Origin of the sequence: Paraburkholderia ginsengiterrae, assembly GCF_001645125.1 — a bacterium.
Classification (GTDB): domain Bacteria; phylum Pseudomonadota; class Gammaproteobacteria; order Burkholderiales; family Burkholderiaceae; genus Paraburkholderia; species Paraburkholderia ginsengiterrae.
This window is the reverse complement of sequence record NZ_LXKA01000338.1, coordinates 1-112414: the sequence shown is the minus strand read 5'-3', so window position 1 is coordinate 112414 and position 112414 is coordinate 1. Positions and strand designations below refer to the sequence as shown.

At 63.3% G+C, this 112414-nt stretch carries 107 protein-coding genes and 2 pseudogenes; 58 read left to right on the top strand and 51 right to left on the bottom strand.

Annotation, left to right across the window (positions count from 1 at the left end; all coding sequences use genetic code 11):
• Window positions 1-118 precede the first annotated feature (118 nt).
• From A6V37_RS27290 to A6V37_RS39520, 4 genes and pseudogenes are all read left to right on the top strand, one after another.
• The gene (locus tag A6V37_RS27290; RefSeq protein ID WP_064271541.1) at window positions 119-364 is read left to right on the top strand and encodes a DUF6723 family protein; all 246 of its coding nucleotides are present in this window, start codon (window positions 119-121) and stop codon (window positions 362-364) included.
• 129 nt (window positions 365-493) lie between these two features.
• Window positions 494-1066, top strand: coding sequence for a ferritin-like domain-containing protein (locus A6V37_RS27285; protein ID WP_064271540.1), 573 nt, complete (start codon window positions 494-496; stop codon window positions 1064-1066).
• Between the two features lie 68 nt (window positions 1067-1134).
• Window positions 1135-2031, top strand: a pseudogene (ligD, locus tag A6V37_RS27280) (non-homologous end-joining DNA ligase); the annotation flags it as partial.
• 167 nt (window positions 2032-2198) lie between these two features.
• The gene (locus tag A6V37_RS39520) at window positions 2199-2345 is read left to right on the top strand and encodes a DUF3096 domain-containing protein (RefSeq protein WP_075643569.1); all 147 of its coding nucleotides are present in this window, start codon (window positions 2199-2201) and stop codon (window positions 2343-2345) included.
• A 269-nt stretch (window positions 2346-2614) separates the two neighbouring features.
• Here the strand turns inward: A6V37_RS39520 and A6V37_RS27275 are convergent, their stop codons facing one another.
• The 4 genes from A6V37_RS27275 to A6V37_RS42900 form a co-directional block, all read right to left on the bottom strand.
• Window positions 2615-3232 (bottom strand): DUF2459 domain-containing protein, encoded by a 618-nt coding sequence (locus A6V37_RS27275; RefSeq protein WP_082904874.1) that lies wholly within the window; start codon window positions 3230-3232, stop codon window positions 2615-2617.
• 112 nt (window positions 3233-3344) lie between these two features.
• Window positions 3345-3506: a DUF1328 domain-containing protein gene (locus A6V37_RS38590; RefSeq protein WP_064506453.1), complete on the bottom strand. Its 162-nt coding sequence runs from the start codon at window positions 3504-3506 to the stop codon at window positions 3345-3347.
• Between the two features lie 209 nt (window positions 3507-3715).
• On the bottom strand, window positions 3716-5035 hold the full coding sequence (locus A6V37_RS27270) for a cation:proton antiporter (protein ID WP_064271538.1): 1320 nt from the start codon (window positions 5033-5035) through the stop codon (window positions 3716-3718).
• Window positions 5036-5133: 98 nt separating this feature from the next.
• Window positions 5134-5268, bottom strand: a complete 135-nt coding sequence (locus A6V37_RS42900; protein WP_278185303.1) for a hypothetical protein — start codon at window positions 5266-5268, stop codon at window positions 5134-5136.
• A gap of 214 nt (window positions 5269-5482) precedes the next feature.
• Here A6V37_RS42900 and A6V37_RS27265 point away from each other — a divergent pair, with 214 nt between their 5' ends.
• From A6V37_RS27265 to A6V37_RS41900, 4 genes are all read left to right on the top strand, one after another.
• Window positions 5483-6046: a DUF4142 domain-containing protein gene (locus tag A6V37_RS27265; RefSeq protein WP_064271537.1), complete on the top strand. Its 564-nt coding sequence runs from the start codon at window positions 5483-5485 to the stop codon at window positions 6044-6046.
• A gap of 37 nt (window positions 6047-6083) precedes the next feature.
• Complete coding sequence (locus A6V37_RS27260; RefSeq protein WP_064271536.1) at window positions 6084-6386, top strand: DUF1488 family protein; 303 nt, start codon at window positions 6084-6086, stop codon at window positions 6384-6386.
• 54 nt (window positions 6387-6440) lie between these two features.
• Complete coding sequence (locus A6V37_RS27255; RefSeq protein ID WP_064271535.1) at window positions 6441-6929, top strand: SRPBCC family protein; 489 nt, start codon at window positions 6441-6443, stop codon at window positions 6927-6929.
• 841 nt (window positions 6930-7770) lie between these two features.
• On the top strand, window positions 7771-7941 hold the full coding sequence (locus A6V37_RS41900) for a hypothetical protein (protein WP_207547687.1): 171 nt from the start codon (window positions 7771-7773) through the stop codon (window positions 7939-7941).
• Between the two features lie 160 nt (window positions 7942-8101).
• Here the strand turns inward: A6V37_RS41900 and A6V37_RS27245 are convergent, their stop codons facing one another.
• Both A6V37_RS27245 and A6V37_RS27240 read right to left on the bottom strand, forming a co-directional pair.
• The gene (locus A6V37_RS27245) at window positions 8102-8311 is read right to left on the bottom strand and encodes a DUF1059 domain-containing protein (protein WP_064271533.1); all 210 of its coding nucleotides are present in this window, start codon (window positions 8309-8311) and stop codon (window positions 8102-8104) included.
• Window positions 8312-8424: 113 nt separating this feature from the next.
• A complete protein-coding gene (locus tag A6V37_RS27240) occupies window positions 8425-8559 on the bottom strand; it encodes an entericidin A/B family lipoprotein (protein ID WP_064271532.1) in 135 nt (44 codons plus the stop codon).
• 216 nt (window positions 8560-8775) lie between these two features.
• Here A6V37_RS27240 and A6V37_RS27235 point away from each other — a divergent pair, with 216 nt between their 5' ends.
• Window positions 8776-9012 (top strand): DUF3331 domain-containing protein, encoded by a 237-nt coding sequence (locus A6V37_RS27235; protein ID WP_207547686.1) that lies wholly within the window; start codon window positions 8776-8778, stop codon window positions 9010-9012.
• 133 nt (window positions 9013-9145) lie between these two features.
• On the opposite strand, the gene A6V37_RS27230 is transcribed toward A6V37_RS27235, so the two are convergent.
• The 4 genes from A6V37_RS27230 to A6V37_RS27215 form a co-directional block, all read right to left on the bottom strand.
• On the bottom strand, window positions 9146-10168 hold the full coding sequence (locus tag A6V37_RS27230) for an Ldh family oxidoreductase (protein ID WP_064271530.1): 1023 nt from the start codon (window positions 10166-10168) through the stop codon (window positions 9146-9148).
• Window positions 10165-11502 (bottom strand): C4-dicarboxylate transporter DctA, encoded by a 1338-nt coding sequence (gene dctA, locus A6V37_RS27225; RefSeq protein ID WP_064271529.1) that lies wholly within the window; start codon window positions 11500-11502, stop codon window positions 10165-10167. The genes A6V37_RS27230 and dctA overlap by 4 nt, the downstream gene beginning before the upstream one ends.
• A gap of 190 nt (window positions 11503-11692) precedes the next feature.
• Window positions 11693-12868, bottom strand: a complete 1176-nt coding sequence (locus A6V37_RS27220) for a UxaA family hydrolase (RefSeq protein WP_064271528.1) — start codon at window positions 12866-12868, stop codon at window positions 11693-11695.
• Between the two features lie 55 nt (window positions 12869-12923).
• Window positions 12924-13193, bottom strand: coding sequence for a UxaA family hydrolase (locus tag A6V37_RS27215; RefSeq protein WP_064271743.1), 270 nt, complete (start codon window positions 13191-13193; stop codon window positions 12924-12926).
• A gap of 275 nt (window positions 13194-13468) precedes the next feature.
• On the opposite strand from A6V37_RS27215, the gene A6V37_RS27210 reads away from it, so the two are divergent.
• The 4 genes from A6V37_RS27210 (at window position 13469) to A6V37_RS27195 (ending at window position 18737) form a co-directional block, all read left to right on the top strand.
• Window positions 13469-14227 (top strand): GntR family transcriptional regulator, encoded by a 759-nt coding sequence (locus A6V37_RS27210; protein WP_064271527.1) that lies wholly within the window; start codon window positions 13469-13471, stop codon window positions 14225-14227.
• 177 nt (window positions 14228-14404) lie between these two features.
• Complete coding sequence (locus A6V37_RS27205; protein ID WP_064271526.1) at window positions 14405-16846, top strand: DUF3772 domain-containing protein; 2442 nt, start codon at window positions 14405-14407, stop codon at window positions 16844-16846.
• 93 nt (window positions 16847-16939) lie between these two features.
• Complete coding sequence (locus tag A6V37_RS27200) at window positions 16940-18082, top strand: patatin-like phospholipase family protein (protein ID WP_064271525.1); 1143 nt, start codon at window positions 16940-16942, stop codon at window positions 18080-18082.
• Between the two features lie 211 nt (window positions 18083-18293).
• Window positions 18294-18737, top strand: coding sequence for a hypothetical protein (locus A6V37_RS27195; protein ID WP_064271524.1), 444 nt, complete (start codon window positions 18294-18296; stop codon window positions 18735-18737).
• A 114-nt stretch (window positions 18738-18851) separates the two neighbouring features.
• Here A6V37_RS27195 and A6V37_RS27190 read toward each other — a convergent pair whose 3' ends face one another.
• From A6V37_RS27190 to A6V37_RS27155, 8 genes and pseudogenes are all read right to left on the bottom strand, one after another.
• Window positions 18852-20195, bottom strand: coding sequence for a TAXI family TRAP transporter solute-binding subunit (locus A6V37_RS27190; protein WP_075643567.1), 1344 nt, complete (start codon window positions 20193-20195; stop codon window positions 18852-18854).
• A gap of 179 nt (window positions 20196-20374) precedes the next feature.
• A complete protein-coding gene (locus A6V37_RS27185; protein ID WP_064271522.1) occupies window positions 20375-20998 on the bottom strand; it encodes a hypothetical protein in 624 nt (207 codons plus the stop codon).
• 146 nt (window positions 20999-21144) lie between these two features.
• Window positions 21145-21594, bottom strand: a pseudogene (locus A6V37_RS40205) (DUF2950 family protein); the annotation flags it as partial.
• 292 nt (window positions 21595-21886) lie between these two features.
• Window positions 21887-22837: an ABC transporter substrate-binding protein gene (locus A6V37_RS27175; protein WP_064271520.1), complete on the bottom strand. Its 951-nt coding sequence runs from the start codon at window positions 22835-22837 to the stop codon at window positions 21887-21889.
• A gap of 106 nt (window positions 22838-22943) precedes the next feature.
• Window positions 22944-23981, bottom strand: coding sequence for an ABC transporter permease subunit (locus A6V37_RS27170; protein WP_064286487.1), 1038 nt, complete (start codon window positions 23979-23981; stop codon window positions 22944-22946).
• 40 nt (window positions 23982-24021) lie between these two features.
• Complete coding sequence (locus A6V37_RS27165) at window positions 24022-25575, bottom strand: sugar ABC transporter ATP-binding protein (RefSeq protein ID WP_064271518.1); 1554 nt, start codon at window positions 25573-25575, stop codon at window positions 24022-24024.
• On the bottom strand, window positions 25562-26812 hold the full coding sequence (locus tag A6V37_RS27160) for an ROK family protein (RefSeq protein WP_064286486.1): 1251 nt from the start codon (window positions 26810-26812) through the stop codon (window positions 25562-25564). The genes A6V37_RS27165 and A6V37_RS27160 overlap by 14 nt, the downstream gene beginning before the upstream one ends.
• A gap of 213 nt (window positions 26813-27025) precedes the next feature.
• Window positions 27026-28171: a porin gene (locus tag A6V37_RS27155; RefSeq protein ID WP_064271516.1), complete on the bottom strand. Its 1146-nt coding sequence runs from the start codon at window positions 28169-28171 to the stop codon at window positions 27026-27028.
• 298 nt (window positions 28172-28469) lie between these two features.
• Between A6V37_RS27155 and A6V37_RS27150 the strand changes: the two genes are divergently transcribed.
• Window positions 28470-29288 carry a MetQ/NlpA family ABC transporter substrate-binding protein gene (locus A6V37_RS27150; RefSeq protein WP_064271515.1) on the top strand — a complete coding sequence of 273 codons (819 nt, stop codon included), beginning with the start codon at window positions 28470-28472 and terminating at the stop codon, window positions 29286-29288.
• Between the two features lie 42 nt (window positions 29289-29330).
• On the opposite strand, the gene A6V37_RS27145 is transcribed toward A6V37_RS27150, so the two are convergent.
• Window positions 29331-30446 carry a succinylglutamate desuccinylase/aspartoacylase family protein gene (locus A6V37_RS27145; protein WP_064271742.1) on the bottom strand — a complete coding sequence of 372 codons (1116 nt, stop codon included), beginning with the start codon at window positions 30444-30446 and terminating at the stop codon, window positions 29331-29333.
• A 269-nt stretch (window positions 30447-30715) separates the two neighbouring features.
• The gene (locus A6V37_RS27140; protein ID WP_064271514.1) at window positions 30716-31498 is read right to left on the bottom strand and encodes an ABC transporter substrate-binding protein; all 783 of its coding nucleotides are present in this window, start codon (window positions 31496-31498) and stop codon (window positions 30716-30718) included.
• Window positions 31499-32149: 651 nt separating this feature from the next.
• On the opposite strand from A6V37_RS27140, the gene A6V37_RS27135 reads away from it, so the two are divergent.
• Together A6V37_RS27135 and A6V37_RS27130 are read left to right on the top strand one after the other, a co-directional pair.
• Window positions 32150-33298: an extracellular solute-binding protein gene (locus A6V37_RS27135; protein ID WP_064286513.1), complete on the top strand. Its 1149-nt coding sequence runs from the start codon at window positions 32150-32152 to the stop codon at window positions 33296-33298.
• Window positions 33298-35115: a diguanylate cyclase domain-containing protein gene (locus tag A6V37_RS27130; protein WP_064286485.1), complete on the top strand. Its 1818-nt coding sequence runs from the start codon at window positions 33298-33300 to the stop codon at window positions 35113-35115. The genes A6V37_RS27135 and A6V37_RS27130 overlap by 1 nt, the downstream gene beginning before the upstream one ends.
• Before the next feature lie 71 nt (window positions 35116-35186).
• Here the strand turns inward: A6V37_RS27130 and A6V37_RS42895 are convergent, their stop codons facing one another.
• Window positions 35187-35312 (bottom strand): hypothetical protein, encoded by a 126-nt coding sequence (locus A6V37_RS42895; RefSeq protein ID WP_278185301.1) that lies wholly within the window; start codon window positions 35310-35312, stop codon window positions 35187-35189.
• 121 nt (window positions 35313-35433) lie between these two features.
• Here A6V37_RS42895 and A6V37_RS27125 point away from each other — a divergent pair, with 121 nt between their 5' ends.
• Genes A6V37_RS27125 through A6V37_RS27115 form a run of 3 tightly spaced genes read left to right on the top strand, consistent with a single transcriptional unit; the run spans window position 35434 to window position 36599 of the window.
• On the top strand, window positions 35434-35742 hold the full coding sequence (locus A6V37_RS27125; protein ID WP_242665958.1) for a hypothetical protein: 309 nt from the start codon (window positions 35434-35436) through the stop codon (window positions 35740-35742).
• Between the two features lie 17 nt (window positions 35743-35759).
• The gene (locus A6V37_RS27120; protein WP_064271740.1) at window positions 35760-36095 is read left to right on the top strand and encodes a hypothetical protein; all 336 of its coding nucleotides are present in this window, start codon (window positions 35760-35762) and stop codon (window positions 36093-36095) included.
• Between the two features lie 57 nt (window positions 36096-36152).
• A complete protein-coding gene (locus A6V37_RS27115; RefSeq protein WP_064271511.1) occupies window positions 36153-36599 on the top strand; it encodes a lytic transglycosylase domain-containing protein in 447 nt (148 codons plus the stop codon).
• A gap of 70 nt (window positions 36600-36669) precedes the next feature.
• On the opposite strand, the gene A6V37_RS27110 is transcribed toward A6V37_RS27115, so the two are convergent.
• From A6V37_RS27110 to phnG, 7 genes are all read right to left on the bottom strand, one after another.
• On the bottom strand, window positions 36670-37803 hold the full coding sequence (locus A6V37_RS27110; protein ID WP_064286484.1) for an alpha-D-ribose 1-methylphosphonate 5-triphosphate diphosphatase: 1134 nt from the start codon (window positions 37801-37803) through the stop codon (window positions 36670-36672).
• Window positions 37804-37892: 89 nt separating this feature from the next.
• Entirely contained in the window at window positions 37893-38657 is a 765-nt protein-coding gene (gene phnL / locus A6V37_RS27105; RefSeq protein ID WP_064271509.1) for a phosphonate C-P lyase system protein PhnL, read from the bottom strand.
• A gap of 8 nt (window positions 38658-38665) precedes the next feature.
• Entirely contained in the window at window positions 38666-39436 is a 771-nt protein-coding gene (phnK, locus tag A6V37_RS27100) for a phosphonate C-P lyase system protein PhnK (RefSeq protein WP_064271508.1), read from the bottom strand.
• Window positions 39433-40368 (bottom strand): alpha-D-ribose 1-methylphosphonate 5-phosphate C-P-lyase PhnJ, encoded by a 936-nt coding sequence (locus A6V37_RS27095; RefSeq protein WP_064271507.1) that lies wholly within the window; start codon window positions 40366-40368, stop codon window positions 39433-39435. Before A6V37_RS27095 ends, phnK begins: the two co-directional genes overlap by 4 nt.
• Window positions 40365-41522, bottom strand: a complete 1158-nt coding sequence (locus tag A6V37_RS27090) for a carbon-phosphorus lyase complex subunit (RefSeq protein ID WP_064286483.1) — start codon at window positions 41520-41522, stop codon at window positions 40365-40367. The genes A6V37_RS27095 and A6V37_RS27090 overlap by 4 nt, the downstream gene beginning before the upstream one ends.
• Entirely contained in the window at window positions 41522-42133 is a 612-nt protein-coding gene (phnH, locus tag A6V37_RS27085) for a phosphonate C-P lyase system protein PhnH (RefSeq protein WP_064271505.1), read from the bottom strand. The genes A6V37_RS27090 and phnH overlap by 1 nt, the downstream gene beginning before the upstream one ends.
• A complete protein-coding gene (phnG, locus tag A6V37_RS27080) occupies window positions 42133-42630 on the bottom strand; it encodes a phosphonate C-P lyase system protein PhnG (RefSeq protein ID WP_064286482.1) in 498 nt (165 codons plus the stop codon). Before phnG ends, phnH begins: the two co-directional genes overlap by 1 nt.
• Before the next feature lie 180 nt (window positions 42631-42810).
• Between phnG and phnF the strand changes: the two genes are divergently transcribed.
• From phnF to phnN, 3 genes are read left to right on the top strand one after another with little or no spacing between them, the layout of a single operon-like run.
• The gene (gene phnF / locus A6V37_RS27075; protein ID WP_064271503.1) at window positions 42811-43569 is read left to right on the top strand and encodes a phosphonate metabolism transcriptional regulator PhnF; all 759 of its coding nucleotides are present in this window, start codon (window positions 42811-42813) and stop codon (window positions 43567-43569) included.
• Complete coding sequence (locus A6V37_RS27070; protein WP_064271502.1) at window positions 43566-44288, top strand: DUF1045 domain-containing protein; 723 nt, start codon at window positions 43566-43568, stop codon at window positions 44286-44288. The genes phnF and A6V37_RS27070 overlap by 4 nt, the downstream gene beginning before the upstream one ends.
• Window positions 44289-44290: 2 nt before the next feature.
• Entirely contained in the window at window positions 44291-44845 is a 555-nt protein-coding gene (gene phnN / locus A6V37_RS27065) for a phosphonate metabolism protein/1,5-bisphosphokinase (PRPP-forming) PhnN (RefSeq protein WP_064271501.1), read from the top strand.
• A 118-nt stretch (window positions 44846-44963) separates the two neighbouring features.
• Here phnN and A6V37_RS27060 read toward each other — a convergent pair whose 3' ends face one another.
• The gene (locus A6V37_RS27060; RefSeq protein ID WP_064271500.1) at window positions 44964-45248 is read right to left on the bottom strand and encodes a hypothetical protein; all 285 of its coding nucleotides are present in this window, start codon (window positions 45246-45248) and stop codon (window positions 44964-44966) included.
• Between the two features lie 225 nt (window positions 45249-45473).
• The gene (locus tag A6V37_RS27055; protein WP_064271499.1) at window positions 45474-46028 is read right to left on the bottom strand and encodes a fasciclin domain-containing protein; all 555 of its coding nucleotides are present in this window, start codon (window positions 46026-46028) and stop codon (window positions 45474-45476) included.
• Window positions 46029-46207: 179 nt separating this feature from the next.
• Here A6V37_RS27055 and A6V37_RS27050 point away from each other — a divergent pair, with 179 nt between their 5' ends.
• The 3 genes from A6V37_RS27050 (at window position 46208) to A6V37_RS27040 (ending at window position 51087) form a co-directional block, all read left to right on the top strand.
• Window positions 46208-46492 (top strand): hypothetical protein, encoded by a 285-nt coding sequence (locus A6V37_RS27050; protein ID WP_064271498.1) that lies wholly within the window; start codon window positions 46208-46210, stop codon window positions 46490-46492.
• Between the two features lie 139 nt (window positions 46493-46631).
• Window positions 46632-49784: a sensor domain-containing protein gene (locus A6V37_RS27045; RefSeq protein ID WP_165614489.1), complete on the top strand. Its 3153-nt coding sequence runs from the start codon at window positions 46632-46634 to the stop codon at window positions 49782-49784.
• Between the two features lie 112 nt (window positions 49785-49896).
• Window positions 49897-51087 carry a M20 aminoacylase family protein gene (locus tag A6V37_RS27040; RefSeq protein WP_064271497.1) on the top strand — a complete coding sequence of 397 codons (1191 nt, stop codon included), beginning with the start codon at window positions 49897-49899 and terminating at the stop codon, window positions 51085-51087.
• Between the two features lie 67 nt (window positions 51088-51154).
• Here the strand turns inward: A6V37_RS27040 and A6V37_RS27035 are convergent, their stop codons facing one another.
• A complete protein-coding gene (locus tag A6V37_RS27035; RefSeq protein ID WP_064271496.1) occupies window positions 51155-51979 on the bottom strand; it encodes an IclR family transcriptional regulator in 825 nt (274 codons plus the stop codon).
• Window positions 51980-52248: 269 nt separating this feature from the next.
• Between A6V37_RS27035 and otnI the strand changes: the two genes are divergently transcribed.
• The 3 genes from otnI to A6V37_RS27020 all read left to right on the top strand — a co-directional run bounded on the left by otnI (window position 52249) and on the right by A6V37_RS27020 (window position 55723).
• Entirely contained in the window at window positions 52249-53037 is a 789-nt protein-coding gene (otnI, locus tag A6V37_RS27030; protein ID WP_064271495.1) for a 2-oxo-tetronate isomerase, read from the top strand.
• A 373-nt stretch (window positions 53038-53410) separates the two neighbouring features.
• On the top strand, window positions 53411-54613 hold the full coding sequence (gene pcaF, locus A6V37_RS27025; protein ID WP_064271738.1) for a 3-oxoadipyl-CoA thiolase: 1203 nt from the start codon (window positions 53411-53413) through the stop codon (window positions 54611-54613).
• Window positions 54614-55138: 525 nt separating this feature from the next.
• Window positions 55139-55723, top strand: coding sequence for a hypothetical protein (locus A6V37_RS27020; RefSeq protein WP_064271494.1), 585 nt, complete (start codon window positions 55139-55141; stop codon window positions 55721-55723).
• A gap of 180 nt (window positions 55724-55903) precedes the next feature.
• Here the strand turns inward: A6V37_RS27020 and A6V37_RS27015 are convergent, their stop codons facing one another.
• Together A6V37_RS27015 and A6V37_RS27010 are read right to left on the bottom strand one after the other, a co-directional pair.
• Window positions 55904-56284, bottom strand: a complete 381-nt coding sequence (locus A6V37_RS27015; protein ID WP_064271493.1) for a DUF2917 domain-containing protein — start codon at window positions 56282-56284, stop codon at window positions 55904-55906.
• A 283-nt stretch (window positions 56285-56567) separates the two neighbouring features.
• On the bottom strand, window positions 56568-57545 hold the full coding sequence (locus A6V37_RS27010; protein WP_064286481.1) for a DUF535 family protein: 978 nt from the start codon (window positions 57543-57545) through the stop codon (window positions 56568-56570).
• 228 nt (window positions 57546-57773) lie between these two features.
• On the opposite strand from A6V37_RS27010, the gene A6V37_RS27005 reads away from it, so the two are divergent.
• The 3 genes from A6V37_RS27005 to A6V37_RS26995 all read left to right on the top strand — a co-directional run bounded on the left by A6V37_RS27005 (window position 57774) and on the right by A6V37_RS26995 (window position 60567).
• Window positions 57774-58478 (top strand): response regulator, encoded by a 705-nt coding sequence (locus tag A6V37_RS27005; RefSeq protein WP_064271491.1) that lies wholly within the window; start codon window positions 57774-57776, stop codon window positions 58476-58478.
• Between the two features lie 147 nt (window positions 58479-58625).
• Complete coding sequence (locus A6V37_RS27000) at window positions 58626-59426, top strand: alpha/beta hydrolase (RefSeq protein ID WP_064271490.1); 801 nt, start codon at window positions 58626-58628, stop codon at window positions 59424-59426.
• Window positions 59427-59439: 13 nt separating this feature from the next.
• Window positions 59440-60567 carry an ATP-binding protein gene (locus A6V37_RS26995; RefSeq protein WP_064271489.1) on the top strand — a complete coding sequence of 376 codons (1128 nt, stop codon included), beginning with the start codon at window positions 59440-59442 and terminating at the stop codon, window positions 60565-60567.
• Window positions 60568-60589: 22 nt separating this feature from the next.
• Here the strand turns inward: A6V37_RS26995 and A6V37_RS26990 are convergent, their stop codons facing one another.
• Window positions 60590-62923 carry a patatin-like phospholipase family protein gene (locus A6V37_RS26990; RefSeq protein ID WP_082902889.1) on the bottom strand — a complete coding sequence of 778 codons (2334 nt, stop codon included), beginning with the start codon at window positions 62921-62923 and terminating at the stop codon, window positions 60590-60592.
• A gap of 174 nt (window positions 62924-63097) precedes the next feature.
• Window positions 63098-65086 carry a sigma-54-dependent Fis family transcriptional regulator gene (locus A6V37_RS26985; RefSeq protein WP_064271488.1) on the bottom strand — a complete coding sequence of 663 codons (1989 nt, stop codon included), beginning with the start codon at window positions 65084-65086 and terminating at the stop codon, window positions 63098-63100.
• 575 nt (window positions 65087-65661) lie between these two features.
• Here A6V37_RS26985 and A6V37_RS26980 point away from each other — a divergent pair.
• The 6 genes from A6V37_RS26980 (at window position 65662) to A6V37_RS26955 (ending at window position 72272) form a co-directional block, all read left to right on the top strand.
• A complete protein-coding gene (locus tag A6V37_RS26980; protein WP_064271487.1) occupies window positions 65662-66744 on the top strand; it encodes an ATP-NAD kinase family protein in 1083 nt (360 codons plus the stop codon).
• Between the two features lie 43 nt (window positions 66745-66787).
• Window positions 66788-67771: a thiamine pyrophosphate-dependent dehydrogenase E1 component subunit alpha gene (locus A6V37_RS26975; protein WP_064271486.1), complete on the top strand. Its 984-nt coding sequence runs from the start codon at window positions 66788-66790 to the stop codon at window positions 67769-67771.
• A gap of 59 nt (window positions 67772-67830) precedes the next feature.
• A complete protein-coding gene (locus A6V37_RS26970) occupies window positions 67831-68835 on the top strand; it encodes an alpha-ketoacid dehydrogenase subunit beta (RefSeq protein WP_064271485.1) in 1005 nt (334 codons plus the stop codon).
• 3 nt (window positions 68836-68838) lie between these two features.
• The gene (locus A6V37_RS26965; RefSeq protein ID WP_064286480.1) at window positions 68839-69951 is read left to right on the top strand and encodes an acetoin dehydrogenase dihydrolipoyllysine-residue acetyltransferase subunit; all 1113 of its coding nucleotides are present in this window, start codon (window positions 68839-68841) and stop codon (window positions 69949-69951) included.
• Between the two features lies 1 nt (window position 69952).
• Window positions 69953-70942 (top strand): lipoyl synthase, encoded by a 990-nt coding sequence (gene lipA, locus A6V37_RS26960; protein WP_064271483.1) that lies wholly within the window; start codon window positions 69953-69955, stop codon window positions 70940-70942.
• 214 nt (window positions 70943-71156) lie between these two features.
• Window positions 71157-72272 carry a hypothetical protein gene (locus A6V37_RS26955; protein ID WP_064286479.1) on the top strand — a complete coding sequence of 372 codons (1116 nt, stop codon included), beginning with the start codon at window positions 71157-71159 and terminating at the stop codon, window positions 72270-72272.
• A gap of 442 nt (window positions 72273-72714) precedes the next feature.
• On the opposite strand, the gene A6V37_RS26950 is transcribed toward A6V37_RS26955, so the two are convergent.
• From A6V37_RS26950 to A6V37_RS26935, 4 genes are all read right to left on the bottom strand, one after another.
• Window positions 72715-73107 carry a 2-oxoglutarate dehydrogenase gene (locus tag A6V37_RS26950; RefSeq protein WP_242665944.1) on the bottom strand — a complete coding sequence of 131 codons (393 nt, stop codon included), beginning with the start codon at window positions 73105-73107 and terminating at the stop codon, window positions 72715-72717.
• 61 nt (window positions 73108-73168) lie between these two features.
• Window positions 73169-75004 carry a S10 family serine carboxypeptidase-like protein gene (locus tag A6V37_RS26945; protein ID WP_064271481.1) on the bottom strand — a complete coding sequence of 612 codons (1836 nt, stop codon included), beginning with the start codon at window positions 75002-75004 and terminating at the stop codon, window positions 73169-73171.
• A 469-nt stretch (window positions 75005-75473) separates the two neighbouring features.
• On the bottom strand, window positions 75474-76691 hold the full coding sequence (locus A6V37_RS26940; RefSeq protein ID WP_064271480.1) for a sensor histidine kinase: 1218 nt from the start codon (window positions 76689-76691) through the stop codon (window positions 75474-75476).
• A gap of 119 nt (window positions 76692-76810) precedes the next feature.
• Entirely contained in the window at window positions 76811-77713 is a 903-nt protein-coding gene (locus tag A6V37_RS26935; RefSeq protein ID WP_064271479.1) for a LysR family transcriptional regulator, read from the bottom strand.
• Between the two features lie 104 nt (window positions 77714-77817).
• On the opposite strand from A6V37_RS26935, the gene A6V37_RS26930 reads away from it, so the two are divergent.
• Window positions 77818-78705, top strand: a complete 888-nt coding sequence (locus tag A6V37_RS26930; RefSeq protein WP_064271478.1) for an aldo/keto reductase family oxidoreductase — start codon at window positions 77818-77820, stop codon at window positions 78703-78705.
• On the opposite strand, the gene A6V37_RS26925 is transcribed toward A6V37_RS26930, so the two are convergent.
• A complete protein-coding gene (locus A6V37_RS26925) occupies window positions 78706-79599 on the bottom strand; it encodes a LysR family transcriptional regulator (protein WP_064271477.1) in 894 nt (297 codons plus the stop codon). It abuts the gene before it with no gap.
• Between the two features lie 154 nt (window positions 79600-79753).
• Here A6V37_RS26925 and A6V37_RS26920 point away from each other — a divergent pair, with 154 nt between their 5' ends.
• Both A6V37_RS26920 and A6V37_RS26915 read left to right on the top strand, forming a co-directional pair.
• Window positions 79754-80092 carry a carboxymuconolactone decarboxylase family protein gene (locus tag A6V37_RS26920; protein ID WP_064271476.1) on the top strand — a complete coding sequence of 113 codons (339 nt, stop codon included), beginning with the start codon at window positions 79754-79756 and terminating at the stop codon, window positions 80090-80092.
• 62 nt (window positions 80093-80154) lie between these two features.
• Window positions 80155-81159, top strand: a complete 1005-nt coding sequence (locus A6V37_RS26915; RefSeq protein ID WP_064271475.1) for an aldo/keto reductase — start codon at window positions 80155-80157, stop codon at window positions 81157-81159.
• A gap of 57 nt (window positions 81160-81216) precedes the next feature.
• Here the strand turns inward: A6V37_RS26915 and A6V37_RS26910 are convergent, their stop codons facing one another.
• Window positions 81217-82125, bottom strand: coding sequence for a LysR family transcriptional regulator (locus A6V37_RS26910; RefSeq protein WP_064271474.1), 909 nt, complete (start codon window positions 82123-82125; stop codon window positions 81217-81219).
• Window positions 82126-82203: 78 nt separating this feature from the next.
• Between A6V37_RS26910 and A6V37_RS26905 the strand changes: the two genes are divergently transcribed.
• Entirely contained in the window at window positions 82204-82980 is a 777-nt protein-coding gene (locus tag A6V37_RS26905; protein WP_064271473.1) for an NAD(P)H-dependent oxidoreductase, read from the top strand.
• 166 nt (window positions 82981-83146) lie between these two features.
• Window positions 83147-84001 carry an alpha/beta hydrolase gene (locus A6V37_RS26900; protein WP_064271472.1) on the top strand — a complete coding sequence of 285 codons (855 nt, stop codon included), beginning with the start codon at window positions 83147-83149 and terminating at the stop codon, window positions 83999-84001.
• 98 nt (window positions 84002-84099) lie between these two features.
• Here A6V37_RS26900 and A6V37_RS26895 read toward each other — a convergent pair whose 3' ends face one another.
• Window positions 84100-85392: an aspartate carbamoyltransferase gene (locus A6V37_RS26895; protein ID WP_064271471.1), complete on the bottom strand. Its 1293-nt coding sequence runs from the start codon at window positions 85390-85392 to the stop codon at window positions 84100-84102.
• Window positions 85393-85778: 386 nt separating this feature from the next.
• Here A6V37_RS26895 and dapA point away from each other — a divergent pair, with 386 nt between their 5' ends.
• The 4 genes from dapA to A6V37_RS26875 all read left to right on the top strand — a co-directional run bounded on the left by dapA (window position 85779) and on the right by A6V37_RS26875 (window position 88990).
• Entirely contained in the window at window positions 85779-86699 is a 921-nt protein-coding gene (gene dapA, locus A6V37_RS26890; RefSeq protein WP_064271470.1) for a 4-hydroxy-tetrahydrodipicolinate synthase, read from the top strand.
• Window positions 86700-87089: 390 nt separating this feature from the next.
• A complete protein-coding gene (locus A6V37_RS26885) occupies window positions 87090-88064 on the top strand; it encodes a M23 family metallopeptidase (protein ID WP_064286478.1) in 975 nt (324 codons plus the stop codon).
• Entirely contained in the window at window positions 88057-88455 is a 399-nt protein-coding gene (locus A6V37_RS26880) for a hypothetical protein (RefSeq protein WP_064286477.1), read from the top strand. The genes A6V37_RS26885 and A6V37_RS26880 overlap by 8 nt, the downstream gene beginning before the upstream one ends.
• 100 nt (window positions 88456-88555) lie before the next feature.
• On the top strand, window positions 88556-88990 hold the full coding sequence (locus A6V37_RS26875) for a bactofilin family protein (protein ID WP_064271468.1): 435 nt from the start codon (window positions 88556-88558) through the stop codon (window positions 88988-88990).
• A 24-nt stretch (window positions 88991-89014) separates the two neighbouring features.
• Here the strand turns inward: A6V37_RS26875 and A6V37_RS26870 are convergent, their stop codons facing one another.
• From A6V37_RS26870 to A6V37_RS26840, 7 genes are all read right to left on the bottom strand, one after another.
• Window positions 89015-89821, bottom strand: a complete 807-nt coding sequence (locus A6V37_RS26870) for a hypothetical protein (RefSeq protein WP_064271467.1) — start codon at window positions 89819-89821, stop codon at window positions 89015-89017.
• Between the two features lie 115 nt (window positions 89822-89936).
• Window positions 89937-92024 (bottom strand): putative bifunctional diguanylate cyclase/phosphodiesterase, encoded by a 2088-nt coding sequence (locus A6V37_RS26865; protein ID WP_479724544.1) that lies wholly within the window; start codon window positions 92022-92024, stop codon window positions 89937-89939.
• 88 nt (window positions 92025-92112) lie between these two features.
• Window positions 92113-92415 (bottom strand): DUF971 domain-containing protein, encoded by a 303-nt coding sequence (locus A6V37_RS26860; protein WP_242665943.1) that lies wholly within the window; start codon window positions 92413-92415, stop codon window positions 92113-92115.
• A 20-nt stretch (window positions 92416-92435) separates the two neighbouring features.
• Window positions 92436-93431, bottom strand: coding sequence for a HEAT repeat domain-containing protein (locus A6V37_RS26855; RefSeq protein WP_064271734.1), 996 nt, complete (start codon window positions 93429-93431; stop codon window positions 92436-92438).
• 85 nt (window positions 93432-93516) lie between these two features.
• Window positions 93517-93762 (bottom strand): 4Fe-4S dicluster domain-containing protein, encoded by a 246-nt coding sequence (locus A6V37_RS26850; RefSeq protein ID WP_064271464.1) that lies wholly within the window; start codon window positions 93760-93762, stop codon window positions 93517-93519.
• Window positions 93763-93776: 14 nt separating this feature from the next.
• Window positions 93777-95525 carry a fumarate reductase/succinate dehydrogenase flavoprotein subunit gene (locus A6V37_RS26845; RefSeq protein WP_064286476.1) on the bottom strand — a complete coding sequence of 583 codons (1749 nt, stop codon included), beginning with the start codon at window positions 95523-95525 and terminating at the stop codon, window positions 93777-93779.
• The gene (locus A6V37_RS26840) at window positions 95522-96313 is read right to left on the bottom strand and encodes a GntR family transcriptional regulator (RefSeq protein ID WP_064271462.1); all 792 of its coding nucleotides are present in this window, start codon (window positions 96311-96313) and stop codon (window positions 95522-95524) included. Before A6V37_RS26840 ends, A6V37_RS26845 begins: the two co-directional genes overlap by 4 nt.
• 127 nt (window positions 96314-96440) lie before the next feature.
• On the opposite strand from A6V37_RS26840, the gene A6V37_RS26835 reads away from it, so the two are divergent.
• The 8 genes from A6V37_RS26835 (at window position 96441) to A6V37_RS26800 (ending at window position 106848) form a co-directional block, all read left to right on the top strand.
• Window positions 96441-97388 carry a hypothetical protein gene (locus A6V37_RS26835; RefSeq protein WP_064271461.1) on the top strand — a complete coding sequence of 316 codons (948 nt, stop codon included), beginning with the start codon at window positions 96441-96443 and terminating at the stop codon, window positions 97386-97388.
• 195 nt (window positions 97389-97583) lie between these two features.
• Entirely contained in the window at window positions 97584-99002 is a 1419-nt protein-coding gene (locus A6V37_RS26830) for a GH1 family beta-glucosidase (protein ID WP_242665942.1), read from the top strand.
• A gap of 115 nt (window positions 99003-99117) precedes the next feature.
• A complete protein-coding gene (locus A6V37_RS26825; protein ID WP_064286475.1) occupies window positions 99118-100356 on the top strand; it encodes an ABC transporter substrate-binding protein in 1239 nt (412 codons plus the stop codon).
• 9 nt (window positions 100357-100365) lie between these two features.
• Window positions 100366-101307, top strand: coding sequence for a carbohydrate ABC transporter permease (locus A6V37_RS26820; protein WP_064271458.1), 942 nt, complete (start codon window positions 100366-100368; stop codon window positions 101305-101307).
• Complete coding sequence (locus A6V37_RS26815; RefSeq protein WP_064271457.1) at window positions 101307-102224, top strand: carbohydrate ABC transporter permease; 918 nt, start codon at window positions 101307-101309, stop codon at window positions 102222-102224. Before A6V37_RS26820 ends, A6V37_RS26815 begins: the two co-directional genes overlap by 1 nt.
• Before the next feature lie 11 nt (window positions 102225-102235).
• On the top strand, window positions 102236-103525 hold the full coding sequence (locus tag A6V37_RS26810; RefSeq protein ID WP_208607896.1) for an ABC transporter ATP-binding protein: 1290 nt from the start codon (window positions 102236-102238) through the stop codon (window positions 103523-103525).
• A gap of 13 nt (window positions 103526-103538) precedes the next feature.
• Window positions 103539-104588, top strand: a complete 1050-nt coding sequence (locus A6V37_RS26805) for a LacI family DNA-binding transcriptional regulator (RefSeq protein ID WP_207547682.1) — start codon at window positions 103539-103541, stop codon at window positions 104586-104588.
• Window positions 104589-105135: 547 nt separating this feature from the next.
• Window positions 105136-106848 carry a SulP family inorganic anion transporter gene (locus tag A6V37_RS26800; RefSeq protein WP_064271455.1) on the top strand — a complete coding sequence of 571 codons (1713 nt, stop codon included), beginning with the start codon at window positions 105136-105138 and terminating at the stop codon, window positions 106846-106848.
• 115 nt (window positions 106849-106963) lie between these two features.
• On the opposite strand, the gene A6V37_RS26795 is transcribed toward A6V37_RS26800, so the two are convergent.
• Window positions 106964-107626 carry a dihydrofolate reductase family protein gene (locus A6V37_RS26795; RefSeq protein WP_064271454.1) on the bottom strand — a complete coding sequence of 221 codons (663 nt, stop codon included), beginning with the start codon at window positions 107624-107626 and terminating at the stop codon, window positions 106964-106966.
• 129 nt (window positions 107627-107755) lie between these two features.
• Complete coding sequence (locus A6V37_RS26790) at window positions 107756-108364, bottom strand: GNAT family N-acetyltransferase (protein WP_064271453.1); 609 nt, start codon at window positions 108362-108364, stop codon at window positions 107756-107758.
• A gap of 252 nt (window positions 108365-108616) precedes the next feature.
• Between A6V37_RS26790 and A6V37_RS26785 the strand changes: the two genes are divergently transcribed.
• From A6V37_RS26785 to A6V37_RS26770, 4 genes are all read left to right on the top strand, one after another.
• Window positions 108617-109060 (top strand): thioesterase family protein, encoded by a 444-nt coding sequence (locus tag A6V37_RS26785; RefSeq protein ID WP_064271452.1) that lies wholly within the window; start codon window positions 108617-108619, stop codon window positions 109058-109060.
• Window positions 109061-109417: 357 nt separating this feature from the next.
• Window positions 109418-110500 carry a sensor histidine kinase gene (locus tag A6V37_RS26780; RefSeq protein ID WP_082902888.1) on the top strand — a complete coding sequence of 361 codons (1083 nt, stop codon included), beginning with the start codon at window positions 109418-109420 and terminating at the stop codon, window positions 110498-110500.
• Complete coding sequence (locus A6V37_RS26775; protein ID WP_064271451.1) at window positions 110488-111192, top strand: LytR/AlgR family response regulator transcription factor; 705 nt, start codon at window positions 110488-110490, stop codon at window positions 111190-111192. The genes A6V37_RS26780 and A6V37_RS26775 overlap by 13 nt, the downstream gene beginning before the upstream one ends.
• A 109-nt stretch (window positions 111193-111301) precedes the next feature.
• Complete coding sequence (locus A6V37_RS26770) at window positions 111302-112213, top strand: sterol desaturase family protein (RefSeq protein WP_064271731.1); 912 nt, start codon at window positions 111302-111304, stop codon at window positions 112211-112213.
• Window positions 112214-112414: the final 201 nt, after the last annotated feature.

Genomic DNA, 112414 nt, shown 5'->3' with positions numbered 1-112414 from the left:
CAAGGGAGGGGCAAACTGGCGGAGCCCTGAATGTCGCCACGCGTGCTGCCGTCAAGGCAAGTTCGCGCCGATGCGGCGTTGATCTTACGCACCGAAGGCGCTGAACGAGAGACTGCAAATGGCGCGACATAAGGCCGACATTGACGATGGCGAATACGAAATTCACGGTAGCTACCACGGGACCAGTGACGGCCGTTTCGTGGGCAGGCTGAAAGTTCTCAGAAAAGCTGACCGGAAGGTTCTCTTCCCATTTGACGGCGCGCCTCAGATCGGGCCTTGCGCGACCTTCGAGGAGGCGCGCCGGGCCGCCATCGAATATGGCCGGAAAATTGTGGCCGCGGATCGCGCCACCCCGGAGAAGTGACATGCATTCCCGGGCATTCGGGTTGCTGCCATGGTTGACGCAGAGCACCGCATGCCACCCGCTTGCCACCCGTATGTCACCGCGCGAAAGCGAGCTACAGATTGCCACACCTGATCAAGGAGAGGATCGATGACGAAGTCACCCGCAGCGACCGATACAGTATCCGAATCCAAGGATTCTTTCGTGATGGATCTCCGGAGAATACGCGAAGAGGCGCGCAAGCACATGTCGGACGGACCGGTCACGCAATCGTACGGCGCGGACCGGGCAATCGTGCTGAAACTGCTCAATGACGCGTTGGCTACCGAGATCGTCTGCACGTTGCGTTACAAGCGGCATCACTTCATGGCCAAGGGCATCAATTCCGAAGGCGTGGCGAAAGAGTTCGCCCAGCATGATGCTGAGGAGCAGGAACACGCCGACCGGATTGCCGAGCGCATCGTACAACTTGGCGGCGAGCCGGATTTTGCGCCGGATAGCCTGAAAACACGTGCTCACTCCGAGTACAGGGAAGGCACGAACCTGACCAGCATGATTGGCGAAAACATGGTGGCCGAACGGATTGCGATCGATACGTATCGAGAGATCGTTCGCTACCTCGGCGAGAAGGATGTCACCACGCGCCGGCTATTCGAGGAAATCCTCGCGGTAGAGGAAGAACATGCCGACGATATGGCCGATCTGCTTCATGGCCGCGAATAGGACTTAGGGGGCATGCGATTGCGTCGAGGAAACTCATGGCGAGAATGAGCGTCAAGGTAACGTCAGCCGACGTCGCCGGCGTCCGCGTATCGCATCCTGACCGCATTATCGAGAAGCGCGCCGGCATCCGCAAGATCGATCTCGTGCACTACTACGCATCGGTCGCTGACCGGATGCTGCCGCATCTGCAGGACCGGCCGGTGTCGCTGGTGCGCGCGCCAGAGGACATCGGCGGCGAGCTGTTCTTTCAGAAGCACAGCCAGAAACTGTCGATTCCGAACGTCAAGCAGCATCCCGGACTCGATCCTGGCCATCCGCCGCTGATTACTGTCGATACGCTCAAGGCGCTGATTGGTGCCGCGCAAATGGGCACCGTTGAATTTCATACATGGAATGCCTTGGTGTCGAACATTGAGAAACCGGATCGCATGGTGTTCGACCTCGACCCCGGAGCGTCGCTTGGTTGGGAGCGGATGATCGAGGCCGCGCAACTCACACGTTCGCTGCTGGAAGAACTGGGCCTGATCTCGTTCTGCAAGACGAGCGGCGGCAAAGGGCTGCACGTGGTGGTGCCGCTCACGAAACACGCCGGCTGGGACGAAGTCAAAGCGTTTTCGCAAGCGGTGGCGCAGCACATGGCGACGACGCTGCCCAAGTACTTCAGCGCGAAGATGGGCCCGCAGAATCGCAGGCAGAAGATCTTTGTCGATTACCTGCGCAACAACCGCGGATCGAGCACGGTGGCCGCGCTTTCAGCGCGCGCCCGGCCCGGTCTGGGCGTGTCAGTGCCGCTTTCGTGGGATGAAATCGCGACCACCACGCGTGGCGATCAGTGGACCATCGAGAATGTGCTCGAGCGCCTCCATGATCTTAAGCGCGACCCGTGGCAGGGCTATGCGAAGACGCGTCAGCGCATCACAGCGGCAATGATGAAACGTCTGGATGAAGGTGGCGGGTGCGGCTAGCACTGACGGTGCGCTGAGCGCGGTCAGCTGGCCGCGCTTGCCGGCAACGCCAGACCTTTGCACGAGTGGCACGACGGTTGCTGACTTGCTCATGTACAGGCACTGCTGGTTGGCGGACGGCGATCCGTCAGTGGCGGTGCTGAAATTTTCAATCTATGGGAGGCGGCATGCATATTGTCACGAGCGTGGGCCCGCTGGTTTCGCTGATCGCTGGCATCCTGATTCTCGTGGTGCCTCGCCTGTTGAACTTCATCGTGGCGATCTACCTGATTATCATCGGGCTGCTGGGGTTGTTCGGGGGACATCTCCACTGACTCGAAATCATCCGGAGAAAGACACGTCGCGCATTGCCGCGGCGGCGCCGATGTTCGCCTTCACGCACATCCTGGGAGGATTTCATGAAACGGCCATGGTTAATTGCGCTTCTTCTGCCGCTGACACTGGGCGGCTGTCTCTCGTTCAGCAGCAGCGACCCAAGTCCGCCGCAGCACACGACAGTCGTGGTGCCGCCGCAGTCGAGCGTTGTCACCACGCCTGGTCCTGTTTGCAGTCCGACACCTTGCCAGGCTCCATCGGAGTGAGTTCACGGAGAGCCGGCCGCCGCGTCCGGCGTTCCGGTCACCCCGGCTAATTGCCGGGCCTGACGCATCACAGCGCCGGCGAACAGCACTGTATCGTCGACGGGCAGACGTGCGGAACGCAACGCGCGCGCCGTCCACGTATTGCAAGTGTGAAAGGCATCGTAAGTGCCTACCGCGGCATAGAACACGCTACCCGGGTAAGGACCTGCGCCCAGAATTACTGGTTGACCGTTCGGATCGGTCTCCAGCGACTCTCGCAGGTAGGTTTGCAAGCCGTCCCTGCCGGCGGCATTGATCGCAAGGCGGACTACGTTTGCTGCGCCAAACGCCTCCGCGGGCGGCGCGCGCAGCGCCGCCATCAGCAATGCGGCTTTGCTCGGAAGCAAGGCCGCGATCATCGTGAGCGGGTCGTGTCGACGCCCCACGACGTACTGGCGTTCGCCGAAACCGAAACAGAAAAACCGGGCGCCTGCAAAATCTCGAGCCACTCTGGCGAGTGACGTGTCCATATCTTCACTGCGAATGCAGATATCGGTGTGCCAGTCGCGCTCGACGACTTCGATGGTGGTAGCCGTCGGCGCGGTCAACCCCGTCGCGTCACCTGGTACTGAAGAGGGCATGGGCGGCGCGCTTGCGCAGGCTGCAAGCGAAGCCGCTATAGCAGCGCGTGCAACAACCGCACGAGTACGGCTGCAATGCAAAGATCGACGTTTCTGCAAACTCAGAACCCGCTCATCTTCTTGCAAGACCGACCATCAATGTAACCAGGAAGATCACAATAAAGATGTAGAACAGGATCTTGGCGATAGCCGCAGCACCGACAGCAATACCGCCAAAGCCAAAGAGCGCTGCGACGATCGCGATGACGAAGAAAATAAGTGCGTATTGAAGCATGACGATTCCCTCCTGATGGCCCGCCCAATCGGCGGAACTAGATGTTGCGGACGGCTTTGCGCCGCCGCTTTATGACCTCCTCCCTGTCAGCACGAGCCGTGCATCCAGGGGCGGTTCAATGCCGGTTTTCCGTAGTGGATCCGCAATCGATGTACCCGCTCAATTAGCGTTCTGCGTATCGCCGCAAATCGATGAGGATTCCGATGCCGTTATGAGGCGCGGCCGCGCAGCCGGTGATACCAGTTCATCAACGGCGTCGCGGAGATGCCGTGAATCACGACCGACGCCGCAACCACGGCCAACGTGAGTGGCACGAGAGGCGTGAGGTCGCGTGTGGTGCCCTGTTCGAGCGCATACGTCAGGTAGTAAAACGACCCGGCGCCGCGAATGCCGAACCAGCTCATGAGCCGCCGCTGGGTCTGCGTCGCGGCCGAGTTCAACAGCGACAATTCCACGGATACCGGCCGCGCGAGTGCGAACAGCACCAGGGTAAGCGCGACGGTTTGCCCTGTGAACAACCGCATCTGCAGATTGGCGAGCACGTTGCCGATCATCGCCATCACCACCAGTTCGGCGATGCGTTCCAGTTCGATCGTGAAGCCGAGCACCGACTCTGTCATGTACGCGTGCGCCTTGCTCGGATTGGCCGCCGTTGCGTCGACATCTTCGGAGTCGACCGTGCCTATCGCCTTGCGCGGCGAAACGCCGCCGCTTGCGCGATGTTCGACGCGGCGCATCGCGACGCCTGCTGCGAACACCGCCAGAAAACCATACGTTTGTGCGAATTGCGCGGCGCCATACGCGAGTTCGATCAGGCCCAGCGCAAAGAAGCCTTCGAGACCTAACGCCTGCGCGTGGCGCGTGCGCAGCCAGGCAACCGCGTGTGTCGTCGCCCAGCCGAGCGCGCCTCCAATCGCCAGCGCGCCTGCCACGCCCCACGCGGCGCGGGGCGCGATTTGCCAGTTCAACGCACCGCCGCTCTGGGCGGCGGCGGGCATGCATACCGCGAGCGCGAGCGTGACGAAGGGCAGCGCGATACCGTCGTTCAGTCCGCCTTCGCCGGACAGTGCGAAGCGCACCAGATCATGGTCGCCGGGACTGTGCACCTGAACGTCGTGTGCCAGGACCGGGTCGGTCGGCGCCAGGATCGCCGCCAGCAGCAGCGACGGCCCCCAGCCGAGTTGCAACCCGTACACACAGAAGAGAGTCAGCAACAAAACGGTTGCCAGCATGGCGAGGAAGCCGAGGCGCAGCGGCACGGTCCAGAGTTTGTCCAGAATGCGCAGACGCAGGCGCAGCCCAATTGCAAATAGCGACACCAGTAGGGCAATTTCGGTGATAACACGGAGCAGATGCGCATCGGCCGTGATATCGATGTGCAACAGACCGACGCCCGGAGGCCCGAGTGCGTAGCCGATCGCCAGATAGAACATGGCGGCGCTGCAGGGCAATTGTCGCAACGCAGTCGCAGCAATGCCCATAAAGACGAGCACCGCCCCGACGATGAGGAACCACAGTGTTTCGTGCATAGGCGCCGATTAAATCCGCCTGCGGTTGGGTTGCGCGGCGTTGCGTTGGGCATTGCAACGCTGGAGGCCGGACTCCAGCTCGCGCTGCACGTCGTGGTTTAACCGGCTTCGCCTACTTCGGAGGGATCGGGCAGTTCAGGCAGATCACGGGTGTCGTCCGGCGGTGCGGGTTGGGCATGGTCGCTTTCGGATGTCGATATAGCGTCGTCGTCGTGTGTCCGGGTGGCTTGCATCGTTCTCTCCTTCGGTCTGGTTGATATGGCGGGCGCACGCGGCATGCCTGGGTGGCGTTTTACCTTTCGGGTGAGCAAAGTCACTTCGGCGGCCTAGTCAGGGTTTTTGTCGTACGTCTGGATCGGCATGACTTGTGCTGATCAATACCTTAGGCAGTCAGGGAAACCGTGTTTCGCCGATAAGTCCGATGGCGAGTCGATAAGGAGAAAGCGCATGAAATCCAGGCACTTCCTGAAAGTAATGAGCGTAGCGACAGTGTTCGCGGCGGCGCCGGTCGGCATGATGTACGCCCAGGCCAGCAACGCGACAGCGAGTGGCACACCGGCTAGCGGGACACAGCTTTCGCCGGTGGACCAGCAGTTCGTTCAGGACGCCTCCCAGGCGGACGCCACTGAAATCGCCGCGAGCAAGGTCGCACTCACTAACTCCAACGACGCCCAGGTGAAAAAATTCGCGCGGCAGATGATCGCCGACCACACAAAACTTTCGCTCGGCATGGCGGTGCTGGTTGAGAAGAAGGGTTTTGGCACAACGCCGTCGGCGGATTCCGCGCTGGTCGGCAAGCTGCAGACGCTCAAGGGCAGGGAGTTCGATCAGGCCTACGTTGAGCAGATCGGCGTAGAAGCGCATCAGCGGGCCGTGGACCTGTTCCAGCAGGAGAGCCAGAGCGGCACCGATGCCAAACTCAAGGCGGCAGCCATGCACGCGTTGCCGACCATCAAACATCATCTCGCGATGGCGCAGCAGCTTGCCGGTGCAATGAAGGGTTCGTCATGACGCGATTTTGCCGGCGCCGGGCTATGGGGGTATCTTTATGCGCGTTACTTTTCCGGATGACAAACCCGTATTCGACGGGTCCAACCTGACCGTGGGTTTCATCGCGCACGCCGATGGCCAGCCGGTCGAATGCGCCATTACGGCAGAGGCGCTGGAAGATCATTTCGGCGCCGATTCCGCGCTGGAAGCCTCATTGCTGGTAGCCTTCGAGAAGGGCCTCACCCGCATCCACTCCGTCTGTGCGCAAGTGCTCGGTGAAAACGGCGGAAAAGACATCGTGCTGCATAGCGGGCTGTTCAGGATGGAAGGCAAGCGACCCGATCGAGGCCCCGCGGCATAGCGCCATGGCGAACCGCTGTTTGAGCACAGAAAAAAGACTAACAACGGAGGCATCGTGCGGGCGGCCGAATATCGCTTTTCCACTATCTGGCGCATCGATGCGCCCGTGCAGGAGGTTTGGGCGGCAATTCAGGACTCGGCGCGCTGGCCGGAATGGTGGAATAACGTCGAGCACGTGGATCAGCTGGAGACGGGTTCCGATCAGGGAGTCGGCGCCCTGCAACGCTATACGTGGAAAGGCTGGTTGCCTTATCACCTCGTTTTCGACATACGCGTCACACGCGTCGACCCGCTGGTCGCGCTGGAGGGGCAAGCCAGCGGCGACGTCGAAGGCGCCGGCAGGTGGAGCTTCTCGACCGACGCAGGCAACCTTACGGTCGTTCGTTACGACTGGTGCATTTGTACCAATCGCGCGTGGATGAATGTATTGGCGCCGCTGTTGCGGCCGTTTTTTCAATGGAATCACGACGCCGTGATGCGCGAAGGCGGCAGGGCTTTGGCGCGGCGGCTGGACGCCCGGCTGCTAGGCATCGAGCATGGATGACAGGTAATGGTCCGCTACGCCCGATATATCGTGAAGTGGGCATGGTTGTTGCACATATTGGCTGAGCGAAAAGCGCTTCATGCACGATCGCTCACGGTCAGGTGTCGTGATTCAGGCATATACGAAGCGTGATGTCTGCCAATCCTAGGAATATTCGATTCTACGAGTCCTTGTAATTGTTACTACGGCTATGAGTCACATTCCAACCTCGCCGCGTCATGCGGCGCTGATCGTTGTACCCGGCATCCCTCGCGGTCCGAATGGCCTTGCAGCCGGACTATGGGCCCTGTCGGTCCGCTGCCCGACAGGGCAACTTCGGGTCGCCGCGATGTGGCAGTTAATACGACCGTACGCTTCCTGCCTGATACGGACCCGTGCGCGTTCTGACCGCAAAGTGGGCTATGAAGAACTCAGTTTCATCTTTGCCGGCATACCGGACGAAACGCTACCGGCGATGGTCGACTATCTTGCTGCTCAGCCATGGGTGCTCGATGCGTGGCTTGCACCGTGAATGTCTTGATTGAAGAGTCTTTGACGGGATGGATTCTCAATATGCGGAATTGAAGGGCGTGTAGAACAGACCGGCAGACCGGGATGAAGTCCTTTACGTTTTTCACGCACGGGAGTAGGTGCGTTATGTAATCAGGAAATCTAAATATTAAGGTGTGACTCGTCCGTGCCTTGCCGATTTTGAAGCGAAAAGTCTTGCGTACAGGAGGTGATCATGAAGTGCGGGTACCGTGGATGGATCATAGATGCGGCCCCGGATTCATCGTGTGGGAAGTTTTTCGCCCATGTGCGTCTGGTCCGCGCATCGACAGACGAGGAGACTGAGGGCGAGATGCATATCGAACGTCATCTCGCCTGGTTCGACACCGAGGAGGAGGCGATCGAAGTTGCCCAACAGTGGGCGTTCGCGTGGATCAACACGCGCGATGGTGAGTTCGCCGGCAAGCAGGACGAGTCGCAGATATCGCGGATCGAAACGCCGATCGACAGCGTTGCCAGATAGAAAAGCGATAGCGCCGGCTTCCAGGGAAGCCCAGGGGTAGCGCGGCTGCAAGCATGACCACTGGCATGCCGGCCGTAGCGGCGTCATTCCGCAACCACCTGCACAGTTCGATGCCGTCGACGCGCGGCATCGAACAGGTTCACGGCGCATCGGCAAATGGTCAAACTTCAGGCGCCGCGTCCCATTTGGGCTTGGTTTCCCTGCCCCATTTGTGCGGATCCTGTTTGTGAAGTTCTTCCATTTTCTTCGCGACATCGGGATGCTTGTCCATGACGTGTTTCGTCATGACTTTAACCATCTCGTCCCATGATTCAGCCGACAATTTTTGATCGCATTTGCCACCGAGCTCGTTGCACGTCATGGTTTTCATCTGGAATCTCCCTTCAACTTCCAACGATGCCATGTTGAATCGACGAGCAATTACCGGACCGCGATCTTCGGGCCCGGCGCAAGCGAGCTTTGGCGAAAGATCGCCGCAGGCGGCTATTTGGCTTCCTCCGCCGAGTTGTGGATCGCCTGGCCACCCTTCGAAATATCTTCGCCCGCACCCGCAATGGTGTTGCAGGCCGCAAGCAGCGTGCTGCCGGCGATCAGAATGAGAGCAATGAATCGAGCCATGTTGATCTCCTTTCAGGGATTCCTGGCAATGGCAGGCGGCAGTTAGCCGGAACACACGGGGTCGCCGTATGACTCTTATAGTAGTCGAGATATCGGCCCACGGCGACGTCGAATCCAGGACCCTCGGCAACCGCGCCGCCACTCCCAAAAGTGATAGGTAATCCAGGAGATGGATTCGATCCTGTCCTCAGCCAAACTACAGACGTGCAAGCAAGCTTGAGACAGCAGAGCGATCACGCGATGCTGATCTCCTGGAGCGACCCCACGCGAGGCCATTTCGGCGATCAACGCTGGACCAGCGCGAGGTCGCGTTGCAGCGGACTCTGCATTCTGACCGGAAGCATCATTCGCCGGGGCGATCCGGTTTATAAGCGGCAACGCCGGGACGCAAGCCGCAAGATAACCGGCATCGAAATGATCCTCGCTGTTGCACTCGAACGCGTGGCGGTGTAGGAAGTGAGGGTTTGAATGGTTCAGGGCGATGAAGCAGCGGCGGGCATACGATAAGGCATACGAATGGTTTTTGCACCCGTGGCAGGCGAGGGCGGGCTGTGCGGAGCATGGGCCGACCAGGTGGCCTCGCCCGCTATTCGACGTGACAGCCGCGTTCCAGCTGCACGAGCAGCGCCTCCGGTATCCCGATGCCGTCACGCGCGGCAGCCTCGGCCACCTCATCTCGCCGATAACCCGGCAGGCGGACGCCGTCGTCAACGAGCATCAGGTCGATCAGCGTCTCGATCCGCGCCTCGTATATGGCGGTACCCGCCAGCGCAGCCGGGTCGATGATCCAGAAGAGATGCCCGACGCGCGAACGCGCGCCCTCGGCGGTGAGAAACGATCCTGCTTCCGCGCCGAATTGCGCGCCCGACAATGCGGCAGCCAGCAGTTCGACCATCAGCGCGAGCATCGCACCCTTGGCGCCGCCGAACGGCATCATCATGCCGTCGAGCGCGGCCTGTGCGTTTGTGGTCGGCTGACCGTCGGCAGTCGTCGCCCAACCCTGCGGGATGGGCTTTCCATCTCGCGCTGCGATCATGATCTTGCCGCGTGCCACTTGCGATAGCGACAGGTCGATGGCGAGTGGCCGGCCCTTCGAGCGAGGAAACACCGCGGCGATCGGGTTTGTGCCGAACAGCGCTCGTTTGCCGCCCCAGGCCGGCATCGACGCAGGCGCATTGCTGAAGGCGAGCCCGACCAAGCCGGCCGCGCCGATTGCCTCGAGGTGATACGCCCCCGCGCCAAAATGATGGCTGCGCACGATGCTCGCCGCTGCCGTGCCGAACTGCCGCGCACGCTCGATGCCCGTCGCAACCGCCAGCTCGCAGGCCGCGAATGCCAGGCCGTCGGCGGCATCGACCAGAAATGCCGCGCCCTTGTCGCGCACGATTCCCGGCACGGCGGCAGGATCGACTCGCCCGTTGCGCAGCTGCGCAACGTACATCGGCAGGCGCGCAACGCCGTGTGACGCGAGCCCGCGCGCGTCCGCGTAGACGAGCGCGCGCGCCGTGGCGTCGGCGGTCGCGGGTGTCGCTCCCGCTCCGAGCAAGGCCTCACGAGCCAGTTTGGTCAGTTCACCAGCCGTGACGTAGCGCAGATCTGGATCGCTCATTCGCGCCCCTCGCGCATCGCCGGGCGCGGCGACAGCGGCAACATGCCGTCGTCCACCTGATCGGTCATTTCCTGTGTGGCTTCGCTGCGCGGCGAGGCCAGCACCGAACGGGCCGTCTCGATGTCGAACACGCCTTCCCAGCGCGCGACGACCAACGTCGCAACCGCATTGCCAATCATGTTCACGAGCGCGCGCACTTCATTCAGCACGCGGTCGATACCGATGATGAGCGTGATGCCCGCCACCGGAATGATCTGGTGCGACGAGAGCGTTGCCGTTAGCGCGACGAGCGCCGCCCCCGCGACGCCGGCACCGCCCTTCGAGGTCAGCATCAGGATCGCGAGCAAGCCGAGCTGCTGCATCAGCGTGAGGTGTGTGTTGGTCGCTTGCGCGATGAAGAGCGAAGTCATCGTGAGGTAGATGGCCGCGCCGTCGAGGTTGAATGAGTAACCGGTCGGCAGCACCAGACCGACCACCGACTTCGGGCAGCCGAGCCGCTCGAGTTTCTCCATCAGGCGGGGCAGCACGGATTCGGTGGTCGACGTGCCGAGCACGATCAGCAATTCCTCGCGCAGGTATTTGAGGAGCGGCCAGAGACCCACGCCCGCCCAGCGGCATGCCGAACCCAGCACAATCCCGACGAACAGGAAGCTCGTGATGTAGAAGCACAGAATCAGCAGGCCGAGCTGCTGGAGACTCGCGATGCCGTACTTGCCGACGGTGAACGCGATCGCGCCGAAGGCGCCCAGCGGCGCGAGCCGCATGATCATCTCGACGATCCGCATCAGCACGTCGCCGAACTGCTCGATGCCGCGCTGCAGAATCCGGCTTCGTCCCGACATGATCGACAGCGCTATCCCGAACAGCACCGAAAACAGCAGTACCTGCAACAGATCGCCGCGCGCGAACGCGCCGACAACCGAATTGGGCACGATCTCCTCGAGGAAACTCGCCTGCGACTGCGTATGCGCCTCGCTCACGAAACGCGAAACGCCGCTTGCATCGAGCGTGGCGGGATCGACGTTCAGCCCCGCGCCCGGATGCACGACGTTCGCAATCACGAGACCGATAAGGAGCGCGATCGTCGTCACGATTTCAAAATAAAGGATCGTCTTGAATCCCACGCGCCCGACCTGCTTCAGGTTTTCCATGCGCGCGATGCCTACCGATACCGTGCAGAAGATCAGGAGCGTGATCAACATCTTGATCAGGCGGATAAACGTGTCGCCGAGCGGTTTGAACTGAACGCCGAGCGACGGCGCGAAGTGGCCGACGAGAATGCCGGCCGCAAGTCCGATCAGGACCTGCACATAGAGATGCTTGAGCACGCGCAAGATGGTGTCTCCTCCACTCGCTGCTGCCAGAAGATAGACGGGCGCGCCGCACGGCACACGGCCGCTTAGTTGAGCGGTGTCGTGCCGGCGCGCACCGGACGGGGACTTCGTATTGCCCTGCTGCTTCTATCGGTGATGCGGTGTTGAAGTGATGCGGTGTTGCGGTAAAGCATGCCGTGCATGCGGCAAATCAGGCGCTTTCGAACAGCCTCGTCAGCACGAACTCACGATGGCCGAGCGTTTCCGCCGAAGTCCAGCGACCGTTCGCCGTGGCGAGCATGCATTCGAGCAGGCGGTCTCCGGACTGGTCGAGGTTCTGCTCGCGTTGCAGGATGCCGGAGACGTCTACGTCGATATGCTCGCTCATCGTGCGCACCGTGCGCGGGTTCGCGCAGATCTTGATGACCGGCACGATCGCGTTGCCGATCACGTTGCCTTGCCCCGTCGGGAAGAAGTGCACCGCGAAACCCGAGGCCGCGCACAGCGTGACCATCTCGGCCGCGGCGGAGGACGAATCCATAAACCAGAGGCCCGGATGTGTCGGCATTTCCGCCTTGTCGAGCACGCCGTCGACCATGCACTTCTTGCCGATTTTCTGGATGTTGCCGAGCGCCTTTTCCTCGATGGTCGTGAGCCCGCCCGCAATGTTGCCCTTGGTGGGCTGCGACTCGGAGAGGTCGTCGGTCTTCCAGCGATTGATCATGTCCTGGTAGCGATCGAACATGAACTGGAAGCGCTCGCGCACGCCGTCGTTCGCGCAGCGCGCGGCCACAATCTGCTCGCCGCCCGTGAGCTCCGACGTCTCGCCGAACACGAGCGTGGTACCGAGACCGTACAGCTTGTCGAACGCGTTGCCGACGGTGGGGTTCGCGCCGCAACCGGAGGTGGTGTCCGACTCGCCGCATTTGGTCGATACCCACAGGTCGCTGATCGGACATTCCTCGCGCTCCAGCGAGGTCGCATATTGCACCATCTCCTTCGCCGCTTTCGACGCGCGCATGATCGTGTCATGGTCGCCGTGAAGTTCGATGCCGAAGCCCATGACCGGCTTGCCCGACGCCGCGATGCCGTCGACCACGCGCTTGGTCCAGCCTTCCTCGATGCCGATCACGACGACCGCCGCGACGTTCGGGTTGCTGCCCGCGCCGATCAGCGTGCGAAAGTGCAGGTCGAGGTCGGCGCCGAACTGCAGACGGCCATACGGATGCGGCAGCGCCATCGTGCCTTTGATGTTGTTCTCGACCGCCTGCGCCGCCGCGTTCGACAGATCGTCGACCGGCAGGATGATCACGTGATTGCGCACGCCCACGCGGCCGTTGCTGCGGCGATAGCCGCGGAAAGTCGTATCCAGGTCAATTACGCTCATGGTGTCTCTCTCGATATGGGGAAGCGAAATGCTCGCTGCTGACAGGGGGGGCGGCTTACCAGCGCTTCGTCTTGATGTTGTGCACATGGGCGTGCTCGCCCGCGCTGATCGGTGCGACCACCTTGCCGATATCGACGCCATACTTGAACACGGTGTCGCCAACGGCCATGTCCTTGAGCGCCACCTTGTGGCCAATTGGAATGTCCTGTTTCGCGGCCACGGTCACGATCTCGTCTTCATCCATGATCCACGCGTTCAGTTGCATGCCTGCCTGAATCCCTTCGACGACTGCCACGCCCACCGTATCTCTGGCCTCGTGCAGCACGATGTGGATCGTCTTGCGTTCACCCGTTTCGGCCGCCGTGCTCGCGGCGCCATGTTGTTCTGCTGCTGCATGACTCATCTGCGTCTCCTGGTTGAGTTCGATAAGTGGCCGGTGCGCGCCGCGCGGCGAATCACGTGTCGCCGCCGCGTCGTCGTGTTGAAGTCAATGCTAGGCGTCAAACTCCTGCATGTCAACTAGATCATCTATATGTGTTACATGACTCGGTTATGCCGTAAAATCGGCTCAACGCGTTTCACAAGAATGCAGGGAGAATCATGAGCACCATGACGGAAACGCTGGCTGCCGTTGGCGGTACGCGGTACAAGGAAGTGAAGAACGCGCTGCTGGCGGCGCTCGCCGCGCAAGAATGGAAGGGGGGCGAAGCGATCCCCGCGGAGAAGCGCCTCGCGGAACGCTTTGGCGTTTCGATCGGCACGTTGCGCAAGGCCATCGACGAACTGTGCGCCGAGAACATACTCATCCGGCATCAGGGGCTCGGCACGTTCGTCGCGATGCATCAGCGCGATCGCCATTTCTTCCGCTTCTTTCGCATCGTGCGTAACGATGGGGACAAGACCTATCCCACCGTGAGCCTCGTCAACTTCCGCAAAGCGAAGGCGACACGGGAAGTCGCGGCCCGGCTGCAAACCGGCGAGGGGGCGCCGGTCTTTCAGTTCACGAATCAGCTCGCGCTGCACGGCGTGGTCGTGATCGTCGAGAGCATCGTGGTGCCGCAGGCGCGCTTTCCCGACCTCACGGAAACCGCGCTGCGCAATCGTCCCAGCACGCTGTACAACTTCTATCAGGATTCGTTCGGCATCAACGTGGTGAGCACGGACGAGCGCGTGCGCGTTGGACAGGCGAGCGAGCTCGAGGGCGGTTTGCTCGGACTCGCCTCGGGGGCGCCTGTCCTTGAAGTGGAGCGGGTCGCGTATTCGTACAACGAGCAGCCGGTCGAGTACCGGCTCTCGCATGTGAACACGCAGGAATACGATTACGTGTCGAGCTATGCGCGCCCTTCGAGCGGCGGATAAAGGTTGAGAAAGCGGGGCTTTCCACCTATAAACTTCATCGCATAACTTATCTTCAACACGGCGCTCTCCGGCTGCCCGCAAAGGCAGCCAAAGCTTGCCGTGCAACGCCACGACCATCTCATCGAGATGCCACGTGCATCCGGGTATTCACCCGGCATACGCAAATCAATTACGACTATGCAGCAAATTTCTAACGCGGTGCGTCAGATCGCGCTCATCGCTCTTTTGTGCCTTGTCGGAGGCGCACCTGCATGGGCATTGCCGGGCGCAATAGCCGCCGTCGGCGCAAGCGGTGTGGGCGCTGCGCCTGCCGTGCTTTCGTTGAACGACGCGGTCGCGCAACTGAAGCAGATGCAGGTTGCCCAGGACAAGATCAAACAGCAAGCCGCAACCGCCAGCACGGGCAAAGAGCTGGATGATCTTGCCGCCGCGACCCAGGACCTCAGTGCCGATGTCGATAAGCTGCGCAGCCAGCTCCTGCCTGAGCGCGCGCAGACCCAGGCTCAGCTCGACGTGCTCGGCCCCGCGCCTGCGTCCGGCACCGCGCCTGGCTCGCAGGCGGTCGCGCGGCAGCGGGACACCCTGACTGCGCGCAAGACGCAAATCGATACCATTCTGAAGATGGCGGAGGACCAGCGGGATCACCTCGCCAACCTGACCGACCAGTTCGCGAAGCTGCATCGCAACTTGCTGAAGAACGAACTCGCGCTGCGCTCGGACGGCATTTTTAGCGCGGTGTTCTGGATACCGGTCTTCCGGCGCTCGCCGGAAGACATTCAGCGGCTGGGCACGTTCGCGGGGCAAGTCGACGCCATGCTGGAAGCAGCGTGGCAGCCTGGCCAGCGCGGCACCACGGTGCTGCTGATCGGCGCTGCGCTATTGATCTGGATTGGCGGCCGGTTGCTGCTGGAGCGCGCGTTTGCGTGGGTGTGCCTGCATCGCCTGCCCGCGACGCGTCTGCGCCGCAGCGCCCTGGCGTTTTCGAACGCAATCGCCACGCTGTTTGCCACAGGCATCGCTGTCCAGATCCTGTTTCTGGCGCTGGCACGCCACTACGAACTCAACCCGGCGCTGGACGGCCTGTGGGACGATCTGGTGAAGCTGACGCTGACCTGTGCGCTGATCGCGGGGCTCGGCCGCGCGCTGCTGTGCTGCCGTCATCCTACGTGGCGATTGCCCGCGCTGGCCGACCCGCTCGCGCTCGCCTTGCGGCCGTTTCCAGGCATCCTCGCCGCGCTGCTGTTCGTGTCGGGCGCGCTGGAGTCCATCAACCGCATGGTCGACACCAGCGTCTCCGTGACGCTGCTCGGCCGCGGCATCGTCTCCCTCGTGATCGCGCTGACGGTCGGCGCGGCGCTGCTGCGCGCGAACCACGTACGCGGCGAGCTTGCGGCGTCAGGCGAGGCGCCGGAGTCGCATTCGACAATCGCCGGGCTGATCCACGCCGGCGTGGCGCTCGCGGTCATCGCGTCGTTGATCGCGCTGGCCATCGGCTACATCACCGTGGCGCGCTTCATCACTTACGAGCTCGTGTGGTTCGAGATCGTACTGTGCAGCATCTACGTGCTGACGCGGCTCACCCGTGACGTCAGCGAGGCGCTGTTCTCCGCCAATCTGTCCACCGGCAAGCAGCTCAAGACTCTGCTAGGGCTCGACGACAGGCATCTCGAGCAGGCGAGGACCGTCACGTCCGGTCTCGGCACCAGCCTGCTGATGCTGGTCGCGGTCGTGGCCCTGCTGACTGGCGGATTCGGCACGACTCCCGGCGATCTGTTCAACAGCCTGGTGGCAATAGCCGGCGGCCAGAAGCTGCAGAGCATGCTGAACATCAGGCCGGACCGGATTGTGAACGCGGTGATCGTGTTCGCGGTCGGGCTCTACCTGCTGCGCGCCGTACGCCGGTGGCTCGACTACGAACTCATCCCCGCGCTCGGCATGGACGCGGGCATGCACGCTTCGCTTATCGCGTTGTTCAAGAATATTGGCTACGTGCTGCTCGTGCTCATCACGCTGTCGATACTCGGTGTCCGATGGGACAGTCTCGCGTGGATCGTGAGCGCGTTGTCGGTGGGTATCGGCTTTGGCCTTCAGGAGATTGTTAAGAATTTCGTGTCGGGGCTGATCCTGTTGACCGAGCGTCCGGTCAAGGTCGGCGACATGATCAGCATCGCCGGCGTCGAGGGCGATATTCGCCGCATCAACGTGCGCGCGACCGAAATCCAGCTCACCGACCGGTCGACCATGATCGTCCCCAACTCGCAGCTGATCTCGCAGAACGTGCGCAACGTGACCATGGGCGACAGCACGCAGGGTGTCGCGACGCTGGCGCTGACCTTGCCGCTGGATACCGATCCGGAGCAGGTGCGCGAACTCCTCCTCGATGTCTATCGCGAACACCCGTCGATCCTCGAGACACCCGCGCCATCGGTGACGTTCAGCCAGCTCACTCCGGAAGGCATGATGCTCAGTGTGACGGGTTACGTGGCGAGTCCGCGGATCGCTAGCGCGACGAAGAGTGATCTGTTATTTGTCATTCTGAAACGGCTGCGCGCAGAACAGATTTCACTGTCGAATCCGCGTATGCTGATGGTCCAGAATATGCCGGCGAAGGACGTCTAGCGCTGCCTGGCCCATTTCATCTCTTTGCCGGTGTGCAAGGTGGTCTCTCTCATCAACCTAACTGAAAAGGGACGTGGAGCGATGCAAAGTGAAATGGGCAAGCTGCCCGCGCAAGTGCGCGAGAATCTCGCGAAGTTCGACAGCCGGGTGCTCGTGCTTCAGGGCGGTGGCGCGCTTGGCGCTTACCAGGCCGGCGTGTTTGAAGGCGTCGCGTCATTGGGCTTTGCGCCGGACTGGGTCGCGGGCATTTCGATCGGGGCAATCAATGCCGCGCTCATCGCAGGCAATCCCCCGGAGCGCCGCGTCGAGCGGCTACGGGAATTCTGGAATCGTGCGTCGTCGCACGCTACGTTCATGCCTCCGGCGTCGTTCGACACGATGCGGCCATATTTCAATGCGTGGAGTGCGGCGCAGGTCGTTGCGCTCGGCGTGCCGGGGTTTTTCGTGCCCCGTATGCCGCCTCCTGTCGCTGCGCGGCCCGGCGATCCCTCGACATTGAGCCTGTACGACACACAGCCATTGAAGGCGACGCTCGAGGAACTGGTCGACTTCGATCTCATCAACAGCAAGCACGTGCGTCTTTCGCTTGGCGCAGTCAATGTGCGCTCGGGCGCAACGGTGTTTTTCGACAATACGAAGACGACCATCGAGCCGGAACACGTCATGGCCAGCGGCGCGTTGCCGCCGGGTTTCCCGCCGGTCGGCATTGGCGGCGAGTGGTACTGGGACGGAGGCATATCGTCGAATACGCCGCTATGGTATGTCGTGGACGAGGGCTACCGGAATAGCGCGCTGATCCTGCAAATCGACCTGTTTAGCGGCGCGGGCGCGTTGCCGCAAAATCTCAGCCAGGTGCAGGAGCGCATGAAAGACATCCAGTATTCGAGCAAGTCGCGCTTCGGCTCGGCGCGTATCAAGGAGATCGAAGACTTGCGCGGAGCGCTGCGGCGTGTGCTCGACAAGCTCCCTCAAGAGCTTCATGACGATCCCGACGTGCAGCGGCTAGCCGGAATCAGCACGCGCGGAGCCGTTGCGCTGGTGCACTTCACCAATCGCCACAACACGCGCTCGTCCGACTTCAAGGATTACGAGTTCTCCCGGGCGACTATGAACGATTTATGGGGTGGGGGGCTTGCCGATGTGCGCAGCGCAATCGAAAGAGAGGCGTGGCACAACGTGGTAGAACTCGCAGAGGGAATCCGCATCTTCGACCTTACCCCGCTTGAGGCAAGCTAGTTGGCGTGATTCGCGTGACGGAACAGCACATTGCATTTGACGTGCGGCGCGGGCCGTCGCGACGCGCCCGCGTGAACAGATTAGACGGAAATCCAACCCGCTGAGAATCTTCCGGTTGCAGCCGGGAAAGCACCGTATTTAACACTACCTTGCAATGTGCTTACGCAAAAAATGTTAAATTTGTCCTTAGTATCTCGAAAAGGACAAGCACATGTTGAAGAAGATGACTGGAGTGACGGTTGCCGTTGGCGCAATGGTTTTGATCTCGCTACCTGCGGTAGCCAGCGACGTGAATAACGCCTTGGGCGGCGCAGTGGGGGGCGTGGCCGGCGCGGCGGTCGGCAACGCGATTGGCGGCAGCACGGGCGCGGTGATCGGCGGCGCAGTAGGCGGCGGGGCAGGTGGCGCGGTCACGTCGAACAGCCGCGAGCGCACGGGCGCCATCGTCGGCGGCGCGCTGGGCGGCGGTGCAGGCGCTGCGGCAGGCAACGCAATGGGCGGCACGGCCGGGGGGCTCGTTGGGGCCGCAGTGGGCGGCGGCGCGGGAGCCGCGCTGGGCGGCAACGTTTCGCGCAATAACTCGAATGCCAATGACTACGGCCACGATCATGGCAGCAAACAGAAGCACAAGAAGCACCGCAAGTATCACGACTAATCGGACTAATCGGCGTTTTGCGGCCGCATTTGCCGGCGCGTGAACGGCAGGCCTGATTCACGCTGTCCGCTGTGGCCGCTCGAAGCGGCGTGCGAAATCTCGTTCTTGCCGCCGCTATTCCCCCACGTTCTTCTCTGCCTGAAGAATCCGTTCCCGCACCACACCGATCGCCTGCTTCAGCGCATAGACATCCTGAAGATAGCGCTGCGGCACCCGTATCTGGCCGGCATAGGCGTCGATGTTCTCGATTTCATCGCGCCATTGTGCGATCTGCTCCAGCGTGGGTTGCCGGTTTTTCCATATCTCGTCTTCCAGCGACTTGAGTTCGCGATACCAGGCCACGAAGCGGCCTTTTATCCGCGCCTGCGCCATGCGCGGCAACGCCTGTAGCAGACCTAACAGTAAAGCCATGAACGGCAGCAGGATCAGCAGGCGTCGTTCGATAAAGCTGGCCAGCCAGAATGGCAGATAGCGCTGCAGGAAGGGACGCCCCGATTTGAAGTAACGCGTGCTTTCGTCCGAGAGGGGGAACTCCTCGGTGTTCAGATTTGGAAACGTACCGAGCGGCGTGAAGTAATCTTCGCCGCCGTGCACGGTTTTGGCTGCGTCCAGCAGCAGATAGGCCAGCGCGGGGTGCAGGGTGTCTTTGGCCACGAGCAAAGCCGTGGCGGCCAGCAGGGTGACATCCACCTGTGGAAGGTCGTTGATGATGCTGGTTGAAGCGCGCGGAAAAATAATCCTCGAGAGCGACGGAAATTTTTGCACCAGCGCATCGGCCTGCGCAAAGCTCATCAGCTTCAGATTGCTGTTTAGCAGCGTCGTCTGCATTGGCGCATCGGGTCGGCCGATAAAGAATGCGGCGTCCAGTTGGCCTTTTTCGAGGCCCTGATAGGCATTGTCCGCATCCAGTTGCAGCAGCTTTGTGTTCGCGGCATTGACACCGCTATAGTCGAGCAGCGTCCTGGCAACGTTGAGCAGCCCGCTGCCTGGCACGCCGATCGCAATCCGCTTGCCGCGCAGTTGTGCCAGACGGGTGACGGTTGTGTCGCCGCGATAGAACACCCAGATCGGCTCGTATGAAACGGCGGCGAGGGTTTCCAGGTGGTCGCTTTCTTTGGGACTGGTGGTGCCCGACTGGACAAAGCCCACCTCGTATTCGCTGTCGGGATTCGCCAGCCGCTGATAATTTTCGACCGAACCGGACGAGCTGCGGATGTCGAGCGTGATGCCGTCGCGCTTGAGGATGGGCGCGTAGCGATTGGCAAAGCCGCGATAGATGCCGTTATCCGCCCCGGTCGTAATAACGATGGTGCGCTGGATGGCGGGCTTCAGTATGATCGCGACCGCCCAGCCGAGCGCGGCTAACAGCACGATCGCGCCAATGATGAGCAGCCGCTTGCGCCCCGGCGTCATGGGGGCTTTCTGAATACGGTGAAGGGCTGGGTTGCGCCTGGGCATTGTGCCGTCCTTCCGGTTTGTGCTATCTGGTCGATGCCGCACAGGTACCGGAAGGTCGGCGTTCTGGAAAAGAGCCTTGCGGACCTTCCCTGGCCTGGCGGCTCGCCGCTATCTTCTGGCGCAGGAACTACGCGTGAAACGGGCAGGCAACACGCTGAGCGACGGGCGCGGCCCTGGCATCAGCGCGTGATGGTTACCGTGACAGCCGAATCGTAGCTGATCTGAACATGATCGTGGCGCGCAAGCGAACCCACGACCTTCACCAGCGCGGGGTCGCTCACCTTGATCGTATGAGCGGTACCGGTAGCATCGGCAATGGTCAGGACATGCTGCTTGCGATTGATCGCGGTGAGGTCCACCACACCGCTATTCGTGCGCACGGCCTTGAAGCCGTCCTGTCCGGCAGCCGGAGCGGATTCGGTCACCTTGACAGTGCGGGTCATGCGGGTGAGCGGCGTACCCTTGGCGCGCGTGAGGGCGGTGACGTACGGCTCCTGATAGCTGATGGCGATCTTGTCGCCGACATGGACCCGATCCAGCACGTCGGCATGCTCTTTCGCGTTGAGGCTGAGTTGTTGCCCACCGTTGACTGACACGACGACGAGCGAATTCTGCTTGTCGATGAAACTGATGGTGCCGTTTTCATTATCGACGGTCGCGCCGCTCTGAACGGTGGGCGCCGGTGCCGAAGCGGCGCTATCCGCCGCGGCGCATACCGACAACCACGATGAGAAGCCAATTGCGACGGCGATTGCCGCATATCGCTTGCTGGCGGTCGAACGAGCACTGGAATGGAGAAGCATGGGAGCCCCTTGTTGACTATGTGCGTTTCCGGCCGGCGGAGAGGCGTCAGGCTATGCATCCCGCGCATGACCGGTGAAGCGCAATTTCGATGAGGTAAGCGCAGCGCGGCGGCGCAAGCTGGTGCCGGCCACGCCGCGAAGCAGTGTTACGGTACCACGTTCTGCCACGAGGAATCGGGATCGAACGAGCGGATCGATTCCGCGACGCGTGCAGTCTGGCGCCCGAGGTTTTTCTGATACAGCTGGCCGTCCTGATTGACGATGAAAGTCGTCAGACCCGTCTTGCCGTAATCGGCCGGCCACGCGATCAGCGCAAAGCCCTCGGTCAGCATGTCCTGCTGAACATAGCTGCGTGCGCCACCTGGTGCGTGCGGTCCCTGCGCGCTCAGGATGCGATAGTGGTAGCCGTGGTAGGCGTCGTCGGGCGAGGCATCCTGTCCCATCATCGCGGCGAGCGGCCCCAGCGGACTTTCCGCTTCGCCCTGAGCCGTCGGCCAGTACAGGCCGTCGTGCTTGCCAGGCGTGCTGACGAGGCGTTGTGCGTAGTGCTTCGTCAGGTCGTGATAGTCGTTTTGGGCATCGATATACGCAAGCGTCTGCGGAGGTCCCGTATGGAGCGTGATTGAAAACTGCGGGAATTTGCGGGGAAAGCAGAGGATGGCGTGGGCGCGTAGTCAGTGTCGTTAGTTCGCAATTTAAACATTCGGATTGCGAAGTAGTGTGCAACGTAAACTGCAAGAAGCGCTAAAACTATTCATTGTTCTGTGCCAACAGATCGCTGATCTCATGTGTATGCGGAACGCTCGCAATGGTTCGCGAGCGTTCCACGGCCGGGCGGCTGAGTGAAGGGTGCGGTGACTATCCAGCACCCCATTGAAAAAGCTAGGCTCAGCGCGACGACGACCAGCCCTTGTAGCTGCTCACGTTGTCGCGCGTCACCAGCGTCGAAGGCAGCAGGACCATCGGATTGGCGGGTTTCTTGCCGTTCATGATGCCGTAGCCGATACCCACCGCCGTTTGCGCCATCGCCCATGGGTCCTGGCTGGCGGATGCCTGCACGAGCGTATCGGTCTTGAGCGCGGTTTCGATGTCCGGCGCGCCGTCCACGGAGGTGATCACGATGTCCTTACGATGCAGTTGCTTGGCCGCCAGATCGCTGCCGACCGCTTGCGGGTCGTTGATCGTGAAGACGGCGTCGAGTTTCGGGAAGCGCGTCAGGTAGCCCTGCATCGCGTTCATGCCGCCCTCACGCGAACCCTTGGCGTCCTGATCGTCCGACAGGATCTTGATGCCGGGGTTCTTCGCGAAGACCGATTTGCAGCCGCTCACGCGGTCGAGCACCGCGGAGACCGGCGGGCCATTCTGGATGATGACGTTGCCATGGCCATTGAGCTTTTTGGCGATGTACTCGCACGATAGCTCGCCGGCCTGCACGTTGTTGGTCTGCACGGTGGCGTCCGTGCCGGCCGCGGCCACGTCGACCGCGACCACCACGATGCCCGCCGCGCGGGCTTTCCTGACCGCCGGTTCGATCGCCTTCGGATCCGCTGCATTGAGCAGGATCATGTCGACGTGCGCCGAGATGAAGTTGTCGATCTGCGTGAACTGCTTGTTCATGTCGTAGTCCGCCGATACGGTCGTGACTTTGACATTCGGGTTGATCTGTTTTGCCTTGGCTTCCGCGCCCTTGGCGATGGTGACGAAGTAAGGGTTGCCGAGCGAGCCGACGGTGATGCCGATCGAAGTCAGCGGCTTGTCGGCCGCGCGCGCCGCGGGCACGGTGAGGCCGCAGCCGAGAGCGAGAGCGATGCTGGCGAAGGCGATTTTCTGCTTGAACATGAGACTGTCTCCAGGGTGATTCGTGATGTGTGCCGGGCGCTTGCAGATGGTTAGCGCGACGGCTGTTGCTTCAGGTCAGGATAAGGGTAAGGGTGAGGGCAGAGCATCAGGTACGAGCGGAACCACGCTGGCGGTAACGGTCGAGCGCTACGGCGCCGATGATGACGAGCCCCTTGATGATGTATTGCCAGATATCGGACACGCCGAGCAGCACCAGTCCGTTCGTGAGCACGGCGATGATCAGCGCGCCGATCAAGGTCCCGACAATCGACCCCACGCCGCCCACAAAACTGGTGCCGCCCAGGATGACCGCGGCGATGGCATCGAGTTCGTACGATTGGCCGAGCTGCAGACCGTTGGCCGCATACAGACGGGCGGCGGACATCACCGCGCCCAGCCCGGCGAGCACCCCGGAGGCGGCGTAGACGAAGATCTGGATGCCCCACACCTTGATGCCCGACAGCCGCGCGGCCTCGGGATTGCCGCCGACCGAATAGATCCGCAGCCCGAGCACGGTGCGGCGCAAGATGAACCACGAGAGCACGACCACGGCCGCGGCGATCACCACGAGCCAGGGAACGCCCAGGATCGAATCATTGCCGATGAAGGCGAACGGCAATTGCGGATTGTAGAGGGTCGTGTCATGGCCGATCAGGCGCGCGATGCCGCGCACCGCGGTAAGCGCGCCGAGCGTGACGATGAACGGCGGCAGCCGCAGCAAGGCGATCAGCCCGCCGTTGATGAGGCCGAAGCCCAGCCCGACGAGCAGCGCCACGGGCACGCCAAGCCAGCCCCAGCCGGGAATGTTCGACGCCAGCAGCGCGGTGACGGCCGCGGCGGCGAGCACCGAGCCGACCGACAGATCGATGCCGCCGGTGAGAATGACGAAAGTCATGCCCGCGGCCAGCACAATGTTGATCGACGCCTGCTGCGTGACGATCGACAGGTTCTGCAAGGTGAAGAATCCGTCGGTCCCAATGCCAAAACCGATGCACAGCAGCACCAGCACCGGCAGCATGCCCGCGGTGCGCATCAGCGTCTGCATGCGCTCCTTGTGTTCAATCCCGGCGCGCCGCTTGGACTGGCCTGGTGTCTTCGCGGTGGAGATCGTCTCGACCTCCGGATGCTTGGCGGTGTTGTGCATGTCGTACTCCTGAATATGATGTGGGAATGCTTTCAGCGGATCAGGCGGCTTCGCCCAATGCGGGCCGCGAACCCGTCGCCAGTTCTATGATGGCTTCCTGACTGATCGGCCTGGCGGTGTACCCGCCGAGCTCACCTGCGATCACGCCCTCGCGCATGACCAGCACGCGGTCGGCTACGCCAATGATCTCGGGCAACTCGCTCGAAATGACGATGATGGCCACGCCGGACTTCGCCAGCTCGTTGATGATGCGGTAGATCTCCGATTTCGCGCCGATGTCCACGCCGCGAGTCGGCTCATCCAGAATCAGCACGCGCGGCTGGGTCTGCAGCAGGCGCGAGAGCAGCACTTTCTGCTGGTTGCCGCCCGACAGGGCACCGGCGTTGACCTTCGCATTCGGCACGCGGATGGATAGCGAGGCGATCGCCTCGCGCGCGCGGGTCGCGCCGCGGCTGCGGTCGAGCACGCCCAGGCGTGCGTCGCGGCCGCAGACCGAGACGTTGACGTTGTCGCGCACGCTCATGTCGAGAAAGAGTCCCTGGCGCTTGCGGTCTTCCGTCAGGTAGACGAGGCCGGCGTCGATGGCCTCGCGCGGGGAGTGCAGTGCCAGCGTGCGGCCGTCGATGGCGACCTCGCCGCGCACACGCGCTTCGGCGCCGAAAATCAGCCGCGCCAGCTCGGTGCGCCCCGCGCCGACGAGGCCCGCGATGCCGAGCACCTCGCCCGCGTGCACGTCCAGACTGCAACCGCGCACGCGCCCGGCGTCGGCGACGTCCCGCACCCGCAGCACGACTTTGCCCGGATCGTACGGCGCGTGTTCCTTCTTGTAGAACCCCGAAATATCGCGGCCTACCATCATGCTCACCAGGCTTTCCGCGGTGAGGTCCGCGCGCTCGAGCGTGCCGACATAGGTGCCGTCGCGCAGCACCGAGACGCGATCGGAAAGTTCATAGATCTCGGCCATGCGATGGCTGATATAGATGATCGCCAGCCCCTCGGCGCGCAACTGCCGGATCAGTTGAAAGAGCCGGTCGGTTTCGCGCGAGGACAGCGGCGTGGTGGGCTCGTCCATCACCAGAATGCGGCAGCGGGTATGCACGGCCCGCGCGATCTCCACCAGCTGTTGCTCGGCGATCGACAGCCCGCCCACCAGCGTGTGCGGACCGAAGCTCGCGCCGAGGCGCTTGAGCACGTCCTCGCAATCGCGCTCCATCGTGGCGCGGTCGATCATGCCCCAGGCGCGGCCGCCTTTGCGCAGTTCGCGCCCCGCGTGGATGTTTTCAGCCACCGTCAGATTCGGCGCGAGGCTCAGTTCCTGATAGATCACGGCCACGCCAAGCGCGCGAGCCGCCAGCGGGCCGTCGATCGCCGCCGCCTTGCCGTCGATGAGAATTTCTCCGCCGGGATCGGCCTGATATGCGCCGGACAGGATCTTCATCAGGGTGGATTTGCCTGCGCCGTTCTCGCCCATCAGCGAATGGATTTCACCGGGATGCACGGCGAGGCGCACGTTGTCGAGAGCGCGTACACCGGGAAAGGTCTTGCTGATGCCGCGCATCTCCAGCAGCGCGGATGTGGGCCTAGAACTGGACATGATTCACCTCCTGCGATTGAGCACCGGCGCCTTTGAGAATCCCTGCGCGCGGCGAAAAATTGAAAAACATCGGCAGCGTGGCGGCGCCGATCGCGCCCGCATCGGAGCCGAAGGTGCCGCGCATGAGCGCCGGGATGCCGCGCGCTTCCGGCGCGGTGATCGCGAGAGCGCGGCGCAGGCGCTTCATCAGCGTATCGATCAGGCCGGCGTCGACGTCGGCGTCGATCACCACGACCGGCACGTCGAGCACGCACAGCATCGCGCGCAGGGCGGGCGCGAGCGCGTCGACGCAATCGTCGAGCCATTCGTCGACGGCGGGCAGGCCGCGCGCAATGCTTGCTTCGAGCGCGGCGCGATTCTCAACCGCTTCGCCGCTGTAACGCAGGTGCCGCGTGAGCGCATTGAGCGAGGCGCGCGAAAGCAGGATGTCCCACGGGCCGTTCGGTTGAGGCGCGGACGGCAGACGGCTGGGCGGCACCGGCATCACGCCGATATCGCCGGCATTGCCGCTCACGCCACGCAGACAATCGCCGTCGACGGCGACGCCGCCGCCGATCGCCGGCCCGAGAAACAGATAGGCGAAATCGTCGCATTGGCGGCCGCGGCCGTAGAACAGTTCTGCGATCGCCGCGGCGTTGCCGTCGTTCTCGCTGAATACCGGCATCGACAGCGCCTGGCCGAGCTCGCTGGCGAAATCCGTCTCCGCCCAGGCGCTGAATGAGTCGGCCGGCAGGCCGAGTTCACGCAGCCAGCTGCCCAGGTTGTACGGCTGCGCGATGCCGATGCCGCTCAGCCGTTCGCGCTCGTCATGCGTCAGCAAAGGCAACAGCGCGTGAATATCGCGTTGCACGATCTCGAGCACCTGCGCCGGGTGGGGCAGCACCATGTCATGCGCGTGGCGCCCCAGCACCTCACCGGCAAAATTCACCAGCACTGTTTCCATGCTGGTCCGGTCCAGCCGCACGCCGATGCCGAAGGCGCCGCGGGGGTCGAGACGGATCAGGGAGGCGGGCTGGCCGCGTTGGCCCTCGACCCGGCGGCCGGTGAATTCGATCAGCCTGGCTTCGTGGAGCGACGTGATGATGCTGCCGACGGCCGTGCTCGTCAGATTGGCGAGGCGCGCCAGGTCGGCTTTCGACGCGTGTCCCGCGCGGCGCAGCGCCTGCAGCAGCAGGCGCTCGTTGTAGCGGCGCAGGTTGGCCGAGTTGCTGCCTTGGCCGATATGGGGGCTTCGCACCGTCGTCTCCTGGGCGATGCCCGTTTGGGCCTCGCTTAAATAAATCAAGTTGATTTATTTAATACCAGGTACCGGAGAAAGTCTGCCTAGGGAAATCCCGAGGCGGGCGCCGCGGCCTTGCCGGGCGCGAAAAAAGAAAAAGCGCCCCGCAGGGCGCTTTTCGAGAACATCAGGGCGGCAGGGAGCATGGGCTCCCTGTCGGCTGAGGCATGCTTAGAACTTGTGACGCAGGCCGACGCGAACTGCCAGCTGCGTGCTTGCACCAGCTGCCGGCAGGTAGCTGCTTGCGCTGGAGCCGATCTGTGCTTGCAGATCCGCGCCCTTCGAGGTCTTGCCCGAGGCGTCCTGATAAATACCCAGCAGGTACACGTCGGTGCGCTTGCTCAGGTTGTAGTCGACGCTGGCGTCGATCTGGTTCCAGTGACCGTTGGTCAGATCCTTCGCCTGCATGTACGTGTAGCCCAGCGCGCCCGTCAGTGCCGGGGTGAATGCGTACTTGCCGCCTGCTTCATACGCGTTGAACGTCGTCATGTGGCCGGTGATCTGCTCGATGTTCGTGTGCGTCCACAGGGCATACATCGTTGCCGGGCCGATCGAGTACTTCGTGCCGACGCCGACCGTCGACAGATCCTTTGCAATACCGGTGATCGACGAGTTCGCGAGCGTGGTCGAGAAAGCCGGTGCTGCCGAACCCGGATAGCGGATGTCCGTGTACGCCGCGCCGATGCCGAACGGGCCGTTCGCGTAGTTCAGGCCGAAGCTGTAAGCCGACGACGAGGCGGTAGCGCTGCCCGTCGGGCCGCCAGCAAATGCGCCTGCCTGGTTCGAGAAGCCGTACATCGCGCCGAACGTCAGGCCGGCGAAGTTCGCGCTGCTGAACTTGACCGAGTTGTTGATACGGCTCGACGTGAGCTGGTCGATGTCGTTGATGTGGTACGCGTAGTTGCCTGCGACGGTCTGGCCGCCGTTAGCGTACGAACCACCCAGATAGTCCGTCGAGAACGAGTATTGACGGCCGAACGTGAGCGAGCCGATGCCGTTCTGCGTCAAACCGACGAATGCCTGGCGGCCGAACAGCGCGCCACCCTGGCCCAGCGTGCCGGTACCCGAGTTAAAGCCGTTTTCCAACGTGAAGATCGCCTTCAGACCGCCACCGAGGTCTTCCGAGCCGCGCAGACCGAAACGGCTGCCTTGCGAGACGCCGTCACCATATTGGTAGAGATGCTGGGCGTTCGCGCCAGCGTGATTGACATACGTGAAACCGGCGTCGATCAGGCCATACAGCGTGACGCTGCTTTGTGCGTGAGCAGCGGTGCCAAACAGGGCGAGAGTAGCGGCGGCCAATACTTTCTTGTTCAAGACTTTCTCCGATTAAAAAATTAAGCGATCGCAACGCCATGCTCTTTGGCAAGATCGCGCGATGGCCCGCAATTTAAGGGAACGCAGAGTAAGGTATGTGACAGCTTCGCTTATTTTGAGAATCTGTCGCGCCGGCGCGACACTCACATAGCCGCGCGCATTGAATTTGCGCAAGGCACGGTGCGCATAAGCTTTTTCCGGATCGTGCTTATAAGCGTGTGAAAAACGATTGGTTTTCGTGCTCGGCGAGCGCATGCGACGATGCGCGCCTGTCATTCCAATCGCTTAGGGGAAACGCATGCAACGCCGGAGAGTTATTCAGAATCTGTTCACCGTGGCCGCGTTTTCGGCCGCCTTTTCGCTGACGGCAACGTTTGCGCACGCCGACGACGCCCAGCTCAAAGTCGGCACGATGAGCGGGCCGGATGCGCAAATCTGGTCGGTGGTCACGAAGGTGGCGGCGCGCGAGGGCTTGAACGTCAAGGTCATCGAGTTCAACGATTACGTGCAGCCGAACGCGGCGCTCGATGCCGGCGACCTCGACGCCAACGGCTTTCAGCACCAGCCGTTTCTCGATAGCCAGATCAAGCAGCGCGGCTACAAGATCGTCAACGTCGGGCTGACGTACGTGTCGCCAATGGGCTTCTATTCGAAGAAACTCAAATCGCTCAAGGACTTGCCGGAAGGGGCGAAGGTCGGCATCCAGAATGACCCCTCCAACGGCAACCGCGCGCTGCTGCTTTTGCAGAAGTACGGCGTGATCACACTGAAGCCGGGTGTCGGCACGAGCGGGGTCAACGCAACCCCGCTCGACGTGGCCGCCAATCCGAAGAAGATCAAGCTGGTGGAACTCGACGCCGCGCAGTTGCCGCGCGCGCTCGGCGACCTCGACGCGGCCTCGATCAATACCGACTACGCGGTCAAAGCCGGCCTGCAGCCGACCAAAGACGCGATCGCGATCGAAGACCTGAAGGGGCCGTACGCCAATCTGATCGCGGTGCGCGCGCAGGACCGCGATCGGCCGTGGGTGAAGAAGCTGGTCGCGGCGTACGAGTCCGATGAAGTGCGCAAGTACATCGACACGCAATTCAAAGGCGCGATCATCCCGGCGTTCTGAACCGGGTGAAGCCCGGCTGAGCCGGGTTCAGCCTGGTCGAGCCTAGTTGCTCAGCAGCGAGCCGCTGCGGAAAGCCTTCGCACCGGCGACGCGCGCGAACTCCAGGCCGGCCGTCGCGAAGCGCGTCAGATGCCGCGCGTACAGCACGCCGGCCACTCCGCTCTTGAGCGTAACAACGTGGTCCGTCAGCGGGTCGACGATATCGGCGATTTCCTGACCGACGTCGACCCACGTGCCCACTTCGCAGCGGTACACCAGCACGCCGCTGATCGGCGCGACCAGCGGTTCCGCGCCGGCGAGCGGCGTGGCGGCGAATTCGAGCGGCGGCAGCGGGGCGGCCGTGCCGTCAATCACGCCGCGCGAGGTCAGATATTCAATGATCGCCTGCGCGTCGCGCTCTGCGTACTCGTACGTCACGTCGCGCTGGCCGCGCAGTTCGATCGTGACCGAGATCGAGCCGTTCGGAATCGGGAAACGGTCGCCGTAACGGCCGCGCAGATCCGACCAGCAGAAGCTGTGGATTTCGTCGAACGGGTTGCCCACCGAATTGAGCGCGAGCAGCGACGCCTTCGCGTCCAGGTAGCGGGCGAGCGGCTCGACCTCCGGCCACAGGTCCGGGTTTGTGTAGAGGTGCATCGCGGCTTCCCAGTCGCAATGCAGATCGAGCACGACATCGGCGTCGTACGAGAGCTTTTGCAGCGCCAGGCGTTGCGAGTCGAGTTCGGTTTCCGGCTTCTGCTCGTCCAGCGCCTCGCGCATGGCCGTGCGCACTGCAGTGCGGTTGGCGTCGATGTTGTCGGTCAAGCGCTGCTCGATAACCGGCTGAATCAGCGCGGACAGATCGTGGAAATTGCGGTTGAAGTTCTGTGCGGTGTTGGTATCGAAACGTCCCGTCAGATGGCCGAGAAAGTGCTGATTCAGGCCAATCGGGTTGGGCACCGGCACGATCACGACTTCGCCGCGCACCTTGCCGGCTGCTTCCAGCGCCGCCAGCTTGCGACGCAGCGCCCACGTCACCAGCATGCCAGGCAGCTCGTCCGCATGCAGCGACGACTGGATGTAAATCTTCTGCCCGCCGCCGGGGCCGTAGTGGAAACTCGTCAGATTACGGGCGGTGCCGAGCGTCGGGGCAATCAGCGGATGGGTTTGGGTTTGCATGATTTTCAAGTCGGCGGCCAGGTGCGGCGTGCCGCGCTATCTCGTTGATAACAGTGGGGAAACTTGCGTGATGGCTGCTTGATTGTGTGCTTGATGGCCGGTCGCCGCCGAGCCGGTGCGTGCGGCGGCGGGGTGTCTCGATCGCACGATCTTAGCCGATCTGCCGCAACGTGTGGCTTTATGCGGCGCCGCAAATGAAACGGGCTCCGCGTGTGGCGGAGCCCGTTTCAGCAAACCGGCAGGCGCGCCCTCAGGCGCGCATGGCTGGCTTAGCTGCCGTACACGTCGAAGTCGAAGTACTTCTTCTCGAGCTTCTTGTACGTACCGTCCTTGATGATGTCGGCGATTGCCTTGTCGACCTTCGCCTTCAGATCGGTGTCTTCCTTGCGCATGCCGATGCCTGCGCCGTTGCCGAGGATCTTCGGATCGTCGATGTCCTTGCCGACGAACTCGTAGCCCGCGCCGCGCGGCGTCTTCAGGAAGCCGATGTCAGCCTGCACCGCGTCTTGCAGCGCTGCGTCCAGACGGCCCGACAGCAAGTCGGCATAGACCTGGTCCTGGTTCTGATACGGCACGACCTTCGCGCCCTTCGGTTCCCAGTACGTCTTCGCGTAGGTTTCCTGGATCGTGCCCTGTTCCACGCCAACCGACTTGCCCTTTAGCGAGTCGGACGTCGGCAGGAGGCCCGAACCCTTCTTCGCGACGAGGCGCGTCGGCGTGTTGAACAGCTTCGACGAGAAGGCGATCTGTTCAGCGCGTTGCGGGGTCATGGACATCGACGACAGCACGCCGTCGAACTTCTTCGCCTTCAGGGCCGGGATCATGCCGTCGAAATCGTTTTCCACCCACACGCACTTGGCCTTCAGGCGCGCGCAGATTTCATTGCCGAGGTCGATATCGAAGCCTGCGAGCTTGCCGTCCGAGCCCTTCGACTCAAACGGGGGGTAGCTGGCGTCGACGCCGAAACGGATTGTCGACCAATCTTTAGCGTGTGCGCCAATCGAGACGGTGGCAAGCAGAGCAACCGTCACAGCCGCTAGCAGTTTTTTCACTGTTTAACTCCTCGGTGTAGTTCATTCAATTACGCCCGCATGCGGTTGTGCCGCAGCGGGACACCCGGCGCGACTCACGACCGGGCTTGGGTTGAAGCCGCCGGCCGGGCGGCCAGCAGCGCGCGCCAAGCTTATCAGGTCAAAAAAATTGGGTAGCTAGTGAAACACCGGATGGCGTCTGAGGATTGATTCTAGTGCCGGAAATGGCGGATATCCACGGGTGCCCTCTATGCATGCCGCATGACGCAGCTTGGGGCGCGCGCTGCCGATGCCCGTCCCGCGCGAGCGGACGCGGCCTGGCTCGCTCGCACGATTCCCAATGGCGCAATTCAACCCGGACCCTGATGGCGGATTACGGCGACTGTCTGAGTTTCACGCGTTTCAAACCGGCGAGGGTGAATTAAAGATTTTGTATGAATTGCCGTTTAATATGGATTGACGAATTTGCTGCATCACATCTGACGGATTATTTTTTCAACACTGGCTAGACTGAAAGCCAAAAAAAGTTTTCTTGGCGCTATCATCGTCGCTCCGCGCCGACATGGTGCAAAGAACTGATGTGTCTGAAGAAAGTCATCGAGTACGCCGTTTGCGGACTCGTGCCAACTGTTTGTGTTCGTCGAAACGGCCTTCTGCTTAATGGTGTCGTATATGCACATGATGTTGATGGCAGATGAAACACGCCGTTGTAAACGATTCTTTCGTGCATGCGTCGCAGCCGTCTTCAGGCGTGCCTATTTAGCGCACCGCCGCGTTGCTTCAGAATATTTGACATTGTTGATTGGCGCGATTTTCTGTTTGGGTCTTGGTTTGACCGCGCCGGTCAAAGCCGGTGACAACGTCCTGCGTGTGCTGGCCTGGCCCGGTTATGCGGACGCCGACGTCGTGAAGACTTTCGAGGCGCGTTACAAGGCCAAGGTGGAAGTCACGCTGGTCGATTCCGATGAAGCGTTGTGGGCCCAGATGCATGCCGACGCGTCGCCGCCGTTCGACGTGCTCGCCGCCAACACCGCTGAAATCCAGCGCTATACGCAGGCGCATCTGCTGGCGCCGCTCGATCTCGCCAGCCTGCCGAACACGAAAAAACAGTTGCCGCGGTTTCAGGCGCGTGAGTCGATTGGCGGCATCACGTCGGGCGGCGACACGTACGCCATTCCTTTCACCTATTCGTCGATGGGTCTGATCTACGACCGCAAGCAGATCCCCGTCGCGCCGCGCTCGATGCGCGAGCTGTGGAATCCCCGCTACCGCGGCAAGGTGCTCGATTTCAATAGCGCGCAGCACAATTTCTCATTCACCGCGCTGGCGCTGGGCTATCCCCATCCGTTTCAGCTCGGTGCCGCGCAGATGCGCACGATCGCCCACAAGCTCGTCGAACTGCGCCGCAATCTGTTGACCTATTACACGTTGCCCGAGGAAGCGACCGCGTTTTTCATCCAGCATAACGTTGCCTTGATGTTCGGCAACTATGGCACCCAGCAGGTCGAATTGCTGCGCCGCGCGGGCGCCGACGTGGGCTACGTGATTCCCGACGAAGGTGTGCTCGCATGGCTCGACTGCTGGTCGATGACGCGCGCGTCCGCTAACCGCCCGCTCGCTCTCGCGTGGATCAACTACATGATCGAGCCGGATGTCAGCGGGTTGCTGACGCAACGCCAGGGACTCGCCAACACGCTGACCGAGCCCGGCGACAACAGCGGCAACGCGCACATCGTGTGGATTGGCCCGGTAGAGGATATTCAGCGGCGCGAGGACCTGTGGGCCCGAATCGTGTCCGGGGACCGGTCGGAGCGCTTTTGATGATACGTCCTGGCCTGACCGTCAAACTGTCGCTGCTGCTCGCGTGCATCGGCGTGATCGCGTCCGGTGCGACCGGTTATTACGCGTATCGCGCCAATCGCAACATGCTCGTGAACGAGGCCGAGCTCAGCCTGCTCACGTCGACGGAACTGCTGGGCCAACGCTTTTCCACGTCGATCGACGATGTCGGCGCCGATGCGCTGGTGCTCGCGAGCTTGCCGTCCACGGCGGAGGTTGCGCAATCCGACGACGGCCTGCGTCGGAACTCCGCGCGCGAGCAGTTGGCCAACGTATATTCCAGTTTCATGGTGCACCACCCCGAGTACCTGCAAATCCGCCTGATTACACGTGAGCACCACGGACTCGAACTGGTGCGCTTCGATCGCGACGCGGACGGCCTCGTGCGCGTCAAAGGGGACAATCTGCAGGAAAAAGGTCAGTTTGCCTATGTATTCGATACGCTGACGTTTTCGCCCGGCCGTATTTACACCTCGCCGATCGCGGTCAATCACGAGTACGGCACGCATGCCGCCGAGGGCAAGCCGACGCTGCGGCTCGGCACACCGGTGTCGAACGCCCAGGGGGCGGTGGTCGGCGTCGTCGTGATCGACATTGATCTCGAGGGCTTGTTCAAGCGCCTGCAGAACGATTTGCCGAGCGACTACCGGGTCTATCTGGCCAACGAGTGGGGCGATTTCCTCGTGCATCCCGACGCCTCGAAAGCGTTCGGTTTCGATCGGGGCCGGCGCGTGCTGATGCAGGACAGTTTTTCCGTCACCAAACCGCTCTTCGCGCAGGTGCAAAGCGAGGTGCGGGTGAATGGCCTCGCCCGTCCGAAGCAGGCGGCCGGTCAGGTGCTCGCGTTCGTGCGCAGGCCGTTTGGCGATTCGGAAGGCAATCGCTTTATCGTCATCGGTCTGGCCAGGCCGCTCGACGACGTGCTGTCCGGCGCGACGCTGCTCGGCAACCGGATCGTGCGCATGGTGCTGGTCTTCAGCGTGCTCGCGCTGTTCCTCGCGATCCTGTTCGCGCGCGCCCTGACCAAACCGCTGCACAGTCTCGCGTATGCGGCAACGCATCTGTTCGCCGGGCACGCCATGGAAACGCTGCCGCTCGATCGCACCGACGAGATCGGCTTGCTGGCACGCTGCTTCGACCGTTTGCGCCGCGAAATCAGGCTGCAAATGGACGCGCTGCATACCAAGCAGCGTGAGCTCGCGCATCTCGCCACGCACGACGCCCTGACCGAACTGCCGAACCGTGTGCTGTTCCTGGAGAAGCTGGAACGCGCGATCGAAGAAGCGACGCAGCGTCAGGAGGGGCTGGCCGTGCTGTTCGTCGACCTGGATCGCTTCAAGCAGATCAACGACCAGTTCGGCCATGCCATTGGCGACAAGGTGCTCGTCGCGGTGGCGCGCCGCCTGAAGCAGGTGCTGAGTTCCGCCGACGTGGTGGCGCGGCTCGGCGGCGACGAGTTCATCGTCTTGATCGAGGGGCAGCGCTCAGCTGACGGGGCATCGGCGATTGCCGCGCGCGTCGTGAATGCGTTGAACGAAGAGCTGAGCGTGGACGGACAAAGCATGACGGTGGGCGCGAGTATCGGCATCAGCCAGTTTCCGGACGATAGCGGCACGGCCGAGGAACTGCTGCTCAACGCCGACGCGGCGATGTACGCGGCTAAAGCGGATGGACGCAGTGCCTATCTGCGCTACCACGATGTACTGGAAGCGCGCCGGAGGGAGCAAGCCGAGCAGGCCGAAAGGGCGCGAGCCGGCGAGGGTGCAACAGCGGGCCGCGAGGCCGAACCGACGGCCTGACGCCACGCCTTCATTCTTTGCTGACGGCTTTCTGGATGCTTGTGAAAGGCTTTCGGGAAATGCCGCCATACTCATTTTGTCTGACAAAAATCGCGAGACAACTTTGCCTCGATCGCCGCGTTGGCGAGCGCCGAAGCAATCGTTTGCGCCGATCTTGAGGCAAGTATTTTTGATTTGCTGTGAAGCGTTTCCGCCATATCAACTTTTCCTGCCGGCCTGCCGAAAACCTCGCTATAGCGACGAAATTGACGGGAGACTTTCGTGAAGCGACAGGTGTGTTTGTTGGCAGCGGTGCTGGTGTTCGCCGGCTGTGCCCAGATGCCTCCGCCGCCCGCGGCTCAGACGAGCAAGGCGCCGAACGAGGTGATCAGCTTCGAGATTCCGCCCGACGCGCTCGGCGCGCGCGATCCGCAACTCACCGCCGTGCTCGCCAAGGCCGGGGCGCTGGCTGCCGCGCAGCCGCAATCCACCGTCGTGCTCGTCACCGCGCTGGGGCAGGACTTTGCGTATCTGAATCAGGCGGTATGGAAGGGCGTGCCCGCGCAGCGCACGGCCCGGGTGAACTTCGAGAATCGGACTGCCGGATTGGGCCAGCCGTATAGCGTGTCGATCAGGACGGTTCAATGAAGGAGAGAGCGGTGACGATGCGAATCACTATGCTGGCGCTGGCCATGCTCCTGAGCACCCCGGTCTTCGCCGGTCAGCCTGGCGCGGATCTGCAATCCGCGAGCGCGATTCCCGCCGCGCCGGACAAGGTTTATCCGCCGTTGCCGTCGCTCGCGATGCTGCCGCCGCCGAGCGCAGGTGATGACGACTTGCCGTTGAAACCTGCTTCGCACCGCAAGAAATGGCATGGGACGGCTCAGGTTCAGGAGCGCAGAAGTCCGCCGAGCCCGGTCGTGCGGATCGTCGTATCCGACGCCTCGCATGCCTATCTCGACACCGTGCAGCGGCAGATCGATCAGGCGTTGGCCAAATAACCCCGCTGGCGGCCTGGCGTTCGCCGCCTTTAACGCTGACAAGCGAAAGGATGAATCATGTCCTTGAAAGTTCTCCTCACGGCGCTCGCCTGCCTATCGGTGTGCGGGATCGCGCAAGCGGCCGACGACTGCTTTAACGAAGCCGCGGCTTATCAGGGTGTCAACCCGTGGGTGCTGCGCGCGCTCGCCTGGTACGAATCGAAGGGCGATGCGAGCGCGATCCGGCAGAACGCCAACGGCTCGATCGACGTCGGTCAGTTGCAGATCAATTCGATTCACTTCGGCGATCTGGCGCGCGAGGGGGTGCCGCACCGCGCGCTGACCGATCCTTGTGTGAACGTGTACGTCGCCGCGTGGCTGCTGAAACAGAAGATGGTCAAGCACGGCAACACGTGGCGTGCGATCGGGGCATACCACTCGGAGACGCCGAGAGAACGCGACGCCTACGCGCGCGGGATTCAGCACGTGCTGGTAGCGTGGGGGCAGTTGCCGTCCGCCCGCTGATCAGACGGGCATGACGGGTCACGCGTCCTGCAAGCAATCACCAGGCAATCAGCAGGCAATCAATTCCTTCTTAAACGATCCGTGTCCCGCTGCGATACGTCGCGCGCGGCACCGGCAGCGTGTCGAGCATCGTCACGCGCACGAAGTCCGCGCGCAAGCCCGGTTCGATTGCGCCGCGGTCGTGCAGGCCGGCCGTGCGCGCCGGTTCGGCGGACACCGTCGCCATGGCGCGCGGCAGCGTCCAGCCGGCTTTCGCGACGAGTTCGAACACGGCGGTCATCAGGCTCGACGGCACGTAATCCGACGACAGAATATCCAGCAAACCGGCTTTCGCGAGTTCGAGCGCGGACACGTTGCCCGAATGCGAGCCGCCGCGCACGATATTCGGCGCGCCCATGATGGTCGAAATGCCGTGCTCGCGCGCGGTCTCGGCGGCCACGCGGGTGGTCGGAAATTCGGCCAGCACGATGCCTTCCGCCTTGGCCTGTTCGACGTGCTCGATCAGCGTGTCGTCGTGGCTGGCGACAGGGATGCCGAGCCGGTTGCAGCGCGTGACGATCTCGCGCCGGTGCGCGTCGGCGTAACGGGCCTGCTCGACCGACAGTTCGGCCAGCGCGGTCGCGACGTGTTCGTCGCTCAGCTTGCCGTTGCGCTCCTGGAAGCGGCGCCATTGCTCGCGGTCGTGCCACTGACGCTGACCGGGCGTGTGATCCATGACCGACGCGAGCCGCAACAGCGGGTGCGCGCACAACGAATCGAACACTTCCACCACGTCGGCGGTGGCGATTTCGCAGCGCAGATGCAAAAAATGCTCGGCACGCAGCAGTTTGCGCTCGGAGAACCGCGTGAGCGCTTCGGCGCATTGGGTTTGCAGATCGCGGCCACGCAAGCCCACATTCGAGCGCGAGCCGATGGCGAGCGCGTCGAACACGGTGGTGATGCCGGCCGCGGCCACCTGTGCGTCGTGAATCACAAAGGCGGCATCCGTATTCCACAGCACGCCGGGGCGTGGCGCGAGATGCTTTTCGAGGTTGTCCGTGTGCAGTTCGATCAGGCCGGGCAACAGATAGTCGCCGTCCCAATCCTCCGCTTCGCGCGCGGAGGTCGTGCCGCGCTCGAGGTCGCGGATCACGCCGTCTTCGATACGTACCACGCCGGTGAATACTTCGTCTCGCGTCACGACGCGAGCGTTCCTGATCAACATCGACTTGCTCCGTAGTCAGTCAGACCTGAATAGTGTGGGTAGTTCCGCACTGGCGCCGCATGCGTCAGTGTAGTGCCGGTTCGTGTCAATCAGTGACGCAGCGGCGGTTTCAGTTCGAGGCGGCGCGTGGCCACCTTGTTGCGCGTATCTTCATCGTGAAAGATACCGACGATGGCCGCGCCGCGCTCGCGCGCCTCGACGATCAGATCGGCGACCACATCGCGGTTTTCGGCGTCGAGCGAGGCCGTCGGCTCGTCGAGGAGCAAGAGCGGATGCTGCGCGATCAAGCCGCGCGCGATATTCACGCGCTGCTGTTCACCGCCGGAGAAGGTGGCGGGCGCGAGCGACCAGAGCCGTTCCGGCACGTTCAGGCGCGCCAGCAGCGCGGCGGCGCGCTCGCGCGCCTCGTCTTCCGGCACGCCGCGCGAGAGCAGCGGCTCGGCAACGAGCGTGAGCGTCGGCACGCGGGGAATCACCCGCAGAAACTGGCTCACGTAGCCGACCACGCCACGCCGCAGGCGCAGCACGTCGCGCGGCTCAGCCCCGGTGATCGACACGGGCCGGCCGTCATCGGCCGCATCGCGGATCTCGATCGAGCCGGTGCTCGCCAGGTAGTTGCCGTACAGGCAGCGCAGCAGCGTGCTCTTGCCCGCGCCCGACGGCCCGACCAGCACTACACATTCGCCGCGCTCGACCGCGAGCGAGACGCCCGCGAGCGCTTCGATTTGCACACCGCCCTGGCCATGCAGAGTAAACGTCTTGCCGATGCCGACCGCGCGCAGCATCAGCGCCGCGTTGTCGATGAACGCGCGCTCGCCGGCGCGCGCCTCAGTGCTTGTTTCAATGGATCGCATTGTGAGCCTCAAACCGGCAGAACCGAGGAAACCAGCGTTTGCGTGTAAGGGTGCTGCGGATCGTCGAGCACCTGGTCGGTCAGCCCCGCCTCGACCACTTCACCGCCTTGCATGACCATCAGCCGGTGCGCGAGCAGCCGCGCCACGCCGATGTCGTGCGTGACGATCAGCACCGACAGATGCAGCGTGGAGGTCAGTGTGCGCAGCAGATCGAGCAGGCGTGCCTGCACGGAAACGTCAAGGCCGGCGGTAGGTTCGTCCATGAAAACGAGCCGCGGACCGGTCACGAGATTTCGCGCGATCTGCAAGCGCTGCTGCATGCCGCCCGAAAACGCCGCCGGAAATTCGTCGATACGCGAGGAATCGAGTTCGACGCGTTCCATCCACTGCGTGGCGGTATGGCGGATGTTGCCGTAGTGGCGGGCACCGACGGCCATTAACGGTTCACCGATATTCGCGCCGGCCGAGACGCCGCTGCGCAGTCCGTCGCGCGGATTCTGCTGCACGAAGCCCCACTCGGTACGCATCAGCAAACGGCGGCGCGGTTCGGACAGGGCGAGCAGATCGAGCCGGTCGCCATGCGCGGCCGTGTAGTGAAGCGAGCCGCTGTCGGCCGCGGTTTTCAGCGCCAGCGTATTCAGGAGCGTGGTCTTGCCGGAGCCGGATTCGCCGACAATGCACAGCACTTCGCCCGGGTACAGATCGAAGCTGACGTTTCTGCAGCCGTTGCGGCCGCCATATGTTTTGGTGAGCGAACGGGCGCTCAAAAGCGGCGTCATGCGGGCTCTCCAGGGTGTGCTTCGTACGAGGGCAACTCGGCATCTTCGTCGCCGCGGCGTTCGTGGCAATAGTCGCTATCCGAGCAGACGAACATGCGCTTGCCCGCGTCGTCGACGATCATTTCGTCGAGAAAGCTCTCCGTCGATCCGCACAGCGCGCAGGCGTGCTGCCACTTCTGCACCTCGAACGGATGATCGTCGAAGTCGAGACTGCGTACCGGCGTGTATGGCGGAATCGCGTGAATGCGCCGCTCGCGGCCCGCGCCGAACAGTTGCAGAGCGGGGTTCATATGCATCTTCGGGTTGTCGAACTTCGGAATCGGCGAGGGCGATGCCAGATAGCGATGGTTGACGATCACCGGGTAGTCGTACGTGGTCGCGATGCTGCCGTGGTGGACGATATCCTCGTAGAGCTTCACGCTGATCAGGCCGTAGTCGGCGAGCGCATGCAGCTTCTTGCATTCGGCGACGCGAGGTTCCAGGCGATACAGCGGCTCGGGCATCGGCACCTGATAGACCAGAATCTGCCGGTCGGTGAGCGGCGCCTCGGGAATCCGGTGACGGGTCTGGATAATGGTCGCCTCCACCGTGCGCCGGGTGGTCGCCACGCCCGTGGTGCGCGCGAAGAAGCGGCGGATGTTGACGGCGTTGGTGGTTTCGTCGGACCCCTGATCGATGACCTTCAGCGTATCTTTCTTGCCGATGATCGCCGCGGTGACCTGAATGCCGCCGGTGCCCCAGCCGAACGGCAACGGCATTTCACGCGAGGCGAACGGCACCTGATAGCCTGGCACGGCGACGGCCTTGAGCAAGGCGCGGCGCAGCATGCGCTTGGTCTGTTCGTCGAGGTAGGCGAAGTTGTAGCCGTCCGCTGCGCTGTCGTAGAACGCGGTGGCGTGCGTTGCTGCGGGCAATGTTTCGGGCGTGTTCATGCTGCCTGCTCCTGCTGGTTCCGTTCTTGCGCCATGCCTTCGCCTTCGCTCGCTTCGCCGTGCCTCGCGCGCAAACGGCGCACGAGTTCCAGTTCCGCCTGAAAGTCGACGTAGTGGGGCAGCTTCAGATGCTGCACGAAGCCGGACGCTTCCACATTGTCGCTGTGCGAGAGCATGAATTCGATGTCCTGGGTCGGCGAGCCGAGCGTCTCGCCGAGTTCTTCCGCGCGCTGTGCGCGATCGACGAGCGCCATGGCCATCGCCTTGCGCTCCGAGTGGCCGAACGCGAGGCCGTAGCCCTGCGTGAAGGTGGGCGGCACCGCGCTGCTGCCGGCGAACTGGTTGATCATCTGGCATTCGGTAATGTCGATGTCGCCGATTTCGACAGCCTCGCCCAGTTCGTCGAGTTCCATTTCAACGGCAATCGTGCCGAAACGGATCTCGCCCGCGAACGGGTGCGAATGCGCGTAGCCGCGTTGCGTGGCGTACCCCATGGCGAGCAGAAAACCTTCGTCTCCACGGGCGAGATTCTGCAGGCGCGTGGCGCGGCTCGCGGGGAAGGCGAGCGGCTCGCGCGACAGGTCGCCGGGTTCGGGCGCCTCCGGCGTGGGGCGCTCCTGTTCGATCAGGCCTTCCTTGTCGAGCAGGGAGACGACGCGCGGCATGGCTTCGGTCGCGGCCGCGGCGGCTCGAACTGGCGCTGTGCCCGCTGCGGTGCCGGCGCCGTCGTTGGCATCGGCATGCCCTTCGGCGAGCAACGCGAAATCCAGCAGACGCTGCGTGTAATCGTACGTCGCGCCCAGCAACTGCCCGCCGGGCACGTCCTTGAAGGTCGCGGAAATGCGGCGCTCGACCTGCATCGCCTCCGTATCGACCGGCTGTGTGTAGCCGAAACGCGGCAACGTGGTGCGATAGGCGCGCAGCAGGAAGATCGATTCCACGAGGTCGCCCGCAGCCTGTTTGATCGCGAGCGCTGCGAGCTCTTCATCGTAGACTGAACCTTCGGTCATCACCCGCGCGACCGCGAGGCGCAATTGTTCGCGAATCTGCGCGACGCTGAGCTCGGCCAGCCGCGGGTCACCGCGGCGCGCCTTGTCGAGCAGGCGCCACGATGCTTCGATCGCGCGTTCTCCACCTTTGACGGCAACGTACATCAGTTCACCTTCGCTTGAGTTGTGCGCGGCAGGCCGATCAGGCGGTTGCCGCAGACGAGATAGCAATCGATGCCGCACGGAAAGAGCGGCGCGAGGGCCGCGCGTTCATGCCAAAAGCGTTCGGGCAGGCCCACTGGCGCAATCGTTGCGGTGTGCTGAATACCGGGGCCGCTCAGTACCACCGGGGCGCCGCCCGTCAGCGCGTCGACACGGATCAGCAGCGTGACCGATTGCTCGGGCGATTCTGCCGTGCCGGGCGCGAAACTCTCCAGCGGCGGCAGCGCACCGGCGTCGTGGATATAGGCGAAAGCGGCTTGCCCCAGTTCGTCGACCAGCGGCGCTCCCGTATGAAAGCGCAAAGCCGAGCTGAGTGCGGTATCGGCTTGCGCGAGCCATACCGGCGTGGCGTAGTCGCATAGCGTGAGCAGTGCGGCGAAGGCGGCCAGTTCGGCGTGGTCGGCGCGCGCTTCGGGCAGGACGTCTTCCACCACGCCGACCGTGCCCGGCCGCGACAGCGCGTCGAGCAAGGTGCGGAACACCGCCTGGGTGTCGTGGACCGGATCGGAGAAGCCCGGCGTCAAAGTGGACAATGCAATCGGTGAGTTTTCCATCAGTCGCCCCGGACCATCGTGAAGAATTCGACGCGCGTGGCCGCCGCATCCTGTTGCCGTTCGGCTCGCCGGACTGCATGCCGCGCGGCCAACGGCTCGATCAGTTGCGCGTGCAGTGAAGCGTGATGCTCGGGCATTTGCAGCAGCGCGTCGGCCAGCGCGGCCAGTTCCGCGCGGCGGCGGTCCCGGCCCAGATGACATGCCACGCCGACTGCCGCGGCAGCGCCGCCCGTTTCGCGCAGCCGCAAGGTGGTGCGCGTGACGGTGGCTTCACCGAGATTGAACGGGTCGCCGCTGCCGCCGACACGGCCGCGCACCATCGCGAGTCCGATCTCGGGCGGCCGCAGCCAGTCATAAGTGGGGGTGGGGATGTCGCGCAACGCGTGCTCCAGCGCGGCTTCGAGATCGGCGCGCGGTGTGCGGGCCAGCACGGCCATCCAGGCGCGCCGGACAGACGACGGCGGAGCGGAGGAAGGTGAGGCGGAAGTGGCGCTCATTGAATTTCCTGTTGATCCAGCGAGTAGACATTTGACCATCTATTCATCTAAACGTCTAGACGTTTAGGAGTATGCTTGTCTAGTGGTTCCGCACATGTGCACCGTTTCATATTTCCATCACGGCTGGCGCACTACAATGCACGTCATACGAATATTTGAACCCAAGGGAATGACAGCACCATGACATCGAACGACAACGCGACGCCGGGCACGACGCTCGAACGCGGCGCGGGCGTTGCCGTCTGGCGGCAGATCGAGCAGATTCTGGCGGCGGAAATCGCCGCCAGTGGTTTTGGCGAAGAAGGGCGTTTGCCGAGCGAAGGGGAACTGGCCAAGCGCTTCGACGTGAACCGCCATACCGTGCGCCGGGCGATGCTCGGGCTTGCCGCGCTGGGCCTCGTCAGCGTCGAGCAGGGGCGTGGCACCTTCGTGCAGCCGGGCGCCATCGACTATACGATTGGCCGGCGCACGCGGTTTACAGAAAACTTGCGCCAGCAGCATCACACGGCGGCCGGCAAGATGTTGTCGGCCGCGCGCGTGAAGGCCGAGCCGAATGTCGCGAAAGCGCTGAGCCTGCGGGCCGGCGCGCTGGTCTATCGGATCGAATCGCTGCACGAATCCGACGGTGTGCCGCTCACGTTCGCGCGCAACTGGTATCCCGCGGCACGTTTCGCGGACCTGCCGGCGGTGCTGGAGCGCACCGGCAGCGTGACCAAGGCGATGGCGGAACTCGGCGTGAACGACTATCTGCGCAAGTGGAGCCGGATCGGCAGCGTGCTGCCTGAGCCGGAAGTGGCGCGGCGGCTGAATATCAACCGGCAGCAACCGGTGCTGTGGGTCGAGAACGTCGACGTCGATCTGCAAGGCACGCCGGTCAAATACGGCTTTACGCACTTTGCGGCGGACCGCGTGCAACTGCTGGTGGAGCACGATCTATGAGCGGCGCGGTCTGGGGCGCCGAGGCTCGTTTTGCTGTGTACTACGCACCATCGCGCGATTCGGCGTGGTGGCAGGCCGGTTCAGCGTGGCTCGCTCGCGATGCGGAAAGCGGCGAACCCTGTACGCCACCGCAGCCTGATGCGCTCACGCGTCCGCTCACGGCGCTCACCGAAGCCCCGCGCCGCTACGGCTGGCACGGCACGCTGGTCGCGCCATTCCGGCTCGCCGACGGCGTGACGCAGGCGGACGTGCTGCACGCCACGCGTGCCTGGGCCGCGCAGCAAAGCGCGTTCGCGTTGCCGGTGGAAGCCGCGACGCTCGGCGACTTCGTTGCGCTGCGTCCCGCCGATCCGCAAGGCGAATCCCGTGTTCGAGACGTCGCGTCGAGCGCGCTGCAGACGCTCGACGCATTGCGCGCGCGGCCCTCGGCGGCCGATCTGGCGCGCCGGCTCGCCGCGCCGCTGAGCGAACGCCAGCGCGCGCTGCTGGTCGAATGGGGTTATCCGTATGTGTTCGACGAATTCCGCTTTCACATGACGCTGTCCAACTCGCTCGCCGACGCGCAGGAACGCGCCGTGCTGGTGGCATGGTGGCAGGCACGCACGCCCGTGCTGGGGCCGCTCGCCGTCGATCACGCCGCGCTCTTTGTCGAGCCGGCGCCCGGCGAACCGTTCAAATTGTGGCAGCGAGTGCCGTTTCAGAACTGCGAGGTGACGTAACCATGGCAGGGCGTTTGATCTACGTAATGGGGCCATCCGGCGCAGGCAAGGATTCTTTGCTGGCGTTTGCGCGCAAGCGTCTGATGGGCGAGCCGATTCTGTTCGCGCACCGCTACATCACGCGGCCGAGTGGTCATGGCGAGGTGCACGTGGCGTTGAGCGTCGAAGAGTTCGCCGCGCGCTCCGTGCTCGGCCTGTTCGCGCTCGAATGGTCGAGCCATTCGCTGCGCTATGGCATTGGTATCGAAGTCGACGCGTGGCTTGCGCGCGGTTGCACGGTGGTCGTCAACGGCTCGCGCCAGCATTTGCAGCATACGTTGGTGCGCTATCCGCACGCGGAAGTGGTGCACGTGGACGCCGCGCCGCATATTCTCGAGGCGCGGCTGGGCGAGCGGGCGCGCGAGTCGGCGGAGCAGGTGGCGGCGCGCCTTGCAAGGCGTGCGCCATTTTCGCTGCCGCACGGCGTGCGCTGCACGACGATCGACAATTCCGGCGCACTGGATGATGCCGGGCACGAGTTGATTGCGGTTCTGAAGGCCGAGAGCGAAGTTCAGTAACCCGTAGTATCCGGGTGTCGCCATCAACTCCCTCGTCCCGTCGCTGCACGTCACGGTGCGGCGGGATGCCGGGCGCGCAAACCATCAAGGCTTTGGCTCCCGGCAATCGTGCAAGCCCTTACTGCATAGAGTTCGCAGACATATTGTTGTCGTCGTGCGTCATGCGGGACATATCCGTGTGGCTTGAGTCCGAGCTCTTGCTCATATCGCCAGGAGGCCGGTTCCACAGGCTCGAGACGGGCTCGCCGTGATAAGTCATCCCCGCGGTGGCCGCACCGTGAGCGCCGCCGCCGCCACTTCCACCGTTGCCGTTACCGCCAGCCTGCGCAAACGTCGCGGCACATGCGAACAGCGCCGCGACGGCGACACGCGTCAACAGAACGCTCATCGTCAACTTTTCCATGGTATTTCTCCTGTGAGGGTGGCTCGCGCATTGGAAACGCCGAAGTCCCCTATACCGCTAAAGGCCGACCGGTTGCGAAGCGGCAAAGCGCAACCCGCTGCTCGCAGCCGGACGGGACCGCTATGGGGCACGTTCAACTGCGAGGCATATGGGTGAGTCGTCGCCCGGCGCTAAAAATGACAGACCGGTGCGGAATTCGAACCCCCGTCCGCGTGCACCGGTCCTCTACTTGGGCATCAGAACCTTATCGACAACCATGATGACGCCGTTGCTCTGAGTGACGTCATACGTCGATATGGCCGCCGTGTGGCCGTTGGCATCCGTGACGACGATGTTGTGCGGGCCGTTCTCGGTGAACGTCAGCGGCTCTCCATTGATTGTTTTCAGTTCTGCCTTGCCGCCCCCGGTCCTGATTGCTTCGTCGAGCTTACGGAAGTCATAGCGCCCGGGAATGACGTGATACGTCAGGATGCTGGTGAGCGTGGCCTTGTTTTCAGGCTTCACGAGCGTATCGACCGTGCCGGCCGGCAACGCGGCAAAGGCCTCGTTGGTGGGCGCGAACACGGTGAACGGGCCGGGGCCCTTTAGCGTATTGACGAGACCCGCGGCTTTGACCGCGGCAACGAGGGTGGTGTGGTCAGCGGAGTTGACGGCGTTATCCACGATGTCCTTGGTGGGGTACATGGCCTGGCCGCCTACCATGACGGTGTCGCTGGCGGCAAAGGCGCCTGACACCGCTACCGATAGCGCGGCGGCGACGAACATAGTCTTGCATTTCATTGCTGGGTCCCTCCTGAGGCGCCATGCGTAATTGCCTGGCTCTGACCTCATATACGGGGGATCGCCTCGGTTGGATTCGATGGGAGACGTGCGGATGGATGCGCTTTATCGGCAGGGCGTGTTTTTTATTGTCACATTCAGTTGCTATACAGGAGGGGTAATCCGCGTCGGAGATTGATTTGGCCCTTCCAAAATCAGCCTTACGTGCCGAAGTTCCGGCAAAACATCCTTTCGAGAGCTGCTTTGTCTCCCTCGGTGGTCATTCGGCGGAGCAGGCGCTGACGGCGCTGACGGCCGCGGTCCATGCGGCGCAACGTGAAATGAATGCGTTCGCCTGGCTGGCCGACGCGCTTCCCGGCGCAACGCTGAAGCCGGCTCTCGCCTTTGGTACGGTCGGCGAGCTATACCGATCCTACACACGGCCGGCTGAACTCGGGCGTCTGAAGGCGATAGGGCGGTTCTGAAGACTGGAGCGGACCTCAAGAACTTCGTTGCGCAGGCCGTTATCCCAAGGGACTGACGGACTCGAGGCCAGCTATGGTTACGCCGCACCCAAATCGCACGCGCAGCGAGCGTTCGACTCGACGCTACGCTGCAAGCTCCGTGCGTTTGGCAATTAATCGCGAATTCACCCGGAAAACTTTCACAGTCATTGCGGTTGCTTTCATTCTTTCTGCAATTGGCCTGAATACGTTTCTCGCTCATCGCCAGACCTTCGAGCAGGAAAACTCGGTCAGCACGCTGCGGGAATCCGGACGCCTGAAGCGCGACCTCGATCAGGTCCAGCAGATGATGCTGGACGAGCACGGCGAACTCTACACGCTGATCAGCACCCGCCCGTTCTACAAGCGGGCGGCCTATCAGTTCCCGGTGGCGACACTGCTCGAGTTGAGCGGTGACGCTCGCACTGGCTGCCGGGGCCGCTCGGACTGCGTCTCGCGTCTGGATGAACTCGACGAGATGATGCGCAAGCTCGGCGAACGCAGCAACGCGCTGGCGCGGCGGGTCACGCAGTTTCCTGGAAGCGTGCATCTTGGCGATCCGGCGCTCAGTGAAATCGATGCTTACTTCTACAGCGTTCTCGAACATGTCGTCGATGTCCGGATGGAGGCCGATGCGACGATCGACTCCGTGATCAGCAAGTCGTCGTCGGACGCCAGGTGGGGTTCCACCGCGCTGCTGGTGAGCGGCTTCACGGCGGCCGCCTTGCTGCTTGGGCTGATGCGCTGGAACACCCGGATCGCCCGGCGGCTTCGGGCCGCGCTGCGTCTGGCCGACGCCGCGCGCGCCCGCTACCAGCGCTTCTTCGATGAGCATCCCCTGCCGATCTGGATCTACGACAATGAATCGCTCGCGATTGTCGCGGCCAATGGCGCCGCGCAGCGAAGCTTCGGCTATGACGAAGGGGAATTGCTGGGCATGTCGCTGGAAGACGTCCACCCGGCCGATGAGTTCAGCCGCCTGAAGGAGGGCTTCAACGCCAGGCCGGAAACAACGTTCGGCGAAACGCAGGCGGTCGGTGTATGGGTTCACCAGACTCGGTCCGGCGAGCGGAAGTCCATGGACGTGCATCATCTGAATGTTGCGTTCGAAGGGCAGGCCGCCACGATGGCCGTCATGGTCGACGTCACGCTGGAGTTGGCCGCGCGAGCCGAGTTGTTCGAATCGAAGCAGACGCTCGAATACGTGCTCGATCACATTCCACAGGGCATCGCCTGGAAGAACGCGAAGCACCGCTATGTTGGCGGCAACGCGGTTTACGCGCGCGACGCCGGCTTGCCGTCCAGAGAAGCGCTGATCGGACTGAGCGACCACGACCTGCTGTGGGGCGACGACCCCAGGCAGATCCAGGACGAGGACCTCAGGGTGATGTCGGGCGAGCTCACGCGGCGGCATTTCGAGCGCTCGGCCGTCGCGGTCGACGGCACGGAAGTGTGGATTTCAGAGACCAAGCTGCCGCTGGAGGATCAGAAGGGCAACACCATCGGTGTGCTGATCGCCTACGAGAACATTACGGGCCGGCGTAAAGCGGAACTGGCGCTGCGCCTGCAGGGCAGAGCGATCGATGCGAGCATCAACGGCATTGTGATTGCGCAAGCGCAGCTGGGCCGCAACATTGTGATGTTCGCCAATCCGGCCTTTGAGCGCATCACGGGTTATTCCGCCAGCGACGTGACCGGCGCGGATTGCGATTCGTTGTTCAATCTGAACGAGGAGCCGCAGAAATGGGCCGAGGTTCGTCATGCGATGAACAGCAACACCGAGGCGAACGTCACGTTGCTGTGTGTCCGGAAGAACGGCGAACAGTTCTGGAATAACGTTCTGGTCGCACCCGTGCGCGATGAAGAGGGGCGTGTGACCCATCACGTGGGGGTCATGAGCGACGTCACGGCGCTGGTCGAGTATCAGGCCCGCCTCGAGCACCAGGCCAGATATGACGCATTGACCGAACTCCCCAACCGTACCTTGCTCGACGAGCGTCTCGGCGAAGCGATTGGCCGCGCCTCCGAGGCCGGCAGCCAGGTATCCGTGATGTTCCTCGACCTCGACCGCTTCAAGGAGGTCAATGACTCGCTCGGCCATCGTGTCGGCGACACGCTGCTGGCGAGCGTCGCGAAGCGCTTGCAGCGGCTGGTCCGCTCAAACGACCTCGTCGCGCGTTACGGTGGGGACGAGTTCATCATCGTCGCCGCGCGCTCAGGCGATGAGCAGTTGGTGCCGATGCTCGAACGGGTGATTGCCCCCATGACCGAGCCGTTCTACGCCGGCGAGCGGGAGCTGTACGTGGAGGCCAGCATCGGCGTGAGCACTTATCCGCAGGACGGCGCCGATGCCGATACGCTGATCCGTAATGCCGACGCCGCGATGTACCTCGCGAAGTCGCGTGGACGCAACGGCTACCAGTTCTACCGGCCCGAGCTGAACCGGGCGGCCGCGGAGCGCTTGCAGCTTTCGACCAGGCTGCGCCGGGCGGTGAAGGCCAAAGCGCTTCAGGTCGCCTATCAGCCGCAGATCGACATGCTGACGGGGCGCATCTTCGGCGCTGAGGCGCTGCTGCGTTGGCGCGACGACGAGCTTGGCGTGGTGTCGCCCGCCGTTTTCATCCCGATTGCCGAAGAAACCGGCCTGATTCAGGGGCTCGGCGAATGGGTATTGAGAACCGCCTGCGAGCAGGCGTGCAGCTGGCGCGAGCAGGGCTTCCCGCCCATCCGCGTCTCGGTGAACGTTTCGCCGCTTCAGCTGGAGCGCTCGGATCTCGTCAATATGGTGCGTGCCGTGCTGGCCGACACAGGCTGCCGGGCGGACATGCTCGAACTCGAAGTGACGGAAGGCGCGCTGATGCGCAACGCGGACGAAGCCGCACGCGTCCTGCAGGAACTGCGGCAGCTCGGCGTCAAGATCGCCATCGACGATTTCGGTACCGGCTATTCCAGCCTGAGCTATCTGAAGCGATTCAGTATCGACCGCATCAAGATCGACAAAGCGTTTGTTCAGGAGATCGGCCAGGGCACGGAATACGAAGCACTGACACTCGCGGTCATTGCGATTGCCGAGGCATTGAAGTTTGCCGTGATAGCGGAAGGGGTCGAGACGGACGTGCAGCGAGGCTTTCTGGTGGAGCACGGGTGTAGCGAAGGACAGGGCTTTCTCTACAGCGCCGCAGTTTCGGGCGACACGATCGCCGCCATGCTGCGCCCGTCGAGTATCGAATCGGACGTCGCCGAGACGGCACCTGACCCGCGGGCAGGCGGGTGACATCACATCGGCTAATCAGGGTGAAAAAGACTTACTCGAACAAAGCGGCGTGGCTATAGTGCTATTTTGTTTGCCGCACTGTCTTGCGGTCTGAATCCCTGGAGCCATCACGATGAGCGAATCCGCGCGTTTTACCGAAGTGTCCGACCTGTTGCCTGCTGCCGAAAGCCTGCGCGAGATTCGTCATCACATCCATCACCACCCTGAACTGGCTTACGAGGAACTGCAAACCGGCGGGCTGGTGGCCGACAAGCTCGAGCAATGGGGCTGGCAGGTCACGCGCGGCGTCGGCCGCACGGGCGTGGTGGGCACACTGAAAGTGGGCGAGGGCAAGCGCAGCATCGGCATTCGCGCGGATATGGACGCGCTGCCGATCATCGAGCAAACCGACTTGCCGTATGCGAGCGGCACGCACGGCAAGATGCACGCCTGCGGCCACGACGGCCACACGACCATGCTGCTGGGCGCCGCGCAACGTCTCGCGGCCACGCGCAATTTCTCGGGCACGGTGCATCTGTACTTTCAGCCGGCCGAGGAAAGCGGCATCGACAGCGGCGCGCAGAAAATGATCGACGACGGCCTGTTCGACCGTTTTCCCTGCGACGCCGTGTTCGGTGTGCACAACCATCCTGGCGCGGAGCCCGGCGTGCTGCTGTTCCGCAAGGGGCCGTTCATGTCGGCGGGCGACAAGGCGGTCATCACGATCGAAGGCGTCGGCGGCCATGCGGCGCGCCCTCATCTGACGGTCGATCCGGTCGTGGTCGCGGCGAGCATCGTGATGGCGTTGCAGACTATCGTCGCGCGTAACGTGGACCCGTCGCAACCGGCGGTGGTGACGGTCGGCTCGATGCATGCGGGCACCGCGAACAATGTGATCTCGAACAGCGCGAAACTGGAGTTGAGCGTGCGATCGTTCAGCCCGGAAGTGCGCGCGCTGCTGAAGAAGCGCATTACCGAACTCGCGGAATCGCAGGCCGCGAGCTATGGCGCCCGCGCGGTGGTGGAATATATCGAAGGCTATCCGGTGGTCGTCAATTCGGATGCCGAAACGGATTTCGCGGTAGAGGTGGCGCGCGAACTGGTCGGCGACGACAAGGTGGTGGCGAACACGGACATTCTGATGGGCAGCGAAGACTTCGCGTTCATGCTGCAAAAGCGTCCAGGCACGTTCTTGCGAATCGGCAACGGAGTGGGCGAGGACGGTTGCATGGTGCACAACCCGCACTACGATTTCAACGACCGCAGTCTGCCGGTCGGCGCGGCATTCTGGGCGCGGCTCGTCGAGCGCTATCTGGGCCAGTAAGCCGGCAGGCGAGCCGCGCCGCGGCGCGCTCGTCTCGCAACTACAGCGGCGCGAGCACCCGCCACTGTCACCCGCGCCGCGCCACCATCTCCGAGACGGTTTGCGCGGCCTGCTGCAGCGGCTCCAGAAACGCCTTCACCATCTGCTTGGCCGAATTGCGCTGCGCATTGCCGCTGATATTCATCGCGGCGATCACGCGCCCCTGGCGATTGCGAATCGGCGCGGACAGCGAGATCAAGCCGCCTTCCAGTTCCTGATCGACGATGGCCCACCCTTGCCGGCGCACCTGCGCGATCAGCTTCTTCAACTCCTCCTTGTCGGTAACCGTGCGTGGCGTGTGGGCGTAGAGCGGCGTCGAACTGAGGGTCGCGTCGAGTGTTTCGTCGTCGAGCGCGGACAGCAGCATGCGGCCCATCGACGTGCAATACGCCGGCAAGCGGCTGCCGATCGACAGGTTGATGGTCATGATCTTGTGCGTCGGCACGCGCAGAACGTAGACGATCTCGGTGCGATCGAGCACCGCTGCCGAGCAGCTTTCGTGAACCTGCGCCGACAGTTGTTCCATCACCGGCTCGGCGAGGTTCCAGAACGGCATGGAGGTCAGATACGCGAAGCCGAGGTCGAGAATCTTCGGCGTGAGGCGGAACAGGCGGCCTTCGGCCTCCACGTAGCCGAGCGTCTGCAAAGTCAGCAGAATGCGGCGTGCGCCGGCGCGCGTGAGGCCGGTCGCGGCGGCGACGTCGGTGAGCGTCTGTTCCGGGCGTTTGGCGTCGAACGCGCGGATCACCGCGAGCCCGCGCGCGAACGACTGCACGTACGAGTCGCCCGGTTTGTCCGGGGCCGGTTCGGCGCTGGTTGGATCGGCGGAAGACGGCGGCAGGGCTTGGCTCATGGACCTTGAAGGTGCGTTCGGGAAGTGGCGGACGCGCGTGGCGCGGGTTCGTCCGGTGCAATGCTTCGCAAAGGCGTGACGATAGCTTAAGCCTTCTATTTCGCCAACTTTGCGACTGGTTGCACAAAAATCCCAGGGTTTTCATGGATAGAGACAATATCTCCAGAACGGCGCGCGCGCCACGCACCGTAACGAGGCACCGCGCGGGGACTTTTTGCGTCAGGTCCGCGAAAATAACGCCACACGACACAAAACAGGGAGTAGCCGTTATGCCGCGCTTTGCCGCCAACCTGACGATGATGTACACCGAATACGCTTTCCTCGACCGTTTCGCCGCCGCGGCGAAAGACGGCTTCAAAGCGGTCGAGTATCTGTTCCCCTACGATTTCCACGCCGACGAGATCAGGGCGCGGCTCGATGCGAACGGTCTGACGCAAGTGCTCTTCAACGCGCCGCCCGGCAACTGGGCCGGCGGCGAGCGCGGCATGGCGTCGATACCGGGCCGCGAGGACGAGTTCCGGCGCGGCATCGACACCGCGCTCGCCTACACGCGCGTGATCGGCAATCGCAAGCTGCACGTGATGGCGGGCCTGGTCGGCGCGGATCAGCCGCGCGCGAAGCATCGCGAGGTGTACTTGAGCAATCTCGCGTATGCCGCCAGGGCTGCGCAAGCCGACGGCGTCACGATCCTGATCGAGCCGATCAACACGCGCGACATGCCGGGCTTCTTTTTGACCCACCAGCACGAAGCGCAGGCGATTTGCGCGGAGGTCGGCGCGCCCAATCTCAAGGTGCAGTTCGACTGCTACCACTGCCAGATCGTCGAGGGCGATCTGGCGGTGAAACTGAAGCGCGACATGGCGGGTATCGGCCATATTCAGATCGCGGGCGTGCCGGAGCGGCATGAACCCGATACGGGCGAGCTGAACTATCCCTATCTGTTCGAACTGATCGACTCGCTCGGCTACGGCGGCCACATCGGTTGCGAATACCGTCCGCGCGCGGGCACGTCGGCGGGACTTGGCTGGCTCAAGCCTTATCTGGGCGCGAACAGCTGACCGGAGCGAGGCGCCTTCCGATCCCGGCATGCACCTGCTGCGGGGCGGGCACGTCAATCGTCAGATCATTGCGTGAGGGCCTTTGCGGCCCGCGCGTATTCCCTGATGCGGACGTGGCCGCGCTTGACATGGTTTCGGCCACGCGCCTATTATCGAGCCTGGTTGTTCGATATATGACCTTATGTTCGTATATAGAACAAATGGCCGCGACTCTGGGCTCACCATTCATCATCCTGCGCTAAGCTGATCTGGCGTGCCGGCTGCTTTGCAGCCGCTCCCCGTTGCGCTTGCTCCGCAGGAAGTCCCGCCGGGACGCCAGGCCGGCATGCCGGTGGCGGCGCGGCGCACGCAGCTCATCAACTGGAGACATTTCATGACCGAAGCATTCCTGTGCGACGCGATTCGCACCCCCATTGGCCGCTATGCGGGTTCGCTGTCGTCGGTGCGCGCCGACGATCTGGGCGCGGTGCCGCTCAAGGCGCTGATGGAGCGCAATAAAGACGTCGACTGGAACGCGATTGACGACGTGATCTACGGCTGCGCGAACCAGGCCGGCGAAGACAACCGCAACGTGGCGCGCATGTCCCTGCTGCTGGCCGGTCTGCCGCAAGGCGTGCCGGGCTCGACGGTGAATCGCCTATGCGGTTCGGGTATGGACGCGGTCGGCATTGCGGCGCGCGCCATCAAATCGGGCGAGGCCGCGTTGATGTTGGCCGGCGGTGTCGAAAGCATGAGCCGCGCGCCGTTCGTGATGGGCAAGGCAACCAGCGCGTTCTCGCGCCAGGCCGACATCTACGACACGACGATCGGCTGGCGTTTCGTCAACCCGCTGATGAAGAGCCTGTACGGCGTCGACTCGATGCCCGAGACCGGCGAGAACGTCGCAACCGACTACAACGTCAGCCGCGCCGACCAGGACGCTTTCGCCATGCGCAGCCAGCAGAAAGCGGCGCGCGCGCAGCGCGACGGCACGCTGGCGCAGGAAATCACCGGCGTGACCATCGCGCAGAAGAAGGGCGATCCGATCACCGTGCTGCAGGATGAGCATCCGCGCGAGACGAGTCTCGAAGCGCTGGCCAAACTGAAGGGCGTGGTGCGCCCGGACGGCACGGTCACCGCCGGCAACGCGTCGGGCGTGAACGACGGCGCGGCGGCACTGCTGCTCGCCAATGAGGCGAGCGCGAAGCGCTTCGGCCTCACGCCGCGTGCCCGCGTGCTGGGTATCGCCACGGCCGGCGTCGCGCCGCGCGTGATGGGCATCGGTCCGGCGCCTGCCACGCAAAAACTGCTGGCGCGCCTGAATATGACGATCGACCAGTTCGATGTGATCGAGTTGAACGAGGCGTTCGCGTCGCAAGGCATCGCCGTGCTGCGCGCCCTCGGCGTCGCCGAAGACGACCCGCGCGTGAACCCGAATGGCGGCGCGATCGCGCTCGGCCATCCGCTGGGTATGAGCGGCGCACGTCTGGTGACCACCGCGATGTATCAGCTGCATCGCACGCAAGGCCGTTTTGCGCTGTGCACGATGTGTATCGGCGTCGGCCAAGGTATCGCGATTGCGATCGAGCGGGTGTGATGGTCTGGCGGGTTAGCCCGCACCACGATTGATAGTTGCCGCAGTATGAACAGCCTCACCGCTTACGCGACGAGGCTGTTTTTTTATGCCGCGCGCGGATTCGTTTTTATGGAATAGGCTTTGCATTCGGTCAGAAAAGCAGCTTCTGATTCAGTCGCGATTGACAAAGCGCACACAGTATCACTCTGGTTTCGTGCAGGATGTATTTAATGCCATCCGCATTACAACCCGCATCTTCAATATGCGCTGCGGCGAAAATAACGCGATACGATCAACCGCCTCGGACATCGAGGCGACAAGGCACTGTGGCGCTTTTTGCGGCCTTGCACAATAAGATGAAATTCACCGTTTAATCAATTGCAGCCTCTCGCCGCGCATGTACAATCTTTTCGCCTTACCCATTTAATAATGACTGTCACGAAGACTTATGATATTCGTGGCGTATGCATGACATTAGCTAATCGGCGTCGCGCGAATTCAGATCGCCGTCATGGCTGGTTCAACGATTTCCCAAGGAGAACATAAATGAAGGCAGCGACGATTGGAGCAGCATTGATGGTGGCGGCGTTTGCCGCAGCTCAGCCGGCGTGGGCACAGGACGCCATGGCCAGCGCCGCGCAAGGCATCGTCGGCGCCGTGCAGCCGGTGCACTTGAAGGCGCAGATCGTCGGCATCGATCAGGGCAGCCGCACGGTCACGCTCAAGGGGCAGGACGGCAACGTGGTGGTTGTGCTCGTGAGCCAGGAGGTCGCAGGTTTCGACAAGCTGAGGGTGGGTGACCGGGTGGACGCGCTCTACAAGAACGCGCTTCTCGTGAAGGCCGAAAAGGTCACCGGTAAAGACAAGGGGATTCGCGAGCGAGTCGATACGCAGGTGTATGCGCCGGCCTCGGGCGGCTACGAATCGGCACGCCAGGTCGAGGTGCTGGCCACGGTGCAGAAGATTAATCACAAGAAGCGACTCGTCACGTTGCGCGGCGCCTATCAGACGCAAACGCTCGAAGTCGCTCCCGACGTCGATCTGAAGGACGTCAAGGTGGGCGATACGGTTCACGCCGTGTTCGTATCGGCAGCGGCTGTACAGGTCACACCGCAAGACGCGGCGCAGTAACGCCACACGTGCAGGCGTGACGAAGCGGTCATGCCTGCACGTGCATATCGCGTTGCTTGAGGCACGCATGCCGGTCAGGTCAACACCATCCGGGCGCACGCCAACACAAACACCCCTCATTGAGGGGTGTTTGTTTTTTCGCGGCACGCAGGCCTCGTTATCCCGCCGCCGCCAGTCGGGCTAACGCGGCGCGAGCGGTCCCATTCTCAACCACACCAGTTTTCCCAGCCAGCGTCTGAACACACCGCCCTTCGTGGGCAGCGCGCAAGTCAACGACACGCGCGCGGCGCGTTCGCCGTCCGTGCTGAGCCACACGCGCTCGCCGCGTTGCAAGCGGAACGTCCCGCCCGGTGCGAGCCAGTAGTCGTAAGGAGAACTGATGCGCGTGAGCCAGAGACGCTCGCCCTGAACGGTGAGCGTGCTATCGGCTTCGACACGCCAGGTGAGCGTCGCGCCTGGCATCACGGAAAAATGCACTACGACCTTCGGCAGAGACTCGTCCTGCTGATACGCCACCAGACTCGAGTCGCTATCCATGCACTGCGGGCTTGCCTGATCCATCTTGCTCTCCGTCATCGAGCCGGCAGACGGAGGCGACCACAAAACAAAAGGCCCCTTCCGTTACCGGCGGGGCCTTGGGGATTGGTTACGCAGACTCAGACTGCTAACGCGCACACACTCCCAATGGCCAGCCGATGATGGCTCGCTTCGGGTGTGTAATCGCATTCGCGATGGAGATGTGCGTCAACATGAGAATGAGTGTGCCGTTTTGCCGCGGATCTTGTCAATAAAAAATTTGCAATCCATTCAAACGATTACGCGGGCGGTACGCATTCCCTATGTTTCAACATGCCCTGCTCCGCGCGACGCTCACGCGAATCTGCGCCGTCAGCGCGCTTCGCAGCGCATAGCGCTTGCGCCGCATCGCATTGCCGGAATCGGTGCCCTGGTGCTCGGCCAGATAGCGCGCCGGCGGCGCGAGCACGAACCAGCCGTTCCAGCGGGCGAGGGCGCCGCATTCGAGCGAGAGGCCGTCGTAGTCGGCGGCGACGCGGCGCTTGCGCAGGCAATAACGCCAGTTCGCATAGATGTGCGCCTGCTTCGAGACGATGAAGGTGCCGCCCGCATCGAGCGACGCCGCGACGCATTGCGCCAGATAGATCACCAGCACTTTGGGCCGCAAGCCATACCATCGTTTGGTCAGCGCGCGAAACAGTTCGCGGCCGTTGACCGAGCAATCCGGACCTTGCACTGAGCCGATGCACAGCCGGGGCCGCCGCACCTTGCCGCCGAGATACGCAAGACTGAACGTGCAGGAGACGATGCGCTGGTCGCGCCCATCGCGAATGCACAAAGTCCAGTCGCCTTCCTTCTGAAACCGCTCGATCGACTCCAGCGATACATACCAGCGCTCAGTACCCACCGCGAACGACGCAATCTGCGCCGACCCGGTAGCGGCGATGCGTGCCGCGAGCCGCGGCACACGCTGCTGCGTCAGCGCGTGATGGTCGAGGCTGGCGGCGAGCCGTTCGCGCGGACTGAAGCGGCTATGCAGGAAGGGCCGATGCATCCGCTCCAGCGCGGTGGGATGGCGTTGCACCAGATCGCGCAAGGGCGAAGCGGCGCAGCCCTTGAGCCATATCTGTGTCGCGCGCCAGGACATGATCGAGCGCAGCCACAGGCGCAGCCGCCGCCAACGGTGAAAGGCGCTGGTGCCCGGGTAAAGCGCGTGAGCAGCTTGCTGAATCGCCGCAATGGATGCTTGGGCTTTCGCGAACCATGGCGAGCGGGTGCGAACCCCTTCGTTGGAGAATGTCGTCACGGCATATCCTTGGGCTATCTCAACCAGGGCGATGCTAGACGCGCGGATAGAACGGCCGTGTCGAGTCGCTTGCGCATTTGTCGAGTTTTGTCGAGCATGTCGCATGATGTGCGGCGCATCCGCTATGCTGTGCGTCGAGAGACCGCCGCTGTGACAACGCGCTATTGCGCCGCTTTTGACCCGCTTTTATTCGCTTTTATCTTTACCCAGCCCTGAACGATTCGCCCCATGCCATTCCGGATCCTGCTTGTCGAAGACGATGACCGCCTGTCCGCGCTGGTCGCCGGCTATCTGCGCAAACACGACTACGAAGTCGAGACCGTGCTGCATGGCAACGACGCCGTGCCGGCCATTCTCAAGCGCCGCCCGGACCTCGTGATACTCGACGTCAATCTGCCGGGCAAAGACGGCTTCCAGATTTGCCGCGAGGCGCGCGAGCAGTTCGATGGCGTAATCATCATGGTGACCGCGCGCGACGAACAGTTCGACGAAGTGCTGGGCCTCGAATTCGGCGCGGACGACTACGTGCACAAGCCCGTCGAGCCGCGCGTGCTGCTCGCGCGCATCAAGGCGCAATTGCGCCGCGTCGGCGCGCGTGCGCCGGAGGCGGCCGAACCCGAGCACTACGTGTTCGGCAAGTTCGAGATCAATCGGACCACCCGCATGGTCAAACTGCCGGACGGCAGCCTGCCGGACCTGACCTCGGCGGAATTCGACTTGCTGTGGGCGCTCGTGCGTTGCGCGGGCGAGGTGGTGAGCCGCGACGAGCTGTTGCGGCAGTTGCGCGGCATCGAGTTCGACGGTCTCGATCGCACGATCGACGGCGGCATTTCCAAACTGCGCCGCAAGCTGAACGACGGCGCGGCCACGCCGCAGCGCATCAAGACGGTACGCGGCAAGGGCTATCAGTTCAGCAAGCTGGCATGGGATTGACGGCGCGGGCCGCGATCCGGCTGCGCCATGCCGGTGTAATCCGCCGAAATATCGCTCGACAAAACTACACAATTGGCCGAGCAAATCGACAGTCAACCCGCGCGCGGGTGATTAGCATCGCAGGCTTGTTCTTCGACTGGCTGAGCGATGTCCGCTTGCGTTTCCCCTCATTCCCGCCATGCCGTGCTGATGATTCACGGCCTGGGCGGCACGCGTCATGATTTCGGCACGCTCGACCGCAGGTTCGAGCAGATCGGCTGCGACGTGCATCTGCCGTCGCTGCCGGGACACGGCTCGAATCCTGGCGCGCTGAGCGGCGTAACGTCGGGCGACTACATGCGGCTCCTGAGCCGCACATATCGCGAGTTGTTGACGCGTTATGAACGTGTCGACGTCGTCGGCATTTCGATGGGCGCTTTGCTCGCGTTGATGCTGAGCGCGCGCGAACGCATGACGAACGGGCGCCTTATCCTGCTCTCACCACCGGTGTTTCTCGACGGCTGGGGCGGCTCGCGCTTGCGTCCGCTGCGCTATCTGCTGTATTGCGTGCCGGGGCTGCGCAATCTGATCCGTGTGCCGGAGGGCGAGCCGTTCGGCATCAAGAACGCGCGCATTCGCAATCTGATCCGGCGGCATCTGCAGAAGGGCAGCGGCGTTCACTATCCGTATGTGCCGCTCGCGGCGATCGAGCAGGTGGACCGGATGCGCTTCGCGGCGAAGCGCGCGTTGGCGCAAGTCAAGTGCGAGACGCTGGTGATGCATTCGGAAGAGGACGAGGTGACGAGCATCCGCTCCGCCGAGTTCGTCTGCGACAATCTGGGAAGCCGCTCGGTCACGTTGGTGCGCTTGACCGACAGCTACCACATGATCACACTAGACAACGAGCGTGACACGGTCGCACAGCGAACGCTGAAGTTCGTTCAGGAGGCGTCGCCAGCGATGCCGTAGTAAAGAGAGAAAGATGCCACACCCAGCGGAACAAAAACAACTCAACCCTTACCGCTATTGCAGGTGGCGCTGGCAGCGTTTTAGACGCGCCTGGACCGACACGCGAGCCGACCGGGTGCCGAGCTGGTCGAGACTGTACCTGCGCGCCTACACACGGCTCCTGACGCTCACGGTGCTGGTGCTGGCCGCCGCGCTCACGACATTGAGCCTGACGCCCGGCGCCACGCCGTCGCTCTGGCAAACGCTGGCAACACCTCGCGCGCTGCTGCCCATCGCGATCGTCACTTTGACGCTGCCGGCCATTACCGCGTACCGCTGGATGCGCCCCGTCTGGCTGGATCTGGTAATGGTCCGCGAGCGCGCAATCGACTTCACCGGCGGCCGCTTCAATACTCGCGCGCGCGAATCGCACAGCGTGATCATCGGCCCGCTGGCGCGCACGCTCAACGCGCTGGCTGAGCGCATGGAACGCCTGATCGCCGCGCAGCGCGAACTCACCAACGGTATTTCCCACGAACTGCGCACGCCGCTCGCCCGCGTGCGGTTCGCGCTAGAAAGCCTGCGCGAACCGGCCTCCGCGGCCGAATATCACAGTGCGCTGGCGAGTATCGACCAGGACGTCACCGAACTCGACGAACTGATCGACATGAGTCTGACCTACGCGCGGCTGGAATACAGCTCATTGCAATCGAACCTGGAATCCACCTCGATTGCGGCCTGGTTCGATAGCCAGATCACCGACGCCACGCTGCTCTACGCGGACAAGCAGATCGTCCCGCACGTGGACATCGACCCGTCGCTGCGCGTGACGATGGACAAGCGCCTGATGTCCTACGCCATGCGCAACCTGCTGCGCAACGCGAGCAGGTACGCCCGGTCGACCATCATGGTCGGTCTTAGCATCCGGCACGGCAATGTGGAGATCTACGTCGAGGACGACGGCGCCGGCGTGCCGCCCGAGCAACGCGAACGCATTTTCGATGCATTCGTGCGCCTCGACCGGCAGACCGGCGGTTATGGCCTGGGTCTGGCGATCACGCAGCAGGTGCTGCGCGCGCATCGCGGCCGGATCGCCGTGACGGATCCGGTGACGCTCGGCGGCGCGCGCTTCGAAGTAAGCTGGCCGGCGGGCACCGCTTGAATCCGCGCCGACCGGCCCGCGCTCAATAGGTGTGGCCCAGCTGGAAGTAGAAGTTGTGGCGGCCACCCGGCGCGAACGCTACGCCCAGATACATCGGTCCGAATGAGCTGGTCAGCGCGGTAAATACCGTCACGCTGCGCTTCAGGGGGCCGCTGCCGAACTGCGCATCGCGCGTCCAGACGTTGCCGGCTTCAAGGCTCAGTCCGGCGAACACTCCGCGAATCGGCGAGGCATTGAACGTGGCGAGCTGGTTCATATACGTGATCTGACCGTACACCATCGAATCGCCGGACAGCTGATCGGCGGCGTACGCCGACAGATGCTGGAAGCCGCCCAGCGTGAAGCCGAACGGATTGGTCAGGTTGGTGCCGCCGAAGTCGTTGCCCGCCTCGATACTCGCATTGATGCTGTGCCGCCCATAGCTCGCCGCGACAATGCTCTTGCCGTACACCTCGGTAAAGCTGTCGTCGCCCGCGAACAGCGAACGCTCCACGCGCAGCTCGCCGAAATAGCCTTTGCGCGCGAACAGCGGATCGTCGAGCTGATCGATCACGAGGCGTGCGCGCGCACTGAGCTGCCGCCCGTAGATGTCCGGAAACAGCAGCGGTGAATTCGGGCTGTCGTCGAGCGGCAGGTTGTATTGCGGCGAGGCGAAACCATGCGCGTAGGCGAGACCGATGCGGAAATCGCCCAGACGCGCGAGCGGCAAGCCGAGGTCGACGCCGGCGCGTTCGGTCTGCAAGCGGTATTGCGTGACCTTGACGTTGCCGGTGTCGTCGTAGAGGTTGGCGTAACGGCGCTGAAACTCCACATACGGCGCGACGTAGTAGCCGAACGAACTCGACAGCGGTTGCCGCAATTCCGCGTGCAGGTCGACCAGATCGCTACCAATCGTGCCGTCCACGCGTCCTTCGAGCCCCGAGCTGGTGAGCCACGGACGGCGATAACCCAGATGCATGCGGAAGCTGCCTTCGTCCGTCGAACTGGTCGACAGGCCGAGTCCGAACAGCAGGAAATTCGGCCCCCACGTTTTCTCGTGCGCGACCACTACGAGCTTGTGCTGGTCGCCATCATCCACGAGTTGCTGGCCCACGCTTTCGAAGTCGCCCGCCGTGGTGAGCCCGAGCAGATCCTTGTTGAGCGCGGCCGGATCGTAGACGTCGCCGGGTTTGACGTGCAACGCGGAGCGTATGCGCGACTCCGGCACTGTGCCGTGCGAGACGATCTCGATCTGCGTGATCCGCACCGGATGCACCGACGGCGCACCGTGGCGGGCCCGCCACGCGGCGTAGTCGGCGGGCGAGAGCGCCAGATGCTGGAGCTGCGGCAGCGCGGCGCGTGTGGCGGCGGCGCCGGCCTCGATGGCCTGGCTCGCGTTGGCGAAGTCCGTGAAGCTGAGCGACTCGAGCGCGGGTTCGATCAGCACGTCGCCGGCTTGCAGCTGTTCGCGCTGCCGCGCCACGTTCTGGTGAATCAGAATGCCGATCATCTGCTGCATCACGTCGGCGGGCGAGGCGAGCGCATCCAGCGGCCGCAACGGCGAACCGATATCGACCGCGATCACCACGTTGGCGCCCATGTCGCGGGCCGTTTCGATCGGCAGATTGCTGACGATGCCGCCGTCCACCAGCGTGCGCCCGTCGACGTCGGCCGGCGCGAACAGGCCGGGCAATGCCATGCTGGCGCGGATTGCCTGCGGCAGCGAGCCGTGGTCGAGCACGACCTTCTGGCCGGTTCGCAGATCGGTGGCGATCGCGCGATACGGAATCGGCAGCCGGTCGAACGAGACATTGCCCGGAACCGCCGAGGTCCAATCCTGCAGCAGCGCCTGCAAGCGGTTGCCTTGCACCAGCCCCGCGGGCAGCCGGAAGCCGTTGGCGCCGTAGCCGAGCGCGAGGCTGTTCACATACAGCCGCTCGTCCTCACGGCGCGATTGCGGGAGGTCGGCGCGTTCGGTGACATCGAACGCGATGTCCGCCAGATTGATGCCCGTGAGGCGGTTCTGCATGTCCTGCGCCGTCATGCCGCTCGCGTACAGCCCGCCGACCACCGAGCCCATGCTGGTGGCGGCGATGCAATCCACCGGGATGCGATTTTCCTCCAGTACCTTCAAGACCCCGAGGTGGGCGTAGCCGCGCGCGCCGCCGCCTGACAGCACGAGTCCCACCGAAGGCCGGCCGGGCGCGCCCGCCTCGGCGGTGCAGGCGCTATCCGCTGCGTGCGCGGGGCGAGTCAGGGCGGCGATTCCGCATGCCAGCAGCACGACTGTGCAGCGCCAATGCCGAGCGATGCGCGGGCGGCGCAGACGGGCCGCCGTTTGTTGTAGTTGTTGATGACGCACCGACACTCGGTTCATCCATTTTGAGATGAGCGGAAAACCGAGAGATTACATGGTTTTGCCACCGCCAATGCAGGTGGCATCGTGTCAGTAGGGGTTACGGAACCGCGTAGTGGGCAGCAATATTCGCCGAGGCCCGCGCTGCTTCATGAGTCATGTCACGCGCGACGTCGCGCCGCGCGAAGCGGGACCTCAGCGGCGATGCGGCCCGACGATACCCAGCGCCGCGATGCGCCGGTACAAGGTCGCGCGCGACATGCCGAGGGCTTGCGCCGCTGCGTTTGGCCGCCACTGGTGGCGCGTGAGGGCGTCGATGATCCGCGCGCGCTCTTCGGCCGGATTCCCCTGTGAGTCAGTGCGCGGGCCGACACGCGGGTTGATGCGCGGTAAGGCCGGATTGTGCGACGCCCCAGGGTCGAGCAATGCCGCTATATCCGGCGCGACATGGCGCAATTCCACCCGCGCGCCGTCGCAGATCGCACAGGCGTAGCGCAGCACGTTGCGCAACTGGCGAATGTTGCCCGGCCATGCGAACCGGGCAAGCCGCTCGGCGAGATCGGCGTCGAGCGTGAGGACGTGGCCGGCCATTTGCGCCTCTTCGTCGAAGACCACGTCGATCACGTCGCGAATATCCGCGCGTTCGCGCAACGGAGGCATCGGCAAGGACGCGCCGCTCAGCCGATAGTAGAGATCCTCGCGGAACGAGCCGTCCGCAACCATTTGCGCGAGATCGCGGTGTGTCGCGCAGATCACATCGATATCGACGCGCACAGGTGCGTCGCCGCCAAGCGGCAACACTTCGCCTTCGGCGAGCACGCGCAGCAGGCGTGTTTGCAGATTGAGCGGCATGTCGCCGATCTCATCGAGAAAGAGCGTGCCGGTGTGCGCCTGCGCGATCTTGCCGCGTGCGCCGCGGCTGCGCGCGCCGGTGAAAGCGCCCGGCGCGTAGCCGAACAGTTCGCTTTCGATCAGCGATTCCGGAATCGCGCCGCAGTTCACCGCGATAAACGGCCTCCCGCGGCGCGCGCCCGAATCGTGTACCGCGTGGGCGAATACCTCCTTGCCGACGCCGGTTTCGCCGAGAATCAGAATGGGCAGACGCTTGCCCATGACGCGCAATGCCACGCTCGCGTTGTGCGCGATGCGTGGGTCCGCGCTGCGTAAAAACCGGCCGAGCGCGCCGAGCTGCCGGTCGTTTTGCGCGGTGGCTTGTGACGAGCCCGCCTCGCTCTCGCGCGGATTGGCGTACGTGCGCGACGCGCGTTTGAGCGGCGCGCGAACCCGCGCATACAGCATGGCCCCGGTTGCGCGCAGCCGCAGGCCGACAATCGCATCGGTGCGCGCGACGTCGTGCAGGTGCGAGCCGGTGGTGTCGAACACCTCGTCGATATGGCGCGGACCGTTCAGCGCCGGAATGCACTCGCGTGCCTTGCGATTGGCGGCCACCAGATTGCCGCATTCGTCGAACGCGATCAGCACTTCGGGCTGGGCCTCGACAAAGTTACGGCTCGCATGGCCGAACAGAACCCAGTGCTGGGTGGTTTGATTGAGGAAGTAACCGTCTTCGATCAAACCGGCGCTTTGCCGCACTAGCTGAAACACGAGCCGCTGACTGTCGCGGTTATCCGGCGACTGCACCGCGGACGCATCGAGTACGCCGATCATCTCGCCGCCCGGCGCGAATATCGGCGCGGCACTGCAAGTGAGCGTGGTGAAGGCGGCGCGGAAATGATCGGTCTTGTGCACGGTGATCGGCGCCAGGTCGGTCAGCACGCTTGCCACCCCGCACGTGCCTTCTTCGCGCTCGGACCAGCACGAACCGATATACAGGCCCGCGTGCTTGAAGTCGCCGCGGCGCTCGCGGTCGATCCGGTAGTCGATCGTGACGCCGTGCGCGTCGGTGAGCATCACGCAATAGTCGGCGACGCGAATCATGTCGTGCAGGCGTGTCAGGCATTGCCCCGACGCGCGCAGAAACGCTTCTTCCTTGCCTTGCACTTCGCGCAGTTCCGCCGACGTCAGCACGCGCGGTCCGATCACCGCGCCCGGGTCCAGCCGGTACTGCTCGAACGAACGCTGCCACGACGAGACGAGGCGCGGCGAATCGGCGGGCGCGGGCAGGCGGCCTTCAATGGCGCCGCGCACGCGGTCGATGTGCTGGGTCTGTGAAACGTAAGGCATGGGCGGCTCCGGTCGAGCGACGCACAGGGGGATCAGGCTGTTTTTGTATCACATCCCGTTTGATGAATCACATTGCAATGCAGCACGTGAGACGCGTGAGACGTTCGTCTCAAGCTCAGGTGAGACGGTGGGCTCAATGGTGAAGAGGGCCGTGTGGCAAGGGTTTGCGCGGTGTCGCCTAGGGCGGCGGGGGCTATGCATGGGTCGCAAGCGGCGTGTCTGAGACGCCGGATTCGCTGCATCGCGTAGTGCAGGTGGGGCGTCTCGTGGTCTCACGTCGATGCGTATAGCCCTTGAAATAAGGCACTTTCGCACAACAGCGAAATTGTTCGAGCGATTGGCACACCCTTTGCAGTGTCCTGCGTATGACAAGGCGCACGGTTCGATCACTCAGGCGCTACTCACATCGCAGCAAGCTGCATGGGACCAGAGTAAGTGCTTTGCATGGGACCGGAATAACGCGCTAAAGCGCGAACTCCGGTCGACAGCTAAAGCGCCAACTCTGGTCGACAGCTTTGCATGGGACCAGAGTAAGGCGCCAAAGCGCCAACTCTGGTCGACAGGAGACAAGCACAGTGCCATCGTCCATCACCGTCGGCGTGATCGCGAACCCGGCGTCGGGCCGCGATATTCGTCGCCTCACGTCCTACGCGTCGGTGTTCCCCACCGCCGAAAAAGCCAACATGGTGGTGCGTTTGCTGGCCGGTCTCGGCATGCTCGGCGTGAATCGCGTGCTGTGTCTGCGCGACCGGACCGGTGTAGCGGCGCTGCTGCTGCGAGCACTCGACACACATGACGCCGTGGCCTCGCGACAGCGCTGGCCCGAAGTCGAATTCATCGACCAGCCGATTACCGACAGCGTTGCCGATACCCACGCCGGGGTCGCCGCGATGCGCGAGGCCGGTGTCGAACTGATCGCCGTGCTGGGTGGCGATGGCACGCATCGCGCGGTTGCGTCGCAGTGCGGGCGAGTGCCGCTGCTGACGCTTTCCACCGGCACCAACAACGCCTTTCCGGATCTGCGCGAAGCCACGGTGGCGGGCCTCGCCGGTGCGCTGGTCGCAGCGGGCGCGGTGCCGCCGGAGGTGGCGCTCACGCGCAACAAGCGCCTCATCGTGCGCTGTATCGACGGTCCGAACTGCGGCCGGGAAGAAATCGCGCTCGTCGATGTGTGCGTGAGCCGTCAGCGCTTCGTTGGTGCACGGGCGGTCTCCGATCCGGCCGATATCGCAGAACTTTTCCTCACCTTCGCCGCGCCGGACGGCATCGGCCTGTCGTCGATCGGCGGTGCGTGGGCGCCGGTGGAGCGCACCGCCTCGCACGGTTTGCATCTGCGCTTCGCCAACCCTGGCGAATCAGGCGAAACCGGTGTGCCGCTGCTCGCGCCGATCGCGCCGGGCCGCGTCGAGCGCGTCGTCATGCGCGCCTGCGAACGCTTCGAGATCGGCGCGTGGCGGCCACTCGACGCGGAACACGGCACGCTCGCGTTCGACGGCGAGCGCGAAATCGAGCTTCAGCGCGGCGATCGCTATGAGGTCGCGCTGGATTGGGAAGGACCACTGACCGTCGATGTCGAACGCACGCTGCGCTATGCGGTGTCGCGTCAACTCGTGCGTGATGTGGCTGTGGTGGCGAATGGGGTCATGCATCAAAAGTAGGTGGTGGTGGGCAGGCAGTGCGTTCATTCATAGGAGACACACCATGTCGGTTTCAACCGGGTTGAGCAAGGACGAACTATTGAAGGCGTATCGCATGATGCGCACGATCCGCGAGTTCGAGGAGCGTCTGCACGTGGAATTCGCCACCGGCGAAATTCCGGGCTTCGTGCACCTTTACGCGGGCGAGGAGGCATCCGCGGTCGGCACCATGTTGCATCTGAACGACGCCGACTATGTGGCGACCACGCACCGCGGTCACGGCCATTGCATCGCGAAGGGCGTGGACGTGCACGGCATGATGGCCGAGATCTACGGTCGCAAGACCGGCGTGTGCCATGGCAAAGGCGGCTCGATGCATATCGCCGATCTGTCGAAGGGCATGCTGGGCGCCAACGGCATTGTCGGCGCGGGCGGGCCGCTGGTTTGCGGCGCGGCGCTCGCGGCCAAGTACAGGAAGTCGGGCGGCGTCGGCGTGTGCTTCTTCGGCGACGGCGCGTCCAACCAGGGCGTGATTTTCGAATCGATGAACCTGGCTTCGGTGTGGCGGCTGCCGGTCATTTTCGTCGCGGAGAACAACGGCTATGCGGAAGCGACTTCGTCGACGTGGTCGGTGGCGACCGACAACATCGCGGACCGCGCGAGCGGTTTCGGCATGCCGGGGGTGATCGTCGACGGGTTCGATTTCTTCGCGGTGCATGAAGCGTTGGGTGAAGCGATCGAGCGCGCGCGCCAGGGCGGCGGCCCGACGCTCGTCGAAGTGAAGTTCTCGCGCTATTTCGGCCACTTCGAAGGCGACGCGCAAACCTATCGCGCGCCTGGCGAAGTGCAGAAACTGCGCGACGAGAAGGACTGCCTGAAACGTTTTAAAGAGCGTGTGGTGCGCGCCGAGATGCTGAGCGCGGATCAGTTGCGTGGTGTCGACGCCGAGGTCAAGAGTCTGATCGACAGTGCGGTGGCGGAGGCTAAAGCCGCGCCGTTGCCGACTGCCGAGGACCTGCTGACCGACGTCTACGTGTCGTATCCGTAGATAACGTGTCGGATACCTAAGCGAGTTGCAACATATTTTGCACAGAACCGGAGACAGACATGGCACGCAAGATCACATTCTCTCAGGCTATCAATGAAGCACTGAGTCAGGAAATGGCCCGCGATGAAACCGTCATCGTCATGGGCGAGGACAACGCGGGCGGAGCCGGATCGCCCGGAGAACAGGACGCGTGGGGCGGCGTACTCGGCGTGACGAAGGGACTCTTTCACAAGTATCCGGGCCGCGTGCTGGACACGCCGCTCTCCGAAGGCGGCTATATCGGCGCGGCGGTCGGCGCGGCGGCGTGCGGCATGCGCCCGGTCGCGGAGCTGATGTTTATCGACTTCATGGGCGTGTGTTTCGATCAGATCTTCAATCAGGCGGCCAAATTCCGCTACATGTTCGGCGGCAAGGCGGTCACGCCGGTCGTGATTCGCGCCATGCAGGGCGCCGGTTTGCGCGCGGCGGCCCAGCATTCGCAGATGCTGACTTCGCTCTTCACGCACATACCCGGCTTGAAGGTGGTCTGCCCATCCACGCCCTACGATGCGAAAGGACTGCTGATCCAGGCGATCCGCGATAACGATCCGGTCATTTTCTGCGAGCACAAGCTACTGTACGGCCGCGAAGGCGACGTGCCTGAAGAGTCGTACGCGATTCCGTTCGGTGAAGCCAACGTGGTGCGTGAAGGCGACGATGCCACGATCATCACCTACGGACGCATGGTGCATTACGCCACGGAGGCTGCCGAAAAGCTCGCGAAAGACGGCGTGCAGGTCGAGGTGATCGACTTGCGCACCACGTCGCCGCTGGACGAGGAGACGATTCTCGAAAGCGCCGGGCGCACCGGGCGCGTGGTCGTGGTCGACGAAGCGAATCCACGCTGCTCGATTGCCACCGACATCTCCGCGCTGATCGCGCAACGCGCATTCCACTCGCTCAAGGCGCCGATCGAGATGGTGACCGCGCCGCACACCCCGGCGCCGTTTGCGGGCGTGCTGGAGGACCTGTATATCCCGTCGGCCGCGCAGATCGCCGACGCCGTTATGAAAGTGAGGGCCTGAGCGATGCCGATTCATATGATTACGATGCCCAAGTGGGGCTTGTCGATGGAGCAGGGGCAGGTCAACGGCTGGCTCAAGGCGATCGGCGACAGGGTGGTGAAGGGCGACGAGATCCTCGACGTGGAAACGGACAAGATCTCCTCGGGTGTCGAGTGCGCGTTCGAGGGCATTTTGCGGCGGCAGATCGCCCAGGAAGGCGACACGCTGCCGATCGGCGCGTTGCTCGCTGTAGTGGCCGACGCCGAAACGCCGGGCGCGCAGATCGACGCCGAGGTCGAGGCGTTTCAGCGTGACTTCGTGCCGGCCAGCTCGGAGGCCGGTGAAAGCGGTCCACAACCGGAGAAAGCGCAGATCGGCGGGCGCACGGTGCGCTATCTGAAACTCGGTGAAGGCGGCACGCCCGCCGTGCTGATTCACGGATTCGGCGGCGATCTGAACAACTGGCTGTTCAATCACGCCGACCTCGCCGCGCATCGCACGGTTTGGGCGCTGGATTTACCCGGCCACGGCGAGTCGGGCAAGACGCTCGATACCGGCAGCGCCGAGGAACTTGCGGACAGCGTGATCGCGTTCCTCGACGACCGCGGCATCGGCAACGCGCATCTGATCGGGCACTCCATGGGTGCGCTGATCGCGATGACGGTTGCGGCGAAAGCGCCCGCGCGCGTGGCGTCGCTCGCGTTGATTTCGGGCGCGGGTCTGGGCAAGGAGATCAACGGCGGCTATATCCAGGGCTTCGCGGAGGGTAGCAATCGCAACGCGCTCAAGCCGCAACTGGCGAAACTTTTCGCCGACCCGAACCTCGTCACGCGTCAACTGGTGGAGGACATCGTTAAGTACAAGCGGCTCGAAGGCGTGCCCGAGGCGCTGCGCCAGATCGCGGCGTCGGCGTTCGATGGCAACGAACAACGCACGAACTATCGGGACCGGCTCGCGGCGCTGGCGCCGCGCAGCCTGGTGATCTGGGGTGCTAATGATCAGATCATTCCGGCTTCGCACGCGCGAGATCTGCCAGGCGACGTGCGCGTTCACGTGCTCGACGGCAAGGGGCATATGGTGCAGATGGAAGCGGCCGCCGAGGTGAATCGCCTGCTCAACGACTTCCTGGGGCATTGACATGGACGCCGCAATGCATGGCGACAGCGTCACCGCGCTCGGTCAGCACGGCAAGCGCAGCGCTGACAAGCTCGCGCGGATTCCGGTGAAGATCGTGCCGGCCACGGACGGCGAGGTTCTGCCGAAGCCGCCGTGGCTGCGCGCGAAGCCGATGATGAGCGAGACGGTGGCCGGCATTGCGGCGATCCTGCGCGAGCACCGCTTGCATTCGGTGTGCGAGGAGGCGATGTGCCCGAACATCGGCGAATGTTTCGCGCGGCGCACGGCCACGTTCATGATCATGGGCGGCATCTGCACGCGGCGTTGTGCGTTCTGCGACGTCGCGCACGGCCGACCCACGCCGCTCGACGAAGCGGAGCCCGCACGGCTCGCCGATGCCGTGGCGGCGCTCGGCCTGCGCTATGTCGTGGTGACGTCGGTGGATCGCGACGATCTGCGCGACGGCGGCGCGGCGCATTTTGCCCGCTGTGTCGCGTTGCTGCGCGAGCGGGTGCCGGGCATCCGCGTCGAAGTGCTGACGCCGGATTTTCGCGGACGTGTCGAGCGGGCCCTGCAGGCGCTCTCGGGCGCGTGGCCGGACGTCTTCAATCACAACCTCGAGACGGTGCCCGCGTTGTATCGCGCCGCGCGAGCGGGCTCGGATTATCAGGGATCGTTGCAACTGCTCGCGCGCGTCAAACAGGCGAACGAGGCAATCCTGACCAAATCGGGTTTGATGGCGGGTCTAGGCGAGTCCGACGCCGAATTGCTCGACGCGATGCGCGATCTGCGCGCGCATCGCGTCGACATCCTGACCATCGGGCAGTATCTCGCGCCGTCGCGCTTTCATATGCCGGTGCGGCGATACGTGCGGCCGGAACAGTTCGACGCGTGGCGCGAAGCGGGCCTCGCGATGGGCTTTCACGAGGTCGTGGCGGGGCCGCTGGTGCGTTCGTCGTATCAGGCAGACCAGATCGCCGACGCCGCCCTGGCTCAGAAAGCAATGGTATGAGGAACGGCCGGAGCACCATCCGGCCTGCAACAATCTATGTCGAAATATGTCGCGGCGCGCGGAAAACGCCCGCAAACCCTTGTCCCACGGGGGCTCGCCGTGGTGAAACAGGGTGACATAGTTTCCGTGTCGATTATGTCGGCACGTCCTTCTATAGTCCGTTCGTCGCCACGCCGCAGTGACAGAAGTGGCCCGAATCCCAGAAGGACATACTGTGAAAAATCGTTCGTTCGTCGTCCCGGCCACCGCCGCTGTTTCTGCCGCTGTGCTTTCTTCGGAGACATCCCATTCATCCGCGCGCGGTGCGCTGCGCAAGCTGGTGCTCTCGGCCACCGCCGCCGTTCTCGCGCTTGGCAGCGCCTCGGCGTTCGCCTGGTCGCAACACGCCACGGCGTACACCTCGCATGGCACTTATAACGGTGCGCGCTACGGCTCGTGCGGCGGCGGCAGCTGCTCGCATGCGGGCGGCGTCGCGGGCCCCTACGGCGGCCTCGCTACAAACACCGGCACGGTAACGCGCACTGCGCCGGGCCAGTTCTCGAACTCGGGCACCGCGACCGGGCGCTATGGCAACTCGGTGCAGCACTCGGGCGATACCAACTGTGCCGGCGGCACCTGCTCGCATACCGGCACTATGACGGGACCGGACGGCAAAACGGCCACCACGTCGGGCGACGTGACGAAGACCGGCACGGGACAGTACACGTCGTCGGGAACCGTGACGGGTCCGAACGGCAATACGTCCAGCCATTCGGCGTCGACTAGCTGCGCCGGTTCGACGTGCTCGCGTTCGGGTACCGTGACTGGCTCGGATGGCGGCACGGTCAATCACTCCGGCACGGCCACGCGGGTTGCTCCCGGGGTCGTGACGACCTCGACGAGCGTGACGGGCACGCACGGTAACACGGTGACCTCGAGCGGCACGGTTGTCGCGACCACGGGGGTGGTCGCTACGGGCGGCACGACGGTCGTGGTGGCGCCGAAGCCGGTCGTGGTTGCGCCTCCGCCCGTCTACGTGCCGCCGCCTCCGGTTGTCGTGGCTCCGGCCCCAGTAGTGGTTGCGCCGCCGGTGGCCTACATGCCGCCGCCCCCGCCGCCGGTTGTCGTGACGCCGGCCCCGGTGGTAGTGGCGCCGAAACCCGTGGTGGTCGTGCCGCCGCCAGCGGTGGTCGTCGCCCCGAGACCGGTTGTGGTTGCGCCGCCGGTTGTCTATGCGCCGCCGCATGCCGTGTATGTCGCACCGCGCGCGGTTTATGTGGCGCCGCGTCCGGTCGTGTGGGTGCCGGGGCACTGGATTGGGCGTGTGTGGGTGCCGGCGCACTGGTCCTGATGGGCACGCTCATGCGATTCAGTCGACATGCGGCGCACGCACAGGGTGGGAGCAGGGTGCGCCAGTCGCCCTTGCATAACCGATCGGCACGGCGGTTCTACAAGGCAGGCGCGTTGGTGGCGTTCGTCGTTGCAGCGGGTTGGGCGATTGCCATGAGCAGCGCCACGTCACCCGGCGATGAACGCGCGGCCCGGGATTCATCACAGGATTGCTCGACCCGCTACGCCGCCTTGCTCGACCTTGCGGAACTCGCAAGACGCGACGGCAAATCATCCGAGGTCGTCGTGCGCGGATTGAGTGACCGGGGCGGGGCGATGAGCGGATGTTTATCGGCAGGTAGCGGCGTACGGATGAGGTAGCGCGGCCAGCGCCTGGCGTGCCATGAAAAAAAGCGCTCCCTCATTTGCATTCCTAAGGGAGCGCTCCTCGCTGATTGCGGCCGCTAGCGGCCTTGCTGCTGCAGATACTGCCTGACGTCGCTCATGGTCACGCTGCCCTTGTGACTCGTGTCGATCTGGTCGAAGTGCTTCGCGACAAAGCCGAGTCCCTGGGATTGTGCCTGTGCTTTCGTGACCGCCGCGCCATTGCTCAGCGCCGCATTCCCCCCGAGGCGCGCCTCGAGCCGCTGTTGAGCCTGCTGTTGCAAGGCCGTGCCGGTTGTCGGCGCGATGGGCGCCGCGCGGTTCTGCGGAAAGAACGGACCGTCGACACCTCTTGCGCCGTTTGGCGGCGTCGCAGGCGCGACCGCTTGCGGCGGTAACGCATGCGCGCTGCCGATCAGGCAGCCCAGGGCGATCAACGGGGAGATACGCCGCAACTTATCGATAAGAGACATGATGACTCGCATGGATTGAGTGAATAGGGTATCGCGAACGAGGTCCATCCCATTAGATCAGTCAGGGCGCGCTCAGTTGCGCCGAGGCGGTGGCGGTCGGCTCACTGGCCGGGCTCTCATCGCGCCACGGTGCCGGCAGCGTCCAGAGCGTGAGCGCGTCGGGCATCGGCGTGCCACGGTAGAAGCGCACCAGGTCGCGTTTCATCAGCGGACGGGCGACGTCATCAAGATAAATCATATGCCCGCCCTGGAAGAAGTTGACCTGCAAGTCCGGATTCAGGCCAGGCACCGTCTGGAGCCGCGCCAACTGCTTCTCGGTGTTGAAGAACGGCGTGGCCAGATCGTGGAAGCCGTTTTCCGACAGCACCCTGAGTTGCGGATTGAGCGTCAGCGCACCGAGCAGGTCCGGAATCGTGTCAGGCAAGGGCTGCCCGTCGTGCGAAAAATCCCAGACCTGAATGATGTTGTCGTTCAGCGGCATATAGGTGGCGTTCGGCGCCGTGTACCCGAGATAGTCCGGCATCTGCGTGGCGAGTGCGGTGGTGAACGGCTGGGAGATCAGGATGTCCGACGGGTCGCCGTCGTTCTGCAGACGCGGATCCGAGTTCGGCAACGACACGCGCCCGTCATAGCGGCCGATCGTCGTGCCGGGCAACAGGGTTGACGAGAACGGGTTGACGTTGAAGTAGCCCTGCAATGCCTGCACGGTCAAACCGGAAGGCAAGGTCCACGCCTGAATCGTTTTGGCGTTCGGAAACACCGGCGTGCCCAGCGCGTCCGGTATGCCCAACTGACTGAGCACCCATGACTGCGAGTAGCGCCTGAACTTGTTGTACTCAGCCGTGACGAACAGGCTTGTCTGCAATGCGTAAAGGTCCTGATTGAGCGGCGCCGGCGAGGCCTGGTTATAGTACGCCGCAACCGCCGCGTAGCCTGGGAAATAACCCGCCAGCGTATCCGTATCCAGAGCGAGCGCGCTCGACGAATTCGTAATGGCGACCGCCTCGATCGCGTCGGCGAAATAGTTCAGGATTGCAGATTGCAGGACGATGCCCGTCAGATGCACGCCGGCTGATTCGAGCGCCAGCGCCAGCATGTCGGTGCGCGGCGTGCCGTACGACTCGCCGTAGAGGTAGATGGGCGAACTGCCGCGATTATTGACCGCCAGATAGCGCTCGATGAAATCGCGCATGATGTTGACGTCGGCGTCGGTCGTCCAGTACTTCTGATTCGTATTCGGCAGGATCGCTTCGGACAGGCCCGTGCCCGGCGGGTCGATGAACACCATGTCCGTGGTGTCGATCAGGCTCTCCTTGTTATCGACCAGCGGGTAATTCGGCCAGTTGCCGAACACCGGGTCGGTCGTGGCCACGCGGGTCGGCGCGAACGAGCCGAGCCGCAGCCAGATCGACGAGGATCCTGGGCCGCCGTTATAGACGAATGTGACCGGGCGGGGTGAGCCGTTCGTGCTCGGCGCCGTGTAAGCCACGTAGGACATGGTTGCTTCGGGATTGCCGTTGGCGTCGGCGGCCGTCAAATGGCCGGTGGTGGTCGTGTAGTTGATCGGCGTCCTGCCCAGCGTCCACTGATAGTGCATGACCGCTGCCTTCTCCGAGGCCTGGGCGGGCGCGAGACCGTCCGTGGCGTTGGACGAATAGGCGACGGGATCGATATAGGTTTGATTGGCGCTCGGCGTTTGCGGCTGCGAGGCAGTCTGCGCGCTGAGTTGCGAATTCGCCGTGGTCTGCTGCATGCTCACGGCCGCGCCGCTGGACGAACCGCCGTCCCCGCCGCCGCATCCGCTCACCAGCATCACCGCAACCGCCAGAGTCCCTAACGCCGGCAGCCTGTGCTGGCGAAAGGGGCCATTGCCTCGAAGACGCTCGACTCGTTTCATCTCTATCCTTGGTGGTGGGTTCAAATACCGTTACACAAAGGCCGCGGTACCGGATTGAAGATGCATCGGAGATCGAAATATTCTCGCTGCATCGACGGGATATCGCGGTGGAGAGCAACTTGCTTGAATTTTTATAGCCGGATTTATTTCTATGCTAGATGAGTAGAATTACTAAATATCGTGATTGGATATTCCAGCAATTTTGATGGGGTTATGCCGCAATCAATTAATCGTGTATTGGCAGCAGAGGAAAAATAGGTGACGCGGTATTGGTTTGTCAAGGACGTGACGGGTTTCCGTAAGCGCCGCTTCGGTGCGCCGATCTTGAGTTCGCATGAGGCGCGAGCGCGTGGATTTACACCGCAATTCATTCAACGGTTATTTATTACTATTTATAAGGTGATGTTTGCTTAATGTAATAAATAAGCGCATTGGCCGGGAATTGAATAACGCGCCGCGCTGCGAGGTTTTATTCCGGCTCGACGAACGCCAATGGGAAGCGGATTTCGAATGTGGTTCCCACCCCCTCGCGCGATGCGAAATCGATATGCCCGTTCAACGCCCGGCACAGTTCCTTGACGATGGCGAGGCCGAGGCCCGTGCCGGGAATGTCGTCGTCCGTGGCTCGCTCGAATTCGTCGAACACGCGGGTCGCATCTGAAGGCGCGATGCCCACGCCCGTGTCCGAGACGCGAATCGACCAGTGTTGCTCACCGGCCGTGGCAAAGTCGAATGAGATTTCCCCCAGCTTCGTGTACTTGGTTGCGTTGGAGAGCAGGTTGACGGCAATCTGTTTCAACTTGAGCCGATTGGATGCGACTGACGTCAACGCGGCATCGAAGGTCGTGCGCAACACCAGTCCTTTGGCCTCGATCGACGGGCGCGAAGACGTGACGAGTTCATCGAAAAGCTCGCGCAGGTCAACCTGTTCGACCGCGAGCGGGGTGCTGTCGCCGAGCACTACGGAGTATTCGACCATCTGGTCGACGAGCTGTTTCATGTCGGCTGCCTGGCGGTTTGCCAGCGTCAACACGACATCGGCTTTTTCTGGCGCGCGGCCGATCAATTCCAGCTCGATGGAAAACGCGTTCAGAAAGTTGCGCAGATCGTGGACGACACTGCGGGTAATCTGCATGCGCGAGCCGTGCAGATCGCTGACCAGCTGCTGCTTTAACCTCAATTCGCGATTAGCCTGCTCCAGCTTGCCGGTGTACTCGGCGATCTTGCCGTCCCGTTCGCTGAGCACCTCCTTGATCGACGTGAGCGTTGCCACGCTGAATGTTTCGGAGATCACGCGGCGCGCCCGCCGTTCATGGCGGCGCGTGAACGTGCTGTCGAGATTGGCGTATTCCTCGACCGCGTCGGCGAGCATCTGACGAAACAGATCGAGTTCGCGCACGAGTTCCTCGATCCGGTAGCCCTGGTGCCAACGGACTTTGCCGTGCTTTTTCGCATCGCGCTCGATGGCGGATTCGACCTGTTCGACATCTTCGACGTCGAGCGCCGCGCATAGCCCGTCGAGAATTTCCGGCAGATGATCGGCGAGTTGCTGGTACGTGAGCTTGTCGGCTTCGACGAGATCGACGTCGGCGAATACGGCCTTCATCCATTGCTCGGTGAGCCGGGTCTGCTCCGCTCGGATGAAGTCAGCAAACTTGCGCAGCGGGTTAGGGCGGGTATCGGTCATGGTCAGATTATTATCTCTCCAATAATCACTTGTGGAATGTTGCTTGCCTAGCTCTCATGCGACGACAACAAGACGACTATGACCCTCAATCCGGCGGCGTCGCGTCCGATGCGTTTCCATCAGCCGGCATCGTTGAGCGCCTTCACAAAATCGACGAACGCGCGCAATGGTGCCGGCAGGTGGCGGCGCCCCGGATAGTAGAGAAACGGGCCGGAAAAGCGCTGCCACCATGGTTCAAGAATCGGCTCCAGCGCGCCGCTGTCGAGATGCGGGCGCAGCATGTCTTCGAACAGATGAATGACGCCCACGCCGGCGATCGCCGCGCTGGTCGCCAGATCGATCGCCGCACCCGGACGCACGAGCAGCGGGCCCGAAGGATTCAACTGCAGCACTTCGCCGTCGCGTTCAAAGAACCAGATTGGCGTTGCGCCCCCGGCGAACTGGCCACGCAGGCATGCATGCGAGAGCAGTTCGCGCGGATGAACGGGCCGGCCGCGCAGGTCGAGATAGTCCGGCGCCGCCGCCGTGGCGAAGCGCTGCACACGAGGGCCGATTGGAATCGCGACCATGTCCTGTTCGAGCCTTTCGTCATAACGAATGCCCGCGTCGCAACCGATCGACAGCACGTCGACGAAACCATCCTCGACCACGACTTCGACGCGTATGTCCGGATAGGCCTTCAGGAACGCGGCGATAATCGCGGGCAGAACGATCCGCGCGGCGCTCGACGGCACGTTCAGTTTGAGCGTGCCCGCCGGCTTGTCCCTGAAGACGTTCAGCACGTCCAGCGCCGCTTCCATCTCGCCGAACAGCGGCGTCAGCTTTTCGATGAGGCGCAATCCCGCTTCAGTGGGCGCCACACTGCGCGTGGTACGGTTGAGCAGCCGCAGGCCGAGCTTCGCCTCGAGGCGGCGTACGGCGATGCTCAGACTCGACGCCGAAACACCGCCCTGGCGCGCCGCGTCTCGAAAGCCACCCGCGCGGGCCACCGAGACGAACGCGGCGAGATCGTTCAATTCCATGATGATTGTGCATATTTAGAAACAACCTGTGCACGTTAGACTGCTTTATTTAACAATGCAACCGCCGCCATACTGTCGCTCATCCACTCACCAAGGAGAGCGTCATGTCGAATCTCACCCCTGCGACTACCTTCCAGTTGGCCGGCCGCTCTGTGCGCCGCATGGGTTACGGCGCCATGCAACTGGCGGGCCCCGGCGTGTTCGGGCCGCCCAAGGATCGTGACGCCGCCATTGCGGTGTTGCGCGAAGCGGTGGCGTCGGGCGTCGATCACATCGATACGAGCGATTTTTACGGGCCTCACGTTACCAACCAGTTGATCCGCGAAGCGCTGCATCCCTATGCCGACGATCTTGTGATCGTCACCAAGGTCGGTGCGGTGCGCGGCAGCGACGGCGCATGGCTGCCCGCGTTCGAACCAGGGGATATCGAGCGCGCCGTGCATGACAATCTGCGCAATCTCGGCCTTGACGCGCTCGAAGTCGTCAACATGCGAATCATGGGCAGCGTGCATGAGCCTTCTGAAGGTTCGATCGAAAAGCAGGTCACGGCTCTTGCCGAACTTCAGCGTCGCGGACTGGTGCGCCACATCGGCTTGAGCAACGTCACCGCTGCGCAGATTGCCGAGGCGCGAAGCATCGCGGAGGTGGTGTGCGTGCAGAACCATTACAACCTGGTGCACCGGGCGGATGACGCGCTGATCGACGACCTCGCCGGCAAGGGGATCGCGTATGTGCCGTTCTTTCCGCTAGGCGGGTTCACGCCCATTCAATCGTCGGCACTTTCGGGCATCGCGCAGAAGCTCGATGCAACGCCAATGCAGGTGGCGCTCGCCTGGCTGTTGTATCGGTCACCTAATATTCTGCTGATCCCCGGGACGTCGTCGGTTGAGCATTTGCGTGAGAATCTGCGGGCATCACAGTTGATACTGACTGATGAAGTGCTTGCGGAGCTAGATGCGATTGGCGGTGCGCATGGCCAGCCCGCGGAGTAATTAAGGCCGGTAGCGCAACGCGTCGATCAGCACGGCCAGTGCGCGCGAGGATTGACGGCGGCTCGGGTAGTACAGGTGATAGCCCGGGAAGGTGGGGCACCAGTCCCTGAGAACCTGTTTGAGCCGTCCGTCGTCGATGTGCGGGCGGGCCAGTTCCTCGGGCACGTAGGCAAGCCCGCAGCCGGTCAGCGCCGCTGCGAGCATCTGGTGCGTGCCGTTGAACACCAGTTGACCTTCAACACGCACATGCAGTTGGTGGCCAGATTTTTCGAACTCCCAGGCATAAAGTCCGCCGTAGGTCGGCAGGCGAAGATTGATGCAGTTGTGGTTCGTGAGATCCCGTGGTGTTTTCGGCCGCGAGCGTTTCGCGAAGTAGGAGGGCGCGCCGACCACCGCCATGCGCAGATCCGGCGCGATGCATACCGCGATCATGTCTTTGGCCACCTGATCGCCGAGCCGTATCCCCACGTCGTACTGCTGAGCGACGATGTCGGTCAGCCCGAAATCGACGATCACTTCGACCTTGATGTCCGGATACTCCGGCATGAGTTGCGCCAGCTTCGGCTGGAGAATGGCGCTGGCGGCATATTCGTCGGTCGTGATGCGGATGGTGCCCGCGGGTTTGTCGCGCAGTTCGCCAAGCGCGGCGAGCTCTTCGTCGATTTCATCGAGGCGCGGACCCGCGGTAGCCAGCAGCCGTTCGCCGGCCGGCGTGGGCGAAACGCTTCGCGTGGTTCGGGTCAGCAGGCGAATGCCGAGCCGCGCTTCGAGACCGCGAATCGTGTGGCTCAACGCGGATTGCGAGACGCCCAGTTTTGCCGCCGCGCGGGTAAAGCTGCGCTCGCGGGCGACCGCGAGAAAGGCCAGCAGGTCGTTCAGGTTTTCGCGTGCCATTCATGAATCCTGCTCATGGGTGTTTGCCGATTTTACCGTCTAGTCGCCGAGTGGGGCAGCGATTAAATTCGACGTGGTCAGCGATTGGGACTGCTTGGGGCGCGAACCGCCTGAGCTGTCAGTCGCAACCCTGATTCGAACTGGAGCGTATGCCATGCCTCATGAACCTGCTGCCGAACCCGTTGCCGCGCGCAAGGCGTTTGGCGATCTCGCGCCCGCACTCGCGGAGTACACCGACAAGGTGCTGTTTGGCGACGTCTGGGAGCGCCCTGGGCTGTCACCCCGTGATCGGAGTCTGATTACCGTGGCGAGCCTCGTTGCGCTGTATCGCGGCAACGAGTTGCCGTTTCACATCGGCAAGGCGCTCGACAACGGCATCTCCCGGGATGAACTGATCGAGTTGATCACGCACCTTGCGTTCTACTCGGGCTGGCCGACTGCGGCTACGGCATTGACAGTCGCACGGCAGGTTTTCGCGGGCCGCGAGGCTTGAGCCCGCGAATCGGTTTCGCAAGCAATGTGTTTATCGGGCGTGGCCTGAACGGAGAACAAGTGATGGACTATCGGTATCTGGGCCGCAGTGCTCTCAAGGTTTCGCCGCTGTGTCTCGGCGCGATGATGTTCGGCGGCGAGACCGCGGAAGCGGACGCAAAGCGCATCATCGACAAAGCTTATGAGCAGGGCGTGAATTTCATCGACACGGCGGACGTGTATCACGCGGGCCGCTCGGAAGAAATCGTGGGCAGGGCAATTGCGGAGCGGCGCGACAACTGGGTCGTGGCGACCAAGTTCGGCTATCCAACTGCGCAAGGGCCGAATGAGCAGGGGCAGTCGCGCAAGTGGATCATACAGTCGGTCGAAGCGAGCTTGAAACGGCTCGGTACCGACTACATCGATATCCTGTATTTTCATCGAGCGCTTGCGGATGCGCCGCTCGAAGAAGGCGTGCGCGCGATTGGCGATCTGATTCGACAGGGCAAGATCCGCTACTTCGGCGTGTCGAATTTCCGCGGCTGGCGCATTGCCGAGATTGTGCGTCTTGCGGATCAGCTCGGCATCGATCGGCCGGTTGCGAGCGAGCCGCTTTACAACCTTGTTGATCGTACGGCGGAGATCGAGCAATTGCCGGCCGCGCATCATTACGGTCTGGGCGTTGTGTCATACAGTCCGCTGGCGCGCGGTGTGTTGAGCGGCAAATATGCAGTGGATGCGCCGCCTCCGGCCGACTCGCGCGCAGGCCGCGGCGACAAGCGTATTCAGCAGACCGAGTGGCGTCCGGAGTCGCTCAGGATCGCGCGGACGATCGCCGATCATGCGGCGGAGCGTGGTACGACGTCGATTGCGTTCGCGCTGGCGTGGGTGCTCAAGAACCGTTTTGTCAGCAGCACGATTGCCGGGCCGCGTACCGAGGCGCAGTGGGATAGTTATGTGGAAGCGTTGAAAGTGGAGCTTGGGCCCGAGGACGAGAAGCTGGTGGATAGGCTCGTTGCGCCGGGGCATGCGTCGACGCCGGGGTATACCGATCCGGGGTATCCGGTTGAAGGGCGGCGGGTGGGGTGAGGGGTGGGGGCGCAACGCCCCCGTACCCATGAACCCCTTCGTCCAACGACGCTCACCTCACACCGCCCCCGCAATAAACTCCCGCAACCACCGATGCGCCGGATCGCGATGCACACGCTCATGCCAGAGCATCGCCATCTCATACCCCGGCACCTCCACGGGCGGCTCGACCATCTGCAGCGCGCCATTGCCACGCACGAGCCTCGCGGGAAGCATCCCCACGAGGTCGGAGCTCGCCAGCACCGACGACATGAATAGAAAGTGCGGCACCGAAAGCACAACCTTGCGTGTCAGACCCACCTTCGCAAGCGCTTCATCGGTCACGCCAATGAAGCCGCCGCCATCCGGCGACACGATCACGTGCTCGAGCTTGCAGAATTGCGCGAGCGTGGGCCGGCGTTTCAGTCGCGGGTGGCCGGCGCGCCCGACCAGCACATACCGCTCGGCAAACAGCACCTTGCCGCGCAGTCCCTCTGGCGCGCCTTCGCTGGTATGAAACCCCAGATCGATTTCTCCCTGTTCCGCCTGCCTCGCAAGGCGTGGCGGTACCGCTTCGACAACGGCGAGGCGCGTGCCGGGCGCCGCCGCACGTAAGCCTGCCAGGGCGGGCAGGATGATCGTCGATTCGGCGTAGTCAGTCGCGGCGACGCGCCAGGCGTGGCTCGCCTCGGCGGGATTGAAAGGGCGGGCCGGCGCCACCGCCTGCTCTAGCGCTTCGAGCGCCTCCCGCAAGGGTTCGCGCAACGCCTCGGCACGAGCGGTGGGCCGCATGCCGCGTGGTCCCGGCAGCAGCAGCGGGTCGCCCAGCACATCCCGCAGTTTGGCCAGATGCACGCTGACTGAAGGCTGGGAAAAGTTCAGGCGTTCCGCCGCTCGCGTGACGTTGTGTTCCGCCAGCAGCACGTCCAGCGTGAGCAGCAGATTGAGGTCCAGCCTCCTGAGATTATTCATGGCTATACCTGGCATATTAGGAATTCATTTCAAATATACCGGAGCGGGATCTACTCTGGCTTCTTTCTCTTGGCCACGAAGGATCACCCTGTTATGAACGTTCTTCTTGTTTACGCGCACCCGGAACCCAAATCGCTGAATGGGTCCCTCAAGGACTTCACCGTCAAACGCCTTGAAGATGCCGGACATACTGTTCAGGTATCCGATCTATATGCGATGAAGTGGAAGGCCCCGCTCGATGCGGGCGACAGCCTCGCGAAAGAATCCGGTGAGCGTTTCCACCCCTCACTTGACTCGAAGCATGCGTTCGAAAACGGCCTGCAGAGCGAAGATATTGCAAGCGAGCAGGAGAAACTCCTGTGGGCGGATGCTGTCATTCTGCAGTTTCCGCTCTGGTGGTTCTCGATGCCGGCCATCCTCAAGGGCTGGGTGGAGCGGGTGTATGCGTACGGCTTTGCCTATGGCGTCGGCGAACACTCCGACGCACGGTGGGGCGAGCGCTATGGCGAAGGCAAGCTGGCAGGCAAGCGCGCGATGCTGGTGGTCACGACAGGCGGCTGGGAGTCGCACTACAGTCCACGCGGCATCAACGGTCCAATCGACGACGTGCTGTTTCCCATTCAACACGGCATCCTCTATTACCCCGGCTTCGACGTGCTGCCGCCGTACGTGATCTATCGGACGAGCCGTATCGACAAAACCAGTTATCCCGCCGTGCGTGACGCGCTCGGCGAGCGTTTGGACAATCTCTGGACGACCGCACCGATTCCGTTCCGGCCGCAGAACGGCGGCGCGTACACAATTCCCGCGCTCACGCTGCGAGCCGATATCGCGCCAGACGAGACGGGATTCGCTGCGCACGTCGCGTAAACGTCGAGCACGTACGTAGTACTCCCTTCATAACTCAAGCTGACGAATCGTATGTTTCGCTGAAATTTGGTTGTAAGTCGCCGTTGCTAGAGTCGTCCACAGAATTTTTGCAGCCTGATGTCAGGCAGTGTTCTTCGGACGCCTACAAAGAGAAGAGCGACAAACCATGAATCAAGCGCGTGCGTTCTGGCTCGTTCTGATGCTGCTGATTACGACGCCTGGCTGGGCATTTCAGTCGCGCGTCGTCACCATTCCCAGTGCGGCCATGCATAAGTCGCTCGAAGCGACGGTCGTGCTGCCCGATCAATATGCGCGCGGCAAAGGAGCCGACCGCTTTCCGGTCGTCTATCTGTTGCACGGCTCAGGCGGCGACTACACCGACTGGACCGCGAATTCGCAGATCGGCAAGCTGGCGGACCGCTATCACGTGATACTCGTGATGCCCGACGGCGGTCACGAAAGCTGGTACATCGACAGTCCCGTCGATCGCCGCAGCCTGTACGAAACCTATGTGGGTACAGAGGTGGTGGCTTTTGTCGACATGCATTTCCGCACAATCGCCAGGAAACAGGCGCGCGCCATTACCGGCCTGAGCATGGGCGGGTTCGGCGCCTTGCATATCGCGCTCGACCGCCCGGACACGTTCGGTGCCGCGGGGAGTATCAGCGGTGCGGTGGACCCGCGTGGCTGTGAAGATGAGCCCGGCATCGCGCAGATCTTCGGCGATCCGGTCCGGCATGCGGACTTCTGGAATAACGAGGCGATTGTCGCGAATGCGCGCAGTTTCGGGAACGCGCATATCGCGCTGACGATCGACTGCGGTGTGAACGATTCGCTGGTGCAGTCGAATCGCACGCTGCATGAGCGCCTCGTCGAACTCGGTGTGCCGCACGACTACGCGGAGCGGCCCGGCGGCCACACCTGGAAGTACTGGGCAAATGCCGTGCAATACCAGGTGCTGTTTTTCGCGGGGACCTTCAAACACAATGGCAACACTGCGGCGAGCACCGCAGCGGCTTGACGTTTTGCGGCGGAAATTCCAGTTCGGAATTCGCCATCCATCTGGAGGCCGCTGATTGAGCCAATCAGTCGGCCACGCATGATGCCAAATCGCGCCAATCAATCGATGCCGTGAAACACCGCGTCGTCCGGACCGAGATACACCGGCGGGCGCCATGCGGCGTCGCGCATGGAATGCTGGACCAGTTTCTCCACACCCAGCAGCACCGCGAAAATCGCCATACGCACCGGAATGCCGTTATCGGTTTGCCGGAAAATCGCCAGCCGCGAATCGTGATTCAGGTCGACGCTCAAATCGTTCGCGCCCGGCCGGCTGTCGCGCGGCAGCGGGTGCATGATCAAAGTATCGGCGCCGCACACGCTATCCACCAGCGCCTGATTGATCTGGAAGTCCGGCGTATAGCCTTCGAACGATTCGTCCGCGAAGCGCTCTTTCTGAATGCGCGTGGCGTACACCACGTCGGCGCCGCGCAGGCCGGCGGTCAGATCGTGCGTCTGTTCGATCACGTGGCCGTTGCGTGAAATCTGCTCGACGATATAGGCCGGCATTTCGAGCATGGGCGGCGAGATCAGCGTGAATTTGATGCCCTTGTAGAGCGCCAGCAGTTTGACCAGCGAGTGCACCGTGCGCCCATATTTCAGGTCGCCGACCAGCGCGATATGCGCACCGTCGACGATCTTGCCGAGCCGCGAGAACTCGCGCTGAATGGTGTACAGGTCGAGCAGCGCCTGGCTCGGGTGTTCACCCGGGCCGTCGCCGCCGTTGATCACCGGCACGTTGGTCGCGCGCGCAAACTCGGCCACCGAGCCTTGTTCCGGATGACGGACCACCAGCGCGTCCACGTAACCGCTCATCACGCGACTGGTGTCGTAGATCGACTCGCCCTTGGCCATCGACGAAAACGTGAAGCCGGTGGTGTCGCAAACCGATCCGCCGAGCCGGCAGAACGCGGCGCCGAAGCTCACGCGGGTGCGCGTGCTGGCCTCGAAGAACAGATTGCCGAGCACCGCGCCTTCCAGCACCCGGGAGATTTTGCGGCGGCGCGCGATGGGTTGCATGATGTCGGCCACGCGAAACAGCGCCTCCACCGAGTCGCGCGAGAACTGGTCCACGGAAAGCAGTTGCGGCTTGCCCTCGAACAGCATCTGGCTGGCAAGCGATTGCGAGTCTACGCTTTGCGTATATTTTTCGCCGGGATCGCCGTGCACCACGATTTCCGACACGAAGCGCTCCACGATTTCCGGCATGGCGCGCGATTCCTGCGAGTCGTCCGGCAGGAGCCACGTGTCGAGCGCCCGGCGCGATACGCCGATCCGGCTGGCGAACGTGTCGCGCGTCATGTTCAGGCGACGCATCGCGTCGCGTAGGAAGGCTTGTTGCGGAACGCTCATGGGGCCACCTGTCGGGAAAGGGGGTAATCTGAAAATGTACGCGGTGCGTATATTAGTTTCCCCATCGTAGAAGTCAAGCATTTTTCGCGATGGGCCTTGCCAAGCCGCCCCGGACGCGGTTACGCTGCGTGTCATGCATTTCGGCCCAACGCTCAGACTCCGTCCGTCCACTTCTGCCTGTCTCGCTCTCGCGAGCGCCGCAGTCGCACGCACGTGTGTTTCGAACGTTAGCGCCAAAGCCAAAAAACAGCCGCTCATCTGACCGGAGCTTGCTGTTCCGTCAGATGTGCGACGGAACAGCCGGTCAACGCCCGCCTGGGCACTTTCCTGTGTTCCTCCCTCGCACCGCTGCACGGAATCGATACGGTCGCTATCGAGGTAAAGACATGTCTATTTTTTCGGGTATCTGGATTCCGCTCATCACGCCGTTTGCCGACGGCGAGGTCGATCACACCGCCTTGCGCGCGCTGGTGCGCCGCTATGCCGAGGCGGGCGTCGCCGGGCTGGTGGCGCTCGGCACGACGGGCGAGCCGGCCGCGCTCGACGCCGCCGAGCAGGACGCCGTGCTGGCGACGATTCTCGACGAAGCGCATGAAGCGCACGATGCGCACGATGGGCGCGCGCTGCCGGTAGTGGCCGGCCTATCCGGCAATCACACCGCCAGCATGCGCGAGCGCATCGAGCAGCTGAACGCGCTGCCGGTCGCCGGCGTGCTGATGGCCGCGCCGTACTACATCCGGCCGTCGCAGGCGGGCATCGTCGCGCACTTCACGGCGCTGGCCGACGCGAGCGAGAAGCCGGTCGTGCTGTACGACATTCCTTATCGCACCGGTGTGCGGCTCGAACTCGACACGCTGCTGACCCTCGCGGCGCATCCGCGAATTCAGGCCATCAAGGACTGTGCCGGTTCGCTCGACACCACGCTCGCACTGATCCGCGACGGCCGCTTGCAGGTGCTCGCGGGTGAAGACATGAATCTCTTCAACACGCTGTGCCTTGGCGGCAGTGGGGCGATCGCTGCGTCCGCGCATCTGCGCACGGAACGCTTCGTTGCGCTGTACCGCGCGCTGGCGGCGGGCCGGCTCGACGAAGGCCGGCGCATTTTCCACGCGCTCGCGCCGTTGATCGAGGCGCTGTTCGCCGAGCCGAATCCCGCGCCGGTGAAGGCGCTGCTGGCCGCGCAAGGGGCGATACGCGATGAGCTGCGCGCACCCATGACGCGTGCGAGCAGTGCATTGCTCGAGCGGCTCATCGCGTTGGATACCGGTAAGGATGCAGCGGTGCAGGCCACTGAACCCGTAATTTGAACGCGGGTTCTCTCAAGACCGGACCGGGGCGCGTGAGACAGGCGGTAGAGGCGGGTGGTGCGGACGGCGACGCGGCCCGCCGTTCATGGCACGCCATGCCGCCCGCAGCGCATCGTCCCTTCGTCCTGTATTTGAGATGATGCTTCGTGCTGCCAGGGGATAATCGGCGCCCTCTGTCCACTCTCGCGGCCGGTGTGTCTCCGGTCGATGCCGCATGCAGCCAGTTTTGTCCGCTGATCTTTTGTCCCGTTTGCCGCTGTGTGAAACGCGTCGCGCGCCCGGCGTGCTGAACGCGTTGCCGGTGTCGAACATGCGTCTCGCCGCACCGTTTCGGACGCGCGCCGCGATCGCGCTGCAAGCGTTACGTGCTTCACATACGAGGCGCCGCTAATGGCTTCCGCGTTCCACGCCGGCAGTCAGCTTGCCAGCGGTTCCATCGGCTTCGTCACGCGCCGCACCGCGCTGACCGTGGCCGTGAGCGCAGCCATCGGCGCGGCTGCGCTTGCGCTTGCAACGGGCTTCACAATCGGCCTGCACTGGGCCGCGCGCGGCGGCGCCGACGAGCGGGCAGCGGGCCGCGTCGAGCACGATTACGCAATCGATCAGCTTGGCAAATTGAACGCGACAGTAGCGCAGATCGAGCCGCGCATCGCGCGACTCACGGCGCAGGTCGGCGCCTTGCACGATTTTGAAGCGCGCCTGAATACGCCGCGGCCCGCGCCGCGCGCGCCCGTGATGCCAGCAACGCCCGGCGCGGCTTCCGCACCCGACACGTCCGCAACCGACAGCGAAGGCGAGGGCGGGCCGGCGCTGCCGCCGCGCCGCTGCAACGCTCTCACGCCGCTGGGCCGGCATGCCGATGCCGAGCGCACCGGCCAGCAACTGGATTGCATCGCCGCGACCTTGTCGGCGCTCGAGCAGCAGACCGCCGACCACGCGCTCGCGTACGCCGCCTTTCCCGGCCGCATGCCGGCCGACGGCGCGCGCTTCGGCTCGCCGTTCGGCAACCGTATCGATCCGTTCACGCATCGTTTGAGCTTTCATCCGGGCCTCGATCTGGTTGCCCCAACGGGTACGCCGATTCTGGCGGCGGCGGGCGGCCGCGTGGTGTACGCCGGCGAGAAAGCGGGCTACGGCAACGCGGTCGAGATCGATCACGGCAACGGCCTCATGACCCGCTATGGCCACGCGTCGCGCATCGTCGTGCATGTCGGCGATCTGGTGCTGCCGCGCCAATATATCGCCGATGTCGGTTCCACCGGCCGTTCCACCGGTCCGCATCTGCATTTCGAAGTGCTGGTCAACAGCGCGCCGGTTGAACCGTCCGCCTATCTCGCGCTGTTCGCGCCCGCGTCTCATGGCTGACCGGCATTTCCCGCACAAAGCGGGCATTCTCACCCACCGCGCTTACGCGCTTCGGCCCGTGCGTTCGCTGGCTTTCCGTTTGACCGCATGGGCCGCGAAGGGTGTGCTGTGTGCCTCCGTCGGCGGCGTGGTTGCGACCGCCTGGCACGCGAGGCGCGCCGGCATGCCGCCCGCGCAATGCATCGTGGCGCCCGTCGACGAGAGCGCGCAGCAGAAAGAGTTGATCCGCGCACGGCTCGCGCTGGCGCAGGAATCTGCGGCGCGCGCGGTAGTGCAGAAAACCGCGGACAGCGCCGCCGCCGATGTCGCCCGGCTCAACGCGGAAGTGCAGTTTCTGCGCGGCCAGAGCAAGGGCCGCTCACTGGCGCAGGATGCTGCACCGCGGCGCTGAGTCCATCCGTCAAACCAATCGGCAACACACAAGACAACCACCGTGTCGTCGCCCGCGCAGCATCGGTGTGACGGCCTTTTTCATTTGCAAGAGAGTAGTGATGTTCAACAAGAAGAAACCCGCCGGCATTCAGCAGACCAAGCTCGCCACCCTGATTGCTCCCGACGTGCGGATCACCGGAGATCTGCAGTTCAGCGACGGTCTACGCCTGGACGGCCACGTGCACGGCAACGTCAGCGGCGAGCCGGGCAGTCAGACGCTGCTCGTATTGAGCGACCGTGGCTCGATCGAGGGCAACGTGCATGGCTATGACGTGGTGGTCAACGGCAGGATCGTCGGCGATGTGATTGCCGATCACTTCGTCGAGTTGCAGAGCAACGCGCATGTGACCGGCAACATTGACTACCAGCAGTTGCGGATGGATTGCGGCGCTTCAGTGGACGGCAAGCTCACCAAACGCGATGCCGCGCAGGCGGCGAGACCGCTTCTGCCGTCGGTGTCCGACACGGAGTTCAGCAAAAGCGATATCGGCTAGACGCCTCGGACGCGAGGCGCCGCGTCAAATCGGCCCCGGCAGCGACGTGCGTTGCACGGGAGTGTCGTGGCCGAGCGCATCGCCGCTCGAGCCTCGTGCGTCCTGCCCGCCCCACGCCCGCCGGGAGGTGCCGAGGCGCTGCAGGGCGCCGCGCTCGAGCGTGTCGAGCATGTCCCGTTCGACCATCATCAGCTTGAAGGCCAGCACGATCAGACCGCACGCCAGCATCAGGTCGCCGGCGAACACCACTGCGTAGATCGCCGAGGTGTTCTGCGGATTGCCGAGCAGAAGCGACGCATTGCCGCGGTCGAGCAGCACGAGCACGAGCGGCACGGCCGCATTGAGCGTGGCAATCGTCGCGCCGATGAGCACGATCAGACGAGCCGGGCCGAGCCTTGGGCGGCGCCGGCGGCACACTTCGTAGAGCGTGGCGGCGCGGTACGGCAGGAAAAACATCACGAGCAGCATGGCGCGCAGCACGATCGGCGCCCGGAGCATCAGTGCGCTTCCGAAGAGAACGCAGAACACCGCGGTGCCGGCAAGCGCGGCGCGCCACGGCACCGTCAGGCCGAACAGGTCGCGCGTGCCGACCCAGATAAACATGCGGCTTTGCAGAGCGAAGGTGGCAGTGGCGACCAGCAGCAGGTCGTTGCGCCACGTGAGGTGCAGCGCGAAGCATGCCGATGAAGCGCAGAGCAGGAAGAAACCGATTGCCCAGAAACGGAAAGCTGTGACGTGCTTGAACATGCGCGACAGTGCGGTCGTCAGGAGGGCACAGCAGAGAAACGTGATCAGCCACAACGATGTAAACGTCGCTACGTCGAATTTCATGAAATCTCCAACACCTGGCCTGCTTGTAATTATTCGTTTCTGAAGCTAGGTCCGCTGCTTGTGGCGACGTGACCCAAAACAACGCTGCGCCGCGCGGATCAGAACGTCGCGGCGCTCATGCGGCCTCCGCCCTTTCCCGCAGCAGGTCGCCGAAATCCTCGGCGCTAAGCGGTTTGCCAAGCAGGAAGCCTTGCATCTCATCGCATCTCATCGTTCTAAGTATGTCCCGTTGCGATTCCGTTTCGACGCCTTCGGCCACCACGTCCATTTCCAGCGAGTGCGCGAGCGCGATGATCGCCGACACGATCGCGCTGCCTTCCGGGCCGTGCTCGTCGAGGCCGTTCGTGAAGAACCGGTCGATCTTCAATTGCTTGACGCGAAAGCGCTGCAGATAGGCGAGGCTCGAATAGCCGGTGCCGAAATCGTCGATGGCGATTTCAAAGCCGCTGGCCTGGAACTCGCGGATCATTTCGATGGTTTTGGGCGCGTCCTGCATCGCCACGGTTTCGGTGATCTCGAACATGATCTGGTCGCATTCGACACCTTCGGCCTGGACGATCTCGAGGATGCTCGACACGAGATCGGGCTGCAGCAACTGGCGCGGCGACAGGTTGATCGCCACTCTGACCGGCGGCAGGCCTTGCGCGACCCAGCTGCGGATCTGCCGGCACGCTTCGCGCACGACCCAATAGCCGATCTGGACGATCTGCCCCGAGCGCTCGGCAATCGGAATGAACTCGAGCGGCGCCAGCGCGCCGAGCTGCGGGTGATGCAGACGGATCAGCGCTTCGGCGCCTGCCAGCGAGTCGGCGCGGCCGTGAAACTTCGGCTGGAAGTGCAGCGAGAAATGCCCGGCGGCCAGCGCCTCGTGCAACGCACTCTGAATCTGCAGCGTGCGCGTGGCCGCCTCGTTCATGCTGCGCTCGAAGAAGCGGTAGGTGCTGCGGCCCGCGCGTTTGGCTTCGTACATGGCCGCGTCCGCGTGTTTCAGCAGGGTGTCGACGGTATCGCCGTCGTGCGGATAAAGAGCGATGCCGATGCTCGGCATGACCTGGAGCGGCTGCGAATCGGTCCACATGCCCTGGCGCATCCGGTCGAGCACGGCTTCGGCCAGCGCACCGGCGGCTTCGCGGCTGTCGAGATTTTCGGACAGCACCACGAACTCGTCGCCGCCCAGCCGCGCTACCGTATCGGTCGCACGCACGCACAGGAGCAGCCGCTGGGCGAACGCGGTCAGTACCTGGTCGCCGGCGGAGTGGCCGAGCGAGTCGTTGATCGTCTTGAAGCCGTCGAGATCCATGAAGAGGATCGCGAAGAGGGTTCGCTGCCGGCGCGAACTATGAATGGCGCGTTCGATGCGATCTGTCAGCGTGGTGCGGTTGGGCAGTCCGGTTAGCGTATCCAGCGTGGCGAGTCGCACGATCTGGCCGTTCAGGTTCGACACCGCGCCGGCCAGAAAGGTGGTGCGCGCGTCGAAGCGCGACAGCAGCAGCGTGACGATCAGAATCGCGAAGGTGAACAGGATCACCGTGGTGGCGAGCCAGTCGGCGTTCACGCCTTTGGCCGCGCCGCACACGGCACCGAGCGGAAACTCGGCGGCGGCCATGGCGGTGTAGTGCATGCCGGTGATCGCGACGGCCATCACCAGCGCCGCGGCGGCGCGCATGCGCACGACGTGCCGCTGGCCGTCGTTGACGAGCGCGCGGGCGATCCACAGCGCGGCGGTTGCCGCGCCGATCGCAATCGCGATCGAGGCCGCGAACCACGTCGGCTGATAGTGGATGGCCGGCGACATCTGCATGGCTGCCATGCCGGTGTAATGCATGCCGGCAATGCCGAACCCCATCAGCACGCCGCCGGCCAGCAGGTGAGCCACTGTGAGCCGCGCACGGGTCGTGATGGTCAGCGCCAGATACGAGACACCGATCGCGAGCGCGAGCGAACAGGCGGTGGTCGCGAAATCGTAGCCGAGCGGGATCGGCAGTGAAAAGGCCAGCATCGCGATGAAATGCATCGACCAGATGCCGACGCCGAGCGCCGCCGCGCCACCCAGGCGCCAGGCGTGCCGCTGACGTGACGACGCCAGGATGTAAATGCGACCGGTCAGATCCAGTGCCGTGTACGACGCAAGCGTCGCGACGGCGAACGAGATCGCTACCAGCCAAAAATTGTATGTGCTCTGCATGTTAAGTCCAACCGCCAGGAGGAAGCGGCTGAACTGGTTATCGACAGATCGAGGCGCTTGTTTAATTGTTTTTCAATATGTTAGCTATTGGCGCCGGCCGTCTTTGTTATGTATCCCGCATGTCACGACAGCTCGCCGCCGCCATTGTAAGGGTATCTTGCAGGCCTTCGAGGTAAGGCCACGGGAAAATGCCGCGCTCGTGCGCGTCGCTGAACACCAGCTGGACGCCGTAGCCCATCGGCCGGATGCCGGTCACGGTCACATTGCCCGCGCATGCCGGGTTGTCGCCGCTGATGCGCAGCCGGCGGCACTGTGCGCACGGGCACGCATCGCGCAGCGTGCGTTGAGCGATGCGCTGAACGGTGTCGCCGGGCCAGTGCAGGATCACGGCGTGCGCTTCATCATCCATTTCGATCGCGTGCGGTGACTTCATGGCAGGGCTTGCTCGATCTGCCGCACCGCAATTCTTACCGCCTTGCGCACTTCGGGGTCCGCGTCGTCGAGCGCGTCGCGTAAGGCGTCCAGCGTGGCGGGTTCGCGCAGTTCACCCAACGCGAGCGCGGCTTCCTTGCGCAGATTGCTGATCGGACTCGACAACAGCCCGGCGACCGGCCATGCCGCGGCGCGGTCGCCGAGTTGCCCCAGCGCGCGTGCGGCGCGCAGACGGACCTGCCAGTAGTCGTCGCCGAGCGCGGTGCTCAGCGCGTCGCACGCGGCGTTCACGCGCAGCTTGCCGAGCGTCGTCGCGGCTTCTTCGCGGACCTGCCAGATCCGGTCGTCAAGCGCTTGCAGCAGCGCGGCCAAGGTCGAGGCGTCGGTGGGCGGCGCGAAGCCCAACGCGCCAACGGCCGCGCGACGAATGTCCGCGTTGGCGTCCGAGGTCAAGGCGTGAGCGAGCGGCGCCAACGCGCGCGCGTCCTTCAGCCAGCCGAGCAGCACCACGGCTTCGGCGCGCACGCTGTCGTCGGCGTGCTCGAGCGCACGGAGCGCGGGTTCCAGAGCACCGGCATAACGCAGCTCGCGCAACGCGCGCAGCACGGCGGCTTGCACGAACGGATCGTCATGTTCGGCCCAGCGGGCCAGCACTGGAGCGGACGCGCTTTCCTTCAGCGTGGCCAGGCTGGCGGCAGCGGCGCTGCATACTTCTGCGGCGGGATCGAGCAATGCGCGGCAGAGCGCGTCGACAATCGATGCTTCTTCCCATGCGCCCAGCACGAGCGCCGCTTCGCGCCGGACTGCCGGGGCGGCGTCGTGAGCCAGCGCGTGCGCGATAGCCGGCAGCGCGCCGGGTTCTTCGAGATCCGCGAGGTCTAGCAGCGCGATCCGGCGCACGGCCGGGTCGGCATCGGCAAGCCGCGGCAGCAATGCTGCCGCGGCGGGCGCGAGCGCATCGGGATCGTGAGTCAACAGATTGAAATCGGTCATGAGCAAAGGCTTGGGGGCATGAGGTTGGGAGATCGCGTACGGCCGGGACACGATGAGATACATTGGATCGTGCAAGACCTGCGCGCTAGCGCAGCAGGTAGGGAATCTCGACCTTGACCGCGCCGGTCGGGCAATCCTGTTCGCAGGGCATGCAGTACCAGCATTCGTCGAATTGCATGTAGGCCTTGCCCTTGCTCATGTCGATCGCCAGCAGGTCGAGCGGGCATACGTCGACGCACACGGTGCAACCCTTGTCGGCGATGCATTTGTTTTCGTCGATCGTGACGGGCGCCGAACTGCGCTGGAAAATTTCGTGAGGCGTGTAGGACATCGTTTGGACTCCTGTTAGACGGTGGCGTCGGCGAGCGGGCGGACGTTCGCTTCGGGGATGCGCAGCTTGCGATACGAGTCGAGCTCCGTGTCGGCGAGCGGCACGATATACGGTTCGACCGCGCGCTTCTCGCTGATCATGCGGCCCGCGTCGTCCTTGCGCAGATGCGTGTGGCAGAACCAGTCGGCATCGCTGCGGTGCGGATAGTCGACGCGATGGTGATAGAGGCCCCAGCGGCTTTCGGTGCGAAATAGCGAGGCGCGCGCGGCCATTTCGGCGCAGTCGCGAATCGCGCGCACTTCGGCGGTGCGCATCAGCTCGTGCGGATTCGTTGCCTTGATCGACGCGATGTCGTCGGCGATTTCGGAGAAGCGTTGCAGGCCGATTTCCATCTTGCGCGTGACCTTCGGTGGTTGCAGGTAGTCGTTGACCATGCGGCGCAGCTTGTACTCGACCTGCGCAGGCGCGAGACCGTGTTCACGCCCGAGCGGCGCAAAAATCCGCGCGCGTTCGGCCTCGATCTGCTGCTGGTCGAGTGGTGCATGCTCACGTCCCGCGACAAAGGCCGCCGCGTTGCGTCCGGCGAACCAGCCGTAGGTGAACGCGCCCAGCATGTAGTTGTGCGGCACGGCGGCCATGTCGCCGGCGGCATAGAGACCCGGCACGGTCGTTTCGGCGCGCGCGTTCACATACACGCCGGAAGCACTGTGGCCGCTGCAAAAGCCGATCTCGGAGATATGCATCTCGACCATCTGCTGCCGGTAGTCGGTGCCGCGGCCCGCATGAAAGCGTCCGCGGCTGGGGCGTTCGTTCGTGTGCAGGATCTGTTCGATGGTCTGAATCGTTTCCTCGGCCAGGTGGTCGAGTTTCAGGAACACCGGACCGTTGCCGCTTTGCAGTTCCTGATAGAACTCCCACATCATCTGACCACTCCAGTAGTCGCATTCGATGAAGCGCTCGCCCTTGCCATTCGCCGTGAATCCGCCCAGCGGTCCTGTGACGTACGCACAGGCGGGGCCGTTGTAGTCCTTGATCAACGGATTGATCTGGAAGCATTCGAGGTTCGCGAGCGCGGCGCCCGCGTGATAGGCCATCGCGTATCCATCGCCGGCGTTGGTCGGATTCTCATACGTGCCCATCAGGTAGCCGGAGGCGGGCAGGCCGAGACGCCCGGCCGCGCCGCACGCGAGGATCACCGCCTTGGCGCGCACCACGTAGAAGTCCGCGGTACGGCAGTCGAAGCCGAGTACGCCGCAGACATTGCCCTGCGCGTCCGTCAGCAGGCGCGTCGCGACGATCCGGTTGGTGATCGCCACGCGCGCGCGCTTCAATTGCCGGTACAGCACTTTCTTGATGTCGTGCCCTTCGGGCATGGGCAACACGTACGATCCCATGTGATGCACTTTCTTGACCGCATAGTCGCCGGTGCCGTCCTTTTCGAACTTCACGCCCCAGCGGTCGAGTTCCTCGATGGTGGTGAAGCTGTGCTTGGCATACGCATACACGGCCTCCTGATCGACGATGCCGTCATTCGCGATGGTGATTTCGCGCGTGTATTGCTCGGGCGTCGCATGACCGGGGATGACGGCGTTGTTCAGACCGTCCATGCCCATCGAGATCGCGCCGCTGCGTTTGACGTGGGCCTTTTCCAGCAGCAGAACCTTGAGGCCCGGATCGCTTTCCTTCGCCTTCACAGCGGCCATCGGTCCGGCCGTGCCGCCGCCGACGACCACAACGTCGTATTCAAGTACATGGGTGTTCATGGTGCTTTCCTTGTTGCCGCGCGCTTGGTTGTTGGAGTGGATTTCTCCCGGTCGATGCGGAGCCGGTACTGGAATGCATCGCCGCGGAAGTAGAGGTGTTCGTAGTCGATAGGTGTGCCATCGGCGTCATGCGTCAGCCGGTCAATGCGCAAGACGGCGCTGCCTTCGTCGACGCGCAAGGCATCGGCGATGTCTTCGTTAGCGAGCATGGCGTCGAGCGCGATGTCCGCGTGACCGAGCGGCACGCCGCAGTCGTTTTCGAGTATCAGGAAGATGTCGCGCGTGACGAGATCCGCATGCGCGAGGCGCGCGCCGAGCGTTTCAGGCAGCCACGTCAGTTCGAGCGACACCGGCTCCCGATTGAGCAGGCGCACGCGATGGATTTCGGTGACCGGCGAGCCTTCTTCGATATTCAGCCGCGCCGCGACCTGGCGCCCGGCCTTCACGACGCGCAAGCTGCGCAACTGGTTGACGATTTCATAGCCCATCGCCGACATGGCTTCGGCAAAGCCTTGCAGGGAACTGACGTTCTGAAACGCCTTGGGCTTCGACACGAAAGTGCCCTTGCCGTGCAGCTTGAATAGAAGCCCTTCCTTTTGCAGGTCGCCGAGCGCCTGGCGGACGGTGATGCGGCTCACGCCGAACATCGCGCAGAGTTCATGCTCGGACGGCATCTGGCTATGCGGCGCATAGCTGCCGTCGAGAATGCGTGTGCGCAGTGCTTCCTTGATCTGCGCATAGAGCGGCAGAGGCACGAGCGGGACGAGATTGCTGGCCGGTTTCGACATGACTCAACTTGTTATGACAAGATGGGTCACAGTCTAGTGAGCGCGTGCCGCCGTCCAAACCAACTATTTCTGCTATCCATTTGCGCAATCGTGGACGACTTGCCACGGTCACCGTATTCTCTTGCACATGAACGTCAGAACCGCATTCGCCGCTACTGTCGTTGTCGCTTCAACCACGCTTGCCGCGCTCATGCCCGCGCCGGTGAACGCCGATGCACAGTACCGCGCGTCGCGTGCCGATCTCTATCGCCGTAATCTGCTGTCCGGTAAGGACGTGCCGTGCCGCACCAATGCGTCATGCGCGGCACTCGGCGTGGCCGCGCTTGAATCAGGGCGCATCAAGGAGGCGCAGACCCTGGTCGGGATGGAGGCCGCGCTTGCCGAAGCCACTGTCATGCAGGCGGATGAGGAAAACTCGCCGAAGGCCGCCAGTTCCGCGCGGGCACGCGTGGCGATGGCGCTGGTCCATCTGGGCGACGTGCAGGTGAAGCTGGGCGCGCTGCCCGACGCACGCGCCTACTACCGAACCGCTGTGAGCCGCGGCGACGACTATCCCGGCGACACGCTGGTCGGCCGCGCGACTACCGCTGCGCGCGAGCGTCTCGACGCGATAGACGGCAAGGCGGTGGTGAAGGGCGTGCCGCCCGGCGGGGCGCGCTTTACCCATTACCTGTTTTTCGGTGCCTGGAACAACATTGAGGTGAAGCCGGTGAAAGGGCGGCGCGGCGTCTACCGGATCGACGGCGATTTCATGTATCCGACCGTGGGTGCCGATGGTCAGCCCGGCGCGAACATGGGCAGCCTGTCTGCCTACGTGCGTTTCTACGACGGCGTGGCGCGCGTGCCGGTCATGGTGACCGCCGGCGACGCGCCGCTCGAGGCCACCGCAAAAATCACCAACCTCGCGCGCTACACGTCGAAGGAAGTCCCCCAAGGGGGCGACAAATGCCTGATCGAGTTCAGGCTCTCCGCGCCGGAGACGCTTGATGTCATCACGCGCGGCTCACCCACGGCATGCGGATTCGGCTTCAATGTCAGCGCCGACGGCCGTTATTACCTGATGACGGGTTCCTGAGCGGCGCCGTCCTCAAAGCCACGCGTCTATCGACGTCGAACCCGCGGTGCTCCAGACAAACCCTGATTGCTGCGTTGAATTCACCGCTGCTATCGTTCACGGGTCGTGTGGAAGCGCTTCCACTGGAGTCGTCAACCCGGTGATATGCCGCCATCCGCCGTAGCTCGGTTAACTGACTTCCGCACAGGAGCATCCGTGGCAACCGACGACCTATCCGCTGTATCCGACGCGCTCTCTCCCCATTCCCGTTCCCATCCGCTCGCGGACCCTCTCGCGCCACCCGCCGATTCGCCGCTATGGCGCAAGAGCTTTCTGCTTGGCGCAGCCACGGCTTCGTATCAGATCGAAGGCGCGGTGAATGAAGACGGCCGATTGCCGTGCATCTGGGACACGTTTTCCGCCACGCCCGGCAAAGTGCTGGCCGGCGACACCGGCGCCGTGGCCTGCGATCACTACCATCGCTGGGAAGCGGACATCGACATGCTGATGGGACTCGGTCTCGAAGGCTACCGGCTCTCGATCGCCTGGCCGCGCGTGATGGATGAGGCCGGCCAGCCGAATCGCAAAGGGCTCGACTTCTATCGGCGCCTGCTCGCGCGGTTGAAGGAGAAGGGCATCACCACCTTTGTCACGCTGTATCACTGGGACTTGCCGCAGCATCTGGAAGATCGCGGCGGCTGGCTCAATCGCGATACCGCTTACCGTTTCGCCGATTACGCCGACCTGATGAGCCGTGAACTGGCCGGCAGCGTCGACGCGTGGGCGACGCTCAACGAACCGTGGTGCTCGGCGTATCTCGGCTACGGCAACGGCCACCACGCGCCGGGACTCGCGAATCCACGCTTCGCCACGCAGGCCATGCATCATCTGCTGCTTGCGCACGGTCTCGCGGTGCCGGCGCTGCGCGCCAACGATCCGGCGTCGCAAAAGGGCATTGTCGCCAACGTCGGACGCGGCACGGCCAACAGCGAGCGCGCCGCCGATCAGCGCGCGGCGCATCTGTTCGAGGTTCAGCACAACGCGTGGATTCTCGATCCGCTGCTCAAGGGCGCGTATCCTGGCGATCTGCTCGAACTGTGGCCGGGCACCGAGCCGCTCGTGCTCGAAGGCGACCTGCGGACCATTTCTGCACCGCTAGATTTTCTGGGCATCAACTATTATTTCCGCACGAACGTCGAGAGCGATGGCGCGCACGGCTTCAGGGAAGTCCCGCCCGAAGGCGTGGAGCGCACGCAGATGGGCTGGGAGGTGTATCCGGACGGTTTGCGCGACCTGCTGACCGGTTTCAAGGCCGCGTACCGGAATCTGCCGCCTATCTACATCACCGAGAACGGCATGGCGTCGGACGACACGGTGATCGGCGGCCATGTGGATGACACCCAGCGCATTTCGTTTCTCAGGCGCCACCTCGCCGCGGTCGATCAGGCGATCCAGGCCGGTGTCGACGTGCGCGGCTATTTTCTCTGGTCGCTGATGGACAACTTCGAGTGGGCATTCGGGTACGAGCGGCGCTTTGGTATCGTGCATGTCGATTACGCGACGCAGAAGCGTACGATCAAGCGCAGCGCGGAGTGGGTGTCGGCGTTTCTGAAGGAGCGCAAGGCACGGAGTTAGCCGCGGTCGGAAGCACGTAGAGCACGTATTGCACGTATTGCACGTAGAGGCAGGTTTGGCTGGTTTGCATGTCGACTTGAAACAAGGGCGCAACGCCCGGACTGACGGAGACGGGATGAACAGCAAAAAGATGGCCTTGCGAGTTGTGGTTGCAGCGCTGGCGTTGAGTGGCGCCGTCGCGCATGCGGAGCCTTTGAAGGCCAACGTGATTCACTGGTGGACCTCGGGCGGCGAATCGGCCGCCATCCGCCAGTTTGCCGATGCGTACAACAAGGCCGGCGGACAATGGGTCGACAACGCGGTGGCGGGCGCCGATCAGGCCCGCTCCACGGCAATCAACCGGATTGTCGGCGGCGATCCACCCACGGCCGCGCAATTCAATACGTCCAGGCAGTTTCACGACCTGATCGATCAGGGCCTGCTGAACAACGTCGACGATGTCGCCGCGAAAGAGAACTGGAACGGCATATTCCCGCAGTCGATTATCGACAGCATCAAGGTGAAGGGCCATTACTACGCCGCTCCCGTCGATATCCATATGCCGGCGTGGTTCTTCTACTCGAAGCCGGTGTTCCAGAAAGCCGGTATCGCCGCAGAGCCGAAGAGCTACGACGAGTTCATCGCCGATCTCGGCAAACTCAAAGCAGCGGGCGTGATTCCTTTGGCCCTCGGCGGCCAGCCCTGGCAGGAAAAAATCACGTTCGACGCCGTGTTCGCGGACGTGGGCGGCCCCGATCTCTACCTCAAGGTGTACCGCGATCACGACATGAATGCCGTGAAGTCGGATGCGTTCAAAAAGGTACTCGTCTCGTTCAAGCGCCTGCACGATTTCGTCGATCCCGGTTCGCCGGGGCGTAACTGGAACGACGCCACGGCGCTGGTGATTTCCGGCAAGGCCGGCGTGCAGATCATGGGCGACTGGGCCAAGGGCGAATTCTCGGCGGCCAATCAGAGCGCGGGCAAGGACTTCGGCTGCTTCCCGGGTTTCGGCCCGCATTCGCCGTATCTCGTCGCGGGCGACGTGTTCGTGTTTCCGAAAACCGACAACGCCACCACGATCAAGGCGCAAAATCTGCTGGCCACGGTGATGACTTCGCCGTCCGCGCAGGTCGCATTCAGCGCGAAGAAAGGCTCGATCCCCATTCGTCCCGACGTGGACGCCGGCAGCCTCGACATTTGCGCGAAGGAGGGCATTGCGATCATGAAGGACAAGTCGCGTCAGTTGCCGAATCCGGAAATGCTGCTCTCGCCTGATACGCAAGGGGCGTTGATCGACGTCATCACAAACTTCTGGAACAAGAACCAGCCGGTCGACGACGCGCAAAAGGCGTTTGCCAATGCGTTAAAGAGCTAGGCGCGCGTCATGCACGCGCTCAAGTTGCCGGCCTCCGACTCGAAACCACGAAAAGCGCGCGCCAGAAAGCCGCTAAAAAAGCGCTTTTCTTTGGCAGTCTGGATTGCCTTGCTGCCGATGGTCCTGACCGTCGTGCTCGCGTATCTCGGCACGATGGTCTGGACCGCGCGCGTCTCGCTTAGCAATTCACGTACGTTTCCTTCCGGCGACTTTGCCGGTTTGACGCAATACGCGCGGCTTTTCAATAACGACCGCTGGCTGCTGTCGCTGCAGAACATCGTGATCTACGGCGCGTGCTTTATCGTGGCGTGCATGGTGATCGGCTTGCTGCTGGCGATTTTCATCGATCAGCGCGTGGTCGCGGAAGGCGCATTGCGCACGGTGTTCCTCTATCCGTATGCGATGTCGTTCGTGGCGACGGGGCTCGTGTGGCAGTGGATTCTGAACCCGGAACTGGGTGCGCAGGCCGTGTTGCACAAACTCGGTTTCGCGCACGCGCGTTTCGACTGGATCGTCGATCAGGACTGGGTGATCTACACAATCGTCATCGCTACCGTGTGGCAGGCTTCGGGTCTGGTGATGGCGCTGATGCTGGCCGGCTTGCGCGGCATCGACGACGAATTGTGGAAGGCCGCGCGCATCGACGGCATTCCGCGTTGGCGCGTCTATGTCAGCATCGTCGTGCCGATGCTGGGGCCCTCGCTGTCCACCGCGTTCGTTCTGCTGTTCGTGATGGTCGTGAAGCTGTTCGACGCGGTGGTCGCGATGACGCAAGGCGGACCCGGCACGGCGAGCGAAGTGCCGGCGAAGTTCATCATGGACTATCTGTTCGGCCGCGCCAATATCGGGCTCGCCTCGGCGGCGTCGATCGTGTTGCTCGCGACGGTGCTGGCGATTCTCGCGCCGTTCTTCTATGCCCGCAGCCGCGCAGCCCTGCGCAAGGAGGCGTGATGAACACGCTCAGCTCGCCGCTGAAAGGCGGCACGCCGGGTAGGGCGCGCAATCGGCGCCGCCGCCGGGCATTTACGCCGGCACGCCTCGGCGTCTACGCGTTTCTGCTCACGGCGGCGCTGTTCTTTCTGCTGCCGCTGTACGTGATGCTCGTCACCTCGGTCAAGCCGATGAGCGAGATCCGGCTCGGCAATCTCTTGGCGTTTCCCACCCATTTCACGCTGGACGCATGGAGCGCGGCGTGGCACTCCGCCTGCACCGGGCTCGATTGCAACGGCATTCAGGTCGGCTTCTGGAACTCGGTGCGCATCGTCGTGCCGAGCACGCTGTTCTCGATCGCCATCGGCGCGGTGAACGGCTATGCATTGTCGTTCTGGCGGCCGCGCGGCGCCGGCCTGCTGTTCGGGGTTTTGCTGATGGGCGCGTTCATTCCCGTGCAGGTGATGGTCTACCCGCTCGTGCGCGTGCTGGCGAGCGTGCATCTGTTCAGTTCGCTGCCCGGTATCGTGGTGATCCACACCGTCTTCGGCATGCCGGTCATGACGCTGCTGTTCCGCAACTACTACGCGTCGATTCCGCAGGAGCTGTTCAAGGCGGCACGCATCGACGGCGGCGGCTTCTGGCGCATCTTCGTGCAGCTCATGCTGCCCATGTCCACGCCGATCATCGTGGTGGCGCTCATCATGCAGGTCACGGGCATCTGGAATGATTTCATTCTCGGCCTCGTGTTCGCCGGCACCAAAAATCTGCCGATGACGGTGCAACTGAATAACATCATCAATACGACGACCGGCGAGCGGCTCTATAACGTCAACATGGCGGCCACGATTTTGACCTCCATGGTGCCGCTCGCGGTCTACTTCGTGTCGGGCCGCTGGTTCGTGCGCGGCATTGCATCGGGCGCCGTCAAGGGATAGGGCATAGGGCGATGACAAACGTGGCTAATCTGGCAAATGCGGTGGCGCGCGCGAAGGCAGATGAGGCGGCCGACGAGGCGGCTGAAGTGGAGGGCGTGGCGAGCCATGCCGAGGTGGCGGACAAAGAGGGCGTCACGACTGCCGCCAACGTTGCGGTGCGCAATCTGACCATTCGCCTGGGCGCCAACACGGTGATCGAGAACCTCGATCTCGATGTGCGGGCGGGAGAATTCGTCGTGCTGCTCGGGCCGTCCGGCTGCGGCAAGTCCACCTTGCTGCACAGCATTGCCGGGCTGATCGACGTGAGCGGCGGCAGCATCGAGATTGCCGGCGAGGACATGACCTGGGCCGATCCGAAAGACCGGCGCATCGCGCTGGTGTTCCAGTCGTACGCGCTGTATCCGACCATGAGCGTGGAGCGCAATCTGTCGTTCGCGTTGCGCATCAACGGCACGCCGAAGGCGGAAATCGCGCGGCGCGTGGCGCGGGCGTCGGAGATGCTGCAGCTCGGGCCGCTCCTGAAGCGCAAACCGGCGCAGCTCTCGGGCGGGCAGCGGCAACGGGTGGCGATCGGCCGGGCGATCGTGCGCGAGGCCGACGTGTTTCTGTTCGACGAACCGCTCTCCAATCTCGACGCCAAGTTGCGCACCGAGCTGCGCCGCGAACTCAAGCAACTGCATCAGCGCCTGGGCGCGACGATGATCTACGTGACGCACGACCAGGTGGAGGCCATGACGCTCGCCACCCGCATGGCGGTGATGCGCGGCGGCGTGATCCAGCAGTTTGGCACCCCGGCGGAAGTCTACGCGCGACCCGAGAACCTGTTTGTCGCGACTTTTCTGGGCACGCCCGCCATGAATCTGCTCGAAGGCAGGCTCGAAGCGCGGGACGGCTCGGTGGACTTCTGTACGGCGAACTGGCGGCTCGGCGTGTCGAAGTATCCGTTTAAAAACACGCCCGCGAATGCGTTGCGCTGCGTGCTCGGCGTGCGAGCGGAAGACGTGCGGATCAGGGAGCGGATCGACGCGCAAACAGACGCGCCAACAGAAGCGCCGCAAGACGAGGGCGCGAGCCAGCGTGCAAAAGTTTCGCTGGTGGAGCCGATGGGCAACCACCGCGTCATCTGGCTCGACTATCATGGAATGCAGGTCGCATCGATCGACCAGACGAAGACGCCGTTGGCGGTGGGGGACACCGTGGCGTTCTCGTTCGACAGTACGCATGTCTCGCTGTTCGACGAAGCGGGCGGCGCGCGTTTGTCGCGCCGGCGCGCGGCGTCGCCGAAAATACAACATGGATAGACGGAGAGATCGCGTGGCAACACTGAAAGATGTCGCCGCACTGGCCGGCGTGGGGATGTCGACCGCCTCGCGCGCCATTTCCGGCAAAGGACCCATCTCGGCCGATGCCGCCGCCCGCGTGAAGGCGGCCATCGAGCAACTGAACTTTCGCCCGTCGTCCATTGGCCGTGCCATGGCGACCCAGTCGCTCGGCATGGTCGGCATTTTCGTGCCGACCTTCTTCGGCTCCTACTACGGCACGATACTCAAGCAGACCGACGCCGAACTGCGCGCGGTGCGCCGCCACGTGGTGGTGGCGACCGGCAGCGGAGATCTGTCGCCGCGCGAGCAGGCCATCGACGCGGTGCGCTTCCTGATCGACCGCGATTGCGACGGCGTGGTGGTGATCAGCCACGATCTGCACGACGAAGACCTGCTCATGCTGCATCGCATGCACCCGAAAATGGTGTTCCTGAACCGCGCGTTCGACCAGTTGCCGGAGGCGTCTTTTTGCGCCGACCACCGGCGCGGCGGCGAACTGGCTGCCCGCACGTTGCTCGATCACGGACACCGGGAGATCGCGGTGATCTCCGGGCCGTTCAGCTCCTCGGACAACCTGGCCCGTCTGGAGGGCTTCTTTGCCGAACTGGCGCGCGAGGGCATTGCGCGCGACGACGTCACGCTGATCGAATCGGATTTCTCGCCGGAAGGGGGCTACACCGCCGCGGAAAAACTGCTCGATGGCAGGCGCCGCTTCACGGGCGTGTTCTGCGCCAACGACACGATGGCGGTGAGCGCGCTGGCGCGCTTTTACCAGGCGGGCATTGCCGTCCCCGGCGAGGTCTCGGTGATCGGCTACGACGACGACTATTCGGCGGCGTTTGCCGCACCCGGGTTGACGTCGGTGCATATCCCGACTGCGGAGTTGACGCAGAATGCGGTGCGCTGGCTGCTCAATCAGTGCTACCGGACCACGTGGGAGATCGTCCGCGAGTTTCCCGTCAGCGTGACGATGCGGGAATCGGTGGGCATGGCACCGGGCGTGCCGGCATCCGCCACAGCGGCATCGACGCTTCCGGCCTGAAGGGCGCGCCGAAAGATGCGCCCCATCCGCTGTATTTCGGGGCATAGAGGTTTTCACCTAACCACGGGACGCGGGCGTGCGCTTCGCCCGATCGATAAACGCACCCGCAAGCGTTTGCGCGCGAGCGTGCCGCGCATCCACCCCGCTAATTGCGGCATATTTCCCTCTTCCCGCGACGTGTTCGAGCAGGCGTTGCCCCAAGACTGGTGCGGCTCTCGACAAGAGTGATTTGCGGTTTCCCCAATTTTTTTTGCATGCAGTTCGCTTAGACTTGCTAGTAACAATTTGTTACGGGGTGCGAGATGCTGTCCGTCTTCTTCATCGCCTGTCCGATCTGTATTGCCGCGTTGATTGGTTTCGCGCGGCACGTGGATCCGCTGACAGGCCACTTCAAGCGTTGAATCCGAAAGCGCGTTACATCGGCTGCGCTGTCCATGCGCTTGCCGGGTTGCGCAGTTTTCTTGAGGCGTTCACGCCATAAGTCTTGCCTTTGAGTGCCGGGTCACGGCACGATGCGCGATTACCTACGTTTGGGGCAGCATCGCGTATGCGAGATTTTCTGGCGAATATAACGGCGCGCGTAAGCGTGCTGAAGGGCGTGCTTCCGTTGGGCCGCGCCGCGGCGGCCCGTGACGCGCTGGCCGGCGTCCAGCTGGCGTCGATGGATATTCCACAGGTGCTGGGCTACGCCCGCATTGCCGGCATGCCCGCCGTGACGGGCCTCTACACGGTCTTTCTGCCGCTGATCGCCTTTGCGTTTTTCGGTGCGTCGCGGCACCTCGTTGTGGCCGCCGATTCTGCTACCGCCACCATTTTCGCAAGCCGCCTCTCCACCATGGCGCCGGCGTCCAGCGCCGAGTATGCCGCGCTCGCCGGCATGGTCGCGCTGCTCACCGCCGCGTTGCTGCTGGTCGCGCGGATCTTCAAATTAGGCTTTCTCGCCGACTTTCTGTCGCGTACTGTACTGGTCGGCTTTCTTGCCGGCGTCGGCGTACAGGTTGGCATCGCGATGCTGGGCGACATGCTCGGCCTGCCCGGCCATGCCGCGCGCAGCGTCGATCAGGTCATGCTGGTGGTGCGCGAAGCGGCGCAGATCAATGTGCCGACGTTCGCCATTTCGCTGCTGGTGGTCGTCGCCACTCTGACGTGCAAACGCTTTCTGCCACGCGCGCCCGTGCCGTTGATCGCGGTCGTGGCGGGCATTGCCGCGAGCGACGTCTACGGCTTCGCGGCCCACGGCATCTCCGTGCTCGGCCCGGTGGCGGGCGGCTTGCCGCCGCTACGCATGCCCTCGGTGACGTGGATGCAGGTACTCGATCTGCTGCCCGTTGCGGCTTCCTGCTTTGTGATGATCGTCGCGCAAAGCGCCGCCGCCAGCCGGGTGTTCGCCGAGCGTTATCACGAATCCGTGGATACCAACGCCGACCTGCTGGGGCTTGCTGCGGCGAATGCCGCGGCGGCGTTTTCCGGGGCGTTCGTGGTGAACGGCAGCCCGACGCAGACCGCCATGGCCGATCGTGCCGGCACGCGCAGCCAGTTCGCGCAACTCGCCTTCGCGGCGGTGGTGGTCGTGGTGCTGCTGTTTTTCAGCCGCTTCCTGCAATATCTGCCCCACTGCATCCTCGCCAGCATCGTGTTCACGATCGCCATCGGCCTCATCAATCTGAAGATGCTGTCGGCGATTCGCAGCGAAAGCCCCGGTGAATTCGCGCTCGCCGTGTTCACCGCGGCGGCGGTGGTGCTGATCGGGGTCGAGCACGGCATCCTGGTGGCGGTGGCGCTTTCGCTGCTGCGGCACGTCCGCCACAGCTACCGTCCGCACACGATGATTCTCGCCCCCGGCGGCGACGGCATCTGGGTGCCGGTGCCCGCCGTGGCAGGCATCCAGACCGCGCCGGGGTTGATCGTCTATCGCTTCGGCGCCGATCTGTTTTACGCGAACGATCACTTTTTCGTCGAGGATGTTCGGGCGCTGATCGACGGCGCGCCGAGCAAGCCGCGGCATTTCGTGGTCGACGCGGGTGCGATCACCGACCTCGACTATTCCGCGGCGCGCTCGGTGGGCGAGTTGTGCGAGACGTTGAAGCGCGAAGGCATCACGCTGCTCTTCGCGCGTGTGAACCGCTACCTGCGTTCGGATATGGACCGGCACGGCATCACACCGGTTGTCGAGGAAAGCGGCATTTTCGGCACCCTGCACGAGGCGCTGCGCACGGCCGGGGTGGAGCAGCCGGACCGGCATGTGAAAGAGGGCACCTGAGCGCGGGTTGCGGGCTCGCGAGGCCGCGCCGCGAGGTGCCGTACATCACGGGAACTGAAATTCAAACTTGGACGTGTGCGAAAACCCGCGCACGGCCGGCCGCCGCAACCGGCGGTCAGGCGGCCGCTCGCCCTTTGCGCCGTAGGACCACGTGCGTGGCTTTCTCCGATGCTACGGATTCGACGCATTCGTAGCCCAGAGCCCGCATGTCAACCCCTTCGAATAGCCGTTCTCCTCCGCCGAGCAGGACGGGCGAGATGGCAATATGCAGTTCATCGATGAGGCCTTCGCGAAGAAACTGCTGAATGGTATTCGCCCCACCGCCTATGCGTACGTCCATTCCGCCGGCTGCCTCGCGTGCCTTTTCAAGCGCGTCGCGAATGCCGCCCGTGACGAAATGGAAGGTCGTGCCGCCGTCCATCTCGATGGATGGGCGCGCATGATGCGTCATGATGTAGACCGGGACGTGATACGGTGGGTTGTCTCCCCACCAGCCTTTCCAGTTCATGTCCGGCCACGGGCCACGAAGGGGGCTGAACATGTTCCTCCCGAGAATCCAGGCGCCAACGTTCGCGAAGCTTCGAGCGGCGAAATCATCGTCAACCCCGGTCGTGCCGCCTTCCTTCCCGAACAGGGACCGCTGGAACGTGCGTGTTGGAATTAACCACTGGTGCAGATCCGTTCCGCCAATGCCGAGCGGATTCTGGATGTCTTGATCTGGGCCCGCTCCGTATCCGTCGAGCGAGATGGTGAAGCCGGCAACGCGAACTCGTGTCATCTGATATCTCCGGTTGGATGCCTAACTATTAGGTCTGGGACGTATCAATTGCTTCGTATGTTGGACTCTGCCAGCCGTTAGCAGGTGCCGCAACGCAGATATCTGGCTGAAGGATCGCATAGAAGGCTGTCAACATACCCTACCAGCATGACTGGCGGATCGAACTACGGAAATTTCACCTGGAAGAGCGGCTGGACGATCACTGTCGAGCAGCCCGTAGAGTGCGCTATCCGACACCTCGTCACCGACGATCCAGCGCTCACGAAGCAGCCCTTCGCGGACAAACCCGAGCCGTTCGAGAAGACGCGCCGAGGCGTGATTGCGCGGGTCGATATCTGCCTCGATGCGGCGTAACTTCAGCGTACCGAACGCGTGCTCGATCATCGCGGAGGCAGCCTCACGCATGTATCCGCGCCCCCATTGCTGGCGTAGCAGACTGAAGCCGATTTCCGCGCGGCGGCATGGCTCATGCGCGTGAAAGAGATCGCATTTGCCGAGCACTTCGCCGGTTGCCTGCAACTCAAGCACGCATGCGAGATCCTGGCCGTCTGCGGACCGCTTCAATATATGGGCGACACAATCCACGGCCTGATTCAAGGAAGTCATGGTTGGAAACGAAAAATAGCGCATCGCTTCCGCGTCCGACCAGATCGCGAACAGCGCTTGCGCGTCGTCCTGACGAAGCGGCCGCAGAATGAGTCGAGGGGTAGTCAGCGTGACGGGCTGAAACAATGACATGATCGGAACCGGGGAGCCGGAAGTAGGTGACCCATTAAAACATGTGGACCGGGAACCAACAACCGCGTGCATTGAGACGAGTGGCAGCGCCGCGTATGCGCGGCCGTTTTCGGCAGTTGCATTTGTCGGTTACGGGGTGATCGCCCCTGGTTCGGTGGACCTTCCTCTACGCACGTCCTGCACGTCGACCAGCTAGAATCAGGCATCAGCGCCCTGCAAGGGCGCACATTTTCTCAACCCGAGTTTCAAGCCATGGCCCGTATTCACCTGCAGTTCCCTGAGAACCAGTTTTACTACACGACGCATCTCACGGTGCGCGTCACCGACATCAACGGCGCGAACCATCTCGCGAACGATTCGATGATCTCGATGATTTCCGAGGCCCGCGCACGCTTCCTGTTCGACGCCGGTATCGAGGACATGAAGGAAGGGCACACGAGCATCATCGTGACCGATCTCGCCACAACCTATCGCGCGGAAGCTTATGCGCGCGACCGCTTATGCTTTGAAGTTGGCATCATGGATTTCAACCGATATGGCGGCGACATCATCTTCCGCATCACGCGACCGGCAGACGGCGCGCTTATCGCCATGGCGAAGTCGGGTTTCGTGTTCTTCAACTACGAGATGAAAGAGGTCGTGCCGATGCCGCACGCGTTCCGTAGCAAGTTTCCGAACGTCAATACCGTCGACTGAACTTCCCGGTTCGGTCCGTTGTGGCTGGAGCGCGATCTGCGCTGTGTCGGCGCGATATGAATCAGACCGCTGTCCTGTAGCCTATTTCCCGGAGAGCGATGTCTCTCCGAATACGCTTGAACGCATCGACCCTACCACCAGCACCTCGGGGTGGGGCCCACAGCACGCCGTCCAAGCGGGTGTGCACACCGTAATCGTCAACGTAGGCAGGGTCTGGCATGGCCCTGGATAAGTTTTTGCGATTACCATAATCAGCATTCGCCGGGATTGGGTGGGGAGACAACTGCCATTTGGCATGGTCGAATTGTGGCGCGTGGCGAAGCCTGCGTCGTGGATGAGCGTAAATGAGCCGGGAAAATGAACACTAGCTATCTCTTCGGCGAGCCCAAACCGATGATCTTATGGCGGCGCCTGCTTTGGGTGTGGGCCACGTTCTGGCTGCTCATGCTGGCTCTGGGGATTCAGGAATCGCTGTGGACAGGCAAGCTGCAGTTCTGGCGGCCGCTTGTCAACAACGGGTCCTCAGCGCTTGCTGCCACGGTGCTGATTGCAGTGCACATCAGGCGCAGGGATTGGCGCGATAGTCTTCTCAACCAGCCGCTGCAATGGTTTCTCCGCTCCTGGGCGTCGATGCCGCTGCAAATGGTCGCGTATATCACTGCAATGTATGCGTTGCGATTTGGTATCTATGCACTGGCAGGCTCCAGGTACCAGCACGGACCGTGGCTCGAAGTGATGGCCTACGAAGCGACGAGTTTCGTCATGTTCTATGCGCTGTTCAGCGGTATCCTTTTCGGTGTCCGGTCCTACAGGGCGTGGGTGGAAGAGCGGTTGGCCGCCGAGAAGCAGGCGAACCTCGCGCGACAGGCGCAACTCGCACAACTGACCCAGCAACTGCAACCCCACTTTCTGTTTAACGCGCTGAACACCGTTTCATCGCTGATCCATACTGATCCCGACGCGGCCGACATGCTGCTCACCCGTCTGGCGACCCTGTTGCGCACGGCGACCGACGCAAGCCAGCGTCCAGAGCAGTCGCTGGCCGATGAGCTGAATTTGCTGCGCGCCTATGCAGACATCATGCTTCAGCGTTTCGCCGATCGCGTCCGGATTTCATGGGAAATTGATGCCAATGCACAGGATTGCCGCGTCCCGACACTCGGACTCCAGCCGCTGCTGGAAAACTGCTTTCGTCATGTTGTCGAGAAACGCAGCGCATTGACGCACATCGCAATACGCATCAAGCGCGGTGTGAGCCGGTTGCAGATCGAGTTCGAGGATGATGGCGACCTGAAGCTTCTTCCTGAACAGCGTGGTGTGGGTCTTGGCAACCTCGAGCGCCGCCTGCAATCGTTGTACGGCACGCAGGCGAGCCTCGAATTGCGACTGCGGCCGGGAAATGGCCTGATAGTTGGGGTGAGCCTGCCATGCGCGCACTGATTGTCGACGACGAGGCGCTTGCTCGCGGGAAACTGCTGCGGATGCTTGAGGCATTTCCTGATGTCGAGGTGATTGCCGAAGCCGCCGACGGTGCAACAGCGCTGATGCTTGCTGCGCAGTTGCGGCCGGACGTGATTTTCCTCGACGTACAAATGCCTGAGATCGACGGCTTCGATGTGGCGGCGTCGTTGCCGGACGATGCTCCAGCACTGGTATTCGTTACCGCGTTCGATCAATATGCGTTGAGAGCCTTCGATGCCCAGGCGATCGACTACCTGTTGAAACCTGTCGAGCCGGAGCGCCTCGCGCGTACTGTGCAGCGGTTGCGCGAGCCAGTCCGCGGTGCGGCTCGCCCGAGCGCTGGCATGCCGGCGCATTTGATGATCGCCGATCGGGGACAAACGTATGTCGTGCACTGCGCGGAAATCGAATGGCTGGAGGCGGCCGACAACTACGTCAACATCCATCTTCCCGGACGGAGCCTGCTGATGCGACGCACGCTGGCCGCTTTGCTCAATGATCTCGCCCCTGCATTTGTCCGCACGCACCGAGGCGCTGCGGTGGCGCTTGCCGCGGTGCTCGCTGTGCGGCCGCGCGGCAAAGGCGATGCCACAGTGGTGCTGCGCAGTGGTGTCGAGGTCCCCTGTAGCCGACAGCATCGCGAAACACTGATGCAGCGCCTGCGGCACTAGCGCGGATCGCCCAATCTGCCCCACGGCAGACTCAGTTCGTCCCAGGCCGATTGCTGCGCAAGGAGCGTCAAACTACGCTGGCTGATATCGCCCTATGGATGATCCGGCCATGGCTGTGTTGCTCGCAGTACTCAAATACGCCAATGTCCTGGTCCTCGTCGCTTCAATGACCGAGGCCCTGGTGCTCGTTGTCCGACGGGGCAGGTACGGCTATGACTGGAAGGCAGGCGGTGTGTCGGTGGTCGACTTTCTCGTTCGTGAGTATCCGTTGCGCTGGTTGCTGCCACTAGTGTTCTGGAGCGATGCGATGAACTGGGTCTGGCGGCACAGACTGTGGACTCTACCGATGAACCATTGGAGTGGGTGGCTGGCCTGCTTCGTTGTTCAGGAATTCTGCTATTACTGGTACCACCGTGCGGCCCATCGGACGCGTTGGTTCTGGTGCACCCATGCTGTCCATCATTCACCCAATCAACTCTACCTTTCCGCCGCGTACCGCATCGGATGGACTGGCCGTCTTACTGGTTCGATGCTGTTTTTCGTGGCTGCGCCGCTATTCGGCTTGCCACCCCAGAGCGTGTTGATGCTGCTTTCGCTTAACCTGCTCTACCAGTTCTGGCTGCACGTCACCTGGATTCCACGCCTCGGGCCGCTGGAATGGATTTTCAACACGCCGTCGGCACACCGCGTGCATCATGCGTCCAACCTCGAATACCTTGATGGAAACTATGGTGGTGTGCTGATCGTGTTCGATCGACTATTTGGTACCTATATCGCGGAAATGCGCGACGTGCCATGTCGCTTCGGTCTTGTCCGGCCGGCGACGACCTATAACCTTCTCACTATCGAGTTCCAGCACTGGCACGCGTTGTGGCGCGACCTCCTGTCCGCGCGGTCTGTACGCGATATATATGGCTACGTAGCCAGACCGCCCGGCTGGCAGCCAGACGGCAAAGGGGAAACAACAGAAGAGCTAAGGCGTCGGGCAGACCCTCGGTACTGCGGAGTGGGGCAGCGATAGTGTCGCCTGGCGACCTGGGAGCGGACGATCGCGAACTTAAGCCGATTGGCACAATCGGGTCGGTCGCTGCGCTTGGTACCCGCGCGGCCGAGGCCAGAGACCGGCTATTCCCGCCCCGGCCCCGGGACCTCAATCGAGTGGTAGCTGTATCCCAGACTCTGCGAAGACCTCGCGTACGACGGACAATCCGTTCAGCGCCGC

Excerpts from the sequence above, each read along its gene's own strand:
- A6V37_RS27290 (WP_064271541.1), top strand. The coding sequence starts at position 119 with ATGGCGCGACATAAGGCCGACATTGACGATGGCGAATACGAAATTCAC.
- A6V37_RS27285 (WP_064271540.1), top strand. The coding sequence starts at position 494 with ATGACGAAGTCACCCGCAGCGACCGATACAGTATCCGAATCCAAGGAT.
- A6V37_RS39520 (WP_075643569.1), top strand. The coding sequence starts at position 2,199 with ATGCATATTGTCACGAGCGTGGGCCCGCTGGTTTCGCTGATCGCTGGC.
- A6V37_RS27275 (WP_082904874.1), bottom strand. The coding sequence starts at position 3,232 with ATGCCCTCTTCAGTACCAGGTGACGCGACGGGGTTGACCGCGCCGACG.
- A6V37_RS38590 (WP_064506453.1), bottom strand. The coding sequence starts at position 3,506 with ATGCTTCAATACGCACTTATTTTCTTCGTCATCGCGATCGTCGCAGCG.
- A6V37_RS27270 (WP_064271538.1), bottom strand. The coding sequence starts at position 5,035 with ATGCACGAAACACTGTGGTTCCTCATCGTCGGGGCGGTGCTCGTCTTT.
- A6V37_RS42900 (WP_278185303.1), bottom strand. The coding sequence starts at position 5,268 with ATGCAAGCCACCCGGACACACGACGACGACGCTATATCGACATCCGAA.
- A6V37_RS27265 (WP_064271537.1), top strand. The coding sequence starts at position 5,483 with ATGAAATCCAGGCACTTCCTGAAAGTAATGAGCGTAGCGACAGTGTTC.
- A6V37_RS27260 (WP_064271536.1), top strand. The coding sequence starts at position 6,084 with ATGCGCGTTACTTTTCCGGATGACAAACCCGTATTCGACGGGTCCAAC.
- A6V37_RS41900 (WP_207547687.1), top strand. The coding sequence starts at position 7,771 with ATGCATATCGAACGTCATCTCGCCTGGTTCGACACCGAGGAGGAGGCG.
- A6V37_RS27245 (WP_064271533.1), bottom strand. The coding sequence starts at position 8,311 with ATGAAAACCATGACGTGCAACGAGCTCGGTGGCAAATGCGATCAAAAA.
- A6V37_RS27240 (WP_064271532.1), bottom strand. The coding sequence starts at position 8,559 with ATGGCTCGATTCATTGCTCTCATTCTGATCGCCGGCAGCACGCTGCTT.
- A6V37_RS27230 (WP_064271530.1), bottom strand. The coding sequence starts at position 10,168 with ATGAGCGATCCAGATCTGCGCTACGTCACGGCTGGTGAACTGACCAAA.
- A6V37_RS27220 (WP_064271528.1), bottom strand. The coding sequence starts at position 12,868 with ATGAGCGTAATTGACCTGGATACGACTTTCCGCGGCTATCGCCGCAGC.
- A6V37_RS27210 (WP_064271527.1), top strand. The coding sequence starts at position 13,469 with ATGAGCACCATGACGGAAACGCTGGCTGCCGTTGGCGGTACGCGGTAC.
- A6V37_RS27205 (WP_064271526.1), top strand. The coding sequence starts at position 14,405 with ATGCAGCAAATTTCTAACGCGGTGCGTCAGATCGCGCTCATCGCTCTT.
- A6V37_RS27200 (WP_064271525.1), top strand. The coding sequence starts at position 16,940 with ATGGGCAAGCTGCCCGCGCAAGTGCGCGAGAATCTCGCGAAGTTCGAC.
- A6V37_RS27195 (WP_064271524.1), top strand. The coding sequence starts at position 18,294 with ATGTTGAAGAAGATGACTGGAGTGACGGTTGCCGTTGGCGCAATGGTT.
- A6V37_RS27190 (WP_075643567.1), bottom strand. The coding sequence starts at position 20,195 with ATGCCCAGGCGCAACCCAGCCCTTCACCGTATTCAGAAAGCCCCCATG.
- A6V37_RS27185 (WP_064271522.1), bottom strand. The coding sequence starts at position 20,998 with ATGCTTCTCCATTCCAGTGCTCGTTCGACCGCCAGCAAGCGATATGCG.
- A6V37_RS27175 (WP_064271520.1), bottom strand. The coding sequence starts at position 22,837 with ATGTTCAAGCAGAAAATCGCCTTCGCCAGCATCGCTCTCGCTCTCGGC.
- A6V37_RS27170 (WP_064286487.1), bottom strand. The coding sequence starts at position 23,981 with ATGCACAACACCGCCAAGCATCCGGAGGTCGAGACGATCTCCACCGCG.
- A6V37_RS27165 (WP_064271518.1), bottom strand. The coding sequence starts at position 25,575 with ATGTCCAGTTCTAGGCCCACATCCGCGCTGCTGGAGATGCGCGGCATC.
- A6V37_RS27150 (WP_064271515.1), top strand. The coding sequence starts at position 28,470 with ATGCAACGCCGGAGAGTTATTCAGAATCTGTTCACCGTGGCCGCGTTT.
- A6V37_RS27145 (WP_064271742.1), bottom strand. The coding sequence starts at position 30,446 with ATGCAAACCCAAACCCATCCGCTGATTGCCCCGACGCTCGGCACCGCC.
- A6V37_RS27135 (WP_064286513.1), top strand. The coding sequence starts at position 32,150 with ATGCACATGATGTTGATGGCAGATGAAACACGCCGTTGTAAACGATTC.
- A6V37_RS27130 (WP_064286485.1), top strand. The coding sequence starts at position 33,298 with ATGATACGTCCTGGCCTGACCGTCAAACTGTCGCTGCTGCTCGCGTGC.
- A6V37_RS42895 (WP_278185301.1), bottom strand. The coding sequence starts at position 35,312 with ATGGCGGAAACGCTTCACAGCAAATCAAAAATACTTGCCTCAAGATCG.
- A6V37_RS27125 (WP_242665958.1), top strand. The coding sequence starts at position 35,434 with ATGCCTCCGCCGCCCGCGGCTCAGACGAGCAAGGCGCCGAACGAGGTG.
- A6V37_RS27120 (WP_064271740.1), top strand. The coding sequence starts at position 35,760 with ATGCGAATCACTATGCTGGCGCTGGCCATGCTCCTGAGCACCCCGGTC.
- A6V37_RS27115 (WP_064271511.1), top strand. The coding sequence starts at position 36,153 with ATGTCCTTGAAAGTTCTCCTCACGGCGCTCGCCTGCCTATCGGTGTGC.
- A6V37_RS27110 (WP_064286484.1), bottom strand. The coding sequence starts at position 37,803 with ATGTTGATCAGGAACGCTCGCGTCGTGACGCGAGACGAAGTATTCACC.
- phnL (WP_064271509.1), bottom strand. The coding sequence starts at position 38,657 with ATGCGATCCATTGAAACAAGCACTGAGGCGCGCGCCGGCGAGCGCGCG.
- phnK (WP_064271508.1), bottom strand. The coding sequence starts at position 39,436 with ATGACGCCGCTTTTGAGCGCCCGTTCGCTCACCAAAACATATGGCGGC.
- A6V37_RS27095 (WP_064271507.1), bottom strand. The coding sequence starts at position 40,368 with ATGAACACGCCCGAAACATTGCCCGCAGCAACGCACGCCACCGCGTTC.
- A6V37_RS27090 (WP_064286483.1), bottom strand. The coding sequence starts at position 41,522 with ATGTACGTTGCCGTCAAAGGTGGAGAACGCGCGATCGAAGCATCGTGG.
- phnH (WP_064271505.1), bottom strand. The coding sequence starts at position 42,133 with ATGGAAAACTCACCGATTGCATTGTCCACTTTGACGCCGGGCTTCTCC.
- phnG (WP_064286482.1), bottom strand. The coding sequence starts at position 42,630 with ATGAGCGCCACTTCCGCCTCACCTTCCTCCGCTCCGCCGTCGTCTGTC.
- phnF (WP_064271503.1), top strand. The coding sequence starts at position 42,811 with ATGACATCGAACGACAACGCGACGCCGGGCACGACGCTCGAACGCGGC.
- A6V37_RS27070 (WP_064271502.1), top strand. The coding sequence starts at position 43,566 with ATGAGCGGCGCGGTCTGGGGCGCCGAGGCTCGTTTTGCTGTGTACTAC.
- phnN (WP_064271501.1), top strand. The coding sequence starts at position 44,291 with ATGGCAGGGCGTTTGATCTACGTAATGGGGCCATCCGGCGCAGGCAAG.
- A6V37_RS27060 (WP_064271500.1), bottom strand. The coding sequence starts at position 45,248 with ATGGAAAAGTTGACGATGAGCGTTCTGTTGACGCGTGTCGCCGTCGCG.
- A6V37_RS27055 (WP_064271499.1), bottom strand. The coding sequence starts at position 46,028 with ATGAAATGCAAGACTATGTTCGTCGCCGCCGCGCTATCGGTAGCGGTG.
- A6V37_RS27040 (WP_064271497.1), top strand. The coding sequence starts at position 49,897 with ATGAGCGAATCCGCGCGTTTTACCGAAGTGTCCGACCTGTTGCCTGCT.
- A6V37_RS27035 (WP_064271496.1), bottom strand. The coding sequence starts at position 51,979 with ATGAGCCAAGCCCTGCCGCCGTCTTCCGCCGATCCAACCAGCGCCGAA.
- otnI (WP_064271495.1), top strand. The coding sequence starts at position 52,249 with ATGCCGCGCTTTGCCGCCAACCTGACGATGATGTACACCGAATACGCT.
- pcaF (WP_064271738.1), top strand. The coding sequence starts at position 53,411 with ATGACCGAAGCATTCCTGTGCGACGCGATTCGCACCCCCATTGGCCGC.
- A6V37_RS27020 (WP_064271494.1), top strand. The coding sequence starts at position 55,139 with ATGAAGGCAGCGACGATTGGAGCAGCATTGATGGTGGCGGCGTTTGCC.
- A6V37_RS27015 (WP_064271493.1), bottom strand. The coding sequence starts at position 56,284 with ATGGATCAGGCAAGCCCGCAGTGCATGGATAGCGACTCGAGTCTGGTG.
- A6V37_RS27005 (WP_064271491.1), top strand. The coding sequence starts at position 57,774 with ATGCCATTCCGGATCCTGCTTGTCGAAGACGATGACCGCCTGTCCGCG.
- A6V37_RS27000 (WP_064271490.1), top strand. The coding sequence starts at position 58,626 with ATGTCCGCTTGCGTTTCCCCTCATTCCCGCCATGCCGTGCTGATGATT.
- A6V37_RS26995 (WP_064271489.1), top strand. The coding sequence starts at position 59,440 with ATGCCACACCCAGCGGAACAAAAACAACTCAACCCTTACCGCTATTGC.
- A6V37_RS26990 (WP_082902889.1), bottom strand. The coding sequence starts at position 62,923 with ATGAACCGAGTGTCGGTGCGTCATCAACAACTACAACAAACGGCGGCC.
- A6V37_RS26985 (WP_064271488.1), bottom strand. The coding sequence starts at position 65,086 with ATGCCTTACGTTTCACAGACCCAGCACATCGACCGCGTGCGCGGCGCC.
- A6V37_RS26975 (WP_064271486.1), top strand. The coding sequence starts at position 66,788 with ATGTCGGTTTCAACCGGGTTGAGCAAGGACGAACTATTGAAGGCGTAT.
- A6V37_RS26970 (WP_064271485.1), top strand. The coding sequence starts at position 67,831 with ATGGCACGCAAGATCACATTCTCTCAGGCTATCAATGAAGCACTGAGT.
- A6V37_RS26965 (WP_064286480.1), top strand. The coding sequence starts at position 68,839 with ATGCCGATTCATATGATTACGATGCCCAAGTGGGGCTTGTCGATGGAG.
- lipA (WP_064271483.1), top strand. The coding sequence starts at position 69,953 with ATGGACGCCGCAATGCATGGCGACAGCGTCACCGCGCTCGGTCAGCAC.
- A6V37_RS26950 (WP_242665944.1), bottom strand. The coding sequence starts at position 73,107 with ATGTCTCTTATCGATAAGTTGCGGCGTATCTCCCCGTTGATCGCCCTG.
- A6V37_RS26945 (WP_064271481.1), bottom strand. The coding sequence starts at position 75,004 with ATGAAACGAGTCGAGCGTCTTCGAGGCAATGGCCCCTTTCGCCAGCAC.
- A6V37_RS26940 (WP_064271480.1), bottom strand. The coding sequence starts at position 76,691 with ATGACCGATACCCGCCCTAACCCGCTGCGCAAGTTTGCTGACTTCATC.
- A6V37_RS26935 (WP_064271479.1), bottom strand. The coding sequence starts at position 77,713 with ATGGAATTGAACGATCTCGCCGCGTTCGTCTCGGTGGCCCGCGCGGGT.
- A6V37_RS26930 (WP_064271478.1), top strand. The coding sequence starts at position 77,818 with ATGTCGAATCTCACCCCTGCGACTACCTTCCAGTTGGCCGGCCGCTCT.
- A6V37_RS26925 (WP_064271477.1), bottom strand. The coding sequence starts at position 79,599 with ATGGCACGCGAAAACCTGAACGACCTGCTGGCCTTTCTCGCGGTCGCC.
- A6V37_RS26920 (WP_064271476.1), top strand. The coding sequence starts at position 79,754 with ATGCCTCATGAACCTGCTGCCGAACCCGTTGCCGCGCGCAAGGCGTTT.
- A6V37_RS26915 (WP_064271475.1), top strand. The coding sequence starts at position 80,155 with ATGGACTATCGGTATCTGGGCCGCAGTGCTCTCAAGGTTTCGCCGCTG.
- A6V37_RS26910 (WP_064271474.1), bottom strand. The coding sequence starts at position 82,125 with ATGCCAGGTATAGCCATGAATAATCTCAGGAGGCTGGACCTCAATCTG.
- A6V37_RS26905 (WP_064271473.1), top strand. The coding sequence starts at position 82,204 with ATGAACGTTCTTCTTGTTTACGCGCACCCGGAACCCAAATCGCTGAAT.
- A6V37_RS26900 (WP_064271472.1), top strand. The coding sequence starts at position 83,147 with ATGAATCAAGCGCGTGCGTTCTGGCTCGTTCTGATGCTGCTGATTACG.
- A6V37_RS26895 (WP_064271471.1), bottom strand. The coding sequence starts at position 85,392 with ATGAGCGTTCCGCAACAAGCCTTCCTACGCGACGCGATGCGTCGCCTG.
- dapA (WP_064271470.1), top strand. The coding sequence starts at position 85,779 with ATGTCTATTTTTTCGGGTATCTGGATTCCGCTCATCACGCCGTTTGCC.
- A6V37_RS26885 (WP_064286478.1), top strand. The coding sequence starts at position 87,090 with ATGGCTTCCGCGTTCCACGCCGGCAGTCAGCTTGCCAGCGGTTCCATC.
- A6V37_RS26880 (WP_064286477.1), top strand. The coding sequence starts at position 88,057 with ATGGCTGACCGGCATTTCCCGCACAAAGCGGGCATTCTCACCCACCGC.
- A6V37_RS26875 (WP_064271468.1), top strand. The coding sequence starts at position 88,556 with ATGTTCAACAAGAAGAAACCCGCCGGCATTCAGCAGACCAAGCTCGCC.
- A6V37_RS26870 (WP_064271467.1), bottom strand. The coding sequence starts at position 89,821 with ATGAAATTCGACGTAGCGACGTTTACATCGTTGTGGCTGATCACGTTT.
- A6V37_RS26860 (WP_242665943.1), bottom strand. The coding sequence starts at position 92,415 with ATGGATGATGAAGCGCACGCCGTGATCCTGCACTGGCCCGGCGACACC.
- A6V37_RS26855 (WP_064271734.1), bottom strand. The coding sequence starts at position 93,431 with ATGACCGATTTCAATCTGTTGACTCACGATCCCGATGCGCTCGCGCCC.
- A6V37_RS26850 (WP_064271464.1), bottom strand. The coding sequence starts at position 93,762 with ATGTCCTACACGCCTCACGAAATTTTCCAGCGCAGTTCGGCGCCCGTC.
- A6V37_RS26845 (WP_064286476.1), bottom strand. The coding sequence starts at position 95,525 with ATGAACACCCATGTACTTGAATACGACGTTGTGGTCGTCGGCGGCGGC.
- A6V37_RS26840 (WP_064271462.1), bottom strand. The coding sequence starts at position 96,313 with ATGTCGAAACCGGCCAGCAATCTCGTCCCGCTCGTGCCTCTGCCGCTC.
- A6V37_RS26835 (WP_064271461.1), top strand. The coding sequence starts at position 96,441 with ATGAACGTCAGAACCGCATTCGCCGCTACTGTCGTTGTCGCTTCAACC.
- A6V37_RS26825 (WP_064286475.1), top strand. The coding sequence starts at position 99,118 with ATGAACAGCAAAAAGATGGCCTTGCGAGTTGTGGTTGCAGCGCTGGCG.
- A6V37_RS26820 (WP_064271458.1), top strand. The coding sequence starts at position 100,366 with ATGCACGCGCTCAAGTTGCCGGCCTCCGACTCGAAACCACGAAAAGCG.
- A6V37_RS26815 (WP_064271457.1), top strand. The coding sequence starts at position 101,307 with ATGAACACGCTCAGCTCGCCGCTGAAAGGCGGCACGCCGGGTAGGGCG.
- A6V37_RS26810 (WP_208607896.1), top strand. The coding sequence starts at position 102,236 with ATGACAAACGTGGCTAATCTGGCAAATGCGGTGGCGCGCGCGAAGGCA.
- A6V37_RS26800 (WP_064271455.1), top strand. The coding sequence starts at position 105,136 with ATGCGAGATTTTCTGGCGAATATAACGGCGCGCGTAAGCGTGCTGAAG.
- A6V37_RS26795 (WP_064271454.1), bottom strand. The coding sequence starts at position 107,626 with ATGACACGAGTTCGCGTTGCCGGCTTCACCATCTCGCTCGACGGATAC.
- A6V37_RS26790 (WP_064271453.1), bottom strand. The coding sequence starts at position 108,364 with ATGTCATTGTTTCAGCCCGTCACGCTGACTACCCCTCGACTCATTCTG.
- A6V37_RS26785 (WP_064271452.1), top strand. The coding sequence starts at position 108,617 with ATGGCCCGTATTCACCTGCAGTTCCCTGAGAACCAGTTTTACTACACG.
- A6V37_RS26780 (WP_082902888.1), top strand. The coding sequence starts at position 109,418 with ATGAACACTAGCTATCTCTTCGGCGAGCCCAAACCGATGATCTTATGG.
- A6V37_RS26775 (WP_064271451.1), top strand. The coding sequence starts at position 110,488 with ATGCGCGCACTGATTGTCGACGACGAGGCGCTTGCTCGCGGGAAACTG.
- A6V37_RS26770 (WP_064271731.1), top strand. The coding sequence starts at position 111,302 with ATGGCTGTGTTGCTCGCAGTACTCAAATACGCCAATGTCCTGGTCCTC.